The sequence below is a fragment of the Balneolaceae bacterium genome, from assembly GCA_034521495.1.
In the GTDB taxonomy this organism is placed as follows: Bacteria; Bacteroidota; Rhodothermia; order Balneolales; family Balneolaceae; genus Rhodohalobacter.
The window spans coordinates 230,686-346,028 of sequence record JAXHMK010000009.1; the positions used below are offsets into that span (position 1 = coordinate 230,686).

General features: G+C 42.9%; 107 protein-coding genes and 4 tRNA genes (2 of these 111 only partly in view). 67 read left to right on the forward strand and 44 right to left on the reverse strand.

Translation table 11 applies throughout. The annotated features are described in order from the left end of the window. The 6 genes from U5K72_05945 to U5K72_05970 form a co-directional block, all read left to right on the forward strand. Window positions 1-371, forward strand: the 3' portion of a protein-coding gene (locus U5K72_05945; protein ID MDZ7718347.1) for a DUF4856 domain-containing protein. 751 nt of this gene lie to the left of the window's left edge; only the last 371 of its 1,122 coding nucleotides appear in the window; its start codon lies off the left edge, out of view; it ends in the stop codon at window positions 369-371. After that, entirely contained in the window at window positions 352-489 is a 138-nt protein-coding gene (locus U5K72_05950) for a DUF4856 domain-containing protein (GenBank protein ID MDZ7718348.1), read from the forward strand. Before U5K72_05945 ends, U5K72_05950 begins: the two co-directional genes overlap by 20 nt. Window positions 490-562: 73 nt before the next feature. Beyond that, the gene (locus tag U5K72_05955) at window positions 563-1,366 is read left to right on the forward strand and encodes an imelysin family protein (protein ID MDZ7718349.1); all 804 of its coding nucleotides are present in this window, start codon (window positions 563-565) and stop codon (window positions 1,364-1,366) included. Further along, the gene (locus tag U5K72_05960; protein ID MDZ7718350.1) at window positions 1,360-1,674 is read left to right on the forward strand and encodes a hypothetical protein; all 315 of its coding nucleotides are present in this window, start codon (window positions 1,360-1,362) and stop codon (window positions 1,672-1,674) included. The genes U5K72_05955 and U5K72_05960 overlap by 7 nt, the downstream gene beginning before the upstream one ends. A gap of 120 nt (window positions 1,675-1,794) precedes the next feature. Continuing rightward, complete coding sequence (locus U5K72_05965; GenBank protein ID MDZ7718351.1) at window positions 1,795-3,165, forward strand: HTTM domain-containing protein; 1,371 nt, start codon at window positions 1,795-1,797, stop codon at window positions 3,163-3,165. Continuing rightward, the gene (locus tag U5K72_05970) at window positions 3,143-5,629 is read left to right on the forward strand and encodes a TonB-dependent receptor (protein MDZ7718352.1); all 2,487 of its coding nucleotides are present in this window, start codon (window positions 3,143-3,145) and stop codon (window positions 5,627-5,629) included. The genes U5K72_05965 and U5K72_05970 overlap by 23 nt, the downstream gene beginning before the upstream one ends. Before the next feature lie 565 nt (window positions 5,630-6,194). Here U5K72_05970 and U5K72_05975 read toward each other — a convergent pair. The 3 genes from U5K72_05975 to U5K72_05985 all read right to left on the reverse strand — a co-directional run bounded on the left by U5K72_05975 (window position 6,195) and on the right by U5K72_05985 (window position 9,172). Next, on the reverse strand, window positions 6,195-7,529 hold the full coding sequence (locus U5K72_05975) for a PhoH family protein (GenBank protein MDZ7718353.1): 1,335 nt from the start codon (window positions 7,527-7,529) through the stop codon (window positions 6,195-6,197). Between the two features lie 197 nt (window positions 7,530-7,726). Continuing rightward, window positions 7,727-8,023 (reverse strand): HigA family addiction module antitoxin, encoded by a 297-nt coding sequence (locus tag U5K72_05980; protein MDZ7718354.1) that lies wholly within the window; start codon window positions 8,021-8,023, stop codon window positions 7,727-7,729. Window positions 8,024-8,398: 375 nt separating this feature from the next. Next, a complete protein-coding gene (locus U5K72_05985) occupies window positions 8,399-9,172 on the reverse strand; it encodes an RNA methyltransferase (protein MDZ7718355.1) in 774 nt (257 codons plus the stop codon). Window positions 9,173-9,456: 284 nt separating this feature from the next. On the opposite strand from U5K72_05985, the gene U5K72_05990 reads away from it, so the two are divergent. From U5K72_05990 to U5K72_06015, 6 genes are all read left to right on the forward strand, one after another. Beyond that, window positions 9,457-9,792: an aldehyde dehydrogenase family protein gene (locus U5K72_05990; protein ID MDZ7718356.1), complete on the forward strand. Its 336-nt coding sequence runs from the start codon at window positions 9,457-9,459 to the stop codon at window positions 9,790-9,792. A gap of 10 nt (window positions 9,793-9,802) precedes the next feature. Further along, entirely contained in the window at window positions 9,803-10,564 is a 762-nt protein-coding gene (locus U5K72_05995; protein MDZ7718357.1) for an aldehyde dehydrogenase family protein, read from the forward strand. Beyond that, entirely contained in the window at window positions 10,503-10,979 is a 477-nt protein-coding gene (locus U5K72_06000; GenBank protein ID MDZ7718358.1) for an aldehyde dehydrogenase family protein, read from the forward strand. Before U5K72_05995 ends, U5K72_06000 begins: the two co-directional genes overlap by 62 nt. Before the next feature lie 83 nt (window positions 10,980-11,062). Beyond that, window positions 11,063-12,427, forward strand: coding sequence for a serine hydrolase domain-containing protein (locus U5K72_06005; GenBank protein MDZ7718359.1), 1,365 nt, complete (start codon window positions 11,063-11,065; stop codon window positions 12,425-12,427). 199 nt (window positions 12,428-12,626) lie between these two features. Continuing rightward, a complete protein-coding gene (locus tag U5K72_06010; GenBank protein MDZ7718360.1) occupies window positions 12,627-12,863 on the forward strand; it encodes a type II toxin-antitoxin system prevent-host-death family antitoxin in 237 nt (78 codons plus the stop codon). Then, window positions 12,863-13,279 (forward strand): type II toxin-antitoxin system VapC family toxin, encoded by a 417-nt coding sequence (locus tag U5K72_06015; GenBank protein MDZ7718361.1) that lies wholly within the window; start codon window positions 12,863-12,865, stop codon window positions 13,277-13,279. The genes U5K72_06010 and U5K72_06015 overlap by 1 nt, the downstream gene beginning before the upstream one ends. 115 nt (window positions 13,280-13,394) lie before the next feature. On the opposite strand, the gene U5K72_06020 is transcribed toward U5K72_06015, so the two are convergent. Then, the gene (locus U5K72_06020; protein ID MDZ7718362.1) at window positions 13,395-14,060 is read right to left on the reverse strand and encodes a WbqC family protein; all 666 of its coding nucleotides are present in this window, start codon (window positions 14,058-14,060) and stop codon (window positions 13,395-13,397) included. 394 nt (window positions 14,061-14,454) lie between these two features. Between U5K72_06020 and U5K72_06025 the strand changes: the two genes are divergently transcribed. Continuing rightward, on the forward strand, window positions 14,455-15,108 hold the full coding sequence (locus tag U5K72_06025; GenBank protein MDZ7718363.1) for a protein-L-isoaspartate(D-aspartate) O-methyltransferase: 654 nt from the start codon (window positions 14,455-14,457) through the stop codon (window positions 15,106-15,108). A 233-nt stretch (window positions 15,109-15,341) separates the two neighbouring features. Further along, the gene (locus tag U5K72_06030) at window positions 15,342-15,869 is read left to right on the forward strand and encodes a fasciclin domain-containing protein (GenBank protein MDZ7718364.1); all 528 of its coding nucleotides are present in this window, start codon (window positions 15,342-15,344) and stop codon (window positions 15,867-15,869) included. 91 nt (window positions 15,870-15,960) lie between these two features. Here the strand turns inward: U5K72_06030 and U5K72_06035 are convergent, their stop codons facing one another. Then, window positions 15,961-16,362 (reverse strand): hypothetical protein, encoded by a 402-nt coding sequence (locus tag U5K72_06035; protein MDZ7718365.1) that lies wholly within the window; start codon window positions 16,360-16,362, stop codon window positions 15,961-15,963. A gap of 613 nt (window positions 16,363-16,975) precedes the next feature. Here U5K72_06035 and U5K72_06040 point away from each other — a divergent pair. The 14 genes from U5K72_06040 (at window position 16,976) to U5K72_06105 (ending at window position 30,810) form a co-directional block, all read left to right on the forward strand. Beyond that, window positions 16,976-17,962: an amidohydrolase family protein gene (locus U5K72_06040; GenBank protein MDZ7718366.1), complete on the forward strand. Its 987-nt coding sequence runs from the start codon at window positions 16,976-16,978 to the stop codon at window positions 17,960-17,962. Then, window positions 17,934-18,209 (forward strand): hypothetical protein, encoded by a 276-nt coding sequence (locus U5K72_06045; GenBank protein ID MDZ7718367.1) that lies wholly within the window; start codon window positions 17,934-17,936, stop codon window positions 18,207-18,209. Before U5K72_06040 ends, U5K72_06045 begins: the two co-directional genes overlap by 29 nt. Before the next feature lie 63 nt (window positions 18,210-18,272). After that, window positions 18,273-19,706, forward strand: coding sequence for a Gfo/Idh/MocA family oxidoreductase (locus tag U5K72_06050; protein MDZ7718368.1), 1,434 nt, complete (start codon window positions 18,273-18,275; stop codon window positions 19,704-19,706). Beyond that, entirely contained in the window at window positions 19,703-21,916 is a 2,214-nt protein-coding gene (locus U5K72_06055; GenBank protein ID MDZ7718369.1) for an acetylxylan esterase, read from the forward strand. The genes U5K72_06050 and U5K72_06055 overlap by 4 nt, the downstream gene beginning before the upstream one ends. An 18-nt stretch (window positions 21,917-21,934) precedes the next feature. After that, the gene (locus U5K72_06060) at window positions 21,935-23,230 is read left to right on the forward strand and encodes a twin-arginine translocation signal domain-containing protein (GenBank protein MDZ7718370.1); all 1,296 of its coding nucleotides are present in this window, start codon (window positions 21,935-21,937) and stop codon (window positions 23,228-23,230) included. A gap of 54 nt (window positions 23,231-23,284) precedes the next feature. Continuing rightward, the gene (locus tag U5K72_06065) at window positions 23,285-24,535 is read left to right on the forward strand and encodes an Nramp family divalent metal transporter (GenBank protein ID MDZ7718371.1); all 1,251 of its coding nucleotides are present in this window, start codon (window positions 23,285-23,287) and stop codon (window positions 24,533-24,535) included. A 189-nt stretch (window positions 24,536-24,724) separates the two neighbouring features. After that, complete coding sequence (locus U5K72_06070) at window positions 24,725-25,732, forward strand: N(4)-(beta-N-acetylglucosaminyl)-L-asparaginase (GenBank protein ID MDZ7718372.1); 1,008 nt, start codon at window positions 24,725-24,727, stop codon at window positions 25,730-25,732. 131 nt (window positions 25,733-25,863) lie between these two features. Then, window positions 25,864-26,082, forward strand: coding sequence for an addiction module protein (locus tag U5K72_06075; GenBank protein ID MDZ7718373.1), 219 nt, complete (start codon window positions 25,864-25,866; stop codon window positions 26,080-26,082). Continuing rightward, the gene (locus U5K72_06080) at window positions 26,079-26,378 is read left to right on the forward strand and encodes a hypothetical protein (protein MDZ7718374.1); all 300 of its coding nucleotides are present in this window, start codon (window positions 26,079-26,081) and stop codon (window positions 26,376-26,378) included. Before U5K72_06075 ends, U5K72_06080 begins: the two co-directional genes overlap by 4 nt. After that, window positions 26,371-26,571: a copper homeostasis protein CutC gene (locus U5K72_06085; protein MDZ7718375.1), complete on the forward strand. Its 201-nt coding sequence runs from the start codon at window positions 26,371-26,373 to the stop codon at window positions 26,569-26,571. The genes U5K72_06080 and U5K72_06085 overlap by 8 nt, the downstream gene beginning before the upstream one ends. A gap of 31 nt (window positions 26,572-26,602) precedes the next feature. Next, window positions 26,603-27,118, forward strand: coding sequence for a copper homeostasis protein CutC (locus tag U5K72_06090; GenBank protein ID MDZ7718376.1), 516 nt, complete (start codon window positions 26,603-26,605; stop codon window positions 27,116-27,118). Between the two features lie 110 nt (window positions 27,119-27,228). After that, window positions 27,229-27,816 (forward strand): superoxide dismutase family protein, encoded by a 588-nt coding sequence (locus tag U5K72_06095; GenBank protein MDZ7718377.1) that lies wholly within the window; start codon window positions 27,229-27,231, stop codon window positions 27,814-27,816. A 192-nt stretch (window positions 27,817-28,008) separates the two neighbouring features. Next, window positions 28,009-29,409 (forward strand): alpha/beta hydrolase, encoded by a 1,401-nt coding sequence (locus U5K72_06100; GenBank protein ID MDZ7718378.1) that lies wholly within the window; start codon window positions 28,009-28,011, stop codon window positions 29,407-29,409. Window positions 29,410-29,424: 15 nt separating this feature from the next. Further along, complete coding sequence (locus U5K72_06105; GenBank protein MDZ7718379.1) at window positions 29,425-30,810, forward strand: alpha/beta hydrolase; 1,386 nt, start codon at window positions 29,425-29,427, stop codon at window positions 30,808-30,810. Window positions 30,811-30,951: 141 nt separating this feature from the next. Here the strand turns inward: U5K72_06105 and U5K72_06110 are convergent, their stop codons facing one another. Further along, window positions 30,952-32,421 carry a glycine--tRNA ligase gene (locus U5K72_06110; protein ID MDZ7718380.1) on the reverse strand — a complete coding sequence of 490 codons (1,470 nt, stop codon included), beginning with the start codon at window positions 32,419-32,421 and terminating at the stop codon, window positions 30,952-30,954. A 262-nt stretch (window positions 32,422-32,683) separates the two neighbouring features. On the opposite strand from U5K72_06110, the gene asd reads away from it, so the two are divergent. Continuing rightward, window positions 32,684-33,733: an aspartate-semialdehyde dehydrogenase gene (gene asd / locus U5K72_06115; GenBank protein MDZ7718381.1), complete on the forward strand. Its 1,050-nt coding sequence runs from the start codon at window positions 32,684-32,686 to the stop codon at window positions 33,731-33,733. Between the two features lie 176 nt (window positions 33,734-33,909). Here the strand turns inward: asd and U5K72_06120 are convergent, their stop codons facing one another. From U5K72_06120 to gltX, 8 genes are all read right to left on the reverse strand, one after another. Beyond that, window positions 33,910-34,680 carry an outer membrane lipoprotein-sorting protein gene (locus tag U5K72_06120; protein ID MDZ7718382.1) on the reverse strand — a complete coding sequence of 257 codons (771 nt, stop codon included), beginning with the start codon at window positions 34,678-34,680 and terminating at the stop codon, window positions 33,910-33,912. A 76-nt stretch (window positions 34,681-34,756) separates the two neighbouring features. Continuing rightward, complete coding sequence (locus U5K72_06125; GenBank protein MDZ7718383.1) at window positions 34,757-35,554, reverse strand: DUF5995 family protein; 798 nt, start codon at window positions 35,552-35,554, stop codon at window positions 34,757-34,759. Between the two features lie 9 nt (window positions 35,555-35,563). After that, window positions 35,564-36,529: a prolipoprotein diacylglyceryl transferase gene (lgt, locus tag U5K72_06130; protein MDZ7718384.1), complete on the reverse strand. Its 966-nt coding sequence runs from the start codon at window positions 36,527-36,529 to the stop codon at window positions 35,564-35,566. A gap of 181 nt (window positions 36,530-36,710) precedes the next feature. Next, on the reverse strand, window positions 36,711-38,705 hold the full coding sequence (locus tag U5K72_06135) for a hypothetical protein (GenBank protein ID MDZ7718385.1): 1,995 nt from the start codon (window positions 38,703-38,705) through the stop codon (window positions 36,711-36,713). A 134-nt stretch (window positions 38,706-38,839) separates the two neighbouring features. Further along, window positions 38,840-41,923, reverse strand: a complete 3,084-nt coding sequence (locus U5K72_06140) for an AsmA-like C-terminal region-containing protein (protein MDZ7718386.1) — start codon at window positions 41,921-41,923, stop codon at window positions 38,840-38,842. A 97-nt stretch (window positions 41,924-42,020) separates the two neighbouring features. Further along, window positions 42,021-44,267: a TonB-dependent receptor gene (locus tag U5K72_06145; protein MDZ7718387.1), complete on the reverse strand. Its 2,247-nt coding sequence runs from the start codon at window positions 44,265-44,267 to the stop codon at window positions 42,021-42,023. A gap of 36 nt (window positions 44,268-44,303) precedes the next feature. Continuing rightward, a complete protein-coding gene (locus tag U5K72_06150) occupies window positions 44,304-44,780 on the reverse strand; it encodes a hypothetical protein (protein ID MDZ7718388.1) in 477 nt (158 codons plus the stop codon). A gap of 648 nt (window positions 44,781-45,428) precedes the next feature. After that, window positions 45,429-46,916, reverse strand: coding sequence for a glutamate--tRNA ligase (gene gltX, locus U5K72_06155; GenBank protein MDZ7718389.1), 1,488 nt, complete (start codon window positions 46,914-46,916; stop codon window positions 45,429-45,431). 192 nt (window positions 46,917-47,108) lie between these two features. Here gltX and U5K72_06160 point away from each other — a divergent pair, with 192 nt between their 5' ends. The 3 genes from U5K72_06160 (at window position 47,109) to U5K72_06170 (ending at window position 48,720) form a co-directional block, all read left to right on the forward strand. Continuing rightward, window positions 47,109-47,831, forward strand: coding sequence for a DUF1499 domain-containing protein (locus U5K72_06160; protein MDZ7718390.1), 723 nt, complete (start codon window positions 47,109-47,111; stop codon window positions 47,829-47,831). 88 nt (window positions 47,832-47,919) lie between these two features. Further along, window positions 47,920-48,180, forward strand: a complete 261-nt coding sequence (locus U5K72_06165) for a hypothetical protein (protein MDZ7718391.1) — start codon at window positions 47,920-47,922, stop codon at window positions 48,178-48,180. Window positions 48,181-48,300: 120 nt separating this feature from the next. Beyond that, the gene (locus U5K72_06170) at window positions 48,301-48,720 is read left to right on the forward strand and encodes a VOC family protein (GenBank protein MDZ7718392.1); all 420 of its coding nucleotides are present in this window, start codon (window positions 48,301-48,303) and stop codon (window positions 48,718-48,720) included. Between the two features lie 246 nt (window positions 48,721-48,966). Here U5K72_06170 and U5K72_06175 read toward each other — a convergent pair whose 3' ends face one another. Continuing rightward, window positions 48,967-49,860 (reverse strand): serine hydrolase, encoded by an 894-nt coding sequence (locus U5K72_06175; protein ID MDZ7718393.1) that lies wholly within the window; start codon window positions 49,858-49,860, stop codon window positions 48,967-48,969. 154 nt (window positions 49,861-50,014) lie between these two features. On the opposite strand from U5K72_06175, the gene U5K72_06180 reads away from it, so the two are divergent. After that, window positions 50,015-52,294 (forward strand): glycosyltransferase, encoded by a 2,280-nt coding sequence (locus tag U5K72_06180; GenBank protein ID MDZ7718394.1) that lies wholly within the window; start codon window positions 50,015-50,017, stop codon window positions 52,292-52,294. Between the two features lie 110 nt (window positions 52,295-52,404). Here U5K72_06180 and U5K72_06185 read toward each other — a convergent pair whose 3' ends face one another. Genes U5K72_06185 through U5K72_06195 form a run of 3 tightly spaced genes read right to left on the reverse strand, consistent with a single transcriptional unit; the run spans window position 52,405 to window position 55,143 of the window. Next, on the reverse strand, window positions 52,405-53,760 hold the full coding sequence (locus U5K72_06185) for an aminotransferase class V-fold PLP-dependent enzyme (protein MDZ7718395.1): 1,356 nt from the start codon (window positions 53,758-53,760) through the stop codon (window positions 52,405-52,407). A 6-nt stretch (window positions 53,761-53,766) separates the two neighbouring features. Continuing rightward, entirely contained in the window at window positions 53,767-54,642 is an 876-nt protein-coding gene (locus U5K72_06190; GenBank protein ID MDZ7718396.1) for a DUF3078 domain-containing protein, read from the reverse strand. A gap of 18 nt (window positions 54,643-54,660) precedes the next feature. Further along, window positions 54,661-55,143: a phosphoribosyltransferase family protein gene (locus U5K72_06195; GenBank protein MDZ7718397.1), complete on the reverse strand. Its 483-nt coding sequence runs from the start codon at window positions 55,141-55,143 to the stop codon at window positions 54,661-54,663. A 115-nt stretch (window positions 55,144-55,258) separates the two neighbouring features. Here U5K72_06195 and U5K72_06200 point away from each other — a divergent pair, with 115 nt between their 5' ends. From U5K72_06200 to U5K72_06235, 8 genes are all read left to right on the forward strand, one after another. After that, window positions 55,259-55,540 carry a hypothetical protein gene (locus U5K72_06200; GenBank protein MDZ7718398.1) on the forward strand — a complete coding sequence of 94 codons (282 nt, stop codon included), beginning with the start codon at window positions 55,259-55,261 and terminating at the stop codon, window positions 55,538-55,540. Further along, entirely contained in the window at window positions 55,533-56,702 is a 1,170-nt protein-coding gene (locus U5K72_06205; protein MDZ7718399.1) for a DUF2851 family protein, read from the forward strand. The genes U5K72_06200 and U5K72_06205 overlap by 8 nt, the downstream gene beginning before the upstream one ends. Window positions 56,703-56,749: 47 nt before the next feature. Next, window positions 56,750-56,820, forward strand: a tRNA-Gln gene (locus U5K72_06210). Between the two features lie 67 nt (window positions 56,821-56,887). Next, window positions 56,888-57,820 carry a ribose-phosphate pyrophosphokinase gene (locus U5K72_06215; protein MDZ7718400.1) on the forward strand — a complete coding sequence of 311 codons (933 nt, stop codon included), beginning with the start codon at window positions 56,888-56,890 and terminating at the stop codon, window positions 57,818-57,820. A gap of 17 nt (window positions 57,821-57,837) precedes the next feature. Next, window positions 57,838-58,545 carry a 50S ribosomal protein L25 gene (locus U5K72_06220; protein MDZ7718401.1) on the forward strand — a complete coding sequence of 236 codons (708 nt, stop codon included), beginning with the start codon at window positions 57,838-57,840 and terminating at the stop codon, window positions 58,543-58,545. A gap of 20 nt (window positions 58,546-58,565) precedes the next feature. After that, window positions 58,566-59,123 (forward strand): aminoacyl-tRNA hydrolase, encoded by a 558-nt coding sequence (pth, locus tag U5K72_06225; GenBank protein ID MDZ7718402.1) that lies wholly within the window; start codon window positions 58,566-58,568, stop codon window positions 59,121-59,123. Between the two features lie 43 nt (window positions 59,124-59,166). Beyond that, window positions 59,167-61,353 (forward strand): sodium-translocating pyrophosphatase, encoded by a 2,187-nt coding sequence (locus U5K72_06230; GenBank protein MDZ7718403.1) that lies wholly within the window; start codon window positions 59,167-59,169, stop codon window positions 61,351-61,353. Window positions 61,354-61,972: 619 nt separating this feature from the next. Then, window positions 61,973-62,632 carry a hypothetical protein gene (locus tag U5K72_06235; protein ID MDZ7718404.1) on the forward strand — a complete coding sequence of 220 codons (660 nt, stop codon included), beginning with the start codon at window positions 61,973-61,975 and terminating at the stop codon, window positions 62,630-62,632. A 187-nt stretch (window positions 62,633-62,819) separates the two neighbouring features. On the opposite strand, the gene U5K72_06240 is transcribed toward U5K72_06235, so the two are convergent. Beyond that, entirely contained in the window at window positions 62,820-63,560 is a 741-nt protein-coding gene (locus U5K72_06240; protein ID MDZ7718405.1) for a class I SAM-dependent methyltransferase, read from the reverse strand. A gap of 100 nt (window positions 63,561-63,660) precedes the next feature. Here U5K72_06240 and pyrF point away from each other — a divergent pair, with 100 nt between their 5' ends. Continuing rightward, window positions 63,661-64,500, forward strand: a complete 840-nt coding sequence (pyrF, locus tag U5K72_06245) for an orotidine-5'-phosphate decarboxylase (protein ID MDZ7718406.1) — start codon at window positions 63,661-63,663, stop codon at window positions 64,498-64,500. Beyond that, complete coding sequence (gene rnhA / locus U5K72_06250) at window positions 64,493-64,942, forward strand: ribonuclease HI (protein MDZ7718407.1); 450 nt, start codon at window positions 64,493-64,495, stop codon at window positions 64,940-64,942. Before pyrF ends, rnhA begins: the two co-directional genes overlap by 8 nt. A gap of 9 nt (window positions 64,943-64,951) precedes the next feature. Here the strand turns inward: rnhA and U5K72_06255 are convergent, their stop codons facing one another. The 5 genes from U5K72_06255 to U5K72_06275 form a co-directional block, all read right to left on the reverse strand. After that, entirely contained in the window at window positions 64,952-65,857 is a 906-nt protein-coding gene (locus U5K72_06255) for a universal stress protein (GenBank protein MDZ7718408.1), read from the reverse strand. A gap of 15 nt (window positions 65,858-65,872) precedes the next feature. Continuing rightward, window positions 65,873-67,492 carry a BCCT family transporter gene (locus U5K72_06260; GenBank protein MDZ7718409.1) on the reverse strand — a complete coding sequence of 540 codons (1,620 nt, stop codon included), beginning with the start codon at window positions 67,490-67,492 and terminating at the stop codon, window positions 65,873-65,875. A 40-nt stretch (window positions 67,493-67,532) separates the two neighbouring features. Next, complete coding sequence (locus tag U5K72_06265) at window positions 67,533-68,762, reverse strand: hypothetical protein (protein ID MDZ7718410.1); 1,230 nt, start codon at window positions 68,760-68,762, stop codon at window positions 67,533-67,535. 758 nt (window positions 68,763-69,520) lie between these two features. Next, complete coding sequence (gene pruA, locus U5K72_06270; GenBank protein MDZ7718411.1) at window positions 69,521-71,152, reverse strand: L-glutamate gamma-semialdehyde dehydrogenase; 1,632 nt, start codon at window positions 71,150-71,152, stop codon at window positions 69,521-69,523. A 288-nt stretch (window positions 71,153-71,440) separates the two neighbouring features. After that, complete coding sequence (locus U5K72_06275; GenBank protein MDZ7718412.1) at window positions 71,441-73,729, reverse strand: DUF5916 domain-containing protein; 2,289 nt, start codon at window positions 73,727-73,729, stop codon at window positions 71,441-71,443. Window positions 73,730-73,935: 206 nt separating this feature from the next. Here U5K72_06275 and U5K72_06280 point away from each other — a divergent pair, with 206 nt between their 5' ends. The 3 genes from U5K72_06280 (at window position 73,936) to U5K72_06290 (ending at window position 76,621) form a co-directional block, all read left to right on the forward strand. Further along, the gene (locus U5K72_06280; protein ID MDZ7718413.1) at window positions 73,936-74,469 is read left to right on the forward strand and encodes a DUF885 family protein; all 534 of its coding nucleotides are present in this window, start codon (window positions 73,936-73,938) and stop codon (window positions 74,467-74,469) included. After that, a complete protein-coding gene (locus U5K72_06285) occupies window positions 74,432-75,682 on the forward strand; it encodes a DUF885 domain-containing protein (GenBank protein ID MDZ7718414.1) in 1,251 nt (416 codons plus the stop codon). The genes U5K72_06280 and U5K72_06285 overlap by 38 nt, the downstream gene beginning before the upstream one ends. 471 nt (window positions 75,683-76,153) lie before the next feature. Continuing rightward, window positions 76,154-76,621 carry a hypothetical protein gene (locus U5K72_06290; GenBank protein MDZ7718415.1) on the forward strand — a complete coding sequence of 156 codons (468 nt, stop codon included), beginning with the start codon at window positions 76,154-76,156 and terminating at the stop codon, window positions 76,619-76,621. Window positions 76,622-76,861: 240 nt separating this feature from the next. On the opposite strand, the gene U5K72_06295 is transcribed toward U5K72_06290, so the two are convergent. The 8 genes from U5K72_06295 to U5K72_06330 form a co-directional block, all read right to left on the reverse strand. After that, complete coding sequence (locus tag U5K72_06295; GenBank protein ID MDZ7718416.1) at window positions 76,862-77,449, reverse strand: DJ-1/PfpI family protein; 588 nt, start codon at window positions 77,447-77,449, stop codon at window positions 76,862-76,864. A 229-nt stretch (window positions 77,450-77,678) separates the two neighbouring features. Continuing rightward, window positions 77,679-78,587, reverse strand: coding sequence for a glycine betaine ABC transporter substrate-binding protein (locus tag U5K72_06300; GenBank protein ID MDZ7718417.1), 909 nt, complete (start codon window positions 78,585-78,587; stop codon window positions 77,679-77,681). Between the two features lie 87 nt (window positions 78,588-78,674). Then, on the reverse strand, window positions 78,675-79,514 hold the full coding sequence (locus tag U5K72_06305) for a proline/glycine betaine ABC transporter permease (GenBank protein MDZ7718418.1): 840 nt from the start codon (window positions 79,512-79,514) through the stop codon (window positions 78,675-78,677). Then, window positions 79,511-80,761, reverse strand: coding sequence for a glycine betaine/L-proline ABC transporter ATP-binding protein (locus U5K72_06310; GenBank protein MDZ7718419.1), 1,251 nt, complete (start codon window positions 80,759-80,761; stop codon window positions 79,511-79,513). Before U5K72_06310 ends, U5K72_06305 begins: the two co-directional genes overlap by 4 nt. Window positions 80,762-81,441: 680 nt before the next feature. Continuing rightward, on the reverse strand, window positions 81,442-82,287 hold the full coding sequence (locus U5K72_06315) for a nucleotidyl transferase AbiEii/AbiGii toxin family protein (GenBank protein MDZ7718420.1): 846 nt from the start codon (window positions 82,285-82,287) through the stop codon (window positions 81,442-81,444). Continuing rightward, a complete protein-coding gene (locus U5K72_06320; protein ID MDZ7718421.1) occupies window positions 82,262-83,251 on the reverse strand; it encodes a type IV toxin-antitoxin system AbiEi family antitoxin in 990 nt (329 codons plus the stop codon). Before U5K72_06320 ends, U5K72_06315 begins: the two co-directional genes overlap by 26 nt. A 220-nt stretch (window positions 83,252-83,471) precedes the next feature. Further along, window positions 83,472-83,544, reverse strand: a tRNA-Arg gene (locus tag U5K72_06325). Window positions 83,545-83,657: 113 nt separating this feature from the next. Further along, window positions 83,658-83,729 (reverse strand) — tRNA-Thr (locus U5K72_06330). A 240-nt stretch (window positions 83,730-83,969) separates the two neighbouring features. Here U5K72_06330 and U5K72_06335 point away from each other — a divergent pair. Beyond that, window positions 83,970-85,010, forward strand: coding sequence for an FAD:protein FMN transferase (locus U5K72_06335; GenBank protein ID MDZ7718422.1), 1,041 nt, complete (start codon window positions 83,970-83,972; stop codon window positions 85,008-85,010). A gap of 231 nt (window positions 85,011-85,241) precedes the next feature. On the opposite strand, the gene U5K72_06340 is transcribed toward U5K72_06335, so the two are convergent. The 3 genes from U5K72_06340 to U5K72_06350 form a co-directional block, all read right to left on the reverse strand. Beyond that, the gene (locus tag U5K72_06340; protein MDZ7718423.1) at window positions 85,242-86,183 is read right to left on the reverse strand and encodes a TIM barrel protein; all 942 of its coding nucleotides are present in this window, start codon (window positions 86,181-86,183) and stop codon (window positions 85,242-85,244) included. A gap of 247 nt (window positions 86,184-86,430) precedes the next feature. Further along, window positions 86,431-87,795 carry a Gfo/Idh/MocA family oxidoreductase gene (locus tag U5K72_06345; GenBank protein ID MDZ7718424.1) on the reverse strand — a complete coding sequence of 455 codons (1,365 nt, stop codon included), beginning with the start codon at window positions 87,793-87,795 and terminating at the stop codon, window positions 86,431-86,433. 49 nt (window positions 87,796-87,844) lie between these two features. Then, on the reverse strand, window positions 87,845-88,990 hold the full coding sequence (locus U5K72_06350; protein MDZ7718425.1) for an SUMF1/EgtB/PvdO family nonheme iron enzyme: 1,146 nt from the start codon (window positions 88,988-88,990) through the stop codon (window positions 87,845-87,847). Window positions 88,991-89,226: 236 nt separating this feature from the next. Here U5K72_06350 and U5K72_06355 point away from each other — a divergent pair, with 236 nt between their 5' ends. After that, complete coding sequence (locus U5K72_06355; GenBank protein ID MDZ7718426.1) at window positions 89,227-89,589, forward strand: transmembrane 220 family protein; 363 nt, start codon at window positions 89,227-89,229, stop codon at window positions 89,587-89,589. Between the two features lie 709 nt (window positions 89,590-90,298). Here the strand turns inward: U5K72_06355 and U5K72_06360 are convergent. From U5K72_06360 to U5K72_06370, 3 genes are all read right to left on the reverse strand, one after another. After that, window positions 90,299-90,372: transfer RNA gene (locus U5K72_06360), tRNA-Pro, on the reverse strand. 48 nt (window positions 90,373-90,420) lie between these two features. Continuing rightward, window positions 90,421-90,636 carry a hypothetical protein gene (locus U5K72_06365; GenBank protein ID MDZ7718427.1) on the reverse strand — a complete coding sequence of 72 codons (216 nt, stop codon included), beginning with the start codon at window positions 90,634-90,636 and terminating at the stop codon, window positions 90,421-90,423. 213 nt (window positions 90,637-90,849) lie between these two features. After that, entirely contained in the window at window positions 90,850-91,356 is a 507-nt protein-coding gene (locus U5K72_06370; GenBank protein MDZ7718428.1) for an NAD-dependent epimerase/dehydratase family protein, read from the reverse strand. A gap of 126 nt (window positions 91,357-91,482) precedes the next feature. Here U5K72_06370 and U5K72_06375 point away from each other — a divergent pair, with 126 nt between their 5' ends. From U5K72_06375 to U5K72_06405, 7 genes are all read left to right on the forward strand, one after another. Further along, window positions 91,483-92,034, forward strand: a complete 552-nt coding sequence (locus tag U5K72_06375) for a hypothetical protein (protein ID MDZ7718429.1) — start codon at window positions 91,483-91,485, stop codon at window positions 92,032-92,034. Between the two features lie 197 nt (window positions 92,035-92,231). Further along, a complete protein-coding gene (locus U5K72_06380) occupies window positions 92,232-93,230 on the forward strand; it encodes an aldo/keto reductase (protein ID MDZ7718430.1) in 999 nt (332 codons plus the stop codon). 9 nt (window positions 93,231-93,239) lie between these two features. Next, on the forward strand, window positions 93,240-93,875 hold the full coding sequence (locus U5K72_06385) for a Crp/Fnr family transcriptional regulator (protein ID MDZ7718431.1): 636 nt from the start codon (window positions 93,240-93,242) through the stop codon (window positions 93,873-93,875). A 148-nt stretch (window positions 93,876-94,023) separates the two neighbouring features. Further along, complete coding sequence (locus U5K72_06390; protein ID MDZ7718432.1) at window positions 94,024-94,278, forward strand: hypothetical protein; 255 nt, start codon at window positions 94,024-94,026, stop codon at window positions 94,276-94,278. 2 nt (window positions 94,279-94,280) lie between these two features. Continuing rightward, complete coding sequence (gene trxA / locus U5K72_06395; GenBank protein MDZ7718433.1) at window positions 94,281-94,622, forward strand: thioredoxin; 342 nt, start codon at window positions 94,281-94,283, stop codon at window positions 94,620-94,622. Beyond that, window positions 94,609-95,067: an OsmC family protein gene (locus U5K72_06400; protein ID MDZ7718434.1), complete on the forward strand. Its 459-nt coding sequence runs from the start codon at window positions 94,609-94,611 to the stop codon at window positions 95,065-95,067. Before trxA ends, U5K72_06400 begins: the two co-directional genes overlap by 14 nt. A gap of 102 nt (window positions 95,068-95,169) precedes the next feature. Beyond that, complete coding sequence (locus U5K72_06405; GenBank protein MDZ7718435.1) at window positions 95,170-96,288, forward strand: PLP-dependent aspartate aminotransferase family protein; 1,119 nt, start codon at window positions 95,170-95,172, stop codon at window positions 96,286-96,288. Between the two features lie 124 nt (window positions 96,289-96,412). On the opposite strand, the gene U5K72_06410 is transcribed toward U5K72_06405, so the two are convergent. Next, window positions 96,413-97,891: a sodium:solute symporter family protein gene (locus U5K72_06410; protein MDZ7718436.1), complete on the reverse strand. Its 1,479-nt coding sequence runs from the start codon at window positions 97,889-97,891 to the stop codon at window positions 96,413-96,415. Beyond that, entirely contained in the window at window positions 97,892-98,140 is a 249-nt protein-coding gene (locus U5K72_06415; protein MDZ7718437.1) for a hypothetical protein, read from the reverse strand. 350 nt (window positions 98,141-98,490) lie between these two features. Between U5K72_06415 and priA the strand changes: the two genes are divergently transcribed. After that, on the forward strand, window positions 98,491-100,917 hold the full coding sequence (gene priA, locus U5K72_06420) for a primosomal protein N' (GenBank protein ID MDZ7718438.1): 2,427 nt from the start codon (window positions 98,491-98,493) through the stop codon (window positions 100,915-100,917). 191 nt (window positions 100,918-101,108) lie between these two features. Here priA and U5K72_06425 read toward each other — a convergent pair whose 3' ends face one another. Together U5K72_06425 and U5K72_06430 are read right to left on the reverse strand one after the other, a co-directional pair. After that, a complete protein-coding gene (locus tag U5K72_06425; GenBank protein MDZ7718439.1) occupies window positions 101,109-102,713 on the reverse strand; it encodes a histidine kinase dimerization/phosphoacceptor domain -containing protein in 1,605 nt (534 codons plus the stop codon). A gap of 456 nt (window positions 102,714-103,169) precedes the next feature. Continuing rightward, on the reverse strand, window positions 103,170-104,246 hold the full coding sequence (locus U5K72_06430; protein ID MDZ7718440.1) for an IS1380 family transposase: 1,077 nt from the start codon (window positions 104,244-104,246) through the stop codon (window positions 103,170-103,172). Between the two features lie 656 nt (window positions 104,247-104,902). On the opposite strand from U5K72_06430, the gene U5K72_06435 reads away from it, so the two are divergent. The 8 genes from U5K72_06435 to alr all read left to right on the forward strand — a co-directional run bounded on the left by U5K72_06435 (window position 104,903) and on the right by alr (window position 112,014). Then, window positions 104,903-106,408: a sodium:solute symporter family protein gene (locus tag U5K72_06435; GenBank protein MDZ7718441.1), complete on the forward strand. Its 1,506-nt coding sequence runs from the start codon at window positions 104,903-104,905 to the stop codon at window positions 106,406-106,408. Window positions 106,409-106,428: 20 nt separating this feature from the next. Continuing rightward, window positions 106,429-106,872, forward strand: coding sequence for a GNAT family N-acetyltransferase (locus U5K72_06440; protein ID MDZ7718442.1), 444 nt, complete (start codon window positions 106,429-106,431; stop codon window positions 106,870-106,872). A 169-nt stretch (window positions 106,873-107,041) separates the two neighbouring features. Further along, complete coding sequence (locus tag U5K72_06445) at window positions 107,042-108,115, forward strand: alanine/ornithine racemase family PLP-dependent enzyme (protein ID MDZ7718443.1); 1,074 nt, start codon at window positions 107,042-107,044, stop codon at window positions 108,113-108,115. Window positions 108,116-108,121: 6 nt separating this feature from the next. Then, complete coding sequence (locus U5K72_06450; GenBank protein MDZ7718444.1) at window positions 108,122-108,766, forward strand: peptidoglycan DD-metalloendopeptidase family protein; 645 nt, start codon at window positions 108,122-108,124, stop codon at window positions 108,764-108,766. A gap of 162 nt (window positions 108,767-108,928) precedes the next feature. Further along, a complete protein-coding gene (locus tag U5K72_06455) occupies window positions 108,929-109,156 on the forward strand; it encodes an addiction module protein (protein MDZ7718445.1) in 228 nt (75 codons plus the stop codon). Beyond that, window positions 109,153-109,452, forward strand: a complete 300-nt coding sequence (locus U5K72_06460; protein ID MDZ7718446.1) for a type II toxin-antitoxin system RelE/ParE family toxin — start codon at window positions 109,153-109,155, stop codon at window positions 109,450-109,452. The genes U5K72_06455 and U5K72_06460 overlap by 4 nt, the downstream gene beginning before the upstream one ends. Window positions 109,453-109,607: 155 nt before the next feature. Then, a complete protein-coding gene (locus U5K72_06465) occupies window positions 109,608-110,747 on the forward strand; it encodes an amidohydrolase (GenBank protein MDZ7718447.1) in 1,140 nt (379 codons plus the stop codon). A 94-nt stretch (window positions 110,748-110,841) separates the two neighbouring features. Further along, window positions 110,842-112,014, forward strand: a complete 1,173-nt coding sequence (gene alr, locus U5K72_06470; protein MDZ7718448.1) for an alanine racemase — start codon at window positions 110,842-110,844, stop codon at window positions 112,012-112,014. Between the two features lie 101 nt (window positions 112,015-112,115). On the opposite strand, the gene U5K72_06475 is transcribed toward alr, so the two are convergent. Both U5K72_06475 and U5K72_06480 read right to left on the reverse strand, forming a co-directional pair. Further along, entirely contained in the window at window positions 112,116-112,733 is a 618-nt protein-coding gene (locus tag U5K72_06475) for a flavin reductase (GenBank protein MDZ7718449.1), read from the reverse strand. 8 nt (window positions 112,734-112,741) lie between these two features. Then, window positions 112,742-113,428, reverse strand: coding sequence for an SDR family oxidoreductase (locus tag U5K72_06480; protein ID MDZ7718450.1), 687 nt, complete (start codon window positions 113,426-113,428; stop codon window positions 112,742-112,744). Between the two features lie 465 nt (window positions 113,429-113,893). Between U5K72_06480 and U5K72_06485 the strand changes: the two genes are divergently transcribed. From U5K72_06485 to U5K72_06495, 3 genes are all read left to right on the forward strand, one after another. Next, window positions 113,894-114,217: a hypothetical protein gene (locus U5K72_06485; protein MDZ7718451.1), complete on the forward strand. Its 324-nt coding sequence runs from the start codon at window positions 113,894-113,896 to the stop codon at window positions 114,215-114,217. A 112-nt stretch (window positions 114,218-114,329) separates the two neighbouring features. After that, the gene (locus U5K72_06490; protein MDZ7718452.1) at window positions 114,330-114,590 is read left to right on the forward strand and encodes a hypothetical protein; all 261 of its coding nucleotides are present in this window, start codon (window positions 114,330-114,332) and stop codon (window positions 114,588-114,590) included. 472 nt (window positions 114,591-115,062) lie between these two features. Further along, window positions 115,063-115,343, forward strand: partial view of a SusC/RagA family TonB-linked outer membrane protein gene (locus U5K72_06495; protein ID MDZ7718453.1) — the 5' portion only. It continues 2,848 nt past the right edge of the window; 281 of the gene's 3,129 nt are visible here — the first part of the coding sequence; the start codon lies at window positions 115,063-115,065; its stop codon lies beyond the right edge, outside the window.

Below are 115,343 nucleotides of genomic sequence, written 5' to 3' on the forward strand. Positions count from 1 at the left end.
CAATTGGCAGTGATGATATCTTCCTGAATAAGTACACAGGTCAGGTGAGCGAAGATGAAGATTTTGCATCTCTTGCCGAAGATATTTTTGAAGCCTTTAAATTAGGACGTGCAGCTATTGTAGCCGGCGACTATGACGTGCGCGATGAACAAGCTGCCATTATCCGGGAAGCTATTTCAACGGTAATAGGTGTTCGCGGTGTATATTACTTGCAAGCCGGTAAGAGACAAATTGAAGCTGAAGAATTCGGCTCTGCTTTCCACTCACTTTCTGAAGGGTTTGGCTTTATCTACAGCCTGCAGTTTACCAGGGTTCCGGGTACTAACCAACCTTACATGACCCATAGTGAAGTTGAAAGTATGCTTAAGTGACCTGCTTGGTGATGGTGAAAACGGACTTTGGGACCTTCAAACTTCAACACTGGATAATCTTTCACAGCAGATAGCAGATAAGTTCGATTTTACAGTTGAACAGGCTGCATCTAACTAATAAAACTACCCATGCAAAACTGCTGGCTTCCAATAAACAGTAGCCAGTTTTTTTGCTTTTAAACACTTTTACCATGAAAAAATACTTTGTATTCGTTCTAATTGGTTTTGTTCTTTGGGGTTGCACGGATGATGGCCCTTCAGGCCCTGATGTAGATGACTTTGACCGCGAAGCTATCTTGGTAAACTGGGCTGATAATATTATTGTCCCCGCATTTTCCAACTTCACTGAAACGACAGAACAATTACATAATGATGCTGTCACGTTTTCAGAAGATCCGACACTTCAAAATCTTGAAACGTTGCGAGAATCCTGGAAAACAGCCTATCTTGCTTTCCAGCATGTATCCATGTTTGAAATGGGAGAGGCTATGCAAATTCAGTTTCGGGATAATTTGAATATTTACCCAACCGACACTGATGAGATTGAACAAAGCATAGAAACGGGTAATTACAACCTGGAACTGCCTTCACTTCTGAACAGCCAGGGGTTTCCCGCACTGGACTATTTGCTGCATGGACTGGCTGAAGGTGACACGGAAATTCTGGATTTTTACCTCAGCAATAACTCCGCAGATAATTACCGCAGTTACCTAACAGACGTCACAGAGCGGATAGATAATCTTTCAAACCAGGTACTGGAAGACTGGACCGGAGACTACCGTGATGAATTTGTAAGCAACTCCGGCAACGGCGCCAATTCCTCGCTCGATATGATGGTGAACGATTATATTTTCTATTACGAAAAACTGATTCGCGCAGGGAAAATCGGAATTCCGGCAGGTGTTTTTTCAGGCACACCGCTGAGCAGTCATGTAGAAGCCTATTACAGCAACGGCTTTTCAAAAGCACTGCTCATGGAAGCAATTGAATGCTAGTCCAAAATTTCTTTAACGGAAAGCATTTCAATTCACAACAGACTGGGGAGAGTCTTGCATCCTATCTCGATTACCTGAACACCATGAAAGAAGGTGCCGATTTAACTCAATTGATCAACAATCAGTTTGATACAGCACGAGATCAGGCTGAGGAATTGAATCCCGATTTTGCCGCCCAGGTAGAATCAGACAATTCAAAAATGCTGGCAACTTTTGATGAACTCCAGAAAAATATGGTTTACTTGAAGGTAGATATGCTCCAGGCGCTAAACATCAACGTTGATTATGTAGATGCCGATGGCGACTAATTTTACATCAACTGTAAACCTGTCGGGTTTCACCGGTTCGGATCATGTTTCATGGTTCCATAAACCATTAAAACCCGACAGATTTCTGAATGAATTTAATCAGCGACAAGACACTTATTTGTGAGTACCGTTTCCATTCAAAAATATTTTAAAAAGAGAGGCAATGCAGCTCCACTGGCTGTCTTTCGTATATTTTTCGGCATATTGATGCTCATTAGCATTATCAGGTTTGCTGCAAACGGTTGGATCTATAAACTGTACATTGAACCGGATCTCTTCTTCTCGTACTACGGTTTTGAATGGGTTCAGCCGATAGGCGAATGGACGTATTTGATTTTTATTATCTGTGGCCTTTCGGCCATTTTTGTTTCCATCGGTTATAAATACAGGGCGGCGATTATCGTGTTTTTCCTCAGTTTTACATACATCGAACTGATGGACAAAACCACCTATCTCAATCACTACTATTTCATCAGTATTTTAAGCTTTTTGATGATTTTCCTGCCGGCTCACGCTTACTACTCGGTTGATGCCTGGAAGAACGAGTCGCTTCGGGCACAAGAAGTCCCGGCCTGGACAATCGATTCCATCAAGCTGCTTCTGGGAATCGTCTATTTTTATGCGGGTTTGGCGAAACTGAATTCCGATTGGTTATTTCGTGCCATGCCCCTTCAAATCTGGCTGCCCGCAAACTATTCACTACCTGTTCTGGGTGATCTGTTTCAGCAGACGTGGGTTCACTACGCTTTCTCATGGGCCGGAGCTCTCTATGATTTAACGATTCCATTTCTTCTTTTAATGAAACGCACCCGCCTTTTTGCATTCGCACTTGTTGTCATTTTTCATGTTTTGACAAGAGTTCTCTTCCCCATTGGAATGTTTCCATACATCATGATTGTAAGTGCGCTCATCTTTTTTGAGCCGAAACTTCATAACACCATTCTCGAATGGATTTCAAAATTCTTCAACATTCAAAAAAAACGATTTGATAATGCGAGAGCCTACCTGTTTTCAAGTACCATAACCAGGAAGGCTACGATGGGTTTACTCACTTTGTTTTTTATCGCTCAGCTATTCATTCCGTTTCGATATCTCCTTTACCCAGGCGAGCTGTTCTGGACCGAGGAGGGATATCGTTTTTCATGGAGAGTTATGCTGATGGAAAAAGCCGGTTACGCCAATTTTAAAATTGTGGATTCTCGAACAGATCGGAGTTTTTATGTTGATAACACTGAGTTTCTCACTCGATTCCAGGAGAAACAGATGGCTACCCAGCCCGATTTTATCCTGGAATATGCCCATCATCTCGAAGATCACTATCAACAAAAGGGGATTGAAGATCCTGAAATTTATGTAGAGAGTTACGTTGCTTTAAACGGCAGAATGAGCCGGCCGTATGTGGATCCGAATGTGGATCTCACAGAAATCGAACCATCACTGAAACACCGAACCTGGATACTACCGTTTGATGATGAGATTAAAGGATTGTAGTCTTTTTCTGTTACTTTTTCTGATTCCTGTGACGGCATATTCACAGCACTCTATCTCGGGAACCATCACAGATCAAGAGACAGGTGAACCGTTGACCGGAGTAGATATTTATGATAATGCCGCCGGAAAATCATACCAGTCGAATAGCGATGGAGAATTTATCATTGAGGATCTCCCGAATGGTGAATACAATCTCTACTTCTTTCTACTGGGCTATGAAATTCTCAACAGAACCGTTCGGGTGGATGGCGAAGATGTGAACCTGAATATAACACTTGAAAAGCTGGCCCGGGAGATGTCGGAGGTAGCTGTGATTGATCAGCGGGACCAGATATTTTCTATCAAACGATTACGTGAGGTGGAGGGTACGTCGATATTTGCAGGCAAAAAAACAGAGGTGATTTCTGTTGAACAGGTTGTGGGAAATACGGCTGCCAATAATGCGCGCCAGATCTATTCTAAAATTTCCGGGCTAAATATTTACGAGTCGAACGATGCCGGATTGCAGTTGAACATAGGCGGGAGAGGGCTTGATCCGAATCGATCCTCTAACTTCAACATTCGCCAGAATGGATACGATATCAGTGCCGATGTTTTGGGTTATCCGGAGAGTTATTACACTCCCCCGGCTGAGGCTTTGCAAGAGATACAGGTGATTCGCGGAGCGGCCTCTTTGCAATATGGAACGCAATTCGGCGGGCTGATCAATTTTCAGATGAAGAAACCTGATCCTGAAAAAAATATTGAATGGCGATCCCGGCAATCGGTCGGTTCAAATAGTTTGCTCACCAGTTTCAACAGCCTTGGAGGAACCGTTGGGAAGGTAGGCTATTACGGGTACTTCAACTATAAAAACGGCGAGGGTTTTCGGCCGAATTCAGGCTTCGAATCGAACAATTTTTATCTTTATACAGATGTAGATTTGGCTGAGAAAACAAAAATCAGTTTTGATTTCACCTACCTTTATTACCTGGCTCAGCAACCTGGCGGGTTAACAGACGCCCAGTTTTATGAGGATCCCACATTTAGTAACCGTACCCGAAACTGGTTTGAAGTAGACTGGAAATTAGCTTCAGCGAAATTAGATCACCGGTTTTCTTATCAATCAAGGTTAAGTGTAACGGCATTTGGGTTGGATGCTTCCCGAAAATCTGTGGGATTTCGAACCAATCGTGTTTCACAGGAAGATGATCTGGACGCACCCCGTGACCTGATTCTTGGAAACTTCAATAACTGGGGAGCCGAGACCCGATTCTTGCAACGATATAAAATTGGCAGCAGAAACGCAGTTTTTCTAATTGGTTCAAAGTATTATCAATCCAACAATACCTCCGTTCAGGGGCCCGGGACGGCCGGGTCTGATGCAAATTTCTCACTGGCTGATGATAGATTTCCCAATTATCCCAACCAGTCCGATTTTACATTCCCCAACCGAAATGTGGCTGTTTTTGGAGAGAATATTTTCTACCTGCAAGACAATTTATCTGTCACGCCCGGTTTTCGGTTTGAACATATCAAAACGGAGAGTAAGGGTACATACAAACGAGTCAATTTCGATCTGGCCGGTAATCCCATCCAAAACCAAACATTTGAAGACAACCGGGTATTCGATCGCTCATTTGTTCTGTTGGGCCTCGGCTTAAGCTATCTTCCGAAGCCGGGTATTGAGTTCTATGGAAATTTCTCGCAGAATTATCGATCAGTAACATTCAACGATATTCGTGTTGTGAATCCCACCTTCCAGGTTGATCCCGATATCACAGACGAGAGCGGTTTTACAACAGATTTTGGAGTTCGCGGAAACCTGGGAGAAACTCTCTCTTTTGATATCGGCGGTTTTGGGTTGATGTACGATGATCGTCTTGGCGAGGTTTTGCGAGCAGAAACCCGGGTCAATGCAGAGGGAGAACTCGAAGAAACAGGACGAGTGGTTCGATTTCGGGGAAATATAGGCCGTGCATTTATGTACGGCATTGAGAGTTTGCTTGATCTGAATTTACTTCCTGTATTAGGTTTTGATAATCGCCATGCAAGGTTGAATGTTTTTGCAAATACAGCCATTACAAAATCAGAATATCTTAAATCAGATATTCCCGGGGTGGAGGGAAACGAAGTAGAATTTATTCCTTTGATAAATCTGAAAACAGGGATACGGTTTGGATACAAAAATCTCCTTGGAAGTCTTCAGTACACCTATCTCTCCAAGCAGTTTACGGATGCCTCTAATGCGCTGCAAAATGTAAATGACAACCAAAGCGGAATAAAGGGAGAGATTCCTGCTTACGATATCCTGGACCTGTCGCTTTCTTGGTCTTATAAAAAGTTTAAGGTGGAATCAGGGATCAATAATCTACTGGACAAGAGTTATTTTACAAGGAGGGCTACAGGTTATCCCGGACCGGGCATCATTCCATCTCCCCCCAGAACCTATTATGTGACTCTGCAATTTATGCTGGATTCGTAAGACATCAGATGAGAATAATCCCCCTTTGAAGGGGGAAAGTGAAATGAGCGTTTAGCGAATGAACTCGGGGGATGTTCCCTCATCACGTGGATACCTCTATACTCATTCGAGATGGCGCGAGCGTCTCGCTCGTGCCTGGATAACAAATACAGTTGTACTCGTTCCGAAGCTCCGCTTCTCTTTTCATCATCACGTGGACACCTCTCTGTCCCGATTAAAATAGGGACTGTCTCTCCTGAAGGAGAGAATTATTCGTTTCTCGTTTTTAAACTCGTTCCGAAGCTCCTGCAAGAGTCGCCTACTACATGTGATGAAAGAAAATTGTGGTGAAGAGCCGAACTCTGGCAGGACCTCCACTTCGTTATGGACTCTGCCAGGTTCTCTTTTCGCGCTAAACAGGTACGAAGCTCCTGCTTCGGAACGCCCGATGGAAACTCGGCTCCCCGAACCAGTAGAATTTGAAGCAGAGCTTCATGAAATGTGTACCGAAGGGGACCTTCGGTACAAGTAAAATCGGATGGCGCGAGCGTCTCGCTCGTGCCCTATAACGGTATCATACTTCAAGCTACAAAAACTTACTCGCCAGATTCGCCAGCTCAGAGCGCTCTCCTTTTTCGAGGTTAATGTGTGCATACACATCATTATTGTTCATGCGGTCAACCAGGTAGGAGAGGCCGTTGCTTTGCGTGTCGAGGTATGGGGTGTCGATCTGGAAAATATCACCCGTAAATACAATTTTTGTGTTTTCGCCTGCGCGGGTGATGATTGTTTTTACTTCATGCGGCGTCAGGTTTTGAGCCTCATCAATAATAAAAATAACATTATTCAGGCTTCGTCCCCGAATATATGCCAATGGTACAATCGAAAGTTTCTCATTCTGAACCATCTCATCAATCTTCTTGTATTGCTTGCTGCTCTCCTTGTACTGGTTTTTGATGATATTCAGGTTGTCCCACAGCGGCTGCATGTAGGGGTCAATTTTTGATTTTACATCACCCGGCAGGTACCCCAAATCGCGGTTACTCAGTGGCACAATGGGTCGTGCCAGGTAGATTTGACGATATTCCCGCCGCTGCTCAAGAGCACATGCCAAAGCCAGCAGGGTTTTTCCCGTTCCGGCTGCTCCTGTGATGGTAGCGAGCAGAACCTTCGGATTCATCAGCGCATGCATGGCAAAGGTTTGTTCCGCATTTTTTGGAGTGATTCCATAGGCGTTCATCGGCTGAACCAGTTCAACCTTATTACTAGTCGGGTTGTAATAACCAAGCGCGGAACTGGAATGATTTTTCAGAATATAATAGTGATTACTGACCGGTTTCGTTTGATCAATCTCTTCGTAATCGATCTGACCCTTTTTGTACAACTCGTTGATATGGCTGTTATCGTCAAACTTCAGATCTGTCTTGCCGCGGTAGAGATGATTGATATCCTTGATGCGGATCGTCTCATAATCCTCTGCATCCAAACTCAATGCCCGTGCTTTCAATCGCAGGTTAATATCTTTGGAAACGAGTGTGACTTTCTTGTCCGGTTCCTCTTCACGAAGTTTTAGGGCTGAATTCAGAATCCGATGGTCATTTTTTTGTGAGCCGAACACTTCGGAGGCATCAATCTTGCTTCCCTCATCGCTGATGACCCTGATTTTTCCATGAGCTTTCCCGTTCAATGGAATCCACTTCTGGATCATGTTGGCATCGGTAATTTTGTCGAGATAGCGGATAAACTCTCTTGCATGAAGATTCGTCACCGTATTTCCTTTTTTAAACGAATCCAACTCTTCCAGCACGGTAATGGGAATGGCGATATCGTGCTTTTCGAAGTTTTTTACGGCTTCAGAATCATATAAAAGAACAGAAGTGTCGAGTACGAAAATCTTCTTCGCTTTCTTTTGTCTGGGCATAGGCCATCCAAATTTGTGTGAGAGATGAGTGTCTGTATGATGTCTTAGAACAACAATAATCAAACAAACTCTCAGAATCAATTCCCTCCAAAAAAATTTACAGTGAGTTTATTTGGTAAGATCCGCGAAGTTTTTGGAAACTTCGCGGATCTTGTCATGAATTACGTTTCTAAAACCAGACAAGTCTTACTATTAGCTTATTTTACAGTTTCCAGTGTCTTAATCTCTTCCAAGTCCTTCTTCTTGTTTTCAGCTTCTTCCTCAAGATCGTAATCATCTTGTAAGCCTAACCAAAATTTAGCACTGGTTCCAAAGTATTTAGAAAGCCGCAAAGCAGTATCAGCGGTAATACTTCGCTTTTTATGGATAATTTGACTAATTCGGGTTTGTGGCATACATGTCTCTTTTGCCAGCCGATAAGCGGAGATGCCGAGAGGATCTAAAAATTCCTCTTTCAAAACTTCACCCGGATGTATGTTAGGTAATTTTTCCATTGTACTTAATTTTTAGTGATAATCTATAATCTCAACATGATATGCATCATTATTTTTCCATTGGAAAATGATGCGCCATTGTTGATTGATACGGATGCTGAAATAATCCTTTAAATCACCCTTTAGTTTTTCCAATCGATTTGCCGGAGGAATTCTGAGATCATTTATATTTTGAGCATTATTTATCATCCTTAACTTTCGACGGGATTTTGATTGAATATCAGGTGGCAGCTTTTTAGACCTTATGCTATTCCAGATCAACTCCGTCTCTTTATCGTTAAAGCTTTTTATCATTTTACTTATGTTATGCGATACTAACGCATAACATAAGTAAAAAATTTTAAATATTTGATAAAAATTCAGAAAAGAGTTGAATCATCCTTTCGAAAACTCATACAGCGAAATCGAACAAGCAACAGCCGCATTCAAACTCTCCACCTGATTCGGATTTCCATCGATTTTAATTCTATGACGGCCGTTTTGAAACAACTCATTCGAAATTCCATTGCCTTCATTTCCCACAACAAGAATACTTTTTTGTGATTTGGGTCTCTCATCGAGATTATTTGAGACTTCACCGGCATCGAGCAGAAAAGTTGTCCAATTTTCTTTTTCTAATGCTGATAATAGATCATTCAACTTTCCTGATGTGTAAGGCAAAACTCCAGTAGCTCCGGCGGTACTTCGAACTACTTTTGGATGAAATGGATCCACCGTTCCGGTTCCGATCAAGATTCCGGCAACATCAAACCAGCAAGCCGTCCGAATGATTGTCCCGAGATTTCCGGGATCCTGGATGGCATCCGTCGCAAGGATCACGCCTGATTTTTGGCTTAGATTTTCCACACTCGATTCTTGTGGAATCTTACAGACAGCTACAATTCCCTGGGGATTATCTGTATCAGAAACGGTTTCAAAATCTGAAGTTTCTAATTCAAAAATCGGAAGATCTGTTTTTACTGAAAGCTGATTCGGATTCCATCCATTTTCAATGATCAATTCCTGAACCTCAACCTTTTCGTTATCGAGAATTTGTTCCACACACCGAACACCTTCGGCCAGAAATAACCCGGTTTTCTTGCGGTACTTACCCATCTGAAGCTTTTTCCAGCTCTTGAGTTGATTATTGGAAGCAGATTGGATGTTCATTTTATTTTAGTGAAAAGTGATTATGAGTGAAAAGGCAAAACGAAAAAGTGAAAAGTTTTTGGAGTCAGTAAGTCAAAATATAGATTTCAATAAATGGCTGGCGCAAGTCTCCTGACTTGTGCCCTTCGATACAGGACACAAGCGAGACGCTTGCGCCATTGTCATATTAACAATAAACTTTTGCCTTTTCACCTTTGCTCCGAAGGAATCCCTGTGGGACCTTTTCACTTACCCCCATTCCCTCTATATTGAAAGAGATCATCAAATAAAAAGCCATTCAAGACATGAAAGATTTTTTGAGCACGCTCGGTATCGAAAAAGAAAATTCAGGCACATCAACCGGACAAGAATTTTTTAAAGATGACGATTCAGAAAAAATTATCAGTTTTACACCATCAGATGGATCTGAGATTGCCGAAGTGCATGAAACTACAAGGAGTGAGTATGAGTTAGTTGTCAAGAAATCACAAGAGGCGTTTAAAGAGTGGCGAATGACGCCGGCACCTCAGCGGGGAGAGATTGTTCGGCAAATCGGGCTTGAACTCAGAAAATACAAAGAACCGCTGGGGAAATTGGTCAGCTACGAGATGGGTAAAATTTACCAGGAAGGGCCTGGGTGAAGTTCAGGAGATGATCGATATCTGTGATTTTGCCGTTGGCCAGTCGCGAATGCTCTATGGTAAAACAATGCACTCCGAGCGACCCAATCACCGGATGTATGAGCAATGGCATCCGCTGGGGCCGGTGGGTGTAATTTCGGCCTTTAATTTTCCGGTAGCCGTGTATAGCTGGAATGCCATGATTGCCGCAGTTTGTGGAGATACCGTGATCTGGAAAGGGTCAGAAAAAACGCCTCTTTGTGGAGTTGCGGTTCAAAAAATCATCGGAAATGTGTTGAAAAAGAATGATGTGCCGGAAGGTGTATTTGGTTTAATAACAGGCGGACGGGAAGTTGGAGAATGGATGACATCTGACGAGCGAATACCGTTGATCTCCGCAACCGGCTCCATCCGAATGGGCAAGCAGGTGGCGCAAACCGTAGGAGCCCGATTGGGCAAAACGATCCTGGAACTGGGCGGCAATAACGCCATCATTATCAGCAAGGATGTGGATCTGGAAATGGCTGTCAGGGCCGTTGTGTTTGGTGCGGTTGGAACGGCCGGTCAGCGTTGTACATCTACACGAAGACTCATTATTCACGAATCCGTTTTTGAGGAATTAAAAGACCGTCTGGTTTCCATTTATCAAAGTATTAAGATCGGTGATCCGCTGGATGAAGGCACGCTTGTGGGACCGCTCATAGATCACGATGCAGTAGAGGCGATGCAAAATGCACTCAAACAGATCAAAGAAGAAGGGCGGATCAATTATCACCGGTGGGGAAGTGCTTGAAGATATGGAGGGCCATTATGTGAAGCCTGCCATCTGTGAAGTGGAAAATCACTACGAAATTGTACAGGAAGAGACCTTTGCGCCGATTTTATATCTCATCAAATACTCTTCACTGGATGAAGCGATGGAATATCACAATGGTGTAAAACAGGGTTTAAGTTCCGCGATGTTTACGTTGAATATGCGCGAGGCGGAGACGTTTTTGAGCCACCGCGGATCCGATTGCGGAATTGCCAATATCAACATCGGGACAAGCGGGGCAGAAATTGGCGGAGCATTTGGTGGTGAAAAAGAGACCGGTGGCGGACGAGAATCCGGCTCGGATGCATGGAAAGCGTATATGCGCCGACAAACGAACACTATAAACTGGAGTGATGAGCTGCCTCTTGCGCAGGGGATTGAGTTTGATGTTTAGAAAGTTTTTTCCAATACTAAACTTTGAAATTGAGTTTTCGTACACCACGAGTGAACAAAAAATTAATCACTCAAAGGACTACAATGAAGACATTTACATCAAGAATAGCTGGATTCATTCTGCTTCTGATTCTGTTTCAACCACAGCTTTCAGAAGCTCAACACACGTTTGATCAAGACAAGTTAAACACCTATCTGAAGACACTTGAAGAGAGTAATAAATTCATGGGATCGGTGGCCATTCTGGAGGATGATGATATTCTTTTCCGGAATGCATATGGAATGGCAAGTGAGGGGCAGCCGGCTGATGCAAACACTATATACAGAATTGGTTCCATTACGAAGACATACACTTCAACTATGTTAATGCAACTGGTGGAACAGGGAGAGATCAGCCTTTCTGATCCATTAAGGAATTATTTTCCCGAGATTCCTAACGCTGATTCAATAACGATTGAGAATTTGTTACATCACAGATCGGGTTTGGTGAATGTTACAAATAAAGAAGAGTACATGGATTACTACACCGAAGGCTCAACTCGCCAAGAGATGATTGAAAGGATGATTGAGTATGGAACAAATTTCGAACCCGGTGAAAAAATGGAATATAGTAATTCCGGCTACTTGCTCTTGGGATATATCATCGAAGAAGTAACAGGTATGGATTATGCCGATGCTCTTCGAGATATGATTGCAGAACCGCTTGGGCTTGAAAAAACTTATTATGGGATGGATATATCTTCGTACCGAGGGGAAGCTCAGTCATTCAGTTATAGTGAAAATGGATGGGAGGAAAGTCCCGAAACGGATATGTCCGTTCCGCATGGGGCAGGGGCTATTGTTTCGACTCCCACGGAAGTTGGGTTGTTTTTGAATGCACTGTTTGATGGCGAGCTGGTATCGATGGAGTCACTCGAAAAGATGAAAAATCTTAAAGACGGTTATGGATTAGGCATTTCCCGGATTCCGTTTAATGATAAATTTGCATGGGGACATAATGGCGGAATTGATGGGTTTCAGTCCACATCAGGTCACTTTCCGGAAGAAGATCTTACCTTTGTTCTTTTCGGAAACGGTGTGAACTATTCCCTGAATGATATCGCCATTGGTACGTTGAGTATTCTGTTTAATAATGATTTCGAAATTCCTGATTTCTCGAATGAACCGGAACCTGTTGAACTCTCAAAAAGTGAACTTCAGGCTTATACCGGGTATTACACATCAGAGGATATTCCGCTTGAGATTGAAGTGTTTATGGAAGAGGGAGTTTTAAAAGCGAAAGCAACAGGCCAGGGAGCCTTCCCACTTTCAGCCTTTGAGGGTGGTGTGATGAAGTTCAATCCCGCTGGAATCACCATGATTTTTAACGGTCTAACTGATGGAAATTATGAAAGTTTTGAGCTCCAGCAGGGTGGGCAAACCTATCAATTCACTCAAAAAGAGGAATAAACTGAATATTGTTAACTGACGTTATACGACAAAGACATTGTATTTTTTACTATCGATACAATGTTTTGATATGACTCGAAGATCAGAATCATTTCAGAATGTTTAGTTAGGCCGAAAAATACAATGTCTAAAATCTGTTGAAACTCACAACATTTAGAAGTAATTTATGTACATAAATTTTTGTACATAATTAAAGATTATGAAAAAAGTTCAGGTTAACGAGGTTCGTGAAAAACTTGCGAAATATCTTGCTGAAGCAGAGAAGGGAGAGGAGATTGTCATCACTAAACACTCAAAACCGGTTGCGCGATTGATGCCTGTAGAAAGTAAAAAATCTGAATTTCCCGATTTGAAAGAATTCAGGCAGAAAATTAATGTGAAGGGGAAACCGATGTCTGAAGAAGTCAGCAAGATGAGAAAAGAAGAGCGGTACTAATGTATATTGATACAAGCTGTCTTGTAGCTTACTATTTGCCTGAAGAAAAGAGCCAACTTGTACAGGAAAAAATTCAGTCGACCAATGAGGTTATCATCAGTCAAATAACAGATATTGAAATGCTTTCGGCTGTAAAAAAGAAAGAAAGGATGAATGAGATCAGCTCAAGGGACGCGGACAACGCTTTCCAATTGTTTAAAAATCATAGAGATAATGGTCTTTTTAGAGTGATTGAGTTAACGCCAGCTATTTTTAAAAGTGCTGAGTTTGTTCTTCAAGCCTCATCCACAGCACTCAGAACGCTTGATGCAATTCATTTGGGGATTACACACGAATTAAAGCTGGAGTTATTTACCTTTGATCAGGTTTTGTTGAAGAGTGCTGAAAAGTTGAAAATTCGTCTTACAGAGTGGTAAAACAAAGACATTGTATTTTTTCTATCCGTTAAAAAACTCTGTAGAAATATAGATTGTGATACCTGAATCAACATGTTGAAATGATTCGAAAAATACCATGTCTAATCTGGCCGAATTACAATTCATCAATCACCCGAAAGCTCTCCGGACCGTACTGGAATAGCAGATCCAGCAGGCAGCAATTCGGTTCAAATCCTTCAAAATGCTGCCGGTACTCAGGATGTTTAAACTTTATTTTTGATTTATTCTTGCCCTGTCTTTGATAGTGACGGGCACCCGGTTCCTGGAAATATTGATCCGCATTCAAATGTTTGGCCAGTTCATCCGGATCAGAATCATACTCATCCAAGTCTGAAGAGAGGATAAACTCTGGCAGATCTCCCACCTCAAGAAATCGGAATATTCGTTTTCGTATATGGAGATTGAAATTTAACAAGTAACTGTACTCAGTAGCAGATTCAAAATCAGATCGAATCTCCGGCTCATAAAAATCATAGTAAACACTGTTACGATAGTTAAACTCAAGAGATCGTAAAAGGGGTTCAATCCAATCTTCGGAATGATCGATACGAACCTGCCGAATAGGTTTATCACGATCATCGGTCATTATGGGTATGTTAATGTACTGGGTACCCTCTGGTGTTCGGATTTTAGCCCGGTGAACTCGGCTTTTACGTGACCACTCTTCCAGATCCTGTAAAACAACCAAATCGGTATGGAGCATAATTGCCAGATCATGCAGAGTTGGAATGAGTGTAGGGAACAAAATTGCAAGTTTCATGCTGAGTTTGGATCAACTATTGTAAGAATTACCAAAAACATAAAGATAATGAACTAAAGGACGTAACTAAGCCCGGATTATTCACCAAGAAATTTGGATGTCTGCAAGGCGTCACGGAAATGGTGGCGGAAACGTACCTGAGTACGTTGAGCAAACCATTTGTGGGACAACGCAGCAGGCGGACAAATTTCGCAGCTACGGTTAGACACCCAAATTTGGGCTATAAAATATTCTCTGTACCGAAAGTAAAAACAATATATAGCCTATAAAAAATATAACTTAGTGAATAATTCGGGTAAGGGAATCTTTCAAAATGGCGATAGAAATTCGTTTCAGAAAGGTGAATGCCTTATTTTAGATATATAAATGAATTGAAAAACCGGTTTTTATATTCATGGGAAATTATTCCAATCGAAAACATATCCAGCGGCGAAATGCTCTTGCTGATAAACTTCAAAAAAGGGGCATTCAAGATCAGAATGTGCTGGAAGCGATCCGGTCGATACCACGACACGAGTTTGTTGATACGGCTTTAGAAAACAAAGCTTACGAGGATACGGCACTACCGATTGGAGCAGGCCAGACGATATCTCAACCATATACAGTTGCTGCTCAAACTGAACTACTGGAAGTAAAAAAGGGAGAGAAAATTCTTGAAATCGGGACCGGATCTGGTTACCAGGCAGCTATTTTATGCCATATGGGGGCAGAAGTATATAGTGTGGAACGCCAGGAAAAATTATATCACAAGGCAAAAAAAATTCTCGGCAAATTGGGCTATCGGCCGCAGTTAAAACTGGGTGACGGAACCCTTGGCTGGAGCGCGTATGCTCCCTATGATGGAATTGTAGTAACCGCCGGAGCCCCCGGTGTGCCGGAAGACCTTGTGGAGCAGCTTAATATCGGAGGCCGGCTGATTGTGCCTGTGGGTAATCAGAAAAGCCAGGTGATGGTGCGGGTTACCCGGGTGTCTGAGAATGAGTATGATGAAGAGCGCTTGCAGCATTTTAAGTTCGTGCCGCTGATTGGAGAGAAGGGCTGGGATTAAAAAATCTCTTGTTACGCTCAAAAAAAGCTTATCTGTCAGATTATTCTTTTTTTTGAATGCTATCAACAAAGGTTCCATTGCGCCACTATTCATTTACATGGCAATGATTTACGACAAACTTTTCTTCTTTTTAAATTTATAAAAAACAGGGAATTCAGGCTATGGGCCGGATGTTAGTTAATAAGTTCTCGAGAGCTAATTAATTACAAACCAATAATTTAATCCCCAATTTTATGAAAGCTATTAAAACATTAGCTCTAACTATTACTGCGTTCTGTTTTCTCGCAGCTACACCTATTTCAACCAATCTTGGCGCATCGAATGTCAGTCATCACGACATCGTAAGCATTGCAAGTGGTGCTGATAATTTATCGACACTCGTAAAAGCGATCCAGGCTGCCGGTTTGGTTGAAACCCTGCAATCTGATGGACCTTTTACGGTTTTTGCACCTACGAACGAAGCGTTTGCGGCACTCCCCGACGGAACGCTCGAGTCACTCTTGAAGGAGGAGAACAGAGATAAACTGGTACAAATTTTAACCTATCATGTTGTTCCCGGAAAAGTGATGTCCACCGACCTGGAAGATGGAATGATGGCTGAGACCGTTGAAGGATCAAGCATTACTGTAGATCTTAGTGATGGAGTAGCGATTGACAATGCGAATGTTGTATCTGCGGATATTGAAGCAGACAACGGAGTTGTTCACATTATTGATTCTGTGATCATGCCAAGCGACGATTCAGAAACTTCCTCATACTAATCCTTCGATTGAAATATAAAGTGTCATTCATTTTCATAAAATGAGTGGCACTTTTTTTTATCAGGTTAATTAAACTTCCGTTAAAAGTTAATTATTCCCGTACGTAAATGTGGGAGTAACAATCTGCACAATTCTCCCGCAAACGTAAAGTGTCGGAAAGTTCCATGATTACAGCGTAGTAAAATTCTATGGAATCATATTGAATAGCCATCCTGTTTTCTTCATCATATTCGATGATTGTTATTTCGTATGTACCTTGTTTATGGGGTTTACCATCTCTTTTGATTGAATACGTTTGATCTTTGTGAAAATTTAATGTCTGAAAGTAGCCTTCAGATTTCGGAGTAAGGGTATGCCCCACAAAACCTCCCTGGGATGAAACCCAATTCCAAGATCCAACGAGTTTAGTATCATCCTGTCCCGGAAGTAATGAACATCCTGTTAAAAAAAGAAGAATAGATATTGTTATGAATGTTCTTATTGTTATGGTCATGATTACAGAAGATGAAAAAAAAGCGCAGTCCTCACTAACTGAAAGAAGGGCTGAGGACTGTGCGTGTTTGGGGTAAAACTAAAAACGAACACGCATCTGTAAAGCTGGAACACGCTCGCCTGTTCGTATCGGGTTCGGCTCAAGTTGAGTCACTCCAAATGATGTTGATGATGAATCATCTCTCGGTTCTGTTCCTTTTCTGGTTGATTCATGAATTCACTCTGTCGTTAATACACAACTGAATGGAATGATACCTACATAATAAATGAATTAATTCTCAGCTCAATAAATGATATATGAATGATTTTAAAAGGAGTTACTTGTTAGAGATGGTTTTTAGAATTCTCTTGGTTTATGAAATGAACAGTTTAAAAAACCCACTCTTAATTTTTTAGATTGGTCAGGTGAGATTTATTACTCTCTCTTATTTTGAAATTGTGATCAGATTATTTTTCTTTTGTTATATTATTTTACGTATTTATAGAAAAATAACAAATAAAAGAAAATTGTTGTGTTTAAAACAGTTAAAAAATAAATAAATAAAAAGTATAAGTTGTTTGTAGTGTATGTCTATTTATGAATCATAAGAGGTAAAATAAAAACCAAGAAATGTATGGGGACAAGCCGAAAAGATTTTTTAAAACTAACAGGGGTTGTAGGGTTGAGTGTAGCAGGCTTGGGAGTGATATCTGCCGGTTGTAATTCGAAAAATGAAAATTTGTTTAGAAGGACACAAAAAGACTGGCAGTCCGATCCGGAGTGGCAACAAATTAAGTATGGTGACTGGGGAGGTCCCGGAGTACCACCTGGGCCGGGGCCAATGGATCACGTTCTGCTGAAAGATCATGCCCCGAGATCTTCCGTTGTGGCGCAAGAGACATTTATAGAGCAGGCAAAATTTCCTGTTATAGATGTGCATATCCACAATTATCCTGAATCTTCAAAAGATATTTCTTCAGAGGAAGCCCTCGCAAACTGGGTGGATAATATGGATGAAGTGGGAGTTGAATTGTCAGTGGTTTTAACCGGAGAGATTGGAGAGAACTTCGACAGATTGGTTGATTTCTATTTGACAGATTATCCAGATCGATTTCAACTTTATTGTGGTATTGAATCGGATGGAATTGACCAACCGGATTATCCGGAACGGGCTGTAAAAGAACTTGAGCGCTGCTATGAAATGGGGGCGCGAGGTCTTGGAGAAATTACCGATAAAGGATTCGGAATAACACGAGATCAGGATTTGGCTCCAAATGAGCGTTTACATCCCAACGATGATCGCCTGGTACCGATTTGGTCAAAAGCAGCAGAATTAAACATGCCGGTGAATCTTCATATCGCAGATCATCCATCAGCATGGCAGGCTCCGGATGTTTTTCAGGAGCGGACCCCCATCTATCAACAATTCAATCAACATCAAAGCGAAGGGCTTCATTATGGTGAGTTATTAGATTTATTACCTCAGACTCTTCAAAAAAATCCAGATACAACGTTTATAGCATGCCATTTGGCAAATTTAGGAAATGATCTGGGCAGGTTGTCCGATCTGTTGGATCAATATTCAAATCTATTTGTACGATATCTCAGCACGAGATTATGAAATCGGCCGAACACCCCGAGCTGCAAAGGAATTTTTTACGAATCATAAAGAACGCATACTTTTTGGTACGGATATGGGAATGCAGAAAAGTATGTACCAGGCTTGGTGGAGATTATTGGAAAGTGCAGACGAACACATGCCCGGCCGGGTGTGGTGGAGATATTACGGTACCGATTTATCTGATGATCTGCTCAAACACCTATATAGAAGTAATGCTGAGCGACTTATGAATTGGGAATCGGTATAAGTAAATAAATGTCTTCTTTCAGTTACAGAACTTACAGATGATTAATCAACTAAATTCAAAAGAATGAATAGCAATCGTAGAGATTTTTTAAAAACAGCAGGTTTAGCCGGAGCCGGAATGCTGATGGGTGGATCTAAAACTGGACAAAACGATCAACCGTTTAAGCAGAATGAATCACAGCATTTTAATATGCATGGTTACGCAGCGCCAAAGCTGGAACGAGTACGCATGGGGTTTGTTGGTATAGGAAGTAGAGGATCCGGTACAGTTGAACGAATGGCCGTAATTGAAGGTGTAGAAATTACAGCACTTTGCGATCTGTATGATGACCGAATTGAGAAAACCGTCCAATCCCTCCGCGAATTTTCAGATCATGAACCGGACCGATACTCTGGGAATGGTGATGCATGGAAGGAGATGTGCAGCAGAAACGATATTGATCTCATATATATCGCAACTCCATGGGATCTGCATGCAGAAATCGCTGTTTTTTCAATGGAGCATGGCAAGCATGTTTTTACAGAACTTCCGGCAGCAGTTACCATAGATGAATGCTGGAAGGTTGTTGAAACCTCCGAAAGAACCCGAAAGCACTGTTTTATGGAAAGCAGCGATTGCCACGGCGGAATATCGTCAGTCTTATTGAATATGGTTCGCGATGGTTTCTTTGGCGAATTGATTCATGCAGAAGGCCACTACATCCATGACAGAGTGTCTGATGATAGCAGATGGACAAGAGATGAGGACAATCACCAATGGTTTGGATACCGGCCCTGGCGTCTAAAAGAAAACATCAACCGGAATGGAAATCTTTATCCCAGCCACGGTTTAGCGCCTCTTTCTCAAATGATGGACCTAAATTACGGTGATCAAATGGATTACCTGGTTTCCATTTCAAGCAATGATTTTACAATGGCAGACCGAATGGAAGAACTGGCCAAGAAAGATGACTTTTATGAAGCCTATGTGGGACTGAATTTCCGGGGAAATATGAATACAACGGTCATCCGGACCAAAATGGGACGAACCATTATGCTTCAGCATGATATCAGTTCCCCGCGACCCGGCAGAAGATTTCATCTGATCAGCGGAGATAAAGGTATCTATGAAGCTGAACCATCCAGGATTGCCATGAGTCATGACGGATGGATTCCCGAAGAGGAATTTGAAGCGTTGGTAGAAAACTACACTCCTGAAATCGCAAAGAAATTTAATGAGAAAGTACAGCAGGCCGGTGGGCGCAGGGGGGACCGCTCGTATGCCCGCGTTACGCCGAGTGACTGGAGATTGATCGACTGTCTGCGAAATGGACTCCCGCTCGAGAAGGATGTTTATGATGCAGCTCTTTATAGTGCAGTTACACCCTTAAGTGAATGGTCAGTTGCTCGAAAAGGAGCTACTGTGAAAGTGCCGGATTTTACGGCCGGTGCCTGGCAGACCAATTCAAGAGGTCTCGATATTTCGATTCAAAAAGGGGGAACGACGAATCTATTATGAATCAAAAATGGAAATTAGTCTGGATTGATCTCATTAAAAGAATTGGTAAGGTACTGATTCTATTGCTACCCATGTTTCTATTCTTAAGTGAATTTGTATTTGCTCAGGATGAGTTGAATGTCATCAGGGGGGAATCTTCGAATAACCGATGGTTACACTATAGCGATGCATCAAACGCTTTGTATCATCATGTAGCCAATCAGGCTTATCAAATTCTTGAAGAAAGAGAAAAAGAAGTCTCTGGACTGAAAAATCTATCTGAGTGGCAAGAAAGGCAGATTGAGGTTCGGCGAATTTTATCAAATATTGTTGGACCCTTTCCGAAAAAAACGCCATTAAATGCCAGGATACAACGAACTGTTCAAAAGGATACTTATAAGGTTGAACACATTGTGTTTGAATCCCAGCCTGATTTTTTTGTTACCTCTTCGCTTTTTATCCCAAGTGGACTTACTGAAAAAGCACCGGTTGTGATCTATGTAAGCGGACATACAGCGGAAGGATATCGAAGTGAAACATATCAACATAAAATACTGAACCTGGTTGAGAAAAATTTCATTGTATTTGCATTCGATCCTGTAGGCCAGGGAGAACGTCTTGAATATAATCATGCTGACTCAGAAACTCCTTCATCATTTCGCAGTCCGGCAGGCGGACATTCTTATTCCGGTGTACAGGGATTCATTACTGGAAATCCCCAATCCCGAATTATGATTTGGGATGGAATACGTGCTGTTGATTATCTGCTAACAAGAGATGAAGTGGATCCTGACAGAATAGGCATTACAGGGAGATCAGGCGGCGGAACACAATCGGCCTACATCGCTGCTTTTGATGATCGTATTTATGCGGCAGCACCGGAAGCGTATATCACAAATTTTACCCGGCTTTTACAATCTATTGGCCCACAAGACTCTGAACAGAACTTTTCAGGTGGAATTGCAAATGGGATTAATCATGCAGATCTGTTGGCGGTGCGGGCGCCAAAGCCGGCATTAATGATTACAACTACGGAAGATTTCTTTAGTATCCAAGGCGCGCGGGAAACAGCAAATGAGGTTTCAAAAATCTATTCAGCGTACGGCGAAGTAAACCATTTTCAAATGGTTGAAGATTTCGGGGAGCATGGTTCCACTGAAAAAAACAGAGAAGCGATGTACAGTTTCTTCCAGAAACATCTCAACAATCCGGGTGATTCTGAAGATGTTGATGTTGAGATTTTATCGGATGAAGAGATTCAAGTTACAGATACCGGTCAGGTTTTTACATCGCTTAATGGAAAAACAATTTCAGACTTAAACCGGGAAAAGGTAGAAGTACAATTTTCCCAATTAGAGAATTCGCGAGAAAATCTTGATCGACATTTGTCGGAAATTGCAGAATCTGTTAAAGATTTATCAGGGTACAGGGAACCGGAATTAATCGGGGAGCCGGTCTTTACAGGTCGAATATTGAGAGACGGATACGTTGTTGAAAAGTATTTTTTTGGAGGTGAGGGAGAGTACCCCATTCCATATCTGATGATGATTCCCGAAAATTTAAATGATAAAGCGATTCTCTATCTGCATCCGGAAGGGAAAATGACGGATGCTTCTGAATCGGGCCCAATTGAATGGTTCGTGAAAAAAGGATTTACAGTATTGGTGCCTGATCTGATCGGTACGGGGGAAACGGCATCCGAAAGACCTCGAAATTTATTAAAAGAGTGGCATGCTTCAGTTTTAATCGGAAGAAGCATTACTGGAATCCGGGCCGGAGATGTTACCCGTCTTGTTCAACTTTTACAGCAGAAATATGGATTTTCTGAAATTTATGGTATCGCTGTTAATGAAATGGGGCCTGTTTTACTGCATTCGTCTGCTATTGATGAATCATTTTCTAAAGTGGCTTTGATTAAACCACTTATTTCCTATCGATCATTTGTATCCACAAAATATTACGATCCTGGTTTTATATCCGGCGCCGTTGCTGGATCCATACAAGTCTATGATCTGCCTGATCTGGCTGCCAGTTTTGCTCCGAAAAAATTGTTAATCATAAACCCGGTAAATGGAGCAAATGAACCGGTAAGTAAAGAAGATTTTAATCAGGATACGCGGATTATCTATAAAGCGTATAACCATCAGAATGTCTCGGAAAATATAAAGATAACCGGTAATCAAACCGTAAAAGAGAGGGTTAAAAGTTTAGAGAAATGGATCAATAACTAACTGAAAATGGATAGCACTATGAAAAACAATAGAAGGGATTTTATCAAAAAAGCCGGGTTAGCAGGATTAAGTTTTGCAGGAGGAGGTCTGTTTGGAAATATGGCTTTTGCAAAGGGTATAGATCAAAAAAGAAAAAAAATTCAACAAGGTATAAATACAACAATGCTAAATGGAAATGAGACGCTGATTGGTGCATATGGCGAATGGGCGGCTTCATTAATTGAGGATAAAATACCTTCTCACTCATTAAGGGGAGATCAGTGGAATGATGTGGATGAGTGGAAAAAAGCAGCCAAGGAACGATATGCAGAACGTATTGCAGTACCTGATATCGGACCAACACCCACTGTATCCGTAGATAAGCAGCACACTTATGACGGATTACACATTGAAGAGATAAGCTGGCAGCTTCCGTATGGACCCAGAAGTGAAGGGATTTTATTGAAACCGAAAGGCGCTACAGGTGAGCTTCCGGGTGTACTGGCATTTCATGATCATGGAGGAAATAAATACTTTGGTAAACGGAAAATCACACGCACAAGTGACAACAGGCATCCCTTAATTGAAGAACACCAGACTCACTATTATGAGGATGTTGCCTGGGCCAATGAACTTGCTAAAAGAGGATATATGGTTTTGGTACCGGATGCATTTCCCTTTGCAAGCCGAAGAGTTCTGTTGAAAGACGTGCCCGAACATTTAAGAGACGGCCTCACGGATGATAATCCTGAGAACCCGGAAAATATTGAGGCGTATAACGATTGGGCTGCATCACATGAGAGTGTGATGGCACGATCACTTTTTAGTGCGGGTACTACGTGGCCGGGCGTGTTTTTTGCTGAAGATCAACAGGCATTAAATATCCTCGCTGAGAGGGAAGATGTGGATGAAAATCGCCTTGGCTGCGGTGGACTTTCCGGTGGCGGCATGCGAACGGTTTTTATGGCCGGCATGGATTCACGAATCAAATCATCGGTCTGTATGGGGTTTATGACCACCTGGAAAGACCTTGTTGTTGCAAAATCATATACTCATACTTGGATGACCTATGTGCCGATTCTGCCAAATGAGCTTGATTTTCCTGAGATCCTGGGACTTAACCTGCCGAATGCAACATTTGTTCAAAATTGTAATGAGGACGGATTGTACACGCTATCGGAGATGCATGTAGCTGATGAAATCCTGCGGGAAGTCTATGAGAAAGCCGGCGTTTCTGATAAATATAAGTGTACGTTTTATCCCGGTGGGCATAAATTTGACAAACCGATGCAGGTGGATGCATTTGCTTGGTTTGACAGTACGCTAAAAAGTTGATCACCGGAGGTATTATCTCCCATTCATAAAAACTAAACCGGCTAATTTGTTAGAATGTCTGAAAATATCATAAAAAAGGGACTCATCGCTGTAAGTGCTGTCGGACCAGGTCTGTTTCTGATCGGGTACAACATCGGAACCGGAAGTATTACAACCATGGGAATGGCGGGGGCACAATATGGAATGACATTATTGTGGGCTCTGATACTTTCGGGTGTTTTTACATACATTCTGATGGTAGCATTTGGCCATCTTACCTTGGTTACGGGAGAAACTGCACTTCATAATTTTAAGAATGAAATTCCTTGGATTGGAAATGTTCTCGCTATCTATATAATGGTTGCTTTAATGATGGGTGAGTTGCTTGCATTGATCGGAATCATGGGAATTGTTTCAGAATTAATTCAAGAAGGTATTCGCCTGGTTTCAATAGAGGGGAATCTGTTGGTTGATACATTTTGGATCATACTTGTTATTAGCATTTTAATATTTATAGCTCTTTGGAAAGGTCAGTATAAATTGTTTGAAAAGATACTGACAGTCTTTGTTATCCTGATGGTTTTCTGTTTTGTAGTTGTACTGTTTATGGTTGTGCCGTCTTTTTCCGCTATCGCAGAAGGAATAGTTCCTGGGATCCCGGATACGCAGGGGGCTAATCGATTGGTTGCTGCCATGGCTGGTACAACATGTTCTGCAGCGGTTTTCATTATTCGTAGCACAGTTGTTGCAGAAAAGGGATGGGGCATACAGCATCTAAAACATGAAAAGAAAGACGCTTTGGTATCTGCGTCGGTTATGGTTTTGTTGAGTGCAGTGGTAATGGCAGTTGGAGCGGGTACGCTGCATGTAATGGGCTTAACGATGGAAACAACCCTGGAAATGATTCACCTTTTGGAACCGATTGGGGGTGATTTTGCAGCTTTTCTTTTAATTATTGGCATTGCAGGAGCCGGGCTATCCACTATTTTTCCGATTGTTTTAATCGCTCCCTGGTTGATAGCTGATTATATGGGGTGGGAGAGAGATATCCAATCCCCCATGTTTAGGACGTTGATTATTGCCGGATTACTTTTTGCATTTGGTTCTGTTTTTCTCGACCAAACTCCACCAGTACTGATGGTTATCTCACAAGCATTTCAAGCTACAATTTTGCCTGCCGTTGCTATCCCTGCTTATTATCTGTTGAATAAATCAAGTCTGATCGGTACAAATCATCTCCCCTCAAATTTTAGAAATGCAGGTTTAGTCTGCGTGATTCTCTTCTCTCTCGTTACCACGTACTTTGCCATTCTTGGATTTTTATAATGAAAGCTCATAAAGACTATAGTTCTAGGCTTTAGTTATCAGACAAGAAACCTGATGAAAGATTTTCTATTCAGTGAGTGTATGTTAACTTATCAATTCATAATTTGGATCCGGTTTCATGAGATGAAACATGGCAATGGGTTGAATTCCTATTTTATATAAGATTAACAACGTAAGTATTCAATAAGAATGACATCCAGAAGAAAGTTTATAAAAAATACGATCCTTTCATCCACATTAATGCTTCCCGGAGCGGTTAAAAGCGGGGTTGATCTATTCTCACCCAGAAGGAAAAAATCACTCCAAAAGCCACTTTTTCTTTCAACGTGGAATCACGGCCAGGCTGCAAACGAAAAGGCCTGGAGTGTTTTAAAAGAATCGGGATCTGTTCTTGATGCGGTTGAGGAAGGCGTAAAGGTGACCGAGGCAGATATCAGAAGTCGTTCGGTAGGGCTCACAGGTTTTCCGGACCGCGATGGTCATGTAACGCTGGACGCCTCCATCATGAACAGTAATGGCGATTGCGGTTCGGTCTGTTTTGTAGAGCGGATTAAGCACCCAATCACACTGGCCCGAAAAGTGATGGAAGAAACACCACATGTGATGCTTGCCGGAGAGGGCGCGCAACAGTTTGCACTTTCGCAGGGAATGCCTCTGGAAGATGTGGATATGCCGGATGATGTAAAAAGAGAATATGAGGAGTGGAAGGAAACATCCCAATACAAACCAGAAGTGAACTTCGAAAACCACGATACTATCGGGATGATAGGACTCGATGAAAATGGAAACCTGGCCGGATCATGCACAACCAGCGGACTGAAATTTAAAATGCACGGACGTGTGGGTGATAGCCCCATAATTGGTGCCGGCTTGTATGTGGACAATGAAGTGGGTGCCGCTACTGCAACCGGAATGGGCGAAACCATTATTAAAGTGTGCGGAAGTTTCCTGGTGGTAGAATTGATACGCCAGGGGCGAACTCCACAAGAGGCGTGTGAAGAAGCGATAGAAAGGCTGCTTCAAAAAACACCTTTTAATGATGAAGATTTGCAAGTCGGTTTTCTGGCAATCGATAAAAATGGGGATCACGGTGCTTATGCTATCCAGCCCGGGTTTACCTATGCGATGCATCACCAGGGAGGGAATTCAGTCGAGAAATCTGATTTTCGGTATGAAACGATGGGTGAAGAGGAATAGAGTTTAGTAATTATTAACTTTTTGGACTATTATAGTGTCTCTAAGAGTTTTCTTACAACCACTATTATAGATATAGTTCTGCAAGATTTTATCTTTCTAAAGGTTAATGAAGAGAAGCAAGGAGCCAGATCATGATAAAACAAAGTGAAGTAAAAAATTTATCTACTGAAGAGAAACTTCTATTAATGGAAGCTCTGTGGAATGATCTTTCTGAAAAGATAGAATCAATGGAGATTCCTGAAAGGCATAAAGAAATCTTAGACGAGAGAGAGAAGAAAATTCAGGCCGGAGAAGCCAAGTTTGTCGATTGGGAGAAAGCTAAAAAGCAGATCAATAAAGCAGTTCAATGAAACTTCAGATCCTGGATGTTGCAAAGAATGATCTGATCGAAGGATTTCATTTCTACGAACAACAGCAACAAGGCTTAGGAGATTATTTTCTCGTCAATCTTTATGCAGATATTGAATCACTGAAAGTGGTTGGTGGAATTCATCAAAAAGTATATAAAGACCTTCAAAGAGCCTTATCAAGAAAATTTCCATATGCCATTTACTACTCGATTGATGAGGATATCGTGAAAGTTAGAGCCATCATTGATTACAGGCGAAGTTCTTCCTGGATTGAAAAGCACTTAAAAGATGCCTGAAAAAGTTATCCTCGAATCACCGGTATTTGATGTCGAATCAGCTCTGAAAGCGGCAAAATATGGAGTGGATCGCCTCGAACTGTGTTCATCCTTTTCCGAGGGCGGATTAACTCCCGGTCCCGGCCTGTTCTCATTTCTTAAATCAACTATCGAGATCCCCATTTTTGTAATGATTCGTCCACGCGGCAGGTGATTTTGTATCCTCTGATGAAGAAGTTAAAGTTATGAAAGAGGAGATCAGAATCTTTTCCTCGTTAGGGGCCGATGGATTTGTATTTGGAGTTTTAAATGAGGATGGTTCTGTTAATCAAAAAACGTGTAAAGAGCTGATCGAACAGGCTGATGGAAAACCCTGTACGTTTCATCGTGCATTTGATGTTTCAGCCGACTTGAATCAGTCGCTCGAAGATATTATCGATTGTGGAATCCACAGAATTCTAACCTCTGGCGGAAAGGAATCTGTAGAGTCAGGACTCCCTAAAATTAAAGAATTGATGGAACAGGCAGGAGGCAGAATCAGTATTATGCCCGGAGGCGGAATGAAACCGGAGTTTGTCCCACCGCTTAGAAAAATCGGCTTATTAAAGGAAGTTCACGCAAGCTGTAAGAAAATTGAGAAAGCTCCGGGGCGTTATGTTCACGAGGAATTACAATTCACAATTGACGGCCTGGAACCGGATCAGTTTTTGTCGGTAGATGAACAGAAAGTCCGTGATTTTAAAAAGATTTTGTTAAACTGATTTTGATTTGTTCAAAAAGATATTAATTATTGAGCGCCAACTTATTGAATGAAACAAAGACTCTGTCTGTTTACATAACCAGTAATAAAAACCAAAACAAAAAAAGTACAATGAGAAACCTTTTAGTTAGTTTATTGACACTGTTTTTACTTGCATCATGTTCGCAGGGAGACATGTCGGATTCTGCAACAGAAACAGAAATGGAAGAAACGGTGGTAAATGCACCAGAAATTACAAAAGCTACTGCGGTTCTTAGTCCTACCGATGGCAATCAAACAGCCGGCGTGGTAACACTTACTCAAACAGATGAGGGTGTGAGAGTTGAAGCAACCGTTTCTGGTCTTGATGCTGAATCACGGCACGGATTTCATATACACCAATTTGGTGATTGCAGAGCTCCGGACGGAACATCAGCAGGAGGACACTTTAACCCGGAAGATGTTGAACACGGTGCTCCAACGGCCGATATTCGTCACGTAGGTGATCTTGGAAATCTGCCCTCAAACGCACAAGGAACAGCAGACGTTGATTTTATAGATACACACGTTGAACTAAACGGACCTAATTCAGTACTTGGCCGGGGTGTGATTGTGCATGCCGGAACGGATGATTTTCAATCTCAGCCTACGGGTGCTGCCGGATCGCGATTGGCATGTGGTGTTATTGGAGTTGCAAACCCCAATATTACCGTTGAATAGATTGTTATGAGATACAGGAGATCATTAATTCTTCATTAGGTTATAAAAAGCCCGGAAATGTATTTTCGGGCTTTTTTTTCTTTGATCTTCAAAGACATTTTTTGTTTTAAAAATTAAAATGGGGTTTTGGGAAATGGTTTACCGAAATGATATTTTATTAGTGTTGAAGTGAACTCATCTCAATTCTTATACATGTTCAAAGTACTTATTAGAATACTTGCCTTTTTATTATTGTTTGTTTCTGTACCCCTGCATGCACAAGAGATCTCGGATATGGAGGGTGATTGGACCGGTTCCATACAAACTGATAACCGGGAGATGAGAATTGAAATTACTTTTTCATATAGTGATGAAATTATTGATGGCACTATTGATATTCCGAACCGCGGTACGTTTACGATACCTGTTGAGGTAATTGAAACAAAAAATAACCAGTTTGTTTTCCAGTACGAAACGGGCCACGGACCGGCAGTTTTTTATGGGAGTGTGAATTCTGAAAGAGATGAAATCAGGGGAGAATTTGAAGAGTCCGGTAAGGTTTACCCATTTTCACTAACCAAAAGTTCAGTCACAGGTGTAGATTCAGATCTACCCGAGTCGGAGATCTCTATATCCACAGAAAGATCTGATATAGCCGGCAGCCTGGTTTTAAGAGCTGAACGTTCGCCACTTGTTATTCTCGTGTCGGGTTCAGGTGGAAAAGCTCGCAACTACGAGATCGGAGGGTTTCAAATTTTTAAAGAATTGTCATTAAAGCTCTATGATGAGGAATACTCCTCCTTTCGTTATGATGACCCGGGAGTTGGAGAATCAACTGGAAACTCTGATGCAACTCTCCAGGAACAGTCAAGAAGCTTGATTGAGATTATTCAACATTTAAGAACAGAATACACCGAAAATATTTCGGGAATTGTATTACTGGGTCATAACCAGGGAGGGATCGTATCATCTATGGCAGCTGCAGAAACCAAAGTGGATGGTATTATTTTGGCTGCCACAACATTTGTTCCAGGAGATGAAAATATTGCAAATCAAATTCAAAAAATTTCTGAAGTAAAAGATGTCTCTGAAGAAATTGTCCAGCAAAACCTGGCATTCCAGGAAAAAATCTATAAAGTAGTACGCGAGGATGGTGATTGGGCTCCGATTGAAGAGGAACTCGAATTAAGGCTTCGAAATCAAATTGCAGAGCTTCCTTTTGAACATCAAAATGCACTGGGTGATATGAATGCATTTATTCAAAGCCAGATCGATCAACAGTTGGAAACCGCCAAAAGCCGTTGGTTTAAATCCTGGATAGAAATAGAACCAATATCCGTTTATAAACAGACAGACGTTCCTCTACTGGCTCTTTTTGGGGCAAAAGACAGCCAGGTTTTTCCTCAGCCAAATGTAACAATAGCAGATTCACTTGCTACTTCTACGGATCTCTATTTGCAGACGGCTTTGATACCTGAAGCGAACCATCTTTTTCAAAAAGCAAATACAGGCATGCCCACCGAATATGGAATTCTTGAAAAAGAGTTTGTTACCGGTTTTATTTCTCAAATCGATCAATTTCTCAATTCCATACAGTTCGTTGCTCCGGACTAAGCTTCTCTTGATGCTATGAAAAGTTCTTTACTCCTGTTCTTGTACCTGGTTCTATCTATCTCTCTTTCTGCTCAACCTACGTTAAGCGGGACTTGGGAGGGGGAAATTACTGTTCAGGGACAAGATCTCGGAATCATTTTTAATTTCGAAGGAGAAACCGGTAACTATTCCGGATTGTTAGATATACCGGCGCAGGGTGCAAATGGTCTGCCGCTCATCTACGTGGTTGTGCAGGCCGATTCAGTCACTACGGCTTTTAATACAGGAACGGGTTTGGGAGAGTTTGAGGGGCGTTTTGTAAGCCCAAACAGCATAGAAGGCACCTATACTCAATCCGGTTCTGATTTCCCATTCCGGGTAGTTCGACAAGATTCATCCGCCATAGATGTTGTTGATACCGGGGCAGGTGAGGAGTTGATCATCACTCATGAAGATGTTGAAATAGCGGGAACATTGGTACTACCTGAAAATGTAAATCAACCAGAGCTTGTAATTTTACTTTCAGGAAGCGGAGCTCAAAACCGGGATTCTGAAATTGTAGGATTCAGGCCATTTGCCGATCTTGCTGAATATTTCAAATCCCAGGGTATAGCAAGTTTTCGGTTTGATGACCGGGAGGTTGGACTATCAACGGGGAATTTTTCAAATGCCAGTCTTTCTGCACTTGCCACCGATGTGAATGCTATTATTCGGTTTATGCAGGATTCTGTAAACACTCAATTTGAAGAGGTTACTCTTTTGGGGCACAGCCAGGGGGGAGTTGTTGCAGGAGAGGTGGCCCGGTCAAACCCCGCTGTTGACCAGTTGATACTGATGGCTTCACCTGCGGTACCTTTGATGAGAATTTTGCGATACCAGGTTCGTCAAGCTTACGAGCAAATTGGTTTACCTGATGACGCTATTCAAAATGAAATTGATGCACGTGAAGATTTGATGAGGGCAGTATCGAGTAGCGATGGAGTAGATACTGCAAGAGAACTTTATAAAAATGCATATAGCGATGTTTTAAACTCACTCACGGATGAGCAGTTGCAGGCTGTTCCTGAAGACAGGGAAGGGTTTGTTGAAAAGCAGGCAAATCAACTGGTATCAATTTACGGCACATCTCAAATGAAATCACTGCTTTTTCATGATCCCACGGAAAATCTTTCCAAATTATCGATTCCTGTACTTGTACTTTTTGGCGGAAAAGATACCCAGGTTTCGGATGAATTAAATGAACCACCGGCCCGGCAAGCATTGAATGAGGCGGGAGTGGAGTTTAAGATTGAGATCATTGATAATGCAAATCATCTGTTCCAGGAAGCAGAGACAGGGGAAGTGAGCGAATATTCAAAACTTGATAAAGAGTTTATCGAAGGTTTTTTGCCGATCCTTTCGAACTGGCTGAAGTCGAATTAAATAGATAGCATTAGCGAAAGGTTCACTCAATCAGCTATTAAATAACAGGGTTTGATAACCCTAAATCATCGGATGAGTGAACAAGCCTGATACTTGCATAGCAGGATTAAAAATACTCATCCGATGAGTCCTTGATTTTCTTTAATCTTCAGGCGTCCACTCTTTCATTTTATCCCGAATCACATCTGCAACTTTAGTGGCTGGAATGCGGTCTTGGGTCATATCGTCCCGATAACGGATTGTTACCGTATCTTCACCTTCCGATTCCACGCCATCAAAATCAACCGTTACGCAGAAAGGAGTTCCGGCTTCATCCTGCCGCCGATACCGTTTACCGATGGAGCCAGATTCATCATATCGAACGGTAAATTCGCCCCGCAGATCTTTCTCAATTTTATGTGCCAGATCCTGGAGCTTGTCTTTTTTGATAAGCGGAAAGATTCCCACTTTAGTTGGCGCCAGTTTTGGATTCATTTTTAGAACAGTTCGGGTATCTCCGTCCACCTCTTCTTCGCGATAGGCGTCGCATAAAATCATCAGCGTGGTTCGGTCCAGTCCAACAGAGGTTTCAATCACATAGGGAATGTAGCGTTCCTGTTTTTGCTGATCGTAATATTCCATCTTCTTACCGGAGTATTCCTGGTGGCGGGAAAGGTCAAAATCCGTCCGGTTGTGGATGCCTTCCACTTCCTGCCAGCCGATTGGATATTTGTATTGGATATCAGCTGCAGCTCGTGCATAGTGAGCCAATTTATCCGGTGGATGGGGGGAGGTTCGCAAATTGCTTGCACGCACACCCATTTTTTTATGCCAGTTCAATCGGTTTTCTAACCATTTTTCATATTCTCCTTCATCGGTTCCCGGTTCAACAAAGTATTGCATCTCCATCTGTTCGAACTCTCTCATTCGGAACACAAACTGCCTGGCCACAACCTCATTTCTGAATGCCTTCCCAATTTGGGCGATTCCGAAGGGAACCTGAACACGAGCGGTGTCCATCACATTTTTATAATTCACAAAAATTCCCTGGGCGGTTTCGGGCCGAAGATAAATCGCGTCATCATCTCCACTTGAGGTTGCACCATAATGAGTTTTAAACATCAGGTTGAACTGACGGACCTCGGTCCAATCGAATGCTCCTGAATCGGGAGCTCGAATCTCTTCCTCCATGATGATTTCATACAGATCTTCGCACAACCCTTTTCGCGTGCCTGTTGTATCGAGCAATTGCTGGATCTCATCGGCTTTATCATCTTTTCCTTTATCTCTCAATTTCTGAATATGCTGCTCAATCAGCATATCTGCACGATATCGTTTGTTTGACTGTTTGTCGTCAATCATGGGGTCATTGAACCCCTCCACATGGCCGCTGGCTTCCCAGGTCTTCGGGTGCATAAAAATTGCGGCATCCAAACCAACAATATTGTCGTGAACCTGCGTCATAGATTTCCACCACTCCTGCTGGATATTTCGTTTTAGCTCTGCACCAAGTGGACCATAATCATAGACCGCTCCAAGTCCTCCATAAATATCGGATGACTGGAAAATAAATCCCCGTGCTTTAGAGAGAGATACGATTTTATCAAGGTTATCTAAATGGGTTATTGACATATTCTTTGAGAATAAATGTTCGTTAAAATTGTTGGAAAAATGTAGTCATCGGATGAGTGTAAATGCTAACATTTTTTGATTAGGCCAATAATGCTCATCCGGTAACTCTATAAATCTGCTGTGAAAGGGCAAAAGATAGCAAATTTCTTTCCTTTGATGAATCGTTTGTCCGAATCATTTACTATTTTTACTCTCTTTCGCAATTTAACAAGAACATAAGGGTTTAATCAGCTCTTGGATAAAATAATTATTACAGATTAACATGTATAAAGCAGGTATTCTTGGCGCAACAGGAGCAGTAGGCCAGAAATTTATTCGGCTCTTAGAAAATCACGATTGGTTTAAAATTCAGGCACTTGGTGCTTCCGAACGTTCTTCAGGCAAACCATATAAAGTGGCGGCGAATTGGATTGAGAGTACGCCCATGCCAAATAAGGTGGCTGATTTGGAAGTTCGTAACTGTGTTTCTTCTGAATTTGATGATGTCGATTTTGTATTCTCAGGACTGGATTCCTCCGTAGCTACGGAAGTTGAGAAAGATTTTGCTGAAGCTGGAATTCCGGTTATCAGTAATGCAAAAAATTACAGAACGGATCCTACAGTTCCCCTCCTGATTCCGGAAGTAAATCCCGATCATATTGATATGATCAAAACCCAATCCTTTACTGATGATGAAAGCGGGTGGATTGTGACAAATCCGAATTGTGTGGCAATTCCATTAACCATGAGTCTTCGTCCGCTTTATGACAATTTTGGAATCAAAAGTGTAGTAGTTACGTCTATGCAGGCGATCTCCGGCGCAGGGTATCCCGGTGTTCCCAGCCTGGATATTTTAGGAAATGTGGTTCCATTTATTGGAGGAGAAGAATCAAAGATTGTACAAGAACCACTAAAGATGCTTGGAAAATTTGAGGAGGGTGCGATTCAGCATGCCAGTTTTGCAGTTCAGGCAACGGCCACAAGAGTACCTGTTCTGAATGGTCACCTGTTATCCGTAACTGTTGAACTGGAAAACGAAGCAGATGAAAAAGATGTAAAACAGGCATTGAAAGAGTGGAAAAGCCCGATTGCCAATTTCAGGCTGCCATCTGCTCCTGATTACCCGTTGCATGTGTTTGATGATGATCGGTATCCTCAACCGCGTCTCCACGCAGATAGTGAAAATGGAATGCAGACAGCGATTGGCCGGGTTCGGAAATCAAATGTTCTGAGTATCTCATACGTGGCGATGGCACATAATACCATTCGTGGTGCAGCCGGCGGAGCTATTCTGAATGCTGAACTACTTGTGAAGAAGAATTATATCTACTAAAAACAGGTGTCGAAATTTTGAAAATTCGGGCGTCTTGCGCTTGTTTCCATATTCCATGAGCATGGGTAAGACGCTTTCGCCATTTCGTTTTCTAAATTCGAAGAATATAGCGCGAGCGTCCTCGCTCGTACTTTCAACACTATGTCTATCTCATCTCTCAACTCTCAAGTCTGACACTAAATTCCCCGTCTTAAACCTCTAACTGTAAAACGCCAGTTCGGTATATCAGCATTGATCTCTCTTTCCTGCCAGTTGAGTTCAGTTTTACGGTCGTCCCGCAGGTCGTACATTGTCATTTTTCGGGGACTCCAAAGCACGTCGGTTATCTGTTCAAAATTTTCTGCTTCAAGCCGTTTAATCATCTCTCCGGTGTCACTGAAATAACGAACTGTCTCCAGTGCGTAGGTATCTTTTCGGATCACAAATTCTACAGATGAATATTGATTGGAGTTTGGTTTTGTAGCCCGAACGGTATGATGAGTTTCATCGGTTTCGAGCCATTCAAATTGATAATCATCAGGATCCTGGTCACCAAGATCTTCGTAAGTAAAATCACTGCCCATAAATTGATCGCCCTGTTCAGCCGCACTGATTACCTGGATTCGGCCGATTGAGGGGAGATAGAGTCGTTGTGTTTCGTTGCCGTCTTCGTTTACAGATAGAAACCCCGTTCCGCGCACAGTTGCCGGTTCAGAAAAAATAATCAGGTTATCGGTGTTCTCATCTCTGTTTCGGGTCCAGGATTGCATGACACGGGTTCGGGTTCGTCCACGTGAATCGGTGATAATCATCTCCAGAACCGAAAATTCCGATTCTATGGAACTGCGACGCTCTTCAACTTCATCAAAAACAGCCCTGGCTTCATCTTCGCTGGTAATTCTCTCCTGGGCTAAAAGTGATGGAACAGAGAGCAGTAATATTAAACAAGTAAAGTAGTATCGAGTCATAGTTTTGATTTTGGTAAGGTAACATCAGTTGAAGGAGTCGCGTTCGAGATCATCAAGAAAAAAAAGTAAATGATCTTTATCTGAAAAAACGGATGATTCGATTCACCTTTTGATCAATCCATTTCAGGAAGGTTACAGTTTCCTTTACTTCAGGATGCCGTAAAGGTGACGCCAGGATAAGTCGTGCAATGACCGCAGCCTGTTCATCCAGTGATTTGCGGAGGATCTTTCGTTCCAGGTTTGATTGAGCGGCTGTTAATGCAATAGCCATCGACCAGGCATGTTCTCTTGCTTTGGGAATGCTAAAAGCGGTAATCTCATCATCGATGGATCCCAATCCTCTGTCTAATCGATTTAAAATAGGAGCATATTTGTCAGCCACATTTTTTTTCAAACCATCGGTTGCTTTCTCAAGGATAATATTGATGTCGGTGTGATCTTTATACTTTTCCTCCCGGTTAGGATCGATAGATGTTTGATGTAATGCCAGTGCCAAATCATGGTTTATATGAGCGTTAATTCCCAGCATGAGGTGTTGAATAACATATCCCTCGTTACTCTTTGACAGGTTATATGCAATTTTCCAGGATTTAGGTACCAGATCTAAATGACCCCGCTCGTAGTTCAGCATCGCTTCACGATAGAGGTTGGCAAAACAGATTAGGTAATCACGGCTCCAGGAGTTGTCGTGAAACGAGTTTTCTTGAAGAGCTGCTCCTATCGACTGAGTGATATGGAGATAAGCAGTTGTAAACACACCTCTGAGATCATCATGGTTAAAAAGATATTCTTCGAGCCATTTAAAATGCTCAATTACCTCGGGTACAGATTGATATTTTTCCTCAAGGTTTGATATCAATTCTGTATGACTCATGAGAATCGATTATTTCTTCCAGTTGACCTTCTTCCAAAGAATCCAGATCCCGATCAAAACAAGCGGTACACTTAACAGCTGTCCCATATCCAGAAGAGATCCTTCAAGGAAATCTGCAAGTGTTTGCTTTGTGAATTCAAGGAAAAACCGGGCTCCAAACAAAACAATCAAAAAGGTTGCAAATAGTGATCCTTCCGGTGGTTTTTGATCATATTTTTTATAGAGAGCGATCAACAGAATCAATACAAAAAGACAGAGGATTGCTTCATAAAGCATGGCTGGATGACGCGGAAGCATATCAATTTTTGTAAACACAACAGCCCATGGAAGATCTGTAGGAACACCGATAATTTCTGAATTAAAGAAGTTGCCAATTCGAATAAACATACCGCCGATGGCCACTCCGGGAACCACACGATCGGCCACCCACAAAAAAGTAACTCCATGGGTTTTCTTGGCAAATAGGTACATCGCTATTATAATCCCGATAGCCGCTCCGTGCGATGCCAGTCCGCCGGTCCAGACTTGTGGAATCAGATGCACATTCCGCAGGTAAAAATCTGCTTCATAAAAGAAAACATGTCCAAGACGAGCACCTATAATTGTGGCCACAAGAACATACATCAATAGACGATCCAGTTCTTCAACTGACCTGCCTGCATCTTTGAACATTTTAAGGCCAATCATATAACCGGTTCCAAAAGCGCAAACCCACATTAATCCATACCAGCGCGGCTGAATGGGGCCAATAGATGTTAAAGTTGGTGATTCAATAATCAGAAAAGGAAGTTGACCAATTGCAAGAGCCCCGAGAATAACTCCCCATATTTTCCAGGCCTCCGGTTCCTGTTTATTCGATTCCGGTTTAATCTGTTGGAAACCAAAATAGATTAAAATAAACCCAAGGACGAGTCCCCAGACAGATAGTGGAAAAGGCAGGTTAAATTCGGGAATGGTAAAGATGATGGGATCCATTTCCCAAGTGAAATAATTGCTCGAATTCATAAACTTATTTGGTAGTGATAAATAATTATAATAAGAAAATACGAAAGGCAGGCGGCAATTACAGATTGGATAATTAGTTGAAGATTATTTAACGACAGGTGAAAGCCAATCTGTTTACTTGTAAAAAAGTTGGATAGAATTGAAGACAAGATTATTCAGAATCGGAATCTGATTTTGACCTGAACATATTTGCAACAAAGTACACAGCTCCTAAAACAGCAACAGCTATCAGTGCGTACCATGTCCAGTTCATTCCTTCTTTTCCAGGCTGTTCGGCAGCATCCATTTGCTGTTGGGTGGCATCTTGCTGAATTTGGCTTTCTTCCATTTCAGCATCAGTTGTATCTGTATCGGCCTGGGCTATCTGTTCGTCAATCTCCCCATCAGTATCTGTTTGTGTTTCGGGTTGATCGGGTTCAATATCAGCAGATGCAATCTCTTCAGAATCGTCAGGCGTGACTTCCTCATCAGGTTGCGGCTGTTCTTGATCCGGATCCGGCTGTACAGGATCTTTCTCTTCAGGTTTTGGAACTTCAAGGTCTGCTGTATCAGGACGGGTTACATCATCCCGAACATGAGCCATGCCCTGGCTTGTGCTGTCCAGTTCTTCGATTGAATCAACAACTCTTAGTGAATCGGCTCTTTCAAAAACATCTTCCTGTTTCTCTTCAACTCCCGGTTCTTCCACTTCTGCATCAGCAAGCATCTCATCAGCCGGTTCGGCTTCAGGAGTGGCCTCAAAAATAGTATCGGTTAACGGTTCAGGTTCTATAGTTTCATCTTCGAAAGAGACATCTTTTTCACTTTGAACTCTTTTTGTAATCTCTTCAAACTCTTCTGATTCAGGTTCTGCAATATCAAGTTGTTCCGGGTTTACCTGGGATTCTTCTACAATCTGTGTTAAAGCATCGGCCTCTTCAATTTCCTCGGGTGCATCCGGTACAAGAACAATTTCCACCGGCAAGGGTTGGGGTAACTGCCTGACGCCAAGCATTTCACCCTGTACCCGGACTCTTTGAATCGCTTTTGTTCGGGGTCGTTCATCTCTTTTAGCTGCGTCAGCCGGCTGTCTTGTTTCTTCGGCGATAGTGGGTTGTTGTTCTTCCGTTTGTTCTGCAGCAAGCGCACTTTCAAGTTCGGCTACCTGTTGTTGCAGTTCACGAATTTGTTCAGCCATCTCCTCATTTTGAGGTGCTTCTTCGTCCTGCTGTTCTTCTAACTGCTCCGCCAACTGTTCGTTCCGCTGTTTCTCTTCAAGTAAAGCCAGTTCAAGCGAATCAATTCGTCCGCTTAGTTCGTCGATCTCTTCCTGAAACATTTCTGACTGACGAGCCAGGAGCTCTTCGAGGCGTTCGAACATATCACGTTCAGGTGGCGGCTCGGGAGCAATCACACGAGATACGGTTGGCCAATCGGCATCCACGCTACTTGAGCCAAACTTAAACTGTATGCCAAAAGTAACGGCACTCCATGAATTGGAAATTTCAGATGACCCGCCAAGATTCAGCAGTTCGCCAATGAAGTTACCATCGATAATATCTCTGCTGGCTGAGGAGTATTCATATTGAGCATATGAATCGATTCGATTTCCGAGGTTGAAGCGAATTCCACCGCCGAATGTTGTAAAAAAGTTTGAGAAAGGATGGTCGGCGGGAGTTACATCCGAATTCATAATTTCCGGAGCTTCTGAATCAATGGATACATCGTTAAACATCAACCCGGTACCAAAACTACCAAATAGATTAAAATTTTTAGCCGAAGCTCCAAAGATACGAACAAGGCTGAGTTGAGTTGTCAGAGAAGTGGTAACATAGTTGTTATTGAATGTAAGAGCATCGTCTGGAAAAATGTCACTAAGGAAAGAAAATTTTCCAAAGACTACATTTGTTTGAAGAGCAATTTCGGGAGTGGCAACATACCGAATATTGAATCCAAGAGTATTATTAAGCCGTTCCTGGAATTCAAAATTCGCATCCACCGAGGATTGAAAAGCAGAACCGAGATCTAAATGACCGGTTGTAACGGCCCCCATTATTCCGATACTCAGACGATTGGGTTCCTCCTGGCTTGATTGAGCCGATATCTGTCCAATAGCTCCAAAAGCCAAAAGAAAAGCGCTAAACGCTAATTTAACCCATTGACCCATTTCGTTATTCCCTGTTGTGACCTGTGATGGTTAATTAGAAATCAATAACATTATGGGAAACAATACGCTATTGTGCAAGAAATATCAATAGAAATTATGTTTTTTTGGGTTGTTAAAGGATAAAAAAGTTCAGCTTAAGATCCGTCAAGCAAATTTCTTAATACATTAGAGGCACCATCTCTGATATAATCCCTGACGATTTGATCAACTTTGGAAGTATCAGGACCAACCTTCGGTGAAGCTGTTGTACCTGTTATCTGTATCGGGACTGCCATTCTGCCATCTTCAAGTTGAAGTGCATCTGCCGCTCTTCCGGATATAACTGTTGCAATCCCTTTTTTGAATCTTTCAGGTAGCAAGAGGGTCGCTTTATAATCAATTTTATCGGTGACCATATTTAAGCTTCCGTTCAATTCAAGTCCAAGATTACCGCTGGTCAGATTAAAGTTTTGTAAGGTCATGATCTCATTATCCATCGTAAAGTCTGCATTCCAGCGGTCGAGTGTAAGTGATGTGAGTTCCGGTGTTTTGAGGAACTCGGCAATTTTAGCCTGGATTGGATGGCCGGCAAGCCTCACTTTGCTCATTCCAAAAGTTCCGCTGGCATCGGCGGTTGAAATATCGGGGGAAAGATTTGGTTGAAGCTGAGCTGCATAATCTACATCAGCACTAAATGTTCCGGTAATATATTGATGAATGGTACTTTTGGGGCCAAGAAATCCGGTATCTCTGAAAAATGATTTTGCTTGCAGGCTATCGAGGTTTCCCGAAAACGAAATGCTTGTGTTAAGGGGGCCTGTTACCGTCCACTCCATCTCTCCTGTGGCTTCTCCATCAAACATTTGTGCGGTAGCATTCGAAACGCCGATCTCGCCGGGAGTCATTCGCCCGTTACCGGTAAGATTAGTGATGGAAAGGCCAAAAATCTGAAGTTCGCCAATTTCAGACCGAACAGACGCTGTAAGTTCAGGAAGCTCGATGGGAATGGGTTCTTCATCAGTTTCCTCTTCCCAGTCTATCATCTCGTCTACATTTAATAAACTACTTGTGTACGTACCGTTTACGGATGGCATCGTGGATGATTCTTCAGCTAAAAAGCTCATGTAATTTTGAAGAGCACCCTCCAGTTGAATGTCTGATTCTCCCAAATTCATCGAGAATTGTTCAAGGTTCATTTGATTCGGTTTTGCACTCATCCGCCCGGAAAGTTGGGTGATGGGCAGCGGAAGCGAGTCGCCTCTTGCACTTACATTATCAACTTCAAGTGAGCCATCCAGAGCTATGTTCTGCATATTTCCAACCGGTCCGCGTACATTCAGGTTCAATACGGCGTTTCCGGTTAGTTCCTGGATCATCGGTTCAAACGAGTAGTAAGAGGTGATACTGCTGAATGCGGCATTTCCGTCAAATGTCAGGTTAATGTTTGGCTCGTCACTCAGGTAATCTGTAACTGATCCTGTCATTGCGAGAGCGTTTTCTCCACTGGTAAATCGAGCTTCAGAAATCGTTAATTGCCGTCCCTGAGCCTGGGCTCGAAACGTGAAGTCCTCTAAAGGATTCACAAGAGATTTATGCGAAATATACCCATTCGTCAGATCAATGGTTCCGCGCTGCAGCACTGTCTCAAGTTGATCGGGGTCGGGCTGACCTTTCAGTGCAACTTCTGCAATCAATTTTCCGCGCATTTGCAAGGTATCTTCATCAATTGGGTAGAAATTTTTGATGGTTGCAAGGTCAAAGTTAACGTTTGAAACCACATCCACTGTTCTCTGATTTTCATCCAGCGGATTCAGGATAGTCCCGGAAAGGTTGAACTGATTTGTTGCGGCCGTAAATCCCGATTCGGCAATATCGATTCGGTTTTGGTCGGCTTTGATTCTTGCATTAATCGCTTCAATAGCATTTGGTACATCTGCGTATTTGAGGTTTCCATCAGCCAAAATAAATTCGCCGGAGAATTGAGCATTTTCAAAATCATCCATACGTCCGTTTGCAGATGCGTCGAGGTTTAACTGACCGCTAAGACGTTCGAGCCCCAGATCCTGGATAGGGTAAAAACTGCTCACCGTCGCCAGGTTGATATCGCCGGTTACATCGAGCGTGAAAGATGCATTTTCCTCGAGAGGCTGTTTGATTTGTCCGGAACCGCGAAGATGATTCTCACCGGCTTCGGCGCTAAATTGGTCAATGGTTGCCAATTCATTATTCACGTTTGCAGAGATGTTGATATTCTGAATTGCTTCGGGAAGGTCGGGATTTTGGAGAAATCCATCATTCACACCAATGGTAACATTAAAGTTTGGCAAAGATTCTTCCGTAAATGCTCCGTCTATATTTCCTTCGAAAACAAGTGACCCACGGGTGTTTAATCCACTTAGCTGATCCTCATATTCAGGGGGAGCCAGTCTCAGAAGTTCACCAAAATTATCTGAATTTGAGTTAAAGTTGAGTGAGACTTCAGGTGCCTCACCACTCCAATTGGATACGGATCCTGTGAGATTTAACGCGAGCCCGCGGATTGAAAAAGTGCCTTCGGAAAATGTTAGAACCTCATTTTCCATGTCCAGGGTTGAGGTTTGCTCCATACTAAGGGCCAGATTTTCAACATAGTTGGTTTCACCGACAGAATAGGAGAGAGAGGCTAATTCTGCAGCAATTGTACTTTCGATGATATCTGAAAATGTGAGGGTGATATTTGCATCTAAATCTTCGAGATGAGCTTCTGAGTTTGAGGTTTGATCTGCATAATGGATGGATCCATTTGTCAGCTCAAAACCGGAAATTGAAATGCTGCCCGATTCCTGAGATGTTGTGGTGTCGCTTTCGAAGGATTCAAATAAAAAATCTATATTGGTTGTAGAATCGGCCCGAACTGTGTAATAAACAGTGGGTTGCCGAACGTTTAAATTTGAAATAGAGATTTGGTCACCAAACAGGCTGAAAAAATCAAGCGAGAGTAAAATTTCATCAACCGTGGCAATGGGGTCTCCTTCCGGATCCGGAACTTGGATACTTCCGAGCTCTACACCAAAGCTTGGAAATGTTCGGAAGAATGTGATAGACATATTCTCAACCTGAACATCACTTCCGGTGGCACTACGGACTTTGGGTAAAACGGTTTCTTTCAGTCTCTCGTCAGTGAAATATAGATTCAGGCCAACCAGTGCCAGAATCAGAAAGAGGAGAATACCTGCAATAATCTTTAAAAAAGTCTTCATAAATAGTGTTTTCGGGTTTATTAAAACAAACAATTAACAGGTACATTTGTTCCATAAACCAATGATATATTAACTGAATATACTCTTTTAATTGAATTCAAAAAGCAGCTTGTAAAACAACTTGAAAATTTCTTGGAGGTGCAAAAATAGCAGGCCTTTCTACGTAGTAATAATCGAACAGATTATTGATCAAAAGAGAGGCGTTTAGGTTAAGTCCGTCATTAATTTTCGGCAACTGGAATTTGAAACGAAGATCGGTGATATATTGAGCCGGGAACACTTCTGCATCCGGTACGAAAAGAGAGAAATCAGTATCCACCCGTTCGGGCGGACTTGCAGCCCGGAAATCTAAACCAACTTCCATCCAGTCTGTAATCATTGAGTTTGCGGATGCATGGAACAGATGTTTCGACCGATAGAGCAGGGGTTGATTCAATTCCCGGTCGGTCGTGTTCAAAAACGTATATCCCAATTTGACCTGCCGGTTTTGATCGAGAGTAGAAACAGAGATCGATGCTTCGGCTCCGCGAATTCGAGCTTTCGTAACATTTACAAATTGGAAAGCAGCGAGTTCCTCAACAAAGGTGGGCTCAACCAAACGGCGATACTCATTCCAAAAACCAGTCAACTCGGCTTTTAAACTGTATGAATTTAGAACAGGACTGATGTACGTCATTCCGGTTTCATAACCGGTGCTGGTTTCAGGTTTAAGAGTCAGGTTCGATTTAAGCGGGAAAAAATCGCTGTTGTTTACAAAGCGTTCCGCCACACTGGGTACACGAAATCCTCTTCCAAAAGAGGCTCGTGCGGTGAGGTTGTCAGAGACCGAATAAGAGGCACTGAATTTCGGGCTGAATTGTGTGGCTGTACTCCGTGTGTGAACCTGGTAAGCATCGTATCGAAGGCCGGCAGTGGTTGTCAGCCGATCATTCCAGGTGTATTCAGCCTGGAAAAAGAGTGCGCCTTCGGGTTGATTTCGAACCGTCAATGAATCTTCTCCCACAAACACATCTGAGTTTATCACATTTTCGTCAAAAGAAATTCCGCCGCTGATGATCATCTCATCCGAAGCCTGGATGGTTGTTTCTGCTTCTAATCCATATCGAATGCCCTTGTTGTGCCTTTCAGACGGACTGATATTGCCATTGCCCTTGAGCGGCCGAAATGCCACGCCAAAAAGCCGGCCTTTTAAGGTGTATTGAATATTTTGGTTGATGGAGTGCTGAAACACGGGAAGAATTGTGAGCCGGTCGGAAAGCCCGTCATTGGCACCACTGGCTTCGTCACCGGTCAGGCTGATGGAGCCTGGACTCAAAACATTATCCAGTCCATCCCAATATAGAAACTGTTCGTTATTATTTCGGCGGATACCGGTGTACATCGAGATATTCATATCCTCAAAAATATCCCAACCAAACTTGATGTAGGTTTCAAATCCTTTTCGGGAACTGTTTTGCAGGTATCCTGAATTATTATGGAGTTTACCGCTGATCCAATAACCAAATGAATCGGAAACCTGGTGAGATCGCCCGAAAATAACGCCTCCCTGCGGACGAAATTCAGAACCATCACTCCAGCCGGATCTCCACGTTTGATAACGAACCGGTTCATATCCTCCTCCATAAAACCGAACAGTGTTCTCCGGTTCCTCAGAAAAATCTTTGGTGATGATATTCACAACACCGCCCAGTGCTCCTCCGCCATAAAGGGCTGAGCCGGGACTTTTTAGAATCTCAATTTGGCGTGTTTGAATCAGTGGCAGTCCGTCGAAATCCATCCCGCCGTCATCGGGTCCCATCAGCGGAACGCCATCCACCAAAAGCAAAACACGGCTTCCAACCCCATACGAAAATCCTGATGACCCACGGATATTTACCGAATTGCCGTGAACCTGAACGCCGGGCACATATTCGAGGGCCTGGTCGAGCGACGTAATATTTCGGGAGGTCAACTCTTCGGGTGAGACGGTATTCATGCTCACAGATACTTTTCCAATGAGCTGACTCCGGCGTGAGGCAGTAACGACCACTTCATCAGACTGAAAAACCAATGGAGTCAGTTCAATGTTGAGAGTTATTTTTTCTCCATTTTTCACGATGATACGATCAGTTTTTTGCTCAAACCCGACCATGGAGATTTGCAGAAGATGGGTGCCCGCCGGAACAGAAGCCAGGCGAAATTCTCCATTGGCATTTGTAACGGTTCCAATCTCCAAATCCGGAATTGTGACATGAACTCCCGGCAATGTTTCTCCAGACCTGTTTTGAACAGTTCCCTCAATGATTCCGGAATTTTCCTGAGAATATGCTCCGGAATGAATCATCAAAAAAAACAGGAGATTCAAAAGAAGCGGTTTGATATTTGTTTGTAGCATTTTCATCTACTCAGGAGGAAAGGGTGGCGGGTTATCAAAGTCAACTTCTATCTCAATCGAAACGGTATTGTCATCAATAATTATAATACCATTGTTTTTCATATAGAGTCCAACAGGTTTCCAGTCTTGTAGAATCTGATCTCCAAATTGTTGAGCTATTGCGTTATAAACATAGACTCCGTTCCGCACGTTATCTACTCTGAAGGAATCTCTTTCAACATTGTATTTGAGTCTTTGGCTGAACGGGAGATCAGGAAAAACCGAAACAATATCAGCTGCTGACTGAGGTTTGGATTTGAGTGCAACAAACCGGAGGTCTTTCAATGAATCTTCCGGCGGCCATTCTCCCGAGTAGGTTATCTTTCCAGAAATCACACCGGTTGGATTTGATTCCTCCATCGGCGGTTCAAGTCCGCCCTCGCAGCTTACGAACAGAATAGATGCGAAGAACAAAACAAATGGTATGGATAGGGATTGCTTCAATAGCTTTTTCTCTAATATGAGCAACGGACGGGATGCAATCAAGAGGTGTTGTACTCCCTTCTTGAGAGCAATGTCGCTAACTTTAAATTTATATCAATCAAAAAATGTTAAAAAATTTACTATTGAATGGTGGCGTGTTGGTGGTCCCAATCGGTCCGGCCTTTGATTGCTGAAGGGGGTGGTTGATTTGCGGGGAGTGCATGCGATGGTTGTAAAAACATACCGGATCAATTCTTATTTACGGCGACAGAGTGATATGGACCATTGTTTTTACATCGCAAAATGGACCGCAAATCCCGACTGAAGCAATCACCAGCCCGGCGGGTTTTGGATACTTTTGACCGTTCAAAAGTATCGGGGAAAAACTCTGATAATAACGAATGTTAGTGACATTACTCTTGAGAGGGTAAAATGAAATAAGCGGTTAGCGAATGAACTCGGGGTGTGTTTCACTAATTAATCACACATCGAGAACCCACCTCTTCCCGAAGTGTCGGGATGTCTCCTCCCAAGAGGAGAGGAATTTGCCCATGTTTTTTTGCAAAGGTAAAGGGGCGCAAGTGACGCTTCGCTTAACATTTGCGCCAGTCGGATGGTGTGTCGTCGAATACCCGTCAGACCGCTCCAAGCGGTCAGACGGGTGGAGTGCTATCCCAATTTTTCGAGTGCTGTATCAATACGTCGAATCACAGCATTTTTCCCAAGCAGTTCCATCGAAGAAAAAAGGTCTGGGCCAAATCCCTGGCCAGTGATGGCAATTCGAAGCGGCATCATCAGTTTTCCGAAACCAACATCTTTGGCGTTGATCACAGATTCAAGGGATGATTTTAATGGGCCGGCTTCGAATTTATCTTCGGGCATATCTTCAATTTTTGCTTTGTAGAGTTCAACGAGTTCGCCACTGTTGTCTTTCCATTTTTTGAGGGCTTTTTCGTCATACTCTTTCGGATCTTCAAAAAAGAACCGTCCCATCTCGAGAATCTCATCAATTTTGCTGATCCGTTCTTTCAACAACCCGACTGCTTTTTCGAGATATTCGACATTTACATCATCTATCAAACCGTCGTCAGTAATCTCTTTTAAACGCTTAGCGATCTGTGCATCCGGTTGTTCGCGCAGATAATGCTCGTTATACCACAACAGTTTTTTGTGATTGAATACGGCGCCGCCTTTGCTCACGCGGTCGAGGGTAAAGAGCTCAATCAATTCATCAAGGGAATGGATTTCGCTGTCGTCGCCGGGACTCCAGCCCAGATAAGCGAGAAAATTGATCAATGCTTCCGGCTCATAATTCTGTTCGATGTAATCTTTGGTGTTAATCGGAATTCCTTCGGATTCTGCTTTTCGTTTCGAAAGTTTTCCGCCGCTGGGCGACATAATCAACGGGAGGTGTGCCATCTGTGGAATTTCCCAGCCAAATGCGTTGTAAAGAAGTACGTGTTTGGGCGTACTGCTGAGCCACTCTTCACCGCGGATTACATGAGAAATCTGCATTTCATGATCGTCCACCACATTTGCAAGATGGTAAGTCGGCATGCCGTCTGATTTTAACAGAACCTGGTCGTCGAGTCCTTTGGTTTCGAAGGAAACATGACCTCGAATCAGATCCTCAAACCGAACCGTTTCCCGTCGCGGAACTTTAAGACGGACTACATATTCATCTCCCCGCTCCAATTTTTTTTCAACCTCTTCCTGCGGAAGAGTGAGGCTGTTTTTCATCGACTGACGAGTAATCGCATCATACTTCGGTGATGGATTACCTGATTTTTGCAGCCGCTCCCGCATTTGATCCAGCTCATCGGTGGTATCAAACGCATAATAAGCTTGCCCTTCTTCAATCAGTTGTTCGGCAAATTTATGATACATCTCCTTACGTTCGCTTTGCCGGTAGGGACCAAAATCTCCAGGATTTTCAGGACCTTCGTCAACTTCAATTCCGCTCCATTTCAGGGAGTTAATAATATCTTGCTCAGCCTCTTCCACGTACCGGCTCTGATCGGTGTCTTCGATTCTCAGGATAAATTTGCCGCCGTGATGTTTGGTGAAGAGATAGTTGTACAGTGCCGTTCTGAGTCCGCCAATATGAAGAAATCCGGTGGGTGATGGTGCAAATCGTACTCGAACAGTGTTACTCATAAAAGTATTATCATTTATTTTTAATTATCAGTTCAAAAATACGGGGAATTTGAACCGATGGCTAATAAATTCAGCGCTTGTTTCAGATCTGCGAAGTTTTGAAAACTTCGCAGATCTAACTTTGATGTTAAGATGAAATTTCTACTCTCAATTTTATACATTATGGTATAAACCTTACTCAAATTGGCAACTATGCTCTATTCAAGAATTTTGTTCTACCTGTCTTTATTAGCTGTACTTGTATTCATTGCATCGGGATATGGATATAACTGGGAAATTTGGTCGCTCGGTATGGCATTTACACTGCTTACCTACAGTGCATATGCAACAATTGGACTTGCAGTTATTGGGCTGATATCTATCTGGTTTCTTAGAAAACGCCGTGCAAAAGCGATCGTTTTTGCAGTGCTGGCCGTGCTTTTAACGGGGGCAGTTTCCGTAACGGCGCTTTACTGGCAACAGCGGGCTCAATCAGTACCACCCATTCACGATATTACCACTGATATTGATAATCCGCCGGCGTTTTCTGCGATGGTGAGGCTGCGGGCTGATGCTCCAAATCCGCCGGAATATGCCGGGGCCGAAACGGCCGAGATGCAGCGTGAATCCTATCCGGAAATTCAGCCACTCATATTATCACACAACCTGCAGGATGTAATGGATGCCGCCGTGATGCTGGTTATGGATCGGGAGTGGGAACTGGTGGCGATCAATCGTAATCAGGGGCGCATTGAAGCAACAGAAACCGTGGCATGGTTTGGCTTTAAGGATGATGTGGTTCTCCGATTCACTGAAACAACAGAAGGAACCCGTGTCGATATGCGGTCAAAATCCAGGATTGGCCGGGGTGATGTGGGCGTGAATGCCCAGCGGATTGAGGAGTTTTTGGAGGATTTGGAGGAGAGTCTGGAGTAGATTTATCTTGCAGATTTTTGAAGAGCTTTTAAGCCAAATGAAATCTTGGTGTAAAAATTAAATCTCAACATATTTAATTTACTTTAAAATGAAAGATACAACGCCCGAAGCAGAACAATTACAACGAGATATCATTCATTCCAAAACAGACCATGAGAGAGCTATGATGGGTATTGATATGATTGAAAGTGCCCGAATAATTGTCATGAACAGTATTAAAATTAAAAACCCTGATTTAACAGAGCGGCAAATTGTTGCAGAATTATTTGAAAGATACTATGGTCAGGAATTTTCAGAAGATGAGAAACAGGTCATTAAAAAGGGAATTATTCAATATCAAAAAAATTAATATTTCAGAGAGCAACATATTCATTGGATGGGTATTGGATGCCTGGACTGAAAATCTTGCTGATTCACTCATTCAATGACTCAACACAAGCAATAGACAACAAACAACTAACATTATCTAATGAACATCCCCCGCTTCCACCTCGCTTTTCCCGTTAAAGAACTTGAAAAAACACTCACCTTTTACAGAGATATTTTAGGCTGTAAAACCGGTCGCAGTTCCGATAAATGGATCGATTTTGATTTTTGGGGTCACCAAATAGTGGCGCATGTCAGCCCGGAAGATGCCGGAAAATCGGCTTCGAATGAGGTGGACGGCCACGAAGTCCCGGCAAAACATTTTGGTGTGATTTTAGAATGGGACGAGTTCTTTGAACTGGCCGAACGCCTGGAAGAACACGACCTGGATTTTATCATTGAACCGTACGTTCGGTTCAGAGGAAAACCCGGAGAACAAGCAACCATGTTTTTCTTGGATCCCAGTGGAAATGCGCTGGAGTTCAAAGCGTTTCGGGATGAGTCGCAGATATTTGCGAAGTGACCCATCCCCTCAATCCCTTTCCCTATCTGTCAGCCGATGAACAAGGAAGGGGAAGTAAATCTGCTGTCAAACAAAAGCCCCTCCTTGTTTCAATAGTGCTGTTCTATTGAAATAGGGAGGGGTTGGGGTGGGTAAACTCAGGAAGATCTTTCAACTTCAGCATCCTCAATAAATGGAATAATTCTTCCTCGCAGAAATTCGAAAATGCGATCCTGATAACGGCGGGAACCGCTGCTTCGTCCCAGATCAGAAGTGATAGAGACCACAGCTTCCAGTTCCGGTAGAATCATGATATACTGCCCGCCATTCCCCCAGGCAAAGAAAGAGCTGGTATTTGCCCACCGGCCGGCGCCACCACATGTAGCCATAGTTATAAGGATTATAGTTGCTGCGGGTATAGATCTGTACCGATTCCAGAACCCAATCTTTCGACACGATTCTCTGCCCGTTGTACTCGCCCACATTCATCATCATCGTGCCGATTTTCAACAGATCAAGCGGGGCTACAGCAAGATTATTTCCTCCCATATAATATCCCTGGGGATCACGATCCCAACCTCCGATTCGGATATCCATCGGTTCAAACAGGTACTCGTTGGCAAAGGCTCTTGTGGACATTCCGGTGGCTTTGGTTAAAATCACAGAAAGCAGGTGAGAGGTGCCGGTGCTGTATACCATTTTCCCGCCGGGTTCTTCTACAAAAGGCTGATTAAGCGCAAACTCCACCCAGTTGTTGCTCATTACCCAGCGTCCGTAATTCCTGAAACTGGTGGTTTCGAGCCCGCTGCGCATCGTCAGCAGATCTTTAATTGTGATAGCAGCTTTGGCCGAATCGGGATTTTCTTTGAAATATTCGGGGAAAAATTCTCTGATGGGTTGATCTACTCCCTCGATAAACCCCTTGTCAATTGCAATTCCAATCAGTAAAGAGATGATGCTCTTAGAGGCCGATTTGATATTGGTCGGTTCATCGCCATCAATTGAACCGCGATACTCCTCGTAAATAATTTCGCCCTCTTTCTGAATTACAAGACTTTGAATAGTTCCGATCTCAAAAATATCATCCAGAGAATCCACTTGGAGAGCAAATCCATTGGTGAGCGAAAGCAAGCTGATGATAAGCGGGATAAAAAATTTCATAGCAATAAATACAACAGTATAAATTTAATTTCAATGCCTGCAAAGGTAACGTAACCCAGATTTACAACGTTTTAAATTTTTATTGGAAAGTGATTTTATAAACACGTTTGAGCGTCGCTTACCATGTTGTATATTTGGGAAAAGAAAAACCGATATGACTGATACCATTCAACTATCCATCATCTTAACAACTCATGCCAGGGAAAAGCATTTTAGTTCCTTGTTAAACAGCATACTGGCGTTTGAACACGGGAAGTTTGAGCTGATTGTAATTGATGATGCATCGGACCCCGTGACATCCCAGGCGATTCAAAAGAAGATTGCTGCCAGCGATAATGACCGGGTCTATCTTTTTGAACATGAAGAATCGAAAGGACGGGGAGCCTGTCTGAATGAGGCGCTGGTTCAGGCATCCGGTACCCTGGTATGGGCACCGCTGCGGGCTGATCGTTTGAATGAATCATTGTTAAAAGAAGCTATCCGCCGGTTCAAGGCAGATCCCGCTGCGTTTTGGGTGTTAGATTATAAACTTCCCGAAGATGCGGTAGACTGGATTCATGCCGCCGAGGAAGGTGACCTGCCGGACGACAGCTGCCTGGTCTGGAATCGGAATGTAATTCACCCGGAACAGCTTTTTTTTAACCCGTTTTTAGATCAGCTACACGGAGCAGAACTGGCGTTCCGGCTGATTGAAAGTAATGTTTGGTACACCACCGATCCGTTCTTTGTGGTTGCAGATGATCAGTGTATTCATCCTTCACATATTGATACGCAAGAATTTCTATACACTGCGCTCCGCCTGAATAATGAGAGTGAGGTTAGAAAAGCGCTGCTTGATGAGCTTCTGGATTCAGAATCGAGGCTCAAAAAACAAACGTCGGATGATGAATATCTGATCCAGTCCCGCCGACTTATTCAACAGGGAGATGCCAAGCGTGCACTCGAGATGATCAACAAGTTTTTGAAGCGAAATCCGGAGCATCATGAAGGGAGCCGGATCAAAATTACGGCGCTCGAGAAACTTCGTCGCCATGTGGAAGCGGCCGAACTGAAGCATTCTCTGCAGCGGAAACCAAAGGAACCTGAGGAGCAAGTTGATCTTTCATTGATTCCTGAAAAGGATGAATCTGCCGGTGATACAGAACAGCCCAAATCGATTGAACACTCCGTAGTGATTCCTACAACGGGGCACGGAAAAGAGCCGCTCGAACTGGCCCTGCTTCATCTTGAGAAAGCGGTTGATCCAAATTCTACGGAATTGATTGTGATTGACAATGCCAGTATCGATGATACATTTGACTACCTTGAGCAGCTTCAGCATGAGAATTTCCTGAATATTACTGTAATTACAAACACCGCCAACGAGGGATTTGCGAAATCCGTGAATCGGGGAATCGAATCGGCCAAAGGGGAATATATCCTGGTGATGCACAACGATGTGCAGCTATCGAAAAACAGTGTAGATCTGTTGAAACGGGGATTTAAAAAATCAGATAAGACAGCAGTTACTGCCCCTGTTCTGAATACCACTAAAGTAGAGGCTCAGAAGAAAGAGCTGTCAGTGGATGAATCGTGGCCGACCACCGAACGGGTAGACAGTTGCTGTTTTATGATCAAAAAAGATCTGCCGGTTCGTTTTGATGAGGAGTACCAGCTCTGTTATTTCGAAATGGATGATTTTTGCCGGCAGATTACCGAAAACGGATTGGAATTGATTGTGGTTCGGGACACGGTTGTTGAACACCAACGAGGAACAACGATTAAATTGATGGGGCTTGAACTAAATCCCGAATTAAAATGGATGAACCGTGAGCGATTCTACAAAAAATGGGGATCTGACAGACCTGCGGAACTGCCTGAAGAGGGAACCCATCCCGAACGATTCCAGAAACTGGGTGCCCCGGATAACCCGATGAACCCAAGCATTGAATGGGTGGAAACAGTTCAGGATTATCTTACAAATGAAGTTCGCACTGAGATTCTTCGCGAAGAGTGGAGTGATGATGAATTTTTCACCATTATTTTAACTTTACTGATAGCGGATGAACGGGAATTGCTCCGAACACTGGAGGAGCGAATCGATGAGATGAAGCCGGATACATCACTGCTTGTTCTTTTTATTCATTACTACTTCAAGAAAAATATCTACTCGCGCTGTAAACACTATATGAGTTTGGCAGAGAAAAATCATCCGATTTTTGACCTCTATCGTTTAAAAATATTCGTGGCTGACAAAGAGTTCGGCAAAGCCATCCCTCTTCTGAATGAGATGCTTGGCGAGTATCCCTCCAGTCCCGAGCTGTTCTACCTTGCGGGTGATATGTACGAGAAAAATGATGACCAGGGAGAGGCAAAATCGTTCTTTGCGATGGCATCGCAGCTCGATCCCTATCGCTTTAAAAACCAGGATTCATCATTTGAGCTGAAGTTTTGAATTCAGAAAGATCCGCGAAGTTTTTGAAACTTCGCGGATCTGCATATTAATGGCGCGAGCGTCTCGCTCGTGCCCGAAATTGAAAGCACAAGCGAGACGCTTGCGCTATCTCAATCTTCACTAATAAGCCGCTCAACCAACTCATCCACAAACTCTTCATGTTCCTTTTTCATGAATACACTGCGGAGTACTATGGCGTGATTGGCGTCAATTCTATATTCCGGGAAATTCTTTGTAAAGATTTCTGAAGGAATTTTAAAGAGGCTCAGATGATATCCTTTCGTGCCCAATTGCATTCCTTTATCAAATACTTCTTGATTAATCGTATTCAAAGCACTGATCGATTTTTGATCAGGTTCTTTGAAGTAGGCTACAATATCCAGGTCAGGTTCTTGATAAAGTTTCCAGCCATCCTGGTTTTCAATTTTTGAGGCAAATTTTTTACCTGATCTGATGGTGGATGAGAGAATGTGTCCAAGTCCTGATCTGGTGAGAGGCAGCAACTCCAGTGTTGCCCAAAATGCTGCGGCAGAGGCTCCTGCACGGGAACATTCGAGGCTGATTTCGCCGAGATGGAGATCATCTGAAGTGAAATAGGTGTAGGGTGAATCGTGCTTGAAGTATTTTCCAACTTCCGCATTTTTGTAGAGAACACTTCCGCATCCATACGGTTGCAGGCCATGTTTATGCGGATCGATTACAATACTGTTGCATTCAGAAAACAAGGACCAATGTTTTTTTGAGGGTAACTCATCAGCTATGATTTTAAAAAATCCTCCGTAAGCAGCATCCAGATGCACGCGAATATTGTTGTGTTTGGCTACTTCTAAAATCTCTTCAAGAGGTTCAACTAAACCAAGTCCTGTGGTTCCCATGGTTACTACAAGGGTGCCGATCCTGTGAGCATTTTTTTGGATAAAATTTAGATCGGGCAATCCGCGATGATCAACAGGAATTTTGATGAATTCGCAATTGAGAACCCGGCACATTCGCTGATGGGTGTAGTGTGCGTTCGCAGATGCAGCAATCGCTTTATCCGGATGAATTTCGCGGGAAATAAACAGAGCTTCGAGATTGGCAATTGTGCCGCCGGAGGTCAGGTGCCCGAGTGAATTGGAATCATATCCAACCATAGCTGCCATTTTTTGAATAACCTCTTTTTCCATCGCCGAAGTGGGCGGTCCGCCATCCAGTGCATGATTATTTGGATTGATGGTCATCGCCAGCGCGTACGAAAGCCATGCAACAGGATGGGGAGGCTTTAGCATCTGCCCGGCATAACCGGGGTGATGAAACGGGTAATTACCTTCAAGCCGCGATGCGAGTTGATCCGCTATCTGCTGAATCTTGTCAAGCTGGTCGGCACGGGAATCTTCTTCAGAAAAAGAACCATACGATGACCGCCAGCTGTCCAGCTTTTTTAAAGCGTTTTGCAGGATCGGCAGATATGGTTCAAAATTGTTCAAATTGTATTACCGAATTGAGTAAGAGATTCCGAGCGAAAGAACTTGTGCAACCTGGATTTCATCAGAGAAGTTGTCATCATATACAAGATCCAGGCTCAGGTTTGTATTGATGTAACTGTTGATCCGGCCAATGATCTTGTTGGAAAAATAGATATCTGTACTGCTAACGGCACTGTCAAAACTGGTAAATGTCTGGACGGATGAAGAGAGTTGCATATTTTCCATCAAATCTGTTTCCAGGCTGGCACCAAAATTTAAACCGGCTTCTGAACGAAACTGATCTCCTTCAGGGAGTCCGTACGTTTCAGATAGGGCTTCATCACTCACGTATGTTTGCTTCAAACCAAGTCCCGCTTCCACAGAAAAAATATCACTGGGTACCCAGGCCATTCCTATGCTTTGGTTGAAATAGGCCGGCGCCATAAATTTCGAAATGAGTATATCACCACCGTCTTCAGCTGCACCATAATTAAATCCTTTATCAAACTGCGTTCGGAAGGAGAGGTTGTTATATAATTTTAATTCAGGATTTTCGTCGTTGAGTGTGTAGAGGAACCTGTTCAGCAAGTACAACCGATCGGAAATTTTGCGTGTTCCTTCATTCTCAATCTTTGTTTTACCGTACCGGGTGTCAAGCAGAAAACCGTAAGCAAATTTCTGATTTTTGTAAAGTGTTGTGATTGTTGAGGTTCCCGTTGCGGCTATATTGTTTGTACCTCCCTGCGACCAGTTGGAGTAGGAAGCCTGGGAACCGTTCAATCCCAAAACCCATGTTGTTTTTCCGCCCCGAAGAGTGTCGGGCACTGAAATGGTATCCTGAGCAGTTACGGCACTTGTAATTAAAAACGTGAATAGTGATAAAAGATATAGTGTTCGTTTCATTTAATGCTAAAAGAAATTTTACTTTTCAATCAGTACAACTTTGTGGGGTAAACCGTTTTTAAGACGGAGTTCTACCTGTTCGTTGAGTTTAGTGGGTGCGTCTAAACCAACAATACCAGCATGAACAGGGTATTTTCTATGTCCGCGGTCTACCAACACCACAACAAAAATCTTTTCGAAGGCAGAAAGTTCCTTCACCTTTCGGATAGATCTGAACATGGTACCGCCGCTGAAAATAACGTCATCAATCATAAAGAGAGCACAGTTTTGAACCCTGTCTGAATCAAACTCAATGATAGATTCATCTTCGGAATTGAGCTGCTTAAGCGTTATATCATCACCGGTCGCCTCTTCCAGGTTGCTCTTAATCTCTTTGGCAAGACTGAATCCTCGTTCATTTAGCCCAACCAAGGCAATTTGTTGATTTTTGGCCTCCTCAAGAATCTGGTAAGAGATCCGTTTGATGGTACGTCGAATTCGTTTTTCTTTAAGAAGAATCATAACTTTTAGAAATCTTTTTATAATTCATTAAAATTATTCAATTTATTAAGGGAATAAAACAGAAACATTTTGAGAGCGTTATCAAATCAAAAGAATTAAATCATGAGGTGTAACTATGAAGATTGCAAAACAAGTCATTCTGTTCAGTAGTGGATTTGCAGGAGGTTTTCTCGCAGGGCATATAGTATCTACCTATCAAAGAACCGACCAGTTCCGCGAACAGAGAAAGCGGGTGGAATTGGCAATGTCGAGGTTTAGCCGGGTTCTGAAAGAGAGCCAGGAACGGCTCAACGAAGTTAACAGGCGTCTTAAAAGAGAGCTCAGAAATCCCGTTCCCGATCTATACCAGGCCACCGAGACGATACCTCTCGATGAAAATGAACTGATTTATGACTAATCGGCGCCCATACCGGGAGGAGCTTTACCAGTGGATTTGGCACGAGGTTGAATTCAGTTGTACAAATTTAAAAACAACCGATGGTAAACCGTTAAAGATTGTAGATACCGGATCAGTGAATCATGGAGCCGGCCCCGATTTTTTGGGGGCTCATATAAAAGTTGGACGGCGGGATTGGTATGGCAGTGTTGAGATTCATAATAAACCAAAAGAATGGTACCGGCATGGCCACCATGAGGATGAAGAGTTCAACAGTGTGATTCTGCATGTAGTATTTGAAGATGATAGTTCCGGGAAGATAATAACTGAAGATGGTCACGAGCCGTTTACATTAGTATTAAAACCCTATCTCACTAAAAATATTTACCAGCTGCTCGAGAGAAAACAACGAAGTGGAATTGCTTGCTCCGGAAATGTTTCATTTATCAACCAGCAGGCTTTTCAGAAACAGGTGGAGAAGGCTCATCGGGAGTATTTGGAATATAAAGTGGAGGAGTTGCTGGCATTTTATGATCCATCACTCCCCATCTCAACGGCTTGGCAGCAATGCCTGATTGCAGGTGTCTATCAAACGTTGGGAATACCATCCAACAAATCCCAAATGAAAAAACTCGCTCAGGATCTGTTTGATAAATCTATGCTCTCTCAGGATTCTGCAGAGTTTTCAAAACAGGTCACCCGGTTTGCCTTCCATTCTGATAAAAAATTTAATTGGAAACAGAATGGAATGAGGCCCGCCAGTCGGCCGAAGCCCAGAATCAAACAAGCGGCGGCCATTCACTTTTCAATTCAACAAATTCCATTTCAAACCTTTTTTAAAAATGAATTGGAAGCAACCTGGAATCAGATTTTGGAAGGGGTTGATTCGGCCTGTCGGCCCGGGAAATCACGCCTTCGTCTAATCAAACAGATTGTTTTTTTGCCGGCAATCTATTTTTTGGGAGATCTGCTGCAATCCAACCGGTTGAAACAATCTGCTTTCGATGCATGGTTAGTGCCCAACCACCATGTGCCGCCAGAGATGAAAGCTCCATTCAAAAAAGCCGGTTTTACTGTAAACCATTCAACGAATATCATCGGGCTGGCACACCAATACAAAAGATATTGCCAAAAAAAGAATTGCCACCGGTGCGAAGTGTTTAAAAAAGCAATTCGTTCTTGATTGATATTTTTCATCTCTATATCTTTGGTGTCTGTCGATAATGCGATTGCCCGGTCGTCTAATGGCAGGACACCTGGTTTTGGTCCAGGCAGTGGGGGTTCGAATCCTCCCCGGGCAACTCAAACAAAAGGATGCCGGGTGGTACTCCTTTTTTCTTTTATAAGAACCATGACAAAACCGTTTTCTTGGATACACCATTAGCCATATTTGCAGGGAGAAGCAACCTGGCACTTTCCCGTGCTATTGCTGAAAATTATGGCACAGATTTGGGAGAGGTAACCATAAAATCCTTTTCTGATGGCGAACTCTATGTGAAGTATGAACAGAGTATTCGCGGTGAGGATGTTTTTGTGATCCAATCCACACCGCCTCCCGGTGATAATATTATTGAATTACTGTTACTGTTGGATGCCGCCAAACGTGCCTCGGTTAAACGGGTTACAGCGGTAATACCTTACTTTGGGTATGCCCGGCAGGATCGGAAAGATCAGCCGCGGGTATCTATCGCCTCGAAGTTGATGGCAAATGTACTTGTGGAAGCGGGTGCCGACCGAATTCTGACGATGGATTTGCATGCATCACAGATTCAGGGGTTTTTTGATATCCCGTTGGATCACTTGTATGCAAGCCGGATTTTTATTGATTATTTTTCAAAAAATCCGATCGACAATTTGGTGGTTGTGGCACCGGATGTTGGAAGTTTGAAAATGTCTCGTGCCTATTCAAAAAAACTGGGATCGAGCCTTGCTTTTATAGACAAGAGGCGTCCCAAGCAGAATGTAGCCGAAGTGATGAATATTATTGGTGAAGTGAGCGGCAAGAATGTGTTAATTGTAGATGATTTGATTGATACTGCCGGAACCATCACCAATGCGGCAGTTGCGTTGAAAGAGCGCGGTGCGTTGAGTGTTATGGCAACATCAACACACCCGATTTTATCCGGGCCGGCGTACCAGCGAATAGAAGATTCTCCAATTGATGAGCTATTGGTAACAGATACGGTTCCGCTTCGAAAACCATCAGATAAAATTAAAGTTTTAAGCGTAGCCGGTATTTTTGCGGAAGCTATTGAGCGTATCCATACTAACGACACGATAAGTGCACTTTTTGATGATTAATCGATAACTGAAAAACAATGAATCAACCAGAATTATACGAACTCGAAGGTGAAAAAAGAGAGCTGGGAAGTAAAGTCTCCGAGTCTCTTCGAGAAAATTTGAGAATACCTGCGGTTCTATACGGACCCAAAGTTGAAGAGAATGTTCACTTTTCCATTAGTGAAGTTGACCTTGAGAAAATACTGTCGGTGAGCCAAACCAAATTGCAGACTCTCACGGTGGATGGAGAAGAGTATAAAACTCTCTTAAAAAATGTTGAATTTGATCCCGTTACAGACCGTGCATTGCACGCCGATTTCTATGTGCTGGATGATGAAACACCTGTAAAACTGAACGTTCCTGTTCGCTTGAATGGTATTGCGATTGGGGTTCGGGACGGCGGTGGCCGTGTGTTCCAGCCAATGAGAATTGTTCGAATTAAAGTATTGCCGGATATGATTCCCGCAATGTTTGAACTCGATATCACCGATCTGGAAATTGGCGATTCTCTTCATGTAAGCGAATTGGATATGGAAGGAATTGATCCGCTGGATGATCCGAGACGAACAATTGTAACAATTGCGCCTCCAAAATCCGAGTCATTGTTTACTACCTCACTTGTTTCAGAAGAAGAAGAGCTGGAAGAAGGCGAAGAACTGGAAGAAGGCGAAGAGCTTGCTGAAGGTGAAGAAGAAGTAGAAGGCGAAGGCGAGGCCGGCGAAGAGAGCGAAGGCAAAGAAGAATAAATGAAGCGGTTTAGCTGTTTATGGCACTGATTGTTGGCCTGGGAAATCCCGGACAGGAATACAAAGGTACGCGCCATAATGTAGGCTTTGAACTGATTGACAAACTTTCTGAGAAACTGACCATTACTCTTAAACAGGGTAATGGTCTTTTCTTTTTGGGCGAGGGGCAATTTAAGGGACAAAAAGTAACCCTTCTGAAACCAACCACATATATGAATCATAGCGGGAAAGCTGTATCTAAAGCTATTGCAGTTACCGGATATTCTCCTGCAGATTGTATGGTTTGCTATGATGATATCCATTTGGAAGCGGGAAGAATAAAACTAAAACCCTCCGGGAGTGCAGGCGGCCACAATGGAATGAAAGATATTATTGAACGACTGCAATCACGAGATTTTCCGCGCCTGAGAATTGGGATTGGCAATGATTTTAATCGCGGGAGACAATCCGATTATGTATTGTCTCCATTCTCATCATCGCAGAGAAAATTGATAGATGAATCATTGGAGGTTGCTTCCGATGCAATTTTAATGTTTCTTCGTGGTGGTATTGAACAAGCAATGAACGAATATAACTGAATTTTCATAACAGAGATCGCTAACTATAATCCAAACGAATAACATGGTTAATTCAATAATATATCTAATTCCGGTGGCGGGGGTTCTTGCACTTTTGTACACCTTTTTCAAGACCTCCTGGGTATCAAAACAGGAAGTGGGAACCGAAAGAATGGAGAGAATCAGTAAAAGTATTTCAGCGGGGGCAATGGCATTCCTCAAAGCTGAATACAAGGTCTTATCGATCTTCGTATTGGTTGTCGCTTTGTTACTTGCATTTAGTGCAAACCCAGTAATATCAAGTTGGATGATATCCATTTCATTTATTATTGGGGCACTTTGCTCCGGACTTGCCGGATTTATTGGTATGAAAGTAGCAACAAAAGCAAATGTTCGAACAACTCAAGCGGCACGTACCAGCCTTGGCAAAGGACTTGAAGTAGCCTTTGCCGGTGGATCCGTAATGGGGCTCGGGGTTGTAGGGCTCGGAGTACTTGGATTGAGTTTACTTTTCATATTGTTTAGTCAGCTTTTTGGTCTTGAAGGTGCCGATGCCGTTAACAAAGTGCTGGCTGTTGTAACAGGATTCTCATTTGGAGCATCATCTATTGCTTTATTTGCTCGTGTTGGAGGTGGAATTTATACAAAAGCCGCCGATGTGGGTGCCGACCTTGTTGGTAAAGTTGAAGCTGGAATTCCCGAAGATCACCCTTTAAACCCAGCAACCATTGCGGATAATGTAGGTGATAACGTTGGTGACGTGGCCGGTATGGGGGCCGACCTTTTTGAATCGTATGTTGGATCCATCATTAGTACAATGGTTCTCGGGGCTGCATTTATGGCCATTCCGGGATGGAGTGATAACTTCAACGGCTTGTCCGCCGTTCTTCTGCCGTTGGTACTGGCCGGAACAGGTATTCTAACATCCATCATGGGGACGTTTTTTGTGCGTGTGAAGGAAGGTGGAAATCCTCAGAAAGCATTGAATATTGGTGAGTTTTCTTCAGCTTTTGTGATGCTTATTGCTTCCTTTTTCCTCATTCAATGGATGCTTCCTGCCGAGTGGACGTTCAATGGTCAAACTCTCACATCAATGGGTGTTTTTTGGGCCACAATTTTTGGATTAGCAGCTGGTCTGTTAATCGGTTTGGTAACGGAGCACTACACAGGTACAGGTACAAAACCCGTTTGGTCAATCGTTAAGCAATCTGTAACCGGATCGGCTACAAATATTATCGCCGGTGTGGGGGTTGGTATGATCTCAACGGCCATTCCCATCATTATAATTGCAGCGGCGATTATTGGGGCGTATCATTTTGCAGGATTATACGGTATTGCGATTGCAGCTGTAGGTATGCTTGCTAATACGGGAATTCAGTTAGCAGTGGATGCTTACGGACCGATTTCTGATAACGCTGGTGGAATTGCAGAAATGTCTGAACTACCCGGTGAAGTTCGTGAACGGACAGATAAGTTGGATGCGGTAGGAAACACAACCGCAGCGATTGGAAAAGGATTTGCCATTGGTTCTGCAGCATTAACAGCACTTGCTCTTTTTGCTGCCTTCATTACAGCTTATGAAACGGTGAACCCCGGTGTTACGGTTGCAATCAATATTACAAGTCCTTTTGTGATGGCCTCGCTTTTTGTTGGGGCGATGCTTCCGTTTCTATTCTCAGCACTTTCTATGAATGCGGTTGGGCGAGCAGCCATGAGTATGATTGAAGAAGTGCGGCGGCAATTTAAGGATATACCCGAGCTGACAAAAGCACTCGCTGCGATGAACAGAAATGAGGGTAAAAAACTGGAAGATTGGTCTGATGAAGACAGAAAAACATTTGAAGCAGCTGATGGAAAAGCAGAGTACGAGAAATGTGTGGCGATCTCTACACAGGCGTCCATTCGTGAAATGGTTGTACCCGGGCTTCTGGCTGTGATTGTACCGGTACTGTTTGGTTTCATCGGTGGACCTGAAATGCTTGGCGGTCTTCTTGCAGGTGTTACTTCTGCGGGTGTGTTAATGGCCCTGTTTCAATCGAATGCCGGCGGTGCCTGGGATAACGCCAAGAAGATGATTGAAGAGGGCGTAAACATTGATGGGATTGAATATGGAAAAGGCTCAGAACCACACAAAGCAAGCGTTGTTGGTGATACCGTTGGTGATCCTTTCAAAGATACATCTGGTCCTTCTCTCAATATTTTAATTAAGTTAATGTCTGTTGTTGCACTTGTAATCGCTACGATGATCTAATCAACAGATCTATCTAAAATTTTAAAGCCCTGCAGTATCATTACTGTGGGGTTTTTTTGTTTGAAGAAAATCTCCATTAGACTCGTTCCGAAGGTCCCCCTTCGGAATGTCTCTTTGAAGCTTTGCTTCTATTTAAAAAAAGAGCGGATTAAAGTTAATTGGAAGGGGAGCTTCCGGATGGCGTTTCAAAGCAGAGTACCTGTTTAGCGACTTGTCGCCTCGGAGTGGTAAGGAAATCCCTTCTTGAGAGGGGACAGGTGTAGACAAAATGGTGAAGCCAGATTTGACAAACCAGGGGTGTGTCGAGGGAGTATGGTATTGGCTACACATTTAAATGGAAGCAAGCAACCTGTGGAACACACCCCTGATTCAATCGCTGAACGCGATTCAATCTGTCCCCTCTCAAGAGGGGATTATATAGCCTAACTTTTCACTTTTTTACTGAAAATATGTACTGCAAATCGCTAAATACATACAAAGCAGAGTTTTGAAACGAGTAAATTTTTATCATAATTAAAGTGTTAAACATTTATTTGATGACTTTCATGAACTGTGAGAGATTCTTTCAAAGACAGATATAGGTTTCTTACCTTATTATCAGAATTCAAAAGAAAATTTTATGGATATTTTTAAACTGATTTTTGAGCATGATTTGCGATTAGATGAACTTCGTGAGCGCCACCTGGACCGGAGTACGCAGGAAGTTTCTGCAAGTATCGAGGAATTTATGAAACCCGATCCTACCTACTCCAAATTTTACATCTCAGGGACGGTTCTAAACAGGAAAACATTTGGATTAGACAGGATCAAACATTACCCGCAAGTGATTGATGCTATCTCCAAAGCATTGAACGGGTTTAATATTTTCCTGAATGATTCTGCGGTAGATCTTCAGAAAGCAGTGAAGGAAGCAAAAATCGGCTGGCCAATACTTTTATCAGAAAAGAATGAGGTACAGTGGAATCGGCAGGAACTTATTATAGATGATGAAAGTAACGTAGGCCACAAAAAATCGGTGCTGGCTGAGGTATTGAAATCCGGTGATCTTGTTTTGTATAAGGAAAAAGCCCACCAGGGATTTGACCTGCATCTGTTTTCACAGGACAACATCTATCCACAACTTTTCTATCCACTGAGAGAACTGGTAAATGAAGAGTTCCGGTTTTTTAGTATTAACGGCAAGCGAATACGATCCGAACGTCAGTTCTATTTCGAAACCTGGTCGCTCCACAAACCACCCCACGGTGCCGAAGAGGTGTTTTCAGAAACGGAGATTTGATTCAGGGTACAGGATTCAAGTTTCAGGATGTGTCACCCGGGGTGTCTCCATACAGTGAGGCAAGAGCGAGTCAACTACGTTAAAACTTCGATAACCAAGGACGCTCACGCCATGTGATAACTTGTTCTGAGGACTCGATGAACCACAACGGCATAATGAATTCACGGCGGATACTGAGTTGCTCTATCTAAATCTTTCTTGCAATCATCAATAAACGGGAACTCTCTTCTTTATCAAAATTATCCCCCTCGTAAGATCCATAGCTTCGATCAAGCTGAAAACCGTTTTTGGCAAAGGCTCCCTCAAACCAATCTTTTTTGTAGAGTTTAACCCGTTCATGATATTGAATCGGTTTTTCCAGCTTTTCGCCGGTAAAGCGGATCTTTTTATAGACCATGTTGTTTTCAATTTTTCGTTCGATATGAACGGTCATATCCTGAAATAACTCTTCCTCCTCCTCTACCAGCTCTTTTCTGACCTTATGGGCATTCAGGTAATCCAGGATGAATATTCCATCTTCTGAGAGCATCTTGCTGACACTTTTAATCACTTTTTCATTTTCTTTATCCTTCAAAAAATAACCAAAAGTGGTAAAGAGGTTTACTACGGCATCAAATGATCTGTCCAGCGGACGCCGCATATCGCCAACCTGGAATCGAAGGTTTGGAAGATCTTTGTCTCCGGCAATTTGTACTGCTTTGGCAATCACCTCTTTGGAGAGATCGATTCCCAGGACATTATATCCTCGCTCGGCAAGAGTTATGGAGTGGCGTCCCCGACCACAGCCAAGGTCCAGAATGTTTGGGTATTCTGATGCGGGGATCTCTTTTTCGATAAGTTTTGCCAGTTTATCTGCTTCATTCTTATTCCGGTATGCATAAAGTTTTTCATATAGTGGACTGTCGAACCATTTTTCAAACCAACTCATAGGAGAAATCCAAGTTTTTGATAAATAAATGTATCGTACAAATGAACGCCTTATCTTATAGTTTTTAAATTTATCTTCCAAAAAATATGAGCAAAACTCTATGACTTTTACTGAGAAGTTGAAACGAACGGTAACCGGCTCTAAATCCCTGTTATGTGTTGGGCTTGATCCCGTTCCCGAACGGATTCCCGAACCTCTCGCTAAAAAATATTCAAATCGGTCAGATCTGGTCCTGGAATTTTGCTCGCGAGTGATTGATGTTACCAAAGATCACGCTTGTGCCTATAAACCGAATACAGCTTTTTTTGAAGCGCTGGGCAGCCCCGGATGGGAGATTCTGGAGCAAACTATTCAGCATATACCCAAAGAAAAAGTAATTATTGCCGATGCAAAACGAGGCGATATCGGTAATACTGCTGCCCAATATAAAAAGGCTTTTTTTGATGAGCTGAATGCCGATGCCATAACTCTCAATGCTTTGATGGGAATGGATACACTGGACCCTTTTATTGATGATGAAGAGAAAGCTGTATTCGTGCTGGCAATGACCTCTAACCGAGGATCTGCCGACTTCCTGCAGCGGCGTTTTCAAGGACGGATGTCACTTGGCGAATATATCGCTGAAGAGCTTAGCAAAAAGCAGGAGAAAAGCCTCACTCATCTGGGGATGGTGGTTGGTGCTACACAAATTGAATCGATCGGATCCGTTATTCAAACCAACCCCGAAGCCCATCTGTTAATCCCCGGTATTGGAAAGCAGGGTGGTTCTGTAAGCGATTTACAAGCTGTATTGAAATACCATAACGGAATTCCAGTTATTAACTCCTCCCGGTCAATTATTTATGCGGGATCGAATCAAGCAGATTGGGAGAGTGCTGTATCGAGGGCAGCATTAGAAATGAAACAATCACTAAAGGAGCTTACCGAACGATATGTCTGATTCTTTGCCAGAAGTTATTCTATATACTGATGGAGCGTGCAGCGGAAATCCCGGACCGGGCGGCTGGGCGGCGCTTTTAATGTGGAAAGGAAAAGAGAAAGAGATGACCGGAGGGGCCCCCGATACCACCAACAACCGAATGGAGATGAAGGCTGTAATTGAGGGGTTGAAAGCATTGAAGAAACCGTGCCATGTAAAAATTCACAGCGATTCAGCCCTGATAGTAAATACATTTAAACAGGGCTGGATAGAGAACTGGCAGAAAAAAGGTTGGAAAAAATCCAACAAAAAACCTGTAGAGAACCGGGATCTTTGGGAAGCGATGCTGAAAGTGATGGAGCCTCACACTATTGAATGGATCAAAGTAAAAGGCCATGCTGATAATCAGCTAAACAACCGGGTTGATAAACTGGCTGTACAGGCTTCCCAAAAATATAAGTAACCCGCCTGCTTAATCTTTAAAAATTGATTTCAGGAACTCTGTGTATTTCTCCTTGTTTTTTTGAATCAGAAGCGGGACCCCAAATGCATATCCAACCATCTTGTCGGTAAAATCGTGTTGAATAAGGTTGGGCATTTTCTTGATTTTGGAACTCACAATGATGATATCAGTTTGTTCACGAATGGTTTGTTCGTAAACAGTATCAGCCATTTTTCCCTGTTTATGCCGGGTGAGTACAAATTTTATATTCCCGGGAATGTCGTATTCGCTGACAAATTTCTCCTTCTTCTCTTCAATTTTATTATCGATCTCTTCTTTCTCCTCATCAGAAAGCATATAAGGGAAGAATTGAGCTCGGTATTCATAAACATGAAGTGCTGTAACAGTACCTGCTGGTACAAGCTGTTGAGCAGTTTCCAAACCTTTGGCTGATTGTTGAGAAAAATCAACAGGAACAAGGGCATTTTCGAGACTGTACCGGCAGTTTTCGGGGATAAATAACAGGGATGTGGGAACATATTTCAGTATGCGTTTTGGTACAATACCTTCCCCTATGTAACCTACCTTTTTACCCATAAGCAGCAGATCGGGCTCAAGTGAATTTACAACCTGAATGATTTGATCTGATGGTTTTCCCTCCTTGATAATCAGGCGGACTTCAATCGACGAGTCGCCAAAGTGTTGCTCAATCTTTTCATTAAGCTCGTTGCGGATAATCTCTTCGAACTTCTCTTTAGATTCGATCTCCGGGAACTGATCGATAATGTTTAACGCAGTGGGTCCGGATTGAATGATGTGTAAAAAAGTGATGGTTTTTGGCTGTTTTACAGTTGACAGAAAGGAACTGTAACCTACCAAAACTTCATCCATGTTTGATAAGTCGAGGCATACTAACCAATGATTGAAATTCTTCATAATCTTCTCTGATATCTATTTATTCTGTTGTTTTTTTATTGCGTTGGAAACCAGGTCTCTGTAAGATTCACGTTCTTTAGCTCTGGATTTGTCCTCGAGGTCTTCATGTTCACGCTGTAACCCTTGCTGCAGGCTGTAGCACATCACCAGCAGAACAATTGTAAAGGGCAGACCGGTACTGATAGCGCCTGCCTGTAATGCACCAAGGCCGCCGCCAATGAGGAGAATTGCAGCTACAACCCCCTCGGTAGTGGCCCAGAAAATACGCTGTCCCACGGGTGCATGAAGTTTCCCGCCGCTTGTAAGACCATCAATCACCAGCGAGCCGGAGTCAGACGAAGTTACAAAGAAACTGAGAACTAAAACTATAGCCAGGAAGGATGTAATCATTGAGAGTGGAAACTGTTCGAGCAGTATAAAGAGCGAGGTCGTTTGGTCGGCCTGAACAGCTTCGGCAATTTCAGCAAAGCCGCCAATTTCCAGGTAAATTGCACTGCCGCCAAAACCACTCATCCAGAGAAAAGTAACCAGAGTCGGTACAATTAAAACACCAAGTACAAACTCTTTTACAGTGCGTCCTTTTGAAATCCTGGCGATAAACATCCCTACATAGGGCGACCATGAGATCCACCAGGCCCAGTAAAACATAGTCCATGAGTTTAAGAAATCACCCTCTTCGTAGGCTTGAGTCCACGTTGCAAAACTTGCAAAATTTTGGATGTAGTGACCTATGTTTTGCATAAAGGAACTGAGAATATAGAGAGTAGGACCAACAAACAGGATAAAAAGTAAAAATAGAGCGGCAATTCGTATGTTAAACTCACTCAGTACTTTTACACCTTTGTCAATGCCTACTACCACCGAGATAGTAGCTACTGCTGTAACTCCGGCGATTATAATGACCTGTAGGGTCACTGTATTTGCGATGCCAAACACATACTCCATACCCGCACCGGCCTGTGATGCACCAAGCCCGAGAGAGGTTGCTAAACCAAACAGTGTAGCCAGTACAGCTAAAACATCAATTACATCTCCGATCCAGCCATCGATGCGGTCTCCCAAAAGAGGATAAAACACAGAGCGGAAGGAGAGGGGCAGTTTACGATTAAATGCAAAAAAGGCCAGTGCTAAAGCTACAACTGCATAGATTGCCCAGGCATGTAATCCCCAGTGCAAAAAGGTGATTCCCATAGCATCCCGTACGGCCTGTGTACTGCCTACTTCGGCATGTGGCGGGCTGATAAGATGCCACATCGGTTCTGCTACGGCGAAAAACATCAGCCCGATTCCCATACCTGCACTAAAGAGCATTGCAAACCACGCCGAAGTACTGAATTCCGGTTCAGCTCCCTCTCCGCCAAGACGAATCCTGCCATATTTGCTGAATGCAAAATAGAGGGAAAATCCAATGAAGATATTTACAGCGGCTACAAACAGCCAGCTTGCAGAATCAGTAATAAAAACCCTGGCCGAATTGAAGGCTTCTTCTGCTGATTCGCCGGCAATGAGAGTACCGACAATTAAAAGAGCAATGAGTATTACGGACGGCCAAAAAACCGGTCCGTGAATATCAAAATATTTTTTAACACCGGGATTGCCCGATGCCTTTTTTTTCTCTTGTTCTGTTTGACTCATAATTAAATAACTGGATATTTAAATTTGTATGATGCTTGTTTTAGAAATAAAAACCGATGTTAATATTGAAGCGAATATTATATTCTGAATCGCCAATCCCAAGATCTTCGTGACCGGGTCCCACACCAACTCCAAAATTATCTGTTAGCCAGGGATGATTGATCCCCTGGGCAATATCGAAATAGGTGAAAACGGGGCCGGCAGTGACAAGCACTCCTGTGATATTCTGTATTGTATCCTGAAAATTACCATCAAGAGTCAGTTGATCTCCACCGGCGGTTCTGGTTGTACTGTTTCCAACCGCGTTTGCCATGTAGCTGAAATCATTGTAGAAGTTTAAGTTTGTGATCGGTCCCCACTCTACATCATAAGAGTAAGAGATGCCAAGTGTGGCAATCCATGCATCTGTGGAAACTTCGTATGGAATGGCATAAGCTCCCATAAAAACAGTGCTTAAGTCTTCTCCCACATCATTTTGGGCGTCCATGCCATAAAACAATATTTGGGGCAGAATATTAAAGTTTCCGGTGTTTATGTCGGCATGGAGCGAAAACGCATATTGGTTATCAAACTCATCCCGTACGCTGTTGTAAAGCTGTCCATACTGTATAGATGCTCCCAATTCGCTGGCACCAAACTTATATGCCGATCTTATGTTGAACTGGTTGCGTTCGGTAAGTGTGGAATTTGCTCCGGGTATAACATCGTAGGAGTACCGTCCGGGTCCGCCGGTACCGAATGAAGCTGGAGGTCCCTCTGGTTCTGCCTGGAAGAAATAGGCAAAATCCCACTGAAATTTATCGGTGTTGTGGGTGATTTTCAGGCCCATGTCGTGATCGTCTTCAAGCCCCACATAGTAGGGAAGGCTGAACCACCAGTTATGGGAGTTGTATTGTATGTTACCAAAAGGCACTTGTGTAACCCCAAGCTGGCCTTGTGTAGATTCAGTAAAGTTGTATTCAAGCCATCCCTGTTTAATAAAATGTGTACCAAAGGTTGGATAAAAGCGATATTCAAAATTAAGCCCGATTCCCCCCGGATTGTCATATATCATATTAACCCGCCAGGTATCCATGGTGAATGAGGATTTTGTTGCATCAATATCGCTTTCATAGTTCTGGAGAATCATATTAAACCGAAGTGCTCCGCCAACATGCAGGCTCGGTTCTTCATCCTCCGACTGGGCGAATGAGATCGCTGGGATGGTTGAAAATAGAACGATTGAAAAGATGAGAAAGAAGAGAAAAAAATTACCGTAGAGTTTTTTCATCAAGGAATTAATTTTTCTTTTTATTTATAAGGTTAGTTAAAGCAGTATTAGCCTGTAAATAGTTGATAAATATTGCCTTTTGATCTATAAAATCCAAAGAAGTGGACCGTATACTTAGAGTATTAGATGTACAATGCCATTGTGTATGATTATTTAATAAATAAAAGATTTAATATTAAAAAATTTAGTTATTATTTCTATTCAGATAAATAATAAAAAGCAAAATAAAGATTTCGCAAAAATTATCTGCACTAAGATCGGGTAGCTTGAGATTAAGGGAAGGGAAGTCTGATTTAACCATTTAGTATGCAATAAGTTACTCGAATTGTATCATCTGTATAGATCTTATTTGATCAGCGCATCAGTACTTTAAAAGAGCTTTTCGTCTGCTGGCAGCAACAACATTCAGGTGATAAGAAATCAGCTTTTGTGAGTGTGGGATTTCTCTTAAAGTGGTTTAATTTCCCAACCCTCTGGATCGGAAAAGATTAAAGTCCACCTTCCCACGAAGTGCTCCCTTCGGAAGAAGGGGAAAAGCGAGCAGAGTGAGCAGGGGGGATCATGTTCTACGTTTTGTATTGTCCAGACCTTGGTTCTGAGGCACAGGAGTTCATCCCCCATTGCCCCCTTTGAAGGGGGACACTTCACAATAAGGGCATAGATTGTTAAAAAAAATTTGGATTATAAGTAGATACCTCGTGTGCTCTGCCATTAGGTAATTCATTAACAAACCCACATCTTGTAAATGTTGAATTGATTTACTCCTCATCCATGTAAGGATATCTCCAATCTTTAGCGGGAACCCGGGTTTCCTTGATCGATTGTGCGGACAACCATCGAAGCATATTGATGATACTTCCGGCCTTATCATTTGTACCGGATTTTCGCGATCCACCAAACGGTTGTTGGCCTACAATTGCAGCGGTTGGTTTATCATTCACATAAAAATTACCGGCTGATTGCTTGAATCGCTTCGCCATCTTATTGAGGGCGTATCTGTCTTGTGCGAAGATGGCACCCGTAAGAGCAAACGGAGATGTGTTATCACAAATATCTAATGTATCCTCGAAATCCTCATCCTCGTAAACATAGATAGTCAATACAGGGCCGAAGATCTCCTCTTCCATCGTTTTAAATGTCGGGTTGCTGGTGAGGATAACAGTTGGATCAACAAAAAAGCCTTCCGAGTCATCATACGTACCCCCCGCCAGGATCTCTGCGTCATCGGCCTCTTTGGCATAGTCGATATAGCCCGTGATCTTATCAAACGCCTTTCGGCTGATGACCGCTCCCATGAAGTTGGTGAAATTCGTTACATCACCAACGTTAATTTTGGATACTTCTTCGAGGAATGGCTCTTTGAAATCCGGCCAGATCGATTTGGGAATATACATGCGTGATGCGGCTGAACATTTTTGTCCCTGGTATTCGAAAGCAGCCCGCAGTGCAGCTACCACCATTGCATCGGTATCGGCGGTGTTGTGTGCAAAAATAAAATCTTTACCGCCGGTTTCTCCTACAATTCGCGGGTAGGTTTTATAGGTGTCGATATTTTCACCGATCGTCTTCCATAGATGATTAAATGTTCCAACGGACCCGGTAAAGTGTAAACCAGATAGGTCGGGACTCTCTAAAACCGGATCACCAACGTCTGCTCCTTCACCCGGCAGGAAATTGATAACACCATCAGGCAAACCGGCCTCCTGTAATATTTTCATCACAAAATAGTTCGAATAAACGGATTCCGGCGAAGGCTTCCAAAGCGACACATTCCCGCACATGGCCGGAGCAGATGGTAAATTTCCTGCAATTGCTGTGAAGTTGAACGGGCTAACTGCAAACACAAATCCTTCCAGCGGCCGATATTCGACTCGATTCCACATGCCATCGGGAGAATAGGGCTGTTCGGCCATAATCTTTGACAGATACCACGGGCCAAACCTCAGAAAATCCGCAAGTTCACCAACTGCTTCAATTTCAGATTGGTGTGGTGTTTTAGACTGCCCCAACATAGTAGAGGCGTTCATTGTGTAGCGCCAGGGACCGGTAATTAAGTCTGCTGCTTTCTGAAAAATTGAAACCCGTTCCTGCCACGGCATATTTGCCCACTCTTTTTGAGCTTCAAGGGCAGCATTAATAGCCATGTTTACTTCCTTCTCTCCACAATAATGAACGGTGGCCAGTTTGTGATCGTGCTTGTGGGGCATCACCACATCAGCCGTTCGTCCGGTTTTAACTTCCTTTCCATTGATAATTGCAGGAATCTCAATTTCCTGGTCCTGCAACTCCGTTAATTTCTGCTTGAGTTTCTTTTTTTCCGGAGATCCCGGTTCATATGCATTATACGGTTCGTTCTTTGGCTCCTGGATGTTGAAATAGGCATTCGGCATAGTCCTTTATATAAGCTTAAAGTGTTTGTTTTTTCTGAATGAAAGATAACGGTTTCTCATCGATTTTGAAGGATAAACCTTCCGTCCAGTTGATTGAGGTTATAAAAACAAGAGAGGAGAGAAAGTCATTCGATAGTGACAGTTCATTGATAATCAGATGTCATAAACAAGAATGATTCTGCCAGCCGTAAGTTAAGGGGGCACAAGTGACGCTTCGCTTAACACTTGCGCCAGTCGGCGGCTATATCTGAATTCTTTGTTTTAAACACTCATCCGATGATTTCCTATTTAAAACCGATGTGTATACGAAATCTTGATTGCCCCGCTTCGCTGAAGAGTTCGGAAGCGGCTGAGCTGATCCTCCTCCAGCCAATTGTGGTTGTACACGAGGTAGAGGTCTGAACCGGGAGTAATAATCCACCTTAGGCGATTATTCGTGGCAAGCAGCTGGCTTAGATTATCGTACTGTATGTTGGTTGTGAAAAAGAGTGAATTGGTGAAGTCCATATTGGCTTCAAACCGGAACAGATCCGTAGAAAAACTTCCTTCAGCTAAATCTACATCGGTTCGAACATATTCAGGGGTAAGTTCGAGCCCAGTGAAAGGACGAAGACTTAGATTCAGGCCATATTGAGTTCGGGTACCGGACCAAAATCCACCCGATTCAAACTCGGCTCCGAAAGACACTTTCCTGTATGAAGCTGTTTGTAGTTCGGCAGAGGCCGTCCAGGTTACGTAATCATCAACAGGGATAATGATAGAATTGTCCCGCCGGATATCGAACGGAAACTCCAGTCGCTCGTAATTTCTTGAAATATCAAAAGCCATCTCGTCACCACTCATGAACGAGATATTAAAAAGAGTAAATCGTATTTCCTGGGTTAGCAGCTCAAAATCAAGATCTGTCAGATGTTCAAACCGAATTTCCCATTCCACCTGCTGAAAAACATCACTTTCCGGGAATTGTGGTGAATATGAGATTGAGGGCTGAAAACGGCGAAAGGCATTTCTGGGTGTAAACCCAACGGCCGGGTTGTATGCATCTCCAAATTCCCGGTAAGACATCAGGCCTGCCCAGGGTTGATTCGGATAATTTATACGAAACCCACGGGTGGTTCGATCCCAAAATTCAGAAGTATCATCGTTTGCCAGGGGAGAGTTGTGATAGACAAAAAACGCCTGAAACTGAAGATTTTTATCTTCCCTGAAGGTAGAAGTACTCAACTCCAGGTCGGCTCCGATTGTATGGCGATCCTGTAACTCAAGTTCTCCACTTCTATCTCCATCTGTGGCCCGCCGGGTATAAATCATGCCTATAGTACTTTCGCTGCCGATATTCCGCTTGACCCGGGCAACCGAAAAATTTTCAGGACGGATGTCACGCTGTTCACCTGTGCGAACATGCAGAAAAGCGAGGTTATAGGGACCGGAGTTGCCAAGCAGCCGCGCTCCATAGGTAATTGGAATGGGCTGCCCTTCCTGCAATCCAATTCTGCGGCTGAAATATGGATTTACCCTGCTTGCCGGTGCAAATTCGTAGATGTTGGAGCCCTCCAGGAAGAAGTCTCGCTGTTCGGGAAACTGAACAGCAAATCGTGTTAAATTTACAATACGCTGATCCACTTCGGCTTCAGCAAAATCGGTATTGAATGTAAGGGAGGCTTTCAGGCTGGGGGTGATACTGTAGTTGATATCCAGTCCTCCGTCCAGATCGGTATCGGTTTCGTCACCTTCGGCAAGTTTTTGTTCGTTGCCGGTTAGGATTCCAAATGGTTTTACCTCCAGTCCCAAACCCTGAGACATTCCGGTAAGTCCTGTAAGTAATCCGCCATCCTGTGGCCGGTCAATTCCCTGGTTTCGTTGATATCCGGTCCACAGAACCGTTTCACTTTTTCGTCGAATCACACGCATAAAATTCACTCCCCAGGTATCACTTTCGGGATCGAAGTTGAGTGATCGGAATGGAATTTTAATCTCTGTAGTCCAGCCAATTTCGTTAATGGTGGCTTTCGCATCCCAAATTCCATCCCAATTTAGATTAATGGATTGCCCCTGACCCGTAGTGATGAGCCCGTCGGTTCGAAGAGCATTGGGATTTACCTCCATGAAATAGGCGTTGCGCTGATCGTTGAACGTATCAAAAAACCAGGTAAACCGTTCATCAGCTACAATTCGTACATCTCTGCGTCTTTGGGTCGCTTTAATCCTGGACGGATCGCTGTCATACAATATGACGCCCATGTATAGGTACTCGTCATCGTAAGCAATTCGCACTTCGGTCTTCTCGGTGGCCGGATCTCCCTCATTGGGTTCCTGCTGCCGAAAGCCGGTGGCTGCGGGAACGCGTTTCCAAAACTCTTCATCTACTTTTCCATCAAAAATAAACTTCTCGGTATTTTCCAGACGCAGAGCTCGTATCTCTTTTTTTATACGGTTCTGAGAGAGTAGATCTGCAGGTAACAGGATCGAGAATATGAAAAATATGGCAAAACAGGTTTTTACTTTACTACCCGCAAATGAAGCAGCGTTGCTACGTGTTAGATTTTTGTTGAGCAACCAGGATTTTTTAGTGTTCAAACTACTGAACCGGTTTTCTAAATTAACGTAATACTTGAACTCTTTAAAATTAACGATTTATTAAAGTGTACGGAGTAAATTTGAGTAAAATATGAAGCCGGGTACGCCATCCATAATTTTTAGGATCTCAAAAATGGTGGTTTTTTAAGAGAAGATGGTTTTGAGTAATTTTACCTTATAAAAATCCCAAAATTTAATGTATTCCCATGTTTCATATTCTTCTCATCTTATCTATTCTTTTCGTTCAGTCTCCGCAATCCACTGCGGAGGAACAGCTTCAGATGATTTTTGATGATCACTGGGAATACAGCCTTCAGACTAATCCCATCTTTGCCACCAGCCAGGGTGATGACCGGTTTAACGATCAGCTTCCCGAAACAGGATTGGATGCGATGGAGGAGAATTACGAGAAGTCGAAAGAGTTCCTGTCTCGCTTGCATAAGATATCAAGAGAAGAGCTGAGTAGTGAGAGTCGCATCAATTACGATATTTTTGAAAATCAGCTTGAAGGTTCGATTTGGGCGTATGAATTGAACCATCATCTGCTTCCGCTGAATGGGTGGTGGGATTATCACGCTTCATTTGCAACTCTGGGCGATGATGTTCCACTTGAAACAGTGGAGGATTATGATAACTACCTGAGCCGGCTGGAGGAATTTCCTGATTATAACGGCGGCTACATCGAACGGATGAGAAAAGGAATTGAGCTGGGGATTATGCGTCCGCAAGATTGTTTTTGATGATTACGTGGCATCGATCGAAGCGCTGATTACCGAGTCATCGGAAGAACATCGATTGTATGAGCCGTTTAAGGAATTTCCGGACAGTTTTAGTGAGGAAGAGAAGCAGCGGCTGACGAATCACGCAAAAGAAGTGGTCGGTGAGATTGTGATTCCCGAATATCAGCGGCTGCGTGATTTTTTGGTTGATGAATACATCCCGAATACAACCGAAACGATTGGAATTACGGAAATTCCGGGTGGAGAGGAGTATTATAATTATTTGATTCAGGATCATACCACGATTGATATTACGGCTGATGAAGTCCATCAAATCGGGCTGGATGAGGTTGCACGAATTCGAGGGGAGATGATGGAGATTGTTAAATCCGAAGGCTACGGGGATGATTTTGACGCTTTCGTGGAATTCCTCCGCACGGACGATCAGTTTTACGCCGAAACACCTGAGCAGCTATTGAAGGAGACAGCTTACGTTCTGAAAACTATCGATGGGAAACTGCCGGAACTTTTTAAAACGTTGCCGCGGCTTCCCTACGGAATTGAACCGATTCCCGATTATCTTGCGCCGCGAACAGCTACGGCTTACTACAGCCGCGGAGATGCAGATGGAACCCAAGCCGGAACCTACGCCGTAAACACATATGATCTGGATAGCCGACCGCTTTACGAAATCCCAGCGCTTTCACTGCATGAAGCCGTGCCGGGTCACCATCTGCAGATTGCCCTGCAACAGGAGTTGGAGGATTTGCCCAAATTCAGAACCACAGCCAGTTATACCGCTTTTACCGAGGGTTGGGCACTCTATGCCGAACGCCTGGGAGAGGAGATCGGGATGTACGAAACGCCTTATAAAAAATTTGGTCAACTGAGTTACGAGATGTGGCGGGCTCTCCGCCTCGTGGTGGATACCGGCATGCACGCCAAAGGCTGGAGCCGCGAGGAAGCCATTCAATACATGGCAGACAATTCTGCTCTGTCACTTCATAACATCCGCTCGGAAGTCAACCGCTACATCTTCTGGCCGGGACAGGCACTGGCGTATAAAATGGGAGAAATCAAAATCCGTGAGTTGCGAGCGATGGCCGAAGAAAAACTGGGAGAGAACTTTGACCTCCGCGAATTTCACGATGTGGTTTTACTCAGTGGAAGTATTCCGTTGAATGTGTTGGAGGGGAATGTTGAGAAATGGATTGAATCAGTTGGCGGGGAGTAGTAGGCAGTTTTCAGTTGACAGTAAACAATTTTTCTCGTTTCACCGCTCTGCTGTGAAACGTATCAGACCAGCATTGTGGTAAGATTTCTAACCAGCAAAATAAATTATAAAATTTTGGTCATTCAACTCCATAAAATTCAATCGCGAAAGAACTAAATACCTGGTATTATCTCATAAAAAAAGTGCAGCTTTAAATGGAGCGTCAGAATGAGGAAAATAAAGCCAATCTTTTTGAGCCAACTCTTTCCTACTATTCGCATTAATAAGAGGTATGTATCTGTGACTCAAACATCTACAACACAGATGTATACACCCATTTGCCGATAAAAATTTTGGGGCTACGCTCAATTCTATTTGTCTTACCGACAGATTGTTGGAGCAATCACGTGCTATCTCAGCGCAACCATTCCTCTCGAATTTTTATTCGGCCAATCAACAAAATCATAAAAATTAAAACAGATCATCTATATCATGAAGTATTATTACCAGAATTGTTTACAATCCTCAATCATAAAATCTTTTGCCATGTTAATGGTATTTGGACTAATGACATCTGTGCTTGCCGGATGCAGTTCCTCTACATCTGCAAACGAAGAGGATAAAGATTCCGAAAAACAGACCCGAACGTTTGACCTGATTCTTGCCGCCGATGGTTCCACAGTAGTTGGAACAGCCACAACTGAAATCATCACAGAGGATGACGATGCCTATATCGAAGACGGATTCTTTATCACGCTCGATATTTCTGGTTCGGAATTCGATCCCCCCTTTGATATCGATATGAACACGAACTCCGGCTTCTGCGGCACATGGGACGTTCAGGATGGAGAAAAAGCCGAAATGCCTTGTGATTATGAGGAGTTTCTGTCCGATCCTGGCGAGTTGATTGTCACTTCCGAAGATGGTGACGGGGTGGAGGCGTATACTGTGGAATCGTAAGTGAATTTTACCGCTATTAAAAACGAGTCGGCTTTTATTCAACTTCTAATCGGTTTGGCTTGATCAGCTGACTTTGGACGCTATGATCGTCTCATTGAGTTATGCTAATGTTCTCTGTTGGGAGCAAAGAGTATATTGGCAGCATCTTAATGAAAAAACGTGTTTCATATTTATGACGCAGGATAAAAAACCCCGCCGGATTGTAATGGGCGGGGTTGAATAGAAGTATAAATTTGCAGTTTAATCGGCGTGTGTAATTTCGGTTCCGAGAACTTTTAGAAATTCAGCCAGCCATTTCTGATGTCCGGGCCAGGCCGGTGAAGTAACCAGGTTTCCGTCAACCACGGCTTCGGTTGGCGGGACCTCTTTATAGTTGGCTCCGGTTAGCTCCATCTCCGGTCCGCAGGCGGGATAAGCAGTCAGCGTTTTCCCTTCAATACCACCGACTGCAGCTAAAATTTGCAACCCGTGACAGATGGCAGCAATAGGCTTGTCTTCCTCTACAAAATGGCGAACCATTTCAATGACACCCTCATTGAGCCGCAGATATTCCGGTGCGCGACCGCCGGGCAATACCAGTGCATCATACTCTTCCGGGTTAACATCATCGAAAGTAAAATTCAATGTAAAATTGTGGCCGGGCGTCTCCTTGTAGGTCTGATCTCCTACGAAATCGTGAACGGCTGTGGGGCACTGGTCTCCCTCTTTCTTGTCCGGACAAACAGCATGAACCGTATGGCCAACCATCTGCAGTGCCTGGAACGGAACCATGGTTTCCAGATCTTCGCCATAATCTCCTGCAATCATCAAAATTTTTTTTGCTCCCATAATAATAACTCCTCTTTTTTTTGGATTGATCTTTTCATGTCTTTAAAAAACATACCGATTGCCAAGAACATTCGTTTTGCAAAGGGTTCGTCCCCGGTTAAATGGACGGATGGAACAGAATGAGTTTGAATTCAATAAACCGGGTTGGTTGCAGAACTGGCAGAGCCAACATAAAAAAAGGCTTCTGATCGTAAAATCAGAAGCCTGTAAGATCTGTACGGAAAGTGAACTACTGTGCTGAAGCCATTTCGTCCATCGCTCCTTCGGGTATCCAGCTTTCGATCAGTTCTTCATTTTGATTCATCCATTGTTCTGTAACAGCGGATACATTTTCATCCGATTCCTGGACCTGAACCATCAGGTCGGCCAATTGATCTTCCGTAAACTTCATATTTTTCAGGAAAGCGGCCAGTTCCGGCTTCTCTTGTTCGAGATTTTCGCGTCCCATAATATGGATATTCCCTGACTGCCAGAGTACTTTATCCGGATCTTGTTTTAGAAATTTCAGATCCCAACGCCCGAATTTCCAGTGAGGCTGCCAGCCGGTAACCACAATCCACTCTTCATTTTCAATAGCGTTACTCAGGGCGGCAGTCATGGCCGGGCCGCTTGATGTCATCAAGTCAAAATTGAGATTGTACTCATCAATTAACTCTTGAGTGGTTTGCATAACACCGGCACCGGCATCAATCCCGGTAATCTGCCCGTCAAACTCTTCGACATAATTGTTCAGGTTTGAAATACTGTCTACCTCAACATATTCCGGTACTACAAGTCCGCTTTGAGTTCCCTCGTAAACATATCCAAGATCTACAATATCATCTTCGTATTGATCCATGTAGTTTTTGTGCAGGACGGGTAGCCATGTCTCCATAAATGCGTCCTGGTCACCATTGGCAATGGCTGTATATGCGGGCCCCACATCAGCGGATGTAATATTTACTTCGTAGCCCATTTTTTGTTCAAGAATATTTTTTGCGAGATTTGTATAGGCAATTCCCTCAGCCCAGTTTACATACACAAGGTCAGCGGTATTTTCTGTCTGTTCCCCGCTTTGACATCCGGTTGCTAAAACAGCCAGGAGTAGAAGAACAGAGGTCAATTTTGATGCCCAATGTACTTTATTTAAAATGTTCATAGTTAGATATTTTGATTTGAATTTTAACTCGTCTTGTTTGATTGCTGGTCGTTAGTAGTTAACAGATTCTTAGGCAGATACGTTGGTTTACCCGTTGCTGGTGTTTTGGGATGCCGTTCCCATAGATTGAGTAATTCTGTCCAGGAAAATAGCGAGAATCACAATAGCAATTCCGCCTTCAAAACCAAGCCCGATATTCAGTTGCTGAATTCCCACCAGTACAGGCTGTCCCAAACCTCCGGCACCAATTAACGAAGCGATAACAACCATCGAGAGCGCAAGCATAATGGTTTGGTTGACACCGGCGAGAATAGTTGGCAATGCAACAGGAAGCTCCACTTTAAACAACATTTGCCTGGAGTTGGAACCAAATGCAAGTGCGGCCTCTTTTACCTCATCGGGAACCTGCCGTATACCCAAATTTGTAAGCCGCACGGCCGGCGGTGTAGCGAAAACAAGCGTAGCCACAACTCCCGGAACTTTTCCAAGCTGGAAAAAAAGAACAGCCGGAATCAGATATACAAATGCCGGCATTGTTTGCATAAAGTCTAATATGGGCCGTACAATCTTTTCAACAAGGTCATTTTTGGAGGCCCATATTCCCACGGGTATACCGATCAGAAGGGCGATAAGTACAGCCGTAAAAATTAACGCCATAGTATCCATGGTCTCGGCCCAGAGCCCCATCCCCTCGATCACAAAAAGTCCTGCAACGGTAAATATGGCCACACCTTTGCCTGAAATATACCAGGCGAGAAGGGTTAAAAGGCCAATCATAATCAGGGGGTGCGGGAACAATAAGATCCCTTCGAATGTATCCAGTGTAGCATTTACAACAACTGTAACGGCATCAAAAAACCCCTCCCAGTTTTCGCGCATCCATTGTATAATAAATTCGAAAAATCGTCCAACAGGAATATCTATCATTGTGTATTCTCTTCGGTTAAAGTTTCTGTTTTCATGGTCTCAGAGTTGGCTTGCTTTTTCGTATCGTTCAGGTTTACTTCGTTAATGATCGATGCCCTGCTCACCACTCCGCGAAAGGTTCCGTCTTGTTCCACAACTGCGATCGACAGCCTGCTTTCAATCGCTTTGGAAAGGAGCTGTTTAATGGGGGTTTCGGGCAGGGTTGTATGAGCATCATTCCTGATGATCTCCTCGACCGATTTAATATTTTTATTTTTCAATCTGTTTGCATCATCAATGGTAACCACCCCCTTGTACTTCCGGTTTCCATCCAGTACATATACAGTAGAAACGCCTGATTTTTCCATCTTTCTTGCTGCTACCCCGGGCCCATCTTTTTTCAGGTCTATAGTTGGAGCTTTTCGCATTATAGAAGCGGCCGTAATGATTTTCGTACGGTCAACATTTTGTACAAAGGCGCGTACATACTCGTTTGCCGGTTCTGTAAGGATTGTTTCCGGTGTTCCGATCTGTACAATTCTTCCATCTTTCATGATGGCAATACGGTCGCCCAGTTTGAGGGCTTCATCGAGATCGTGCGTGATAAAAACGATGGTTTTGTTCATCTTGGTTTGAAGTTCAAGAAGCTCCTCCTGCATATCGTTTCGTATTAGCGGATCAAGGGCGCTAAAGGCTTCATCCATCAGCAGAATTTCCGGTTCGTTTGCGAGTGCCCTTGCAAGGCCTACCCGTTGTTGCATACCTCCGCTTAATTCATTGGGCTTTTTATCTTCATACCCCTTTAATCCAACCAGTTCAATCGCATTACGGGCTTTTTCATGGCGGGTCTCTTTGTCAGCGCCCCCAATTTCAAGACCGTAAGCTACATTATTCAGTATGGTACGATGAGGGAAAAGTCCAAAATTTTGAAATACCATCGACATACTGTGCCTGCGGAGTTCCAGCAGCTCATCCCGTTTGATATCCATGATATTTTTCTGTTCACTCTCCAGGAAGATTTCGCCATCCGTTGGCTCAATCAGGCGATTGAGGCATCGAAGTACAGTCGATTTTCCGCTGCCGGAAAGCCCCATGATTACAAAGATCTCTTTCTCCTTTACTTCAAATGAAGCGTCGTCAATTGCAACAGTTAAGCCTGTTTTTTCGAGAATTTCATCTTTACTCATCCCGTCACGAAGCATCGGGATCGCTTTTTCCGGTTTTTTGCCAAATATTTTATAGAGGTTGCGAACCGTAATTGCTGCCATATTTAGTTTTTCTGAATCGTTGTTATTTATTGAACCTATTGTTTCTTCGAAGATAAAAAAAACCTACAGGCTATTTAATTAACCCGGATTATGCACCAAGAAATTTGGTTGTGCACAAGGCGAAGAGGAAATGGTGACGGAAGGGTATCTGAGTACCCTGAGTAAAGCATTTCAACTTCAACGCAGTGCACGGGCAAATTTCGTAGCCATTTGCCACAACACTCAAAATTGAGCTACCATCATTTCCCGATACATGTAATAATATCAGTGCCTTAACTTCTATTTTATACTTTTTCGTGAATAATTCGGGTTAAGCCTTTTTGGTATGATGTTGAGTGTTAAGAACTCCGGGAGAAAGGACAAGTAACATTTGATGTTTAAAAGGGATTTCATTCTATATCCGGTAATTGTGGATAAAAAAATGTGATGAAGAAAAATGAGAGAAACTACTTTCTGGTGTTACAACCTTTAAAAAAGTATAGTCACTCAGTCAGCTACAAAAACAGTGGCACCGGGAATGCTGTCAGATTTTCAGCCAGTCTACAGATACGGGAGACACTATCTAACGATTGTTCTCTGAAAGTAGCAGGTCCGTTTGGATCGGAACCGTGTTAAAAGCTTAAATAACTTGTGTTTTATCTGGTTGAATAATGAAGCGGATGGCTTTTTATACCGTTCAATCAGGAATTTCTATCCCCGATACCAGCTTTAAAATCATTCAGCAATGTGATGCAATATTCCAGATTCCATCCCTTTTCACGTGCCCAGTTTCGGGCAATTTCTGAGGTAGAAGCATCTGCTGTATTTTTCTCAAGAACGGATTCTATTCGTTGTTTCAGGACGGGTGATTTATCCAAATACGGTTTTACTTTTCGCCCCAATATTCGGGATGAAAATCTGTGTTCATCAAACTCTTCCATCTCTTCTATGATATCATAGTGATATTTCAAATTGTTTTCATACTCCAGGTCGTTGTAATGTTCAATGACTCGTAAAATGTCATAGAGATCATTATTTCGAACCTCTGGTCTGTCACTCCAGGCAACAAGCTTTAAGATAACCATACCCGGCAGGGGAGGGATTCGAACCTTTGTTTCGCCAATGTTGACCTCCGTGGCATCATCCATAACTTCTTTGAATCCTAAAACATGAAGATCAGTTGTTCGGTCGCTAAAACCAATCGTTTCACTCTCCTCAATTTCTCCAAAAGGGAGAAGATCAACAACGATGTCAAACTCTTTGTGATGGAATCGCCACGCAGCCTCTGCTTTTGTAAATCCCTGGTCTTGAATGGAATCGGAAATCTCTTCGTACTCATCCAATGCAGAAACCATAATTGCAAAATCGATATCCTTGGTTCCTCTTGCAGGTTTAGTCCCTTTTTTGAGTAACTCCAGACTGATGGCATTCACACCGATCAGGTAATAAGGAATATCATGAGCGGTTAGTACCTCATCGATGATGTCGAAGACTTCTTTAAAGTAAGGAATGGCCAGCTCTTTATAACTTTGGTTCGATTCGCTCATTGAATAAAATATTTGCAGTTTCGATGCATCGTTTATCATTTGTCATAATCAGATCTGCGTAAACCAATATTGGAGGTGCCGTGTTGTCCGTTTCATCATTCTTCCAGAATTTCTGATAGGCAAACAAGTTTCCCTCCTTGTCTGGCATTAAACCGTAGTTCACCATCAAGTCCTTCTTTGTTTCTTCAGTATAAAGTGTAAGTACACCGGGTTTTAGATAATTGGTCAGCAAGTCTGCGGCCGGTTCACCGCCCCATACAGTTTTTGTAAGATTTAGTGGAATCTCTTTCCAGTCCTCTGTTCGTTTCGCCGTGTAACGACCCATTTCTAATGTGGGTTTAAGTGTATTGTGATACTCCCTGATCCACTGTTGGAGAAGCTCTTTGCGATCATGAAATGCGTACTTCTTCTTATCCAATTTGTAGATCTGGCCGGTATCCATTAATCCTTGTAACACTTTAGGAATATTCCCAAGGGCCACTCCGGCTTTCTCTGCAATCTCTCGTTGTGTTTGGTTGATTAACCTTTTATCCCGTAAGAATTCGAAGAGCACTTTTAGACCGGTTGGTGTAAAAGCCCGGTTCCCGGTTTTATCCGTTTTATTCAACTTTTTGTCCCCATCCAGAAACAGGAGCAGGTTCTCTGCATTTACAAATAGATTCCCATTTGCCTCCAAATAGTTGATGCGGTGTCCTTTCAACTTCTTTTTCAATCCGGGAAATAGTTTGTAAGCGATCACCATCAGGTTTTTATAATTCCCGGCTTGTTGTATCAACTGCTCAACCTGGTAGGTTCGAAGTTCTTTTTTGACGATGGCGTCAAACCTTACATTTTGATCTTCATACCAGAGTTCCAATACACCATCCAGAATCTTATTATTCTTCTTATAAGGATGCCACTTACCTTTTAATAAGGTTGGCTCAAGGTTTTCTATGGCGGTATGGACAATCTCTTCTTCTTTCATGTTCACAATATTAAAGCGTTCACGTTACGTGAACAAACTTAATTTGTGAACAAAATAGACAAAGAAAGGTGTGAAAAGCAATATGTAAGTTTCTTTCGGAGGAGAGGCGTAAACCAGAAAAAGTATAATCACGCTTTTTACGTGTACCTATTGTTGTACTAATATCGAATATATGACTATATAAGTACTTATTATTTAATTACTTATATAATTCACTAAGTAACCCCGCCCGGACTTGAACCGGGATTTAAAGCTTAGGAGGCTTTCGTTCTATCCGGTTGAACTACAGGGTTAGAATTTGTGGTGTGAATTGAATTCGAGTTCGTGATTGAAAACGTGTGGACACACCCCTGATGGATTCGCTGAACGCTCACCATCGGTCCCCTCTCGAGAGGGGAGGTTTAAGAGCCGGAGATGAGATTTGAACTCACGACCTATTCTTTACGAGAGAATTGCTCTACCCCTGAGCTACTCCGGCAAATAATTTCAAATAAATAAGAATTACCTTCAGCCGAAGAAATTGTCCACTGAAATTTTAATGCAGGTGGACTCCGGCTTTTTCAGAGTTACAAATTTAGGTACTTTTTTGCTCACATTAAACCTTTGGTGAATGAAAATATTCTCGCATTATCCTAAATCCTCTGGATATTTATGCTTTCACGGTTTCAATTCTGCGGAATCGATAAAAGCTTTTCTCTGCATGAAAACGTATTTTTAAATGTTTAAAATAAAACACAGCCAGATGTACAAAAGACATTTTTTGATTACAATTCTTTGCTTTCTGCTCCTGCAATCAATCGCAGCCCAAGAGTTGCAACGATTTACGTTTCAATCCTATCACATGGGAACGCAGTTTAATATTGTTCTCTATTCTGATGATGATTCCATAGCCAGCCAGGCATCAGAAGAAGCTTTTAACCGAATCGAGGAGCTGAACCAGATCATGAGTGATTACGAAGATGACAGTGAGCTCAATCGATTATCACGAACGTCAGGATCCGGCAAAGCTGTAAAAGTGAGTAATGATCTGTTTAAGGTTCTGAAAGAATCGGTTCGAATGGCTGAGTTGAGTGATGGTCTGTTTGATATCACTGTGGGGCCAATGAGTCGATTTTGGCGGATGGTGCGAATGTCGCCCGATCCGCAGCTTCCTACAGAACAGGAGATTGCAGAATTTGAGAGGCAGGTTGGATATGAGCATATCAGGCTTGATGAGGAAAATCAAACTGCAGAGTTAACTAAACCGGATATGCAGCTCGATTTGGGGGGCATTGCCAAAGGATATGCCGCCGAAGAAGCGTTGAAAGTATTAAAAAGTTTTGGAATAGAGCGTGCTTTGGTTGATGCCGGCGGAGATGTGACCCTTGGAGATCCGCCCTCCGGCAGGGAAAGCTGGGATGTGGCCGTTCCGAAAAGTCAGCAAAATGGAGAAAGCCAGTTCATAACCCTGCAAACGGCAAACAAAACCGTTACCACCTCTGGTGATCTGTTCCAGTTTGTGGAAATTGATGGTACACGTTATTCGCATATTCTCAATCCCATGACCGGGCTTGGCGCAACTAACCAGATTCAGGCTACGGTTATAGCAGATGAAGGGATGAAAGCGGATGCACTTTCGTCCATTTTAACCTTGATGACACCGGAAGAAGGAATAGATTTGATTAATGAAACAGATCAAACCGAAGCGATTCTTTTTGTAAATGAGGGGGATACCATCCTGGAGTTTTATTCGAATGGGGCAAAAGATTTCATTAAGTGATGCTTAGCAGATCCGCGAAGTTTTAAGTACCTGTTTAGTGGTTCGAATTAAATAACCTGACAGCACCAACCCCTCCGAAGGAATCCCCAAGGGGGATCTGTCAGCGTTGTGAACCAAAGACAATTCCCTTCGACGCTGACAGGAGACCTCGCACATATCTGTTGGGGCCACGCTGTCAGGTCACGATTGTGAGATCCGCGAAGTTTTCGAAAACTTCGCGGATCTTGTTCATCAAACCTCAAAATCATCCGCTCTGACGTACGCCTCAATTAACGCAAGCTCGCCCTCTTTTCCGTCCATCGAGTTTCCATGTTCCATTCCTACGATGCCATCGAATCCTTTATCATACAGATGTTTGAAGATATTGCGGTAGTTGATTTCACCGGTGTAGGGTTCGTTTCTGCCGGGGTGATCGCCTAACTGGAAATAGGGAATTTCATTCCAGGCAGTATCGATATTTGGGATCAGGTTCCCCTCGGTAATCTGCTGATGATAGATATCATATAAAATTTTGCATGACGGGCTGTCCACATGCTTACAAATTCGGTATGCTTGCGAGGTTTTGGTGAGAATCATCCCGGGATGATTGATTAGCGTATTTAACGGTTCGAGGACCATTACCAATCCATGCGGTTCCAGGATTTCGGCGGCACGTTTTAACGCATCGATCACATTCAGTTCCTGGTAGTCCATATCAAGGCGCAGATCAATGTGTCCGGGGACTACAGTCATCCAGGTGGCACCCACTCTTTTAGCGACCTCTACGGATTCACGAATCTCATCCAGGAATTGGTCCACATATTCCGGGTCACCGGTGCTCAGGCTTGGTTCATTCCAGTAGATCGTATGTGCAACGAACACGCCCATATCCATTCCAAAATCCGCCAGCTTTTGTCCAATCTGTTCCTGGGTTCGCCGATTTCGTCCCTTCATCCCGTTATCTTCCAAACCTCTAAAACCAATATCATTCATAAACTGTAGCTGGTCCAGCAGATCTCGCCCGGCATGGTTTTCAAACATCCCAAAGTGTGGGGAATATTTCAGTTTGAAATCGTGAGATTGAAGAAGATCGGATTTGTTTAGCGATTTAGGTTGATTTTTGCTGAGTGCAGTTCCGGTTGCAAGTGCTGATCCAGCGAGCAATGAGTTCTTTAGGAAGTTTTTTCGATTCATGAGATAGGTATTATTTGATTCAGTGAGGTATCCTTTTAAATGCGAATGCTAAAGGAATGGATGGGAAATATACCATCAAACCCTTCTGTTCTTTTTTATGATTATTGAGGAGAAGCGGAGCTTCCGATTGGGCGATGCGAAGGAGGACCTTCGCATCGAGTAAAAAATGTATGAACTTAATAGCAGCCTTGTTTATGAAGATCCGCGAAGTCTTGAAGACTTCGCGGATCTTTAATCAACTCTAAATCTATCCAGTACTTACAGTTGACTCCGGACTCAACACATTCGTAACACCCGGAGTAGGTACGGGATAGTCACCATTTTCATCGGGCACAACAGGAGGTGGGGTATCCCAGGTCATATTATCCGGAACCATCTTGTCTTGCGCGTTAATGGCTTGATCCCATGTAATCACTTGACCTGAATAGGTTGCCATGCGACCCATAATAGCTGTAAGCGTACTTTTTGCTCCATTCTCGGTGTCGCTAATAACATCACCATTTCGAATGGCGGCAAAAAGCTTGTCGTGCTCAACTTGATATGGGTTCGGGTCGTTCATGCCAGCATGATCGTACAGAACCACTCCATCGTGATCTTTGATGAGGGCTTTATTGCTTGAATCTATCTCAATTGTACCATAAGCTCCCTGGAAATGTTCGGCAACTCTCGAGAACGTATCCGGCTGATGACGGCACTGGCTGGAGATTACCGCTCCGCTTGGGTAGGTAAATTCCACAAAATGGTGATCAAAAATCTGTCCGTGATCTTTACCGGTTCGGACCTCGCGTCCGCCCATACCCTGGGCTGATACCGGGTACTCACCCAGGAACCAGTTAGCCACATCGATGTTGTGAATGTGCTGTTCGAGAATATGATCGCCACAAAGCCAATTGAAGTAGTACCAGTTTCTGTTTTGATATTCCAGTTCGGTTTGATCGGGTTGTCGCTCACGTACCCAAACGCCGGCGCTGTTCCAGTACACCTGTCCTGCCGTAATCTTTCCAATGGCATTGTCACGAACATGTTTCAACGCTTCGTGGTAATTGGTTTGATAATGACGTTGAAGTCCTACAACCACGTTTAGTTGCTTCTGTTTTGCTTCACGCCCGGCCTTCAGTATTCTGCGTACACCATCTGCTGAAGTACCCAACGGTTTTTCCATAAAAACATGTTTGCCCTGCCGTACAGCTTCCTCAAAATGCTCCGGACGGTAACCGGGTGGTGTGGCAAGAATTACAACATCAGCCAGTTCAATGGCATGTTTGTAACCGTCAAATCCTACAAATTTATGCTCTTCCGGGACGGCAATTCGGTCTCCATCGGGATGTGCCTGGGTCAGAGAGTTATAACAATCGTCCAAGCGGTCTCGGAACAGATCAGCCAACGCAACAATTTTCACTCCTTCATCTGCATTCAGTGCCTGGTTTGCAGCTCCGGTTCCCCGGCCCCCGCAGCCCACTACCGCTACATTGAGTACATCATTTGCAGCTGCATAAGCACTTGAGCCTACCGGTAAAGAACTTAACAGAATTCCTCCTCCGGCTGCAAGAGACGTTTTTTTCATAAAATCTCTTCTTGTTAATTTCGTGCTAAACTGATCTTTATTTTCCATTGTTTTCAGGTTTTAAGTTTACAAGTGTTCTGGTTTATTTTTTGATCCTCTAATTATAATCCTGTATTGCTTCAATCCAATATTCTTCCATTTCACTAACCGAACCGGGTTCATTTACCGGGCGTACTACACGAAAACCCACAAACGGGGCATTGGTATGCCACCACAAACTTTTAGGAAGTTGCGGATCTCTCATCTTCCAGGCCGGGTTCGACCCTCTGCGCTGGATACAGCTTGCAGCTGCGGCAGGATCCATCCACGATCCGCCGCGTGCAGTTCTGGGATACAGTTCAGTGGGTGAAAAGAATGGATTGTCGGCTGGTTCGTTTTCCAGCTTTGCAGGATAATCTTCGTGGTATTGATCTAATGTCCATTCGGCTACATTGCCAAGCATATCATGGATTCCCAGTGCATTTGGTTCTTTGTTGCCAGGCTGCTGATATTTGCGATTACTATTGTCCCGGTGCCAGGCGTACTGATCCAGTTCTGCTGTGTTGGTGATCGGTTCATAGTCATCCGTACTGGCCGCCTTACATGCATATTCCCATTCCGCTTCTGTAGGAAGCCGGTAAAAGTCACCGGTTTTTACAGTCAGCCATTTAGTGAACATAAAAGCGGCGTAATGTGTCATACTAACGGCCGGGAAACCGTCGGTACCCATTCCGGCAGTTACATCAGAATAGGGAGGCGAGGGGAGAGAGATAATATCAGCTGGAATGTCGTTATCCCGAAGAAGATCAAGCGCTTCCTCGGTCAGAGTCGGAGATGATATTGCATCTGAATCGATATCCACGCCATACAGATTTTTATAAACCTCGGTGCGTATATCCTCGAGCAGTTCATTTCTGAAAAGGTTGTACTCATTCCAGGTAATTTCGTATTTGCCAATCCAAAACGAGTCAACTTTTACTTTATGCGTTTCACCATTTTCGAAAGGTCCCATCTGATATGAACCACCGGGAACTAACACCATCTCAATCTCTTGGTCAGAACCTGGAATTTCTTCCGCGTATTCAACAGTTGCTGTACTTGATGCAGGTTGAGTTGTAGATTGTGTTTGTTCAGTAGTATCACTTGAAGATGAATCGGATTGAACCTCAGTACTCTTACATGCGAAAAGAAAAAAAGGTAAACTGATCAACCAAAAAGTAATAAAATGGTTTCGGGTGTTAATTAAATTATTCAATAACTTCATGATACGGAGCTCTTTTTTTGCTTAGGGGATAACCGACCGGTTTGAAATATTTTAATGTATGGTTTCGGATTTATTCCTCTTCCATTAACTATACTTATAAAATAGCAGACTGGAAAGAGAAATGAATCAGGTTTTTCCTGAATATTTAAGTACTTATATCTTCATCATTTTAATATTTACCAAGCATGGTTACTTTTCATGAGATAGAGGATACTAAATCTTATAAAATTTAAATAATGTTGAGATATATAAACTACCTGGCAATCATAGTTTTTGCCTTAGCGGCAATTGTACAATACAACGATGTTGATGCACTGCGATGGATGTTGATTTACGGAGCTGCGTCTGTTTTATCAATTCTGTATGCTTTAAAGAGATTGCACTGGGCCACATCTACTGTACTTGCCATTGTTTGTTTGATATGGGCGCTGTTTATAGTTCCGGATCTGACGTTAAGCGGATTTCAGCACATGTTTGATGAAGTTCGTATGATTCAGACAGGAGTAGAGGCCGCACGAGAGTTTTTAGGGCTTCTCTTGATTTCCAGTTGGATGACTCTTTTGACGTATGCGACCCGAAATACGAAAGAGTCGGGATGACAGGATTTTTCCGAAGGAATGCTTTCGGTGGAACCGAGGCTGTCCAAAAAGGATGTGAGGCAAATCAATTTTTGATTCTTGTCATACCGGACTCCGATCCGGTATCTCCAAACATAGTTAAAGAGTGATCTTGATACAACGATATACTTGTTAAATGGATTCGTTTTGTCAGGATGACAGGATTTGAATCCCGAAGCACTGCTTCGGAAGATCAGCGCTCAGGAAGATATTTCAAACTACGAAATGCAAAAGAAAGAGGATCTTGATTACAACGTATATACTTGTTAAAGTGGATTTAGTTTTGTCGGGATGACAGGATTTGAACCCCGAAGCACTGCTTCGGAAGATCAGCGCTCAGGAAGATATTTCAAATTACGAAATACAAAAGAAAGAGGATCTTGATACAACGTATATGCTTGTTAAAGTGGATTTAGTTTTGTCGGGATGACAGGATTTGAACCCCGAAGCACTGCTTCGGAAGATCAGCGCTCAGGAAGATATTTCAAACTACGAAATACAAAAGAAAGAGGATCTTGATACAACGTATATACTTGTTAAAGTGGATTTAGTTTTGTCGGGATGACAGGATTTGAACCCCGAAGCACTGCTTCGGAAGATCAGCGCTCAGGAAGATATTTCAAACTACGAAATACAAAAGAAAGAGGATCTTGATACAACGTATATACTTGTTAAAGTGGATTTAGTTTTGTCGGGATGACAGGATTTGAACCTGCGACCTCGTCGTCCCGAACGACGCGCGCTGCCGGACTGCGCCACATCCCGAAAGCATTAAAATACTGAGTTGGTCACTGAAAGTACATCGAAAAATTGTCAGGGTTGAAAATCGGATTCTACAACAATCCTGATTCCTTCCTTGTAGGACGTTGGCTGAAAATCAAACCTCTGCTCAAATTTATCGCTGTTGAAAACATAATCGCGATCGTACTGGTACATCATCTCAACATTTTCTCTCATAACAGGCATAAAAAGCCCCATGAGCCGAACAATAAGTTTGGAAACAGTTCTGTATTTCGGTTTCTGATTCATCTGTTCTGCAATCTTTTCAACCCACTCTTTCCCGGTGTACGGATTTGATGCGGTAGGCAGATGCCAGGTTTCTCCAAAAGCGTCTGGTGTATTGCCTAAAAGAGCAGTGGCTTTACCGGCATCCGGGGTATAGGTATAGGAGTGTTTGCAGGAATCATCGCCCAGCCAATTTGCTGTTGAGCCCTGGCTGAGTGGTTTAAAAACAGTTTCAATCTAAATAGAGAGGGGTTTCTCAAAACCGGGCCCGTAAAAATCGGCTGACCTTGCTATCAACGCTTCAATTTTTCCCGCATCCACAGCATCCCAAAGCATCTTCACGATTTCGGCTCGTACTTCGCCCTTTTCACTGGCGGGGTTCACCGGGGTGTCCTCCGTCATAGGATTCAGGTGATTTGGATCGTAAAGGTAAACATTATCAAAAAATACCAGTTTCGAATTATGTTTTTCACAGGCATCAATTACATTTTTCATGATGACCGGCCATGAGCGCCTCCACACATTTTTATCGTACTTCAAGCCAACGGTGAGATAACAAACATCAGAATTTTCCACGGCTTGCTGTACAGCACCGGGATTCATCAAATCTGCAGAATAGAGTTCATCAGATGAGTTTACCTTTTCAGGATTCCGACTGACAAGCCTGATTTTATCAGTGTATCCAGGGAGCACTTTTGCGAGCTCCGTTCCGATTGCACCCCCCGACCCAAGAATAGTTTGCATAATAGATTGTGTTTAACTCTCTTTTTTGAAGATAGGCGGATCTGTATGGAATTAGAAGTCAAATCTACGAAACATATTTTTGATTCAATCGTAGCCTGTTAAAATCCGCTAATCAACTTTTTGCTCATGAAAATTCTAAACAAATACAAAAGTAATATACTTTCAATTTTTCCGGCTATAGCTCTTTTATTTTTCTTAATCCCATCTCAAACCGCCGCTCAGCACGACCATATTTTTTCAGCCCATGATGATTTAGATGCGGATATTACGTCTCGCCTTCTTCATGCCGATGCCGAATACGCAATGACCACCCGCGAAGGGTCCGTTGATCTTATGCTGACTGATAAATTCATCGTTATCCAGTTCTCCGACCGGTTTCTTTCCAACTTGGATAATGAAATTCGAAGAGAAGCGGATGTCGATGAAGCCTCGGTACTTGCAGAGATCTTCACATCGATGATCAGCAGCGGTGTCCATTCACTTTTAAACCATGCACTTGAAATACCGATTCGGGAGATCCGTGAAGTGTATTACGAAGATGGCAAACTTCATATCATAGATTATGACGGAGAAGAGATATTTGGAGATCTTGAAATCGATGATGTATACATCATGGAAGATTTTTCCCGCCGCGATGCCCGACGATTTGTATCCGAAGCGGAACGCCGAATGATTTAGTAGTATTCGACTGCCGAATTCTCTCGGCTGTCGATCTTCCAGGCCGCTGTATTCATGAAAATGATAAACGGCTCTGCGTACCGGTTCACTGCTATCTTAAGATTCAGCAAGCCGATCTGAATTTTTGACAGAACGAACTCAAAAGTTGTCCTGTTTTTGTAGTTTACAACAGAAGAAGAACTACAAATAGAGGTAATATGAAATATCGATTTTTAGGTCGTTCAGGATTGAAGGTTTCTGCTCTTTCATTTGGCTCCTGGGTAACTTTTGGAGATCAAATTGATGAGGCGGTTGCCACTGAATGTATGAAAGAGGCTTATGATGCCGGGGTCAATTTTTTTGATAATGCTGAGGCCTATGCAGGTGGCCAATCCGAGGTTGTTATGGGTAACATCATCAAAAAAGAGGGATGGAAACGTTCTGATCTTGTACTATCCACAAAAATATTCTGGGGCGGAGAGGGTCCTAACGATTCTGGTCTTTCCCACAAACATATCATTGAGGGAACAAATGCATCTCTGGAGAGAATGCAAACCGACTATGTAGATCTGATTTTTTGCCACCGGCCGGATAAATTCACACCCATTGAAGAAACAGTTCGGGCGATGAATCAAGTCATCAACGAGGGAAAGGCATTCTATTGGGGAACGAGTGAATGGTCGTCTGAACAGATTCGTGAGGCCTATCAAATTGCAAGACGCGAACAGTTGCGTCCGCCGCTTATGGAACAGCCACAGTATAACATGTTTAAACGAGATAAAGTGGAAGGGGAATATTCCCGACTGTATGATGAAATTGGTTTAGGCACAACAATCTGGAGTCCTTTGGCAAGTGGTTTGCTGACAGGTAAGTATAACGACGGTATACCGGAAGACAGCCGCCTGGCGATGGAAAATTACGACTGGCTTCGGGAAAAACTTTTGGAGACGGAGAGCGGGAAACAAAAACTTCAGAAAGTAGAAAAACTGGCTGACATTGCTGATGAAGCCGATATCTCCATGCCGGAAATGGCATTGGCATGGTGCCTGAAAAATCCCAATGTAAGTACGGTGATAACCGGCGCGTCTAAACCTGAGCAGGTTCGGGAGAACATGAAGGCAATTGAGAAAGTTGATAAACTAACGGATAATCTGATGGAAAAAATAGAAGAGATCCTGGATAACAAACCCGGGGAAGAAACAGATTTTCGTCGATAGGAAGCGTTTATGAATCCCTCATTTCAATCACTTTCAAATCCTTCGCAAAAAAAATCAGTTCCTGACATAATTAAAGAACTGGAGGGTGAAGGGTATAAGCGCGAATTTAAAAAAGGGGATGTTCTGGTAAAACCGGCTCAACCGATATCAGAGATCCCCATAATTTTAGAGGGAGCCATCAGTGTCTATCAACTGGATGATGATTACAGGGAGATGTTGCTTTATTACCTGGAACCGGGTGATATGTGTATCATGTCATTCATGGGGGGATTGTACAATGAATCAAGTAAAATAAAAGCAGTAGCAAGTGAAGAAAGCCGCGTTTTGCTAATTCCTGTGCGGAAAATTGGAATGATTATTAAACATCACCCCGAATGGATAGAATATATATTTGATGTATATCATCAGCGATTTCATGAATTGCTGGATGTAGTGAACGCCGTTGCATTTAAAAAGATGGATGAACGGCTGGTACATTTCATCGAAAAAAGAAGAGAAATTACAGGTAAATCTACGATTAAAATTACTCATGAAGAACTTGCCAAAGAGCTTGGAACAGCACGAGTGGTAATCTCAAGACTCCTGAAGGAACTGGAGAAAAAAGGTGTTTTAGAACTCGGCAGAAACAAGATTACCCTGCTATAGTGTTTCTTAGAGATACTACTGTAACAAATGTTACTGACCCGGGTCAGGCTGGTCATTATATTTCTTATCATTGATTGTTGAGCCAGGCGATTAAGCTCATCAATCAACCCAAATAAATCTTCCGAACTAAAAAAATGGACTGGTAAAGATGAATATAAAAGAGCAGATTTTTTCTAACTGGTATCCCATGCGGTGGGCCATGCTTATTCTTGGGCTCGTTTTGGGATATAACTACCTGGCAAATGGAGCAGCTATTTCAGGTCTGTTATCCCTGTTAATTTTATTTCAGACCGTAACCAATACCGGATGTTTGCTGGGGCGTTGTAAACCTGCTGTTTCTCATCAAACCAATTCCAGTGCAAACGTGGAAGATGTAACCTTTGAAGAAATAAAAACGAATTAAAAATGAAGAACGAAGCAACTGAAAAAAAAGAGATTACATTTAACGATTTGATAAAAGGCGACACGCCGGTACTTGTTGATTTCTACGCAGACTGGTGTGGTCCTTGTAAAATGATGCCACCCATTTTGCAGGAGGTTAAAAACCAATTTGGTGATGATCTTCAAATTGTAAAAATCGATACAGAAAAAAATCCCCAGGTAGCTATTCAATACAATGTGAGAGGGATTCCCAATATGATTCTGTTTCACAAGGGAGAAATATTATGGCAGCAAGCAGGTGTGGTTCAAGCCCCTCAGCTTGAGAGGATTATCCGGCAAAAACTGGAGGAACATGCCGCTGCCTGATCAACATCAATACGATGTTCATTTATCCTGGAAAGAGGGTAAAACCGGTGAGCTTTCTTCGCCGGGAATTAATGAAACTATTGAGGTTGCAACGCCCCCGGAATTTCCCGGTGGTGTTGATGGTGTTTGGTCTCCTGAGCATCTTTATACTGCATCGGTAGTGAGCTGTTTTTTTACCTCATTTACAGCAATTGCAGCTTATTCAAAGCTGAACTTTAAAGATCTGAAGATAGAAAGTTCGGGTTATATGAGTCGCAATGAAGATGGTAAATATGTGATGAACAAAGTGAGGTTGAAACCGGTTCTTACCATAGAGGATGAAACCCGGGAGAAAAAAGCCTATCGCATTTTGGAAAAAGCTGAGGAGATTTGCCTGATAACGCGATCGATACAATCCGAAATAATTTTTGAACCGAACGTTTACATTGCTGAAAAAGTGGGATAGATTGAAGGCGATTCCAAATCAAGCTCCATAATTTTTGATTTGGTTATTAAGTTCTAATAAAACAAATACTTGAAGTATTAATCGCTATTGAATACAGATATCATGAAATTTGAAACGAAAGCTATTCACGCCGGACTTGATATCGGCAATCCTTCAAAATCTATTATTCCTCCCATATCACCCAGTACAATTTTTGAGATTGATTCGGAAGGCAGGGATGAGAATGATTTTCACTACACGCGACTGCAAAACCCTAACCGCCAGCAGTTTGAGCATCTGATTGCTGCGCTGGAAGGTGGAGAAGCTGCTGCTGCATTTTCGTCCGGTATTGCAGCAGCAACGGCTGTTTTGCAGTCTCTTAAAACCGGCGATCATGTGATTATTCCGGAAGATGTTTATGCCGGCAACCGGATGATGATTAAGAAAATTATGACCCGCTGGGGACTTAATTTTGATTTTATTGATATGACGGATCTTCAAAATATTGAAGATCATATTAAGCCGAATACAGCACTCATCTGGATTGAAACGCCATCCAATCCCCTGATGCAAATTACAGATTTAAAAGCCGTTGCAGGGTTGGCTAAATCGAACAATATTCGAACGGTAGCCGATAATACCTGGCCTACTCCCGTCAATCAATTGCCATTTGATTTTGGGATTGACCTGGTTCTGCATTCTACGTCCAAATATTTTGGAGGGCACAGTGATATTTTAGGTGGTGCTGTAGTATCCAGAGAGAATGACGATTTTTTTCAGCAGATTCTCACCGTTCAGAAACTGGGCGGTGCCGTTCCATCTCCCCAGGATTGCTGGATGCTGAGCCGTAGTACCCGAACGCTTTCGTACAGGATGAAGGGGCATAATGAACATGCGGAGAAAGTGGCTTTATTTTTAGCGGATCATCCAAGAGTTGAAGATGTATTTTTTCCCGGTTTGGAATCACACAGAGGTCATGAGATAGCCAAAAAACAGATGAAGGGATTTGGAGGGATGATTTCATTTTTGGTTGATGCCGATCAAAGTGGAACCATCAATATTGTTGGAAAATCCAGGCTGATTAAACGGGCAACAAGTCTTGGAGGAGTGGAAAGTACCTGGGAGCATCGCCGAAGCAGTGAAGGAGAGGGATCTGTTTCACCGGAGAACATGATTCGAATCAGTGTTGGGCTGGAACATCCCGATGATCTTATTGAAGATCTGGAACGGGCTTTAAATTAAACAACCTGCCAGAGCGCAAACAAAGTGAGCTCCTGGTAGAGTTGTTTTTTACTTGTTCCGAAGGTCCTCCTTCGGAACACCCCTCTCAGAAGCTCCGCTTCGCTATTAATTAAAGTGTCTGATACTAATCAGACCCAGAATTCACAAACTTCTCAACCCGTTCGGGATCGTCCGGTTTTGTGACCAAACTAATGCTTACAAGCAAAATGACGTTCACCATCAAACCATAAATACCTTCGTGCATGGGGAATGGTTTGATTTCAGGAAATATCAGGCAAATTGTATTTACCAGAATTCCGCCGATCAAACCGGCAAGTGCACCAGCTTTTGTGGCTCTTTTCCAATAAAACATGGCAAAAACAATCGGGAAGATCTGTGCAACTCCGCCATATGATCCCAAAAGTAAAGCAACGATCGACACATCAATCACAACGGCAAACAGGTAGGATATCAAACCGATAATAACCACTGAAATCTGGATAAGCAGTCGTTCTTTTTTATCGCTTAACGGGTTTTTTACTAACTGGCTGATTCCATCGCGAATTCCAATTGAGGCTGCAGAGTGAAGAATGGCGTCACCGGAGGACATGGAGGCAGCGAGTGCACCTGCGCAAAATAATCCTACTACAATAGCTGGTAAGTCTAATTGCATAAGAATATGGGGGAGAATAGTGTCGGCCTGTTCCACGCCCGGAAAAGCCACAATAGCAGAAAAACCGATCATCAAAATCGGGACAAGAAATATCAGAAATGTGGGATACAGAACAACACTCAAACGAAGTGACCGGGCACTCTTGGCGGCGTAGCTGCGCATAAAAAGGTGCGGCCACATTGAAAAGCCAAATGCAGAAACGAGAACGGCTGAACTGTATCCCCACCAGCTCCACGCAGAGCCATCGGCGGCCAATCCGGGGGCTTCGAGCATGGCTGTATTTCCACTCTCCATAATGGCTGTAAACATTTCACCGATACCGCCATACAATGTATTTGGCAGGTAAATTCCCAATACCCAGGCCATTACCATCATAAACATTCCCTGGAACGCGTTGGACCACCCAACACCCATCACGCCACTGAAATAGACATAAATGAGTACCACCAGATAAGTCACTCCGGCACCGAGCCAATATGGAATCATGCCTTCACTGATCACATTCAAAACATATCCGGCACCAACCATCTGAAGAGTCAGATATGGAATAAAAACCACTACACTGAGAATGGCCAGCATTACAGACATGAATGTACTATCGAACCGGTCGGCCAGCAGTTCAGCCTGGGTTACGTAACCATATCTTTCTCCAAGCCGCCAGGTTCTTGGTCCAAAAAAGTAAAAGGGTACAATTCCAATCACCCCGTAAGCGATAATGTAAAAAGCAGCCGCACCCCGTGAATAGGCCCAGCCGGGTCCGCCCAGAAATGCAAAGGATGAAAAGATAGATGCACCCAATACAAAGTAGAGAATGAACACATTCATACTGCGGTCACCGGCTACATATCCGCTCACACTTTTAGATATTTTCAGGGAGGGTAAAATTCCGGTTAAAAGAGATATGAAAAGATAAAGACCGACGATGATGAGAATAATTGTGCCGGTTTCCATTTAGTCTGTATCGATCTTTTTATTGTCTGATATGTAAAGAGTCAGAAGTGCGGCAAACCCGGCGATGGTACAAAAGATGATCCAGGCAAATGAAAGAGGTAAACCGAATATCAGTGGAGTAGCTGATGAAAACAATGTGTAACCGGGCCAGATAATCATCAGGGAAATCAATGTCATGACCACACAAAAAATCACTCTTGATTTCCGGAGGGATGAATTTCTTTCTGATTGATCTGGTGTTCTGGCCATGACTTTACCCGAATTATTCACTAAGTTATTTTTTTATATGCTAATATATTGTTTTTACTTTCGTTATAGAGAATAATTTATAGCCCAAATTTGGGTGTCTAACCGAAGCTGCGAAATTTGTCCGACTGCTGCGTTGTCCCACAAATGGTTTGCTCAACGTACTCAGGTACGTTTCCGCCACCATTTCCGTGACGCCTTGCAGACATCCAAATTTCTTGGTGAATAATCCGGGTTTAGTCGGTTATTCACGATTGGATCAAGCGTGAATATAGTTTTTAAAAGCCTAAACTGAAAGATCCGCGAAGTTTCAGAAACTTCGCGGATCTCCCTAAGATTCCATAGCTTTCGACATGCCAAAAACCTATGTCGATATCGCATTTCCCACAGCTGTCAGGCGGCTGTTTACCTATCATATTTCTGAGGATCAGAAAGTAGAGCCCGGAATGCGGATTTGGGTGCCGCTTCGAAAGGAGTTTGCCATTGGAATGGCCGTGCAGGTGCACAATCGGAAGCCGGATTTTAAAACAAAACCGGTTGAACAAGTTTTGGATGAAAAACCGGTGATGAACCAAACCATGCTTCAGCTTACGGAGTGGATTCACCGCTTTTATTATTGCAGTTGGGGTGAAGCGATCCAGGCGGCATTACCGGTAGGGCTGAACTTTTCTTCGAAAAAAATGTTGCGTGTAAAACAACTTGACCGATCACGACTAACCGAAAAGGAGAAGGAGATTCTCAAAGATTTAGAGAGCAAAGAATATACTCTTCAGGAAGCCCGAAAACGGTGGCGGGAAGGGTCAGATAAAAAAGTTCTGAATAAATTGATCAAAACCGGCTGGGTTGAAGTGTGGGAACAGCCCCGCCAGCGAGTAGATTACAAAACGGCCAAGCATTGGCAGATTCCCGAATCGGTTCAGCCAAATGAAATCCTGGAAAATCTCCCTGAAAATGAACAATCTAAAAAATGGGTAAAGGCGTTTGAGAAACTTGCAGAATTGGATCTTCCCAAAACTCATCAGGAACTTTTGGGTGAGAAACTTTTCACTCCTTATACGCTGAAGCGAATTGAGGAAGAGAGTTGGATTGAATCTGTAGATCTTCCGGTTGAAACGGATACTCAACAAAATGGAGTTCACGATCCCGATCAAATCAAAACACTTTCAGATCAACAGCAGAACGCTTATGAAGCGATCAAAAAATCATTGGATGACCGGGAATTTAAAAGTTTCCTTTTGTATGGAGTAACCGGATCAGGGAAGACAGAAGTATATATTCACGCTTTAAAACATGCATTGGAGCAGGGCAGGGGCGGATTGGTTTTGGTTCCTGAAATTGCGCTGACTCCGCAAACCGTTCAGCGTTTTTACCAGATTTTTGGGGATCAGATTGCCGTTCTGCACAGTCGGTTGAGTGATCGTGAGCGGTTTGAAGCATGGCAAAGTTTGAAATCTGGAGAAAAGAGAATTGCCATCGGTCCGCGCTCAGCTGTTTTTGCACCGGTTCAAAATGTCGGGCTGATTGTGGTGGATGAGGAGCACGATTCATCATATAAACAGTTTGATCCATCCCCAAGATATCACGCCCGCGATGTAGCTGTGATGCGTGCAAGCATGGAGAATGCTGTAGCGGTTTTGGGTTCAGCTACTCCGGGAATGGTTTCTGTAAAAGCCGCGATGGAGAAAAAGTACGACATGTTGCAACTGCCCCTTCGTCCCACCGGTACAATGCCGGAAGTGAAAATTCTGAACCTGTTGGAGTACAAAGGTGCTATGAAAGAATCACTCACAGCCGAACTTCACCTGGAGATGGAGAAGGCGCTGGATCGGGATGAACAGGTGATTTTACTCTACAACCGAAGAGGATACTCTTCGTATTTACAGTGCGAAGATTGCGGACATATACCTCAAAGTCCTCACAGCTCTACCAGCCTTACCTATCACAAAAAGAAAAATATTTTGCTGTGTCATTACAGCGGTTATTCACGACGGGCAGATAGTCAGTGTGAAAATTGCGGTTCAAAGAATCTGAAGTCGAAAGGCAGCGGAACACAAAAAGTGGAAGAGGAGATGCAGGAGCTTTTTCCCGACGCACGTCTTTTGAGGATGGATCGTGATACAACTTCCGGAAAATTTGGCCACCAGAATATTTATGAGAAATTCCTGAATGGTGAAGCTGATATACTGATTGGTACTCAACTTGTAGCCAAGGGGCTTGACTTCCCGAATGTTACCGTTGTTGGTGTTGTAAATGCCGATACCGAGCTGGCATTTCCCTCTTTTCGTGCAGGTGAACGGATGTTTCAATTACTCAGCCAGGTTGCGGGACGTGCGGGAAGGGCAGAAAAACCGGGAGTTGTATATGTACAAACCTGGAAACCGGATCACCCTGCGATTGAATCTGCCCGCACTCACGATTTCAAAGCATTTGCTAAACAGGAGCTTGCCAATCGGCAGATGCTCAGTTTTCCTCCCTATTCTCGCATGATTGTGTTCCATTTTAAATCTAAATCGATCAGCAAGGTACAGCTTGTGGCTGACCGATTTTGTGATGCCATGCGTGAAGTGGCTGGTGAAAATGCAGTGATGGGGCCGTCACCATCTGTTATAGAGTGGATGAACGGCCAGTACCAATGGGAAGCGAACATTAAATTGAAGCGATCTTATAATGCACATGTAATAGAAGAGTTGCTGAATCGAATATTTGCAACATACGACTCGATGAAACCCAAAGGCGCTTCTGCGGTGAGAATTAATGTGGATGTGGATGCGGTGGAGTGAAAGATGATTTTTGATGAATGATGATTTTAGAATTTAGATCTCAGATTTAGAATAAAGACCAAATAATCATTCAGATATTAAAAAGTGTTGGTTTCCCTTAGGAAGGATTGAAGTTGTTGTTGAATTCCTCGAAGGATGGGAGCGGATCTTTTATGTTTTTCATTGGAGGCATAATAGCACTGCCAATTTTATCAATCGCTGATGATTGATTCGAGTGGTATGGAGAACTCAAATCGAGTTCCATTGCTGTTGCTATTGATGGTCAAATCGCCTTTTAATTGATCTGTAAAATTGTTGACAAGTGTCATGCCCAAAGAGTTGCTTTTCTTCAGATCAATATCCTTTGGAATACCTGATCCGTTGTCACTGATCTTCATCAGCATTTTGTCATCATTTAAGTTTGATAATATTTTGATCTCGCCATCATCTCTCTCATTAAAGGCATGTTTATGTGCGTTGATAAGAATTTCGCTAATCATCAATCCAAGAGGAATTGCCTTCGCCATATCCAGGTGAATGTCGTCTACTTCGTAGGTTAGGATTATACCTTTATTTCCGTCCTGGAATGATCGGTGGGTAACCTCCGCAATGTTTTCGATATATTCTTTGAGGCTGATCTTCGAAAAATTCTCATTGTTATAGAGTGCTTCATGTGCAAGAGACATTGTACGAATCCTGGATTTTGAGATCTTCAGCAGATCTGCAACATCTTTGTCTTCACTCATGGTTTCTTGCAGTTCAAGCATACCGTGTACCTGGGCCAGGTTATTTTTAACACGGTGCTGAATCTCTTTGAAAAGGATATCTTTCTCTTTGAGCGAAACTTTCAGTTCTTCGCGACTCTCAAGAAGGTCGGCCGTTCTCTCTTCTACCTGTTCTCGCAGATTTTCATTCCAGCTGTGCAGGAGATAGATTGCGGCATAGCCGGTTACAAGAATCAACCCTATGGATGTCCATGTGATAATTTCAAATGCTTCGAGTGACCCCATGATGTCTGTAACCATCACCATGTCACTGCCGCCAACGGTTTCGCGAACATTGGATCGGCCCAGCATATATCCTGAAAAGATAAAGAGTGCCAGGGTAAGTGCTACACTAATTACAGAACCATAAATCCATTTTGGTGAAATTTCTTTTCGTGTAGGAAGATCGAAATATTGATTTTTTTTCCGTTCAATCCAGGGAGAGAGAACAAACAGGAGAGGCCCTAAAATAAGAATGGATTGAAAGAAAATACCGGTCCACCAGCTTTTCCAGACAATCAAGGTGTCTTGTGCAGAAAGCTGAAGGAAAAAGCTCCAGATAAAAGACCCCATGGAACTGGCCAGTGCCGCAATGAAAGAGATCACCACAAACGCCGCAATGCTCTTAATGCTTCGCAGCGTGTAAGGAATTCGAATACTGTGGTATGCAAGGGCAAAGAAACCCATCCCAAAAATAAAAGACATACCGATCAGAGACGCCCACAGTACGGTAATGTCGGACATATATGCCACGATGAACGTACACAGATACACGGGTATAAATCCCCATTCAAATCCGAACCAAAACAGCAAAAGCATTCCGATAATTAAGGCGGGATTCAGCAGAAAGAAATTGATGATCTCAACTCTGTCTGATGTAAGTGTGAGCCACTGCTGCTGCATCAGGTTGGCGGTAATTAGCAACGAAGCCACAATAATTAAAATCCAGCCCAGAATGGGACCGTATAGCCTTGCATCAGAAGTTTTAAAATTAGAAGTAAGAAAATCTAATGATACGGGCCTCCAAATAAAATTACGGTCCTTGTTTTTCATACCCAATCAAATATCTGTTGAGTTGCCAAAATTGATCTCATGATTGTATGATTAAACCCGAGTTTTCAAGTGTAGTTGTTGTATCGTTGCACATTAAAATAAATGCCAACAATTTTGTTGTTGCTGTAATAAGATCCCTTTTTAAAGAGAGAGTATAGAAAACTATGGAATTTTTGACAATTTATTTTAAAAAAAATTAATATTTGTATTTTTGATGATTGCCTCAAATCCGCAAGGATTTCATTTGCATAAGATAGTACAATAACAGTACTCATTTTCTAAAATTTGATTGACAATACTATCGTATTTGTAGATTTCCCGTGATTCTTTGCTGTTTTTTTACCACTGTTGACCGCTAACGGATGCCTATTTTGCTGTATTTTTTTACTCATGGACACACCTCTGCCACAAATTTGGATTAACGAATAGCGTCAGTGGAGGTGACGGGGTGGTTTGCTACTCCAGAAGCAGCTCGTAGCCCTTACCGGTGTAGAGTTTAAGGATATTCTGCCTGCCTGAGCGAATCCACTTGGCGGGAACGCTAATGAATCGAAAGATAAACTTTTTAAGCCGGTAGGTGGCCTTCAGCCAAGGGATGCGCTTCGAGTAGAGGCTGAGGATGTAACGATAGAAGTTGGCGATGATGGCCGTGAGAATCATAAAGGCCGTGTTCTGCGAGAGGAACGAGCAGGGCAGCCGTGACCAGCTAAAATCGTTGCCCATCACATCAAAGACCCGCTCACTGGCTCCTCGTTTGTTGTAGAAGGCAACAATTTCCTCCGGGGAGCTCTCACGATCGTTGGTTAGAATGGCCCGGTAGGTGTAGGCAGACTCGCTGAACAGATCGCCCTGCTGGTCGTCTCGTTTGATGCGGCTGACGATCAGCCGATAGGAGGTTTGCCCGTCAAAGGGCCGCCAGTCGGCCAGCTCGGCCACATCCATCGGCTGCCAGTTCAGCTTCACCGACCTCCAGTCGTCCTGATCGAGCGCCCCAATCTGTCGGAGCATCTCCGCCGAGCGTTTGGCCCGGATGTAGAACTGGTTGGTATGGGGTTGCACCAGATCAACGACGTCCTGTTGATAGGAAGCTGAATCGGCCCGAAAGCGGCCAATGCTCACATCATGAGCATTCAGCCGTTCGAACAGTCGGTCGAGGGTTTCGTGCTGGGCAAAGCTCGCCTGGCTGTTGCCGTTGCGCCCCTCGATGGTTACCGGCATGCCGTCAATGCTGGCAACCCCCGGCTGGTAGCCGTGACATTTTTTATAGGTTCGCGCCGCATCCCATTTCTCGGTTTCAATAACCTTGTTGTCATAGTCCAGAGTATAGCAGCGCCGGTTGCTGAGTTGTCCGGTGGTCCGCAAGGCTTTCACCAACAATTCGTTTAGCGGCTCATTGATGTTGAACGTGTGGTTCACACCGCTGGTTGGATGAGTAAGCTGGCGGGAGTCGCAGGCCAGCTGCTTGACCCCACGAAGCAGCGTGTCGGGGCTGCACGGCGAGAGGCCCCGCGTGCGGTGGAGGGGCTCGCGCAGGTGCTCGGCCTAAATCCTCGGCGCAGTCCCCGCCGGTAAACAATACGCTCATGAGGTTGGCAACAATATCGCTGTAGGAAAACCCGGCCGTTTGACCTCTCGGGCCGAGGTGCCGGTCAATCAATCCCGCCAGCCCGCACGTATGAAAACTTTCCAAACAAAAATCTAATCCGCCAAATGGTGTTATCTTATCCGATGATTTTGTAATATGCATATCTCACTTCTTTAGTTTGATTTGTCTCACCTAAATAAGTGAAATTATTCGAGCCAAAAAAGCCTGAATCAACAACATTCAGCCGCTTTTTTGGCTCTTTTTATGTATTGCTTGCGGATTTTAGGGATTGATAGAAGGCTTTGCAAAACTCTGCCCGTCATCCTGAACTTGATTCAGGATCTCCAGATACTGGCTATAAAGGCGAATGGAGAATCTGAATCGAGTTCAGATTGACCAATAACCACGGTTTTGCAAAGCCCTCTGATATTCAGATAATCAAGGATTATATATGCCTTTTTTTGAATGCAAACGGTCATTGTTTTTGTTTGATGCTTGCTGATGAAGCTTGTACCTTTCATTGACAAAGAAAACGGAAGTAGAAACGAAACAGAAACCTACGAGCAACTTTCAGGCTATATTTCAACGACCCCTGCACTAATTCATGCATTATATAGATCTCGCACTGTTTGTAGTATATATCGTAGGACTGCTTGGATTCGGGTACTACTTTTTCCAGCACAATAAGGGAGGAGACGATTACTATGTGGGCGGGCGAAATATGAACAGCCTGCATATTGGGCTTTCCGTAGTTGCAACGGATGTTGGAGGAGGATTTTCTATTGGCCTTGGCGGACTTGGTTTTACAATGGGACTTGCCGGTTCGTGGATGCTTTTTACGGGGCTGATTGGTGCATGGATGGCAACTGTATTTCTCATTCCTAAAGTGAAGGGAAACCGGGCATTTGATAAAGCTTACACCTTTCCTGAAGTTTTTAAGCACTTTTTTAATGCCAGGGTAGCACTGATTGCGGGAATTATTTCAGCTATCGGTTATGCCGGCTTTACCAGTTCACAAATTTTGGCGGGTGCAAAACTTGCCAATGGTACCTTTGCCAATCTCGACTTACAAACGGCTCTATTTATAATGGGAACGGTAGCTGTTCTTTACACCGTTCTGGGCGGGCTAAAAGCTGTTATTTATACAGATACAATACAATGGAGCATTTTAATGCTTGGGCTGGTATTTATTGGGATTCCCGTTTCCTACAATGCAGTGGGCGGATGGAGCGAAGTTACGGCAGCGGTTGACCCGGAAATGCTGTCGTTGGGGAATATAACATGGCAGCAGGTTGTCTACTGGGGGGCAACAATTATTCCCATCTGGTTTGTTGGTATGACACTTTACCAGAGAATTTATGCTTGCAAGGATGAGAAAACTGCAAAACGGGCATGGTACCTGGCCGGCTTGTTTGAATGGCCGGTAATGGCTTTTATGGGTGTTTTATTAGGGCTTTTTGCCAAGGTTGCGGCTTCACAGGGAATGTTTGAATATCTTGGTGCGGCCGATATATCAGACACCGACCCGGAAACCGGTTTGCCAATGCTGCTGCGTACCGTTCTTCCGGTTGGCCTGATGGGTATAATGATGTCGGCCTATTTTTCGGCTATTTTATCCACCGCAGACAGTTGTCTCATGGCATCTTCAGGAAATGTTGTTTCAGATATTATTGGTTATTTCAGAAAGGTTGATCATGAGAGCCCAAAGTTTTTACGTTTTTCACAGATTACAACACTCATTATTGGGGCAGGAGCACTCCTGCTGGCAAGTTCAATGCAGAGTGTTCTGAATTTAATGCTCTATTCGTATGCATTTATGGTTTCCGGGCTTTTTGTGCCAATAGTTGGGGCATTATATTGGAAGAAAAGCAGTAGTGCCGGCGCAATTTCAGCTATGTTACTGGGGGGTACAACTACTGTTTATCTCACAGTGGGACACCCGGTGCTGTCCTGGGAAGGGTTTAGCCTGATATTTTGGAATGATATTACCATAGAATTTGCTCAAATAGCCTTACCTTACGGATTAGATCCAAATGTTTTTGGCATCTCAGCATCAGCATTTATTTTTGTAATTGTATCGCTGTTGTTTCCGGATGAAGAGCAGGCTTAATATTAAAAATTGAAGTAATAATGATAACATATGAGATCAGCCAATCCGACGAAGAAAATCCCACAGGATTTTCGAGAGATGATATCGCAGAATTTCTCTATAAACATTTAGATGAGTATGGCGACTCAAAGTCGGCTATTTTAAAATGTATCGGATATGCCTATGGGGATCGTCCCGGCCAGGACGGATTTATATTAATTGCCAGCGAGGAAGACGAAATATTGGGGACCGTAATTATTAATCGCACCAATATGAGTGAATATATACCTGAGAATATTCTTGTATACATTGCAGTTCATAAACAAGCACGAGGCCAGGGAGTGGGAAAAGAACTGATGAAACGAGTTATTGAAGCTACCACCGGAGATATTGCCCTGCATGTAGAACCTGACAACCCGGCAAAATTTTTATATGAGAAAGTTGGTTTTACCAACAAATATCTTGAGATGAGATTAAAAAAATGAAGCAAAAACCTATCAGTATAAACCGTAAAATTATAAAATAGTGCTTCGTCCTGTTAACCTGGTGGAGCACGAGCCTCATTCTTGCCTCATCAAGGTTAAGAAGAGTATTTAATTCAAATTAAATGAATAAAAAAACCATAAGCCGGTATCCTGAAATCATAAATCCAATATGGCTTATTTAAAATTATACAGAGAGGAGTTGCTGCATAATTTCCACTTCCTGGATGAGCTGTTTAAAGAAAACAGCATCAAATGGGGAATTACCACCAAGCTATTTTGTGGGAACAAGGCCTTCCTCAAAGAGGTGATCGATCTTGGAATCGGTGAAGTTCACGATTCCAGGGTGAGTAATTTGAAAGTAATTAAGAAGCTTGACCCGGAAACGGTAACGATCTACATCAAACCGCCGCCGAAAGATATTGTTCGTGATGTTGTAAAATATGCAGATATCAGCCTGAATACGGAGCTGGCAACACTACATGAACTTTCCGAGGAGGCAGAACGCCAGGATAAGATCCACAAAGTAATTATTATGATTGAGATGGGAGACCTGCGTGAAGGAGTTATGCGGGATGATCTGATCAATTTTTATGAGAAAATATTTCGCTTGCCGGGAGTTGAAGTGATAGGTCTCGGTACCAATCTGAATTGCCTGCATGGTGTACTGCCCGACGGCGATAAACTGATACAGCTTGCACTCTATAAACAGATTATTGAGCTTCGGTTTAAGAAAAAAATCCCGTTAGTATCCGGCGGAACCACAGTTACAATTCCGCTATTATTGAGGAATCAGTTACCAACAGGTATTAACCATTTTCGTGTAGGCGAAGCTCTGTTTTTTGGTAAAAACCTGTTTACAGATGGTGTGATAAAAGGGATGAGCGATCAAGTTTTGGAACTCTATACACAAATTATTGAGCTTTCAGAAAAACCAAAAGTACCCATGGGTGAACTGGGAGTTAATCCTCAGGGCGAAACCGCCGAAATTTCTGAAGATGATGTTGGAAAAACATCTTACAGGGCAATAATAGACATTGGTGTTTTAGATATTCAACCCAATTATCTGATACCTGTGGATGACAATATTACCATTTCTGATGCCAGTTCGGATATGCTTGTTCTTGATGTGGGCTCAAACCCCAAGGACTATAAGGTGGGGGATATGATACGGTTTAAGCTTAAATACATGGGGGCTCTCGGGTTGATGAGTTCCGATTATATAGAGAAGAAAGTAACAGATTGACAGAATATGGACCTGGCAGAACTGCCCTCAGTTGATTTCGAAAGTATAATAAAATCGGCGGTTAAAGAGATGGAAACTCATCCGGTTATGGATCTGCCTGATGAGTACACTGAACTCGATCTCACCTCTGAATTTGATCGCGATTCTATGACCGCATTTATTAAATCAGGCGGCTGGGCCGTAGGCGGTTACCTGGAAAGAAGAGCCATTATGTACAATGCTCCCCGCTATGCAGACGGCCGGGATATCCACATGGGAATTGATATTTGGGCTGAAGCCGGCGAACCTGTGTATGCTGTTCTTGATGGAGAGGTCGCTTATTCCAAATTTCAAAACGACGAGGGCAACTACGGCGGTACTCTAATCCTGAAACATATCATTGAGGGCCAGGAATTGTACGCATTGCATGGTCACCTTTCCAAAAAGAGCCTGGAGAGGCATATTAAAGGAGAAAAGTTTAAGACGGGTGATGTGATAGGCTGGCTGGGAGAGGAATCTGAAAACGGAAATTGGCCTACACATCTTCACTATCAACTCTGTATTGAAGATCCGGGTGAACCGGACATGCCCGGCGTTGTTGCTAAAAAAAATCTGATTCGAGCACGCGAGCGGTATCCCGATCCAAGAATTTTACTTGGTGATATTTACTGAATTTTTGTAGTTCTGTTGGTAAATATGTTGGCCAGGTATTGCAATTGATGTTGGGTAAATTGGAATAAAAAAAATTTCCGATGATGATATTATTCCAGTGTAGTATTGTTTAGGTATTTTTATCATTATTTTAGTGAAAATCAGTAAATCAATAAAATCCAGATGAAAACCAAACAGCTGATCGATGAAATTTCTGATTTGCCGGTAGATCAACGGGCAAAAATTGCGGATCATATTTTAAAAACTTTAAATACTTCTGATCCAAACGTGGAAAAAGCCTGGTTCCAAGAGGTAGAGACACGTATGGAAGAATATCGGAAAGGCAAGGTGAAACTCATTCCTGCTGAGGAAGTTTTCAAAAGTCTAAGAGAGATTACTGATAAAGAATGAGAGTTGTATTCCACCCTGAAGCTAAACAGGAAGCACAACGAGCAACGATTCACTATACAGAGATTCACACTCAGCTTGGAATAGATTTCAGACAGGAATTAGAAGAAGCTGTTTCAAGAATTATCCAAGTTCCAACCGCATGGCATTCGATTAAAAAAAGCTATCGAAGATGCTCGCTGAAAAGATTCCCATTTGGGATTATTTATCATGTAGATGAGCAGAAAAATGAATGCCAGATTTATGCAGTAATGCATTTCAAAAGAAAACCAGGGTACTGGAAATCCCGAAAATTTTAATATGAGATGTGCTGTTTAATTGATGCAATTATTAAAAACAGTTTTTTTATTATTGAAAAAATTGTACTCAACCTGATTTTGCGAAATAAGGTTTGGAATTGATAAGCCCTCCTTTGAACTTAGTGAACCATAATTTAAATATGTTATAAAAAAGAATGCAATCAGACCTTATTCATCTTCGGAAAGAGATTCATCAAAATCCTGAAATTTCCGGGAAAGAAAAGATGACTGCTGAACGAATCACACAAGAACTGCAAACCATTGGTGCCGATGAGATTTATAATAACATTGGCGGATATGGGGTGCTGGCAAAATGTAGTTGTTCTTCAAACAAACCAACGAAGAAGCTTCTTTTCAGAGCTGAACTGGATGCTATATCCGTACAAGAGGAGACGAATCTACCCTATCAATCGAAGATTAAAAATGCTATGCACGGGTGCGGCCATGATGGACACATGACAATTCTAATTGGTTTGGCAAAAGAATTGCACAAAAACCGTCCGGATAATGTTGATGTGTATTTACTATTTCAGCCCTCGGAAGAAACGGGCGAGGGGGCAGCCAGAGTGCTTGATGATGAACGATTTAAAAAATTGGAGATCGACCATGGCTTTGCTCTTCATAATCTGCCCGGATTTCCTGAAAAAAGTATCATTTCGAAACCGGGACCATTTGCTGCGGGCTCCGTGGGTCTGGATATTTCTATCCTGGGCAGATTCAGCCATGCTGCTTATCCCGAACGCGGACTGAATCCGGCAGCGACTGTGGCAAGCCTGGTTCAAAATGTTGAGCAGGATATGCAGGTATTTCGGGATGAAGCTGAAAGCAATAAAATTATTTGTACGTATATAAATATGGGAGAGCGAGCGTTTGGAATTAGCCCGGGAAAAGCAAAAGTGGGGTTTACGATTCGATCTGCATCAGACGAAAAATTAGATACGGGCATAAAATTACTCCTTGAAATCATCAAAGAAAAAAAAGATGAATTCGACGGAGAAATATCCGTTGAAAAAGTTGAACCATTTCGAACAACCGTTAATAGCAGGGAGGGGGCAGAGATTGTAAAAATGGTTAGTAAAAGAGAAGGTTTAAATTTCCACGAGATGCAAACTCCATTTCCCTGGAGTGAAGATTTTGGGGAGTTTGGGCAACAATTTCCAATTGCCATTTTTGGTTTAGGTGCCGGTAAGGATAGACCACCGTTACATTCAGAAAAATACGATTTTAATGATGAGCTGATTCCATCGGGAATAGCAATGTTTAAAGGAATAGTTGACTATTACCGATCATTGTAGTTTTTTTGGATGCAGTCCCATTTTGTGAATTCTCATAGCAGGTTTGCTCTCCGGGTCGTTTTGATCACCACACATTTAAGTTCTGTAGTTTTTTATGAAATCATCATTTCTCCAGCCTTCCGTAATTGAACTGGACGAAGGCGCCCTTAAAAACAATATCCGTTTCTTAAAAAATCGAGCGAATAACTCCATAAAACTCTCATCCGTAATTAAGGGTAATGCATACGGGCACGGCATTACTAACTTTTTGCCAATGGCCGAGACATCCGGAATGGATCACTTTTCCGTTTTTAGTGCCAATGAAGCCTTAATAGCTAAAAAGACACAAACTTCCCCTGATACGAATATCATGATTATGGGGATGATCCGTGATGATGAACTGGAGTGGGCAATTGAAAATGATGTAGAGTTCTATGTTTTTGAACTGGATCGGCTGAAAGCGGCAATCAGCAGTGCTGAAAAAATGCAGAAAAAAGCACGGATTCATCTCCAGATAGAAACCGGCATGAACAGAACCGGTTTTGAAGAAACAACCTGGAAGTATCTGTTTGAGACGGTTCAAAAAAATAAAAAAAACATAACGATCGAGGGAATTTGCACGCATTACGCCGGGGCGGAAAGTGTGGCCAATTACTATCGAATTGAGCACCAGAACAAGCAATTAAAAAAGGCTATAAAACTTGCCCAAGATATTTTAGGTGAACTCCCGCCTGTCCATGCAGCAAGCTCTGCTGCATATTTATCGCAACCGGATATGCATTATGATATGGCCCGCATCGGTATTGCCCAATATGGTTATTGGCCCAGCCGTGAAAACTATATGCATGTTATGAAATCCCTTGACCTGGAGCAGGGTGAAGATCCGTTAAAACGTGTGATGTGCTGGAAGAGTGAGGTGATGAATATTAAGTGGGTTGACAGTGGTGATTTTATAGGATATGGAAATGTGTACCTGGCCGGGCGGAAAATGAAGATCGCAACGGTTCCCATTGGGTACACGCACGGTTTTGGACGAAATCTGACCAATGCCGGGTATGTACTTATCCACGGAACGCGGGCCGGAGTTGTGGGGCTGGTCAACATGAATATGATAACCATCAATGTGACTCATATCGATGGAGTCATGAAGGGGGATGAAGTTGTACTGATCGGTCAACAAGGAGAGGATGAAATTACGGTGGCATCCTTCGGAGAGATGACAAATAACCTGAATTATGAGGTACTGGTACGCCTTCCCACCACAATTCCGAGAATTGTTAAAAAATGATCTAAAACGCATTTACCGATTAACCTACGGACGCTTGAAAGACCTTAAACCGGTAAAGGCGTGATCTATAGATTTTAAAGAGAGTCCGGTGTTTTTTAAATTTATTCTTCACCTGATAGTTTAGCGTAACCGAATCGTTGTGGCTTTTCTGGTTTGTGATAGGCGTCCAACCCGCTGATCGTCATAGTTTTCGCTTTGTTCAGATCAATATGCCCGTCAGGTTCAACAAATTGATCGGGTACTCCTATCTCAACAATCTCTCCTACAATTAAAACAGTATCATTAATAAGAATTTTATAGTGATCTTGATATTCCAATCCGATCTTTACTGAAGATTCAGAAACGTAAGGTGCATACACTGTTCCAGAATATTCCTCTTTAAATCCAACCTCTGAAAATTCTGATCTGTTTGATGGATACCGGGCTGAGGTTTGATGAGCACCTTTTGCCTGGAGGGATGAAATATGGTTGATAGTGTAGCTCTTTGTTTGCAGGATATTGTTGAACGTATCTGGTGGATCATCCCCGGGCTTTACAAAAAAACCAGCCAGCGGGGGATTGGATCCCAGGTGAGTTACGCTGCTGAAAACGGCAACATTTGTGATTCCATTTCGTGATTTAGTCCCGATAAGACTGGCTGATTTAAACCCGGTTACACTGTTTATAAAATGTAACCGGTAGATCTCATTCATCTGTTTAATATCCTGTTTGCTGATCATCCTCATGGCTACATCTGTTTGATTGAGGAGAGTCCGCCATCCAGGTGTAAAATCTGGCCTGTCATCCAGTCCGATTCATCAGACAGTAAATATTTAGCAGCTTCTGCAATATCTTTCGGTTTTCCAATTCTTTTGAGAGGATGCCTCTCTTCTGATCGCTCTCTCTGTTTATCATTTCGCAGCAGATTTTTTGCCAGCGGAGTATCTACAATAGACGGGGCAATTGCGTTAAAACGAATATTTGGAGCATATTCAGCGGCCATGGAGCGTACAAAACCTTCAACAGCACCTTTTGCGGCTGAGATGGACGCATGAAAAGAGAGCCCCTGCTGAACTGCAACTGTAGAAAACATTACAACGGAAGCTCCATTAGATTCCTTCAAATTATCCTCATATTTTTTTATTGCTTTCACAGCACCAAGGAAGTTAATTTCAAAATCGTCTTTAAAATTTTCCTCTCGGAGCATTTTAAAGGGCTTGAGATTGATGGATCCCGGCAGGTAAACAAATCCTTGAATGGGTTCATCCAGGTCAGGAAGTTCGTCTTTTGTAATATCTGCCTGGTGATGGGTTACGCCATCAAGTCCGGGATTATTCCTGGAAATGATGGTTACTGAATGGTTCTCTTTTAACAGTTCTGCAAGTTTTAACCCAATTCCGGTACTTCCGCCAATTAAAACAATATTCTTACTCATTTTCATAAAATCTGATTCGTTGTAGTGGTCAATTTTCTAACTGTTTTTACGAACAGATACCAATATCAGTTCGTTCTGAATTTTTAAATAATAGATGAACAAAATGATTGAAGACCGCTTAAACAGAACCCGGAAATGATTTATTATTTTTATTCATTCCTATAAGGAGGCTTTGCAAAACCGTGGTTATTGGTCAATCTGAACTCGATTCAGATTCTCCATTCGTCTTTATAGCCTGTATTTGGAGATCCTGAATCCCCCGGAGGGATCCCGATGGGAAAGTTCAGGATGACGGTCAGAGTTTTGCAAAGCCTTCTATAAATATATTATTTAACCGGTAAACACGTTTATTTGGCAATTTTCCATCAAACTCAGAAAATGAAACCTTTAAGAAGATCATGTTCAGCTATAATACTTTTTGTTTTAATGGTGCCCGTTTTGTTCATAGGCAGTTCGGGCAAAGCAATGTCGCAGCGTATAGGAATAGCACACGATGATTATATGCGTGCCATTGGTTGGGAGGATGATTTTTTAGTAATGAAAAATATCCTTCAGAATGAGCTTGCAAACAAAGTGGAAAACAGGACGAGTGATTATTACGAAGATAACGCCAATTTTTTCTCAATGGTGCTATTGTTGAGTGGTGTAAAGCCTGCACACTACTATAAGCTTCAACAAAATGGAGTGGATGTGGTCCATGCAATCACGGCAGATGTCCGCCCTTTTGATGAACAATCACTACTTTCAGATGTAGCAGTTGTTGGATCCGTAACGGAGATTTTATCCTGAAGAGTATGATGACGACGGATTTGATGTAACACTTACTATAGAAGTCACCGAATTATTGAAAGGTGAGATTCCTAAAGATACTATTTATATAAGGCAGAGAAATTCATCACGTTTGTCCGGAAGCGATAACCGTCCTGAATTGAATCAAACCTATCTTTTTCTACTATCCAGTGGTATGTATGGATATCATAAAGCCAATCATCAAATGCGGGAACAGGATGAGATTGTGGTATCGCCTCCGGAATTTGGGAAAGAGAGCGTGTTTGTCATCTACAGGCTCTATCCATATAGGAATGGGCAATTGCTGCGGGCCCCTCAAAACAGGGATTTGGCTTTTAATGCTCTTCGTTTTGTGGACGTTTTAATACGTTAGAGATAGAAACTTATAAAGTTTAGCTTTTTCCTGAAATACAATTAAAATCGCACGAGTCTTGATCATCTCATCTCAAAAATTTTAGTCGTTAATTTTGTTTTCGCCAATAGCGCAACTGGCAGGGTTGAGGAGAGCATTTCTTAAAAATATAGCAAAACACTTATTTTTTTTAATCTTAACTACACTTTTTTTTAAAAAATTATGGAATGATAATCAATATTAAGTGTGTTTTAGGTTTTGTTATGATGTATTAGAAAAGAATATTATTAAGTTGAAATGAGTTCATTCAAGTACTAAATTAATCTATCAAGTATGAATGTAGGCTTTGAAGTAAGCAAGTGCTTTCGAAGGACAATAACCAAAACATTACAGGCGTAAAAAAATCGCTACAACTCTTCTGAGATTTGAAATGCTTATCTTCTTGGGTACATCTGCTTTTATTACTTAACCAAAACAATAAATGAGGTCTTATATGAATTATAAGCTACTAAGTACATGGTTGCTTTGCATGTTCTTTGTGTCTTCTGCTTATGCTCAGACAGGTACATTGACAGGTACAGTAACAGATTCAAGAACCGGTGAAGAAATTCCGGGAGTTAATTTATTTATTCCAGATCTTGATCGAGGTGGAGGTACAGATCTTGATGGTGTATATAGCATTCAGAATATACCCCTTGGAGAATATACTGTAACAGTATCTTTTATCGGATATGTACGACAAGAATTAAATGTTGATATATCAGCCGGTACCAA

Bases quoted from the DNA above. Each gene is read 5' to 3' on its own strand.
- U5K72_05955 (MDZ7718349.1), top strand. From the start codon at position 563: ATGAAAAAATACTTTGTATTCGTTCTAATTGGTTTTGTTCTTTGGGGT.
- U5K72_05960 (MDZ7718350.1), top strand. From the start codon at position 1,360: ATGCTAGTCCAAAATTTCTTTAACGGAAAGCATTTCAATTCACAACAG.
- U5K72_05970 (MDZ7718352.1), top strand. From the start codon at position 3,143: ATGATGAGATTAAAGGATTGTAGTCTTTTTCTGTTACTTTTTCTGATT.
- U5K72_05975 (MDZ7718353.1), bottom strand. From the start codon at position 7,529: ATGCCCAGACAAAAGAAAGCGAAGAAGATTTTCGTACTCGACACTTCT.
- U5K72_05980 (MDZ7718354.1), bottom strand. From the start codon at position 8,023: ATGGAAAAATTACCTAACATACATCCGGGTGAAGTTTTGAAAGAGGAA.
- U5K72_05985 (MDZ7718355.1), bottom strand. From the start codon at position 9,172: ATGAACATCCAATCTGCTTCCAATAATCAACTCAAGAGCTGGAAAAAG.
- U5K72_05990 (MDZ7718356.1), top strand. From the start codon at position 9,457: ATGAAAGATTTTTTGAGCACGCTCGGTATCGAAAAAGAAAATTCAGGC.
- U5K72_05995 (MDZ7718357.1), top strand. From the start codon at position 9,803: ATGATCGATATCTGTGATTTTGCCGTTGGCCAGTCGCGAATGCTCTAT.
- U5K72_06000 (MDZ7718358.1), top strand. From the start codon at position 10,503: ATGCACTCAAACAGATCAAAGAAGAAGGGCGGATCAATTATCACCGGT.
- U5K72_06005 (MDZ7718359.1), top strand. From the start codon at position 11,063: ATGAAGACATTTACATCAAGAATAGCTGGATTCATTCTGCTTCTGATT.
- U5K72_06010 (MDZ7718360.1), top strand. From the start codon at position 12,627: ATGAAAAAAGTTCAGGTTAACGAGGTTCGTGAAAAACTTGCGAAATAT.
- U5K72_06015 (MDZ7718361.1), top strand. From the start codon at position 12,863: ATGTATATTGATACAAGCTGTCTTGTAGCTTACTATTTGCCTGAAGAA.
- U5K72_06020 (MDZ7718362.1), bottom strand. From the start codon at position 14,060: ATGAAACTTGCAATTTTGTTCCCTACACTCATTCCAACTCTGCATGAT.
- U5K72_06025 (MDZ7718363.1), top strand. From the start codon at position 14,455: ATGGGAAATTATTCCAATCGAAAACATATCCAGCGGCGAAATGCTCTT.
- U5K72_06030 (MDZ7718364.1), top strand. From the start codon at position 15,342: ATGAAAGCTATTAAAACATTAGCTCTAACTATTACTGCGTTCTGTTTT.
- U5K72_06035 (MDZ7718365.1), bottom strand. From the start codon at position 16,362: ATGACCATAACAATAAGAACATTCATAACAATATCTATTCTTCTTTTT.
- U5K72_06040 (MDZ7718366.1), top strand. From the start codon at position 16,976: ATGGGGACAAGCCGAAAAGATTTTTTAAAACTAACAGGGGTTGTAGGG.
- U5K72_06050 (MDZ7718368.1), top strand. From the start codon at position 18,273: ATGAATAGCAATCGTAGAGATTTTTTAAAAACAGCAGGTTTAGCCGGA.
- U5K72_06055 (MDZ7718369.1), top strand. From the start codon at position 19,703: ATGAATCAAAAATGGAAATTAGTCTGGATTGATCTCATTAAAAGAATT.
- U5K72_06060 (MDZ7718370.1), top strand. From the start codon at position 21,935: ATGAAAAACAATAGAAGGGATTTTATCAAAAAAGCCGGGTTAGCAGGA.
- U5K72_06065 (MDZ7718371.1), top strand. From the start codon at position 23,285: ATGTCTGAAAATATCATAAAAAAGGGACTCATCGCTGTAAGTGCTGTC.
- U5K72_06070 (MDZ7718372.1), top strand. From the start codon at position 24,725: ATGACATCCAGAAGAAAGTTTATAAAAAATACGATCCTTTCATCCACA.
- U5K72_06075 (MDZ7718373.1), top strand. From the start codon at position 25,864: ATGATAAAACAAAGTGAAGTAAAAAATTTATCTACTGAAGAGAAACTT.
- U5K72_06080 (MDZ7718374.1), top strand. From the start codon at position 26,079: ATGAAACTTCAGATCCTGGATGTTGCAAAGAATGATCTGATCGAAGGA.
- U5K72_06085 (MDZ7718375.1), top strand. From the start codon at position 26,371: ATGCCTGAAAAAGTTATCCTCGAATCACCGGTATTTGATGTCGAATCA.
- U5K72_06090 (MDZ7718376.1), top strand. From the start codon at position 26,603: ATGAAAGAGGAGATCAGAATCTTTTCCTCGTTAGGGGCCGATGGATTT.
- U5K72_06095 (MDZ7718377.1), top strand. From the start codon at position 27,229: ATGAGAAACCTTTTAGTTAGTTTATTGACACTGTTTTTACTTGCATCA.
- U5K72_06100 (MDZ7718378.1), top strand. From the start codon at position 28,009: ATGTTCAAAGTACTTATTAGAATACTTGCCTTTTTATTATTGTTTGTT.
- U5K72_06105 (MDZ7718379.1), top strand. From the start codon at position 29,425: ATGAAAAGTTCTTTACTCCTGTTCTTGTACCTGGTTCTATCTATCTCT.
- U5K72_06110 (MDZ7718380.1), bottom strand. From the start codon at position 32,421: ATGTCAATAACCCATTTAGATAACCTTGATAAAATCGTATCTCTCTCT.
- asd (MDZ7718381.1), top strand. From the start codon at position 32,684: ATGTATAAAGCAGGTATTCTTGGCGCAACAGGAGCAGTAGGCCAGAAA.
- U5K72_06120 (MDZ7718382.1), bottom strand. From the start codon at position 34,680: ATGACTCGATACTACTTTACTTGTTTAATATTACTGCTCTCTGTTCCA.
- U5K72_06125 (MDZ7718383.1), bottom strand. From the start codon at position 35,554: ATGAGTCATACAGAATTGATATCAAACCTTGAGGAAAAATATCAATCT.
- lgt (MDZ7718384.1), bottom strand. From the start codon at position 36,529: ATGGATCCCATCATCTTTACCATTCCCGAATTTAACCTGCCTTTTCCA.
- U5K72_06135 (MDZ7718385.1), bottom strand. From the start codon at position 38,705: ATGGGTCAATGGGTTAAATTAGCGTTTAGCGCTTTTCTTTTGGCTTTT.
- U5K72_06140 (MDZ7718386.1), bottom strand. From the start codon at position 41,923: ATGAAGACTTTTTTAAAGATTATTGCAGGTATTCTCCTCTTTCTGATT.
- gltX (MDZ7718389.1), bottom strand. From the start codon at position 46,916: ATGAGTAACACTGTTCGAGTACGATTTGCACCATCACCCACCGGATTT.
- U5K72_06160 (MDZ7718390.1), top strand. From the start codon at position 47,109: ATGCTCTATTCAAGAATTTTGTTCTACCTGTCTTTATTAGCTGTACTT.
- U5K72_06165 (MDZ7718391.1), top strand. From the start codon at position 47,920: ATGAAAGATACAACGCCCGAAGCAGAACAATTACAACGAGATATCATT.
- U5K72_06170 (MDZ7718392.1), top strand. From the start codon at position 48,301: ATGAACATCCCCCGCTTCCACCTCGCTTTTCCCGTTAAAGAACTTGAA.
- U5K72_06175 (MDZ7718393.1), bottom strand. From the start codon at position 49,860: ATGAAATTTTTTATCCCGCTTATCATCAGCTTGCTTTCGCTCACCAAT.
- U5K72_06180 (MDZ7718394.1), top strand. From the start codon at position 50,015: ATGACTGATACCATTCAACTATCCATCATCTTAACAACTCATGCCAGG.
- U5K72_06190 (MDZ7718396.1), bottom strand. From the start codon at position 54,642: ATGAAACGAACACTATATCTTTTATCACTATTCACGTTTTTAATTACA.
- U5K72_06195 (MDZ7718397.1), bottom strand. From the start codon at position 55,143: ATGATTCTTCTTAAAGAAAAACGAATTCGACGTACCATCAAACGGATC.
- U5K72_06200 (MDZ7718398.1), top strand. From the start codon at position 55,259: ATGAAGATTGCAAAACAAGTCATTCTGTTCAGTAGTGGATTTGCAGGA.
- U5K72_06205 (MDZ7718399.1), top strand. From the start codon at position 55,533: ATGACTAATCGGCGCCCATACCGGGAGGAGCTTTACCAGTGGATTTGG.
- U5K72_06220 (MDZ7718401.1), top strand. From the start codon at position 57,838: ATGAATCAACCAGAATTATACGAACTCGAAGGTGAAAAAAGAGAGCTG.
- pth (MDZ7718402.1), top strand. From the start codon at position 58,566: ATGGCACTGATTGTTGGCCTGGGAAATCCCGGACAGGAATACAAAGGT.
- U5K72_06230 (MDZ7718403.1), top strand. From the start codon at position 59,167: ATGGTTAATTCAATAATATATCTAATTCCGGTGGCGGGGGTTCTTGCA.
- U5K72_06235 (MDZ7718404.1), top strand. From the start codon at position 61,973: ATGGATATTTTTAAACTGATTTTTGAGCATGATTTGCGATTAGATGAA.
- U5K72_06240 (MDZ7718405.1), bottom strand. From the start codon at position 63,560: ATGAGTTGGTTTGAAAAATGGTTCGACAGTCCACTATATGAAAAACTT.
- pyrF (MDZ7718406.1), top strand. From the start codon at position 63,661: ATGACTTTTACTGAGAAGTTGAAACGAACGGTAACCGGCTCTAAATCC.
- rnhA (MDZ7718407.1), top strand. From the start codon at position 64,493: ATGTCTGATTCTTTGCCAGAAGTTATTCTATATACTGATGGAGCGTGC.
- U5K72_06255 (MDZ7718408.1), bottom strand. From the start codon at position 65,857: ATGAAGAATTTCAATCATTGGTTAGTATGCCTCGACTTATCAAACATG.
- U5K72_06260 (MDZ7718409.1), bottom strand. From the start codon at position 67,492: ATGAGTCAAACAGAACAAGAGAAAAAAAAGGCATCGGGCAATCCCGGT.
- U5K72_06265 (MDZ7718410.1), bottom strand. From the start codon at position 68,762: ATGAAAAAACTCTACGGTAATTTTTTTCTCTTCTTTCTCATCTTTTCA.
- pruA (MDZ7718411.1), bottom strand. From the start codon at position 71,152: ATGCCGAATGCCTATTTCAACATCCAGGAGCCAAAGAACGAACCGTAT.
- U5K72_06280 (MDZ7718413.1), top strand. From the start codon at position 73,936: ATGTTTCATATTCTTCTCATCTTATCTATTCTTTTCGTTCAGTCTCCG.
- U5K72_06290 (MDZ7718415.1), top strand. From the start codon at position 76,154: ATGAAGTATTATTACCAGAATTGTTTACAATCCTCAATCATAAAATCT.
- U5K72_06295 (MDZ7718416.1), bottom strand. From the start codon at position 77,449: ATGGGAGCAAAAAAAATTTTGATGATTGCAGGAGATTATGGCGAAGAT.
- U5K72_06300 (MDZ7718417.1), bottom strand. From the start codon at position 78,587: ATGAACATTTTAAATAAAGTACATTGGGCATCAAAATTGACCTCTGTT.
- U5K72_06305 (MDZ7718418.1), bottom strand. From the start codon at position 79,514: ATGATAGATATTCCTGTTGGACGATTTTTCGAATTTATTATACAATGG.
- U5K72_06310 (MDZ7718419.1), bottom strand. From the start codon at position 80,761: ATGGCAGCAATTACGGTTCGCAACCTCTATAAAATATTTGGCAAAAAA.
- U5K72_06315 (MDZ7718420.1), bottom strand. From the start codon at position 82,287: ATGAGCGAATCGAACCAAAGTTATAAAGAGCTGGCCATTCCTTACTTT.
- U5K72_06320 (MDZ7718421.1), bottom strand. From the start codon at position 83,251: ATGAAAGAAGAAGAGATTGTCCATACCGCCATAGAAAACCTTGAGCCA.
- U5K72_06335 (MDZ7718422.1), top strand. From the start codon at position 83,970: ATGTTTAAAATAAAACACAGCCAGATGTACAAAAGACATTTTTTGATT.
- U5K72_06340 (MDZ7718423.1), bottom strand. From the start codon at position 86,183: ATGAATCGAAAAAACTTCCTAAAGAACTCATTGCTCGCTGGATCAGCA.
- U5K72_06345 (MDZ7718424.1), bottom strand. From the start codon at position 87,795: ATGGAAAATAAAGATCAGTTTAGCACGAAATTAACAAGAAGAGATTTT.
- U5K72_06350 (MDZ7718425.1), bottom strand. From the start codon at position 88,990: ATGAAGTTATTGAATAATTTAATTAACACCCGAAACCATTTTATTACT.
- U5K72_06355 (MDZ7718426.1), top strand. From the start codon at position 89,227: ATGTTGAGATATATAAACTACCTGGCAATCATAGTTTTTGCCTTAGCG.
- U5K72_06365 (MDZ7718427.1), bottom strand. From the start codon at position 90,636: ATGAATCAGAAACCGAAATACAGAACTGTTTCCAAACTTATTGTTCGG.
- U5K72_06370 (MDZ7718428.1), bottom strand. From the start codon at position 91,356: ATGCAAACTATTCTTGGGTCGGGGGGTGCAATCGGAACGGAGCTCGCA.
- U5K72_06375 (MDZ7718429.1), top strand. From the start codon at position 91,483: ATGAAAATTCTAAACAAATACAAAAGTAATATACTTTCAATTTTTCCG.
- U5K72_06380 (MDZ7718430.1), top strand. From the start codon at position 92,232: ATGAAATATCGATTTTTAGGTCGTTCAGGATTGAAGGTTTCTGCTCTT.
- U5K72_06385 (MDZ7718431.1), top strand. From the start codon at position 93,240: ATGAATCCCTCATTTCAATCACTTTCAAATCCTTCGCAAAAAAAATCA.
- U5K72_06390 (MDZ7718432.1), top strand. From the start codon at position 94,024: ATGAATATAAAAGAGCAGATTTTTTCTAACTGGTATCCCATGCGGTGG.
- trxA (MDZ7718433.1), top strand. From the start codon at position 94,281: ATGAAGAACGAAGCAACTGAAAAAAAAGAGATTACATTTAACGATTTG.
- U5K72_06400 (MDZ7718434.1), top strand. From the start codon at position 94,609: ATGCCGCTGCCTGATCAACATCAATACGATGTTCATTTATCCTGGAAA.
- U5K72_06405 (MDZ7718435.1), top strand. From the start codon at position 95,170: ATGAAATTTGAAACGAAAGCTATTCACGCCGGACTTGATATCGGCAAT.
- U5K72_06410 (MDZ7718436.1), bottom strand. From the start codon at position 97,891: ATGGAAACCGGCACAATTATTCTCATCATCGTCGGTCTTTATCTTTTC.
- U5K72_06415 (MDZ7718437.1), bottom strand. From the start codon at position 98,140: ATGGCCAGAACACCAGATCAATCAGAAAGAAATTCATCCCTCCGGAAA.
- priA (MDZ7718438.1), top strand. From the start codon at position 98,491: ATGCCAAAAACCTATGTCGATATCGCATTTCCCACAGCTGTCAGGCGG.
- U5K72_06425 (MDZ7718439.1), bottom strand. From the start codon at position 102,713: ATGAAAAACAAGGACCGTAATTTTATTTGGAGGCCCGTATCATTAGAT.
- U5K72_06435 (MDZ7718441.1), top strand. From the start codon at position 104,903: ATGCATTATATAGATCTCGCACTGTTTGTAGTATATATCGTAGGACTG.
- U5K72_06440 (MDZ7718442.1), top strand. From the start codon at position 106,429: ATGATAACATATGAGATCAGCCAATCCGACGAAGAAAATCCCACAGGA.
- U5K72_06445 (MDZ7718443.1), top strand. From the start codon at position 107,042: ATGGCTTATTTAAAATTATACAGAGAGGAGTTGCTGCATAATTTCCAC.
- U5K72_06450 (MDZ7718444.1), top strand. From the start codon at position 108,122: ATGGACCTGGCAGAACTGCCCTCAGTTGATTTCGAAAGTATAATAAAA.
- U5K72_06455 (MDZ7718445.1), top strand. From the start codon at position 108,929: ATGAAAACCAAACAGCTGATCGATGAAATTTCTGATTTGCCGGTAGAT.
- U5K72_06460 (MDZ7718446.1), top strand. From the start codon at position 109,153: ATGAGAGTTGTATTCCACCCTGAAGCTAAACAGGAAGCACAACGAGCA.
- U5K72_06465 (MDZ7718447.1), top strand. From the start codon at position 109,608: ATGCAATCAGACCTTATTCATCTTCGGAAAGAGATTCATCAAAATCCT.
- alr (MDZ7718448.1), top strand. From the start codon at position 110,842: ATGAAATCATCATTTCTCCAGCCTTCCGTAATTGAACTGGACGAAGGC.
- U5K72_06475 (MDZ7718449.1), bottom strand. From the start codon at position 112,733: ATGATCAGCAAACAGGATATTAAACAGATGAATGAGATCTACCGGTTA.
- U5K72_06480 (MDZ7718450.1), bottom strand. From the start codon at position 113,428: ATGAGTAAGAATATTGTTTTAATTGGCGGAAGTACCGGAATTGGGTTA.
- U5K72_06485 (MDZ7718451.1), top strand. From the start codon at position 113,894: ATGTCGCAGCGTATAGGAATAGCACACGATGATTATATGCGTGCCATT.